Raw genomic sequence first — 115,343 nt, 5'->3', positions numbered from 1 at the left:
TGCCTTCGCGTCCGATGTATTGGACGCAAAATGCCGTTTTACCCTTGGTCGAGTTGCCGGGTTTGGCAGCTCAGGCCGTGGCAGGTGTGGATAACTTCGTTGCGCCCAAGGGGTTGGCGCAGATGCCTGCGGTTTGGCCTGATCCCGCGTTGCCCATCTGCTTGAGTCAGCAGCAGGACAGCGGCTGGAGCATCGGTTGGCGTTGGCACCCGAGCCAGATATTCGATGCGACGCTGATCGAGCGGTGGCTGTCAGGGCAGGTCTGGCGTCGTGCGAAGCTGGTTATCCACAGTGACGCGGGATGGGTTTCAGCTAATGCAGTGGATAACTCGGCGCTGGATTGGCAGCCCATCGAGTGGCGGCAGGATTCGCGCCTGGAGCTGATTTTCAGTGAGCCGCAGGATGTCGACGTCCTGCAAAGCCAGTTGAAAGGTTGCCGTACGACACCGCGTTAACGGTTCAAGGCCGCCACTTGGTGTGTTCTTGGCGCCACTGGCTCAACTCAATCACTTCGGCACGAGGTTTCACCACATCAACGACAGTTTCTGTCTCTGCATGCGGCATAGGGTAGGGCGCCAATTCGATGTGTGCGCTGTGCGCGCCAAACTGGGTGATGGTGCCGTTATGGCGGGTTTCGCCCGTCACGGTGAATTCGAAGTTATATACACGGCCCAGACGTCGACGACCGTTGGCGTCTTTGATGAAGGCGATTTTTTTCAGTGCAACGTTGCCATCCAGCAACTCGACGCCAAGTTTGCTGCAATGCTGCTTGACCCGTTCCAGCGCCCGCTCGCGCAAGCCGTGGTTGTGCCATAGCCATGCGCCCGCGGTGGCGAACAGCATCAGCACGAAAATATTTCCTAGGGTCAGCATCAACAGATTGCTCCAACAAGAGAGTGTCAGCTTAACTGCGTCGCCGGTCTGTCGTACAGACTGCGTTTAGTCGCATACTGCGCGGCTAGAATTTCAATCGTTTTACGGAAACTCACCGCATGAAACGTACGCCTCATTTGCTCGCTATCCAGTCCCACGTGGTGTTCGGTCACGCCGGCAACAGTGCCGCGGTATTCCCGATGCAGCGGGTCGGGGTGAATGTCTGGCCGCTCAACACCGTACAGTTCTCCAACCACACCCAGTACGGCCAGTGGACCGGGGATGTGTTATCGCCCCATCAGATTCCTGACCTGGTCGAAGGCATTGCGGCGATTGGCGAGCTGGGCAACTGCGATGCCATCCTCTCCGGTTACCTTGGCAGTGCGGCCCAGGGTCGGGCGATTCTGACCGGTGTGGCACGAATCAAGTCGATGAATCCCAAAGCGCTGTATTTGTGCGATCCGGTCATGGGCCATCCCGAGAAGGGCTGCAGCGTGCCGGCTGAAGTCAGTGACTTCCTGTTGGAAGAAGCCGCTGCCGTGGCGGACTTCATGTGCCCGAATCAATTGGAGCTGGACAGCTTCTCAGGGCGCAAGCCGAAATCGCTGTTTGATTGCCTGGCGATGGCCCGCGCGCTGCTGGCGCGTGGCCCGAAGGCGGTGCTGGTCAAACATCTGGATTATCCCGGAAAATCCTCGGATGTCTTTGAAATGTTATTGGTGACGACAGAAGGCAGCTGGCATCTGCAGCGTCCATTGTTGGCGTTTCCGCGTCAGCCGGTGGGTGTCGGCGACCTGACTTCCGGGCTTTTTCTGGCCCGCGTGCTGTTGGGTGACAGCCTGGTGGCGGCGTTCGAATTTGCTGCATCGGCGGTGCATGAGGTGCTGCTGGAAACCCAGGCTTGTGCCAGTTACGAGCTGGAGCTGGTGCGGGCTCAGGACCGGATTGCCCATCCGCGGGTGAGGTTCGAGGCGACTTCGATCAGTTTGTAATCAGATCACGGCAAAAAGATCGCAGCCTGCGGCAGCTCCTACAAGCTGCCGCAGGCTGCGATTTTTTGCTTAAGCGTCGCCCTTGATTTCCTGATAACGCTTTTCCAGTTCCTGACGAATCTGGCGGCGTTGCTGAGCCTGGATGAAGCGCCGTTTGCTCTCGCTGTTGTCCGGTTGCAGTGGCGGTACCTGGGCAGGTTTGCGCTGATCATCGACCGCGACCATGGTGAAGAAGCAGCTGTTGGTGTGACGGACCGAGCGTTCGCGGATGTTCTCGGTCACGACCTTGATGCCCACTTCCATGGAGGTGTTGCCGGTGTAGTTCACCGATGCAAGAAAGGTCACCAATTCGCCGACATGGATCGGCTCGCGAAAAATCACCTGGTCTACCGACAAGGTCACTACATAGCGTCCGGCGTAACGACTGGCGCACGCGTAAGCCACTTCGTCCAGGTATTTGAGCAGGGTGCCACCGTGAACATTGCCAGAGAAGTTGGCCATGTCGGGGGTCATCAATACCGTCATCGACAGTTGGGCATTTCCGGGTTCCATAGCATTCTCACGGGTTAAGGCAACGTTTGAGGGATGCACCTCTGCGGGTGCCTCAGCGGTTTTTTTCAAACCAGCAGTTATCGGGACGCCGTGCGCCTGTGCGCCGTCACGCCTAATCGATCTGTTTCCATATATTGCACCGCCTTTCTGCTGCAAGTCGCGGTGTTACCCTGCAAAAGCCCCAGCCTCGAGGGCAATTCCTACAAGTAACTCAGATTTTTCCTCAGCTCAATCTGACCGTTCTTACGGCTGGATTTTGGGCAATGACATCCAGGGAGCGCCACGCCATGCATGCCATCAGTTTCATTCAAGATCTGGCAGTGATCATGTTGATCGCAGGCGTGGTGACCGTGGTGTTTCATCGCCTCAAGCAACCGGTGGTGCTGGGGTATATCGTTGCCGGTTTCATCATCGGCCCGCACACCCCCCCGTTCGGACTGATTCACGACGAAGAGACCATCAAGACCCTGGCGGAGCTCGGGGTGATTTTCCTGATGTTTTGCCTGGGCCTGGAGTTCAGTCTGCGCAAGCTGTTCAAGGTCGGTGCCACAGCCTTCATCGCAGCGTTCCTGGAAATCGTGCTGATGATCTGGATCGGCTACGAGATCGGCCGCTGGTTCGACTGGAACACGATGGACTCGCTGTTCCTGGGCGCGATCCTGGCGATTTCTTCGACCACCATCATCGTCAAGGCGCTCAATGATCTGAAACTGAAGAATGAGCGGTTTGCTCAGCTGATTTTCGGTGTGCTGATCGTCGAAGACATTCTGGGCATCGGCATCATCGCGTTGCTGTCGAGTATCGCTGTCAGTGGTACGGTCAGCTCCGGCGAGGTGTTTTCCACCGTCGGCAAGCTCTCGCTGTTCATGATCGTTGCGTTGGTCCTCGGCATTCTGATGGTGCCGCGGTTGCTGGCTTACGTGGCCAAGTTCGAAAGCAACGAAATGCTCCTGATCACGGTGCTGGGCCTGTGTTTCGGCTTCTGCCTGCTGGTGGTCAAGCTCGAATACAGCATGGTGCTGGGTGCGTTCCTGATTGGCGCGATCATGGCCGAATCGCGGCAATTGCTGAAGATCGAGCGCCTGATCGAACCGGTTCGCGACTTGTTCAGTGCAATCTTTTTCGTGGCGATCGGGCTGATGCTCGACCCGACGATCCTGCTGCAGTACGCCTGGCCGATTGCGGTGATCACGGTAGCCGTTGTGCTCGGCAAGATGTTGTCCTGCGGCCTGGGTGCCTTTATCGCCGGAAACGATGGACGAACCTCTTTGCGCGTCGGGATGGGTCTTTCACAGATCGGCGAATTTTCTTTCATCATCGCCGCGCTGGGCATGACCTTGCAGGTCACCAGCAACTTTCTATACCCGGTGGCGGTGGCTGTTTCGGTGATCACGACCTTGCTCACGCCTTATCTGATTCGCGCAGCCGATCCATTGTCGATCAAACTTGCGCAGGTCATGCCCGAGCGTCTGGGAAGGGTGTTGGGGATGTACGGCGAGTGGTTGCGCAGTATCCAGCCGCAGGGAGAGGGCGCCTTGCTGGCATCGATGATTCGACGGATATTGCTGCAGGTGGGGGTCAATCTGGCGCTGGTGGTTGCGATTTTCTTCTCGGGTGCGTTTTTTGCCGAGCGGATGGCTGCCTACTTTGAAGAATGGATCAGCGACCCGAGTTGGCAGAAAGCGTTGATCTGGGGCGGAGCGCTGTTGTTATCGCTGCCATTCCTGATCGCGGCGTACCGCAAGTTAAAGGCATTGTCGATGTTGCTGGCGGAAATGGGCGTGAAACCGGAGATGGCCGGGCGGCACACGCAGCGAGTGCGACGGGTGATCGCCGAAGTGATCCCGATCCTGTCGCTGCTGGTGATCTTCCTGCTATTGGCAGCCTTGTCGGCCAGTATTTTGCCGACCAACAAGTTGCTGCTGCTGATCGCCATCGTTGCAGCCGCCGTGGCGGCGCTGCTGTGGCGTTGGTTCATTCGCGTGCACACGCGGATGCAGGTGGCTTTGCTGGAAACTCTCGACAACCACAAGGAGTCGTCCGGGCATTGACCACCGGCATCGGCTGAATCAGCTTTCCAGCCAGACATCCCGTGCCCAGTGCCACACCGACTCCCAGGTTTCTTCGGCGATCAGCTCTTCTTCGGCCTGCCAAAGCACCACGGTGCCGTCTTCTTCGACGCAGTAGTAATCGTCACCGTCCTGGCAGATCGGGATCAGGCTGCGATCAACGCCGGCATCCCAGGCGTTGGCAGCAACGTCCGGCAGGTAAGTGTGGGATTGCGGGTCGGTGACGGTCACCGGCTCCAGGCTGCCGTAGACCACGTCGCTGACGGTCAGCAGAAATTCTCTGAAGACAAACGGAATGTCGATGAACAGTTGTTCCTCGATTTCCACCAGCTGGTCTTCGTCGGGCAGCTCCAAGGGGACCGGTACCGGTTCGTTGGCTTCACGCAGTTGTTCGATGATTTCTTCCACGTCCGGGATCCTCTTGCTTGTATGGCGCGGTTTATATGGGGCGGTTTATACAGTAGCTTGCTATAGATGCAACCGCGAAATAGAAAACCCCAGCCAAAGCTGGGGTTTTCATTACAGCACGTGAAACGCGGAGTCGGGATCAGCCGTTCTGGCGGATACCGGCCACGAGCCAAGGCTGGTTCTCGCCCTGAGCGCGTTCCATGTTCCAGCTTTCGCTGAAGACTTCGCCCTGGTCGAAACGCGAGGTTTTCGACACGCCGTTGAAGGTCAGGGTAGCGATGGTCTTGTCGGCACGATCATCCACACCGTCCAGCTGCACATTGAGGTTATCTATGTAGGTGGACTGGAAACCGTCGCCCAGGTCGGCACGTTCGCGCTTGAGGAACTCCAGCATTTGCGGGGTCACGAACTCGGCAATCTTGTCCATTTCGTTTGCGTCCCAGTGCTGTTGCAGGGACTGGAAGTGATTGCGCGCTGCTTCGATGAAGTTCTGTTCGTTGAACCAGGCTGGAGCGTTGATGACCGGACGAGCGGCGACTGGTGCTGCCGCGCCGCCGAAGATCGAACCGCCAGCAGGTTTCTGTTCAAATGCTTCACGCTGCATCGGCGGGGCGTAGCCTGCCGGAGCCATGTGCGGCTGCTGCTTGCGGCGGCGGGCGGCGATGAAACGGAAGACCAGGAAAGCGATGACCGCCATGATCAGGATGTCGAAGATCTGCATGCCCTGGAAGCCGTCGCCCATGAACATGGACGCCAACAGGCCACCTGCGGCGATGCCGGCCAGAGGGCCGAGCCAGCGCGAAGCGCCACCGGCCTTGGCAGCGGCGCCTGCGGCACCGGCAGCACCAGCGGTCGCCGCAGCGCCGCCCATGCCTGGAGAAGAAGGAGCCATCTGGCTGGTTTGGTGTGTCGGCGCAGCGCCGGCGCTTTTGCCACCACCGAAGCGCTTGGCGGCATTGACGTCGAGACTCATCGTCAGGCCGATGCACAACGCCATGGCGATGCTAAGAAAACGTTTCATAAAGGGAATTCCCATTTGTGGAAGGCACGCGCGCCATGTTGCACAGGTGAAGTGTTACTGGCTAGCGGCAGAGTGTTTCGGGCTTTTGCCTGACAGGTTGGGTTCAGCTCTGTCGGCGCTAGAGGACCCGTATACTTTGGTCTGTAGGATTTGTGATTTAGTTCGGAAGGAATGATTCCTGTAGGAGCGAGCTCGTTCGCGAAAAAACCAAGGGCAGCGCGTTCATCTAGAAAAACGCGCCATCGTTGACGACCTTCGCGAGCAAGCTCGCGCCTACAGAAAGTCTTGTTATATGGCTTCCAGCTTGGCGTAACCCAGCATTAGCCACTTGCTGCCTTCGCTGAAATTCACCTGCACCCGCGCCTGAGCGCCGGCACCCTCAAAATTGAGGATCACGCCGTCACCAAAGATTGAGTGGCGCACTGTCTGACCCAGACTGAATCCGGTTTCCGGAATCTCGCTGCCGCTGAACAGGTTGCTGCCATTCATCGACTGATTACCGCCGAACGGACGACTCACGCTATTGGAGAGTCGCACTTCCTGAATCAGGCCTTTCGGCACCTCGCGTACGAAGCGCGACACTTTGTTGTAGGTTTCGCTGCCGTACAGTCGTCGGGTTTCAGCATAGGTCATCACCAGATTCTGCATGGCGCGAGTAATGCCGACATAAGCCAGGCGCCGTTCTTCTTCAAGACGACCGGGCTCTTCCAGGCTCATCTTGTGCGGGAACAGGCCTTCTTCCATGCCAACGAGGAACACGTACGGGAACTCCAGACCCTTGGCGCTGTGCAGGGTCATCAACTGAATGCTGTCTTCGTGTTCGTCGGCCTGAGTGTCACCGGCTTCCAGCGATGCATGACCGAGGAACGCCGCCAGTGGCGTCAGATCCTCGTCCTCTTCGCTGTTTTCAAAGTTACGCGCGGCGCTGACCAATTCCTCGAGGTTTTCTACCCGTGCCTGGCCTTTCTCACCTTTTTCCGCTTCGTGGTAGGCGATCAAGCCTGATTGCTCGATGACGGTCTGGGTCATCAAGTGCAACGGCATCTCCATGCACTTGGCGGCGAGGTTTTCGATCAGTTCGATGAAGGCCCCCAGAGCACCCGCCGCACGGCCGGTCAGGCCCTTGTTGGCCACCAGCTGGCGCATCGCTTCCCACATCGACACATCGCTGTGGCGCGCATGGTCTCGAATGGCTTCTACGGTTTTTTCGCCGATGCCACGGGCCGGTACATTGATCACTCGCTCAAGCGCCGCATCATTACCGCGGCCTTCGAGCAGGCGCATATAGGCCATGGCGTTCTTGATTTCCGCCCGTTCGAAGAAGCGCTGGCCGCCATAGATGCGGTACGGGATGCGCTCGCGCAACAAGGCTTCTTCCAGAACGCGCGATTGGGCGTTGGAGCGGTACAGAATCGCAATATCGCTGCGGGAAAGGCCTGTTTTCAGCGCGCTTTCGATGGTTTCGACAACGTAGCGCGCTTCGTCGTGTTCGTTGAACGCGGCGTACAGGTTGATCGCTTCGCCGTCGCCGCCATCGGTCCACAGCTCTTTGCCAAGACGCCCGGTGTTGTTGGCGATCAAGGCGTTGGCTGCCTTGAGAATCCCGGCGGTGGAGCGGTAGTTTTGCTCCAGACGAATGGTCTCGGCGTCGGGGAAGTCTTCGGAGTACTGGTAGATGTTCTCGATTTTCGCGCCGCGCCAGCCATAAATCGACTGATCGTCGTCGCCGACGACCATCAGGCTGTCGCCACCCTTGGCCAACAGACGCAACCAGGCGTACTGCACGGCGTTGGTGTCCTGGAATTCGTCCACCAGGATGTGTCGGAAGCGTTTTTGATAGTGCGCCAGCAGGCCTGGATGATCGCGCCACAGGTCGAGGGCGCGCAGCAGCAATTCGGAGAAGTCGATGACGCCCGCGCGCAGGCACGCCGCCTCGTAGGCTTCATAAATGCTGCGCATGGTGGCCAGGAACAGGTCGCCGCTGGCTTGAATGTGTTGCGGGCGCAGGCCTTCGTCTTTCTGCCCGTTGATGAACCATTGGGCCTGCCGGGCCGGCCAGCGTTGCTCGTCCAGACCCAGCTCACGGATCACCCGTTTGACCAGACGTTGCTGGTCATCGCTATCAAGAATCTGGAAGGTCTGGCTCAGGCCGGCTTCCTGCCAGTGCGCCCGCAGCAACCGGTGTGCCAGACCGTGGAAGGTGCCGACCCACATGCCGGCCGGGTTGATACCCATCAACTGCTCGATGCGATGTCGCATCTCGGCAGCGGCCTTATTGGTGAAGGTCACCGACAGTATGGAGTGGGGCGAGGCGTTTTCAACCTGGATCAACCAGGCGATACGGTGCACCAGCACTCGGGTTTTACCGGAACCAGCACCGGCCAGGACCAACTGACGACCCACGGCGGCGGCTACGGCCTGGCGTTGGGCATCGTTGAGAGAATTCAGCAGAAGGGAGAGATCATCGCGCATCGGGGCATTCTAGGGGGCGGCGGCACACCGGGCAAACCCCGGTTTGCTTTTGCCGATGAAAGATCGTTCGGGACGACTGGTCGGTCATCGGTCGCAGACGTTGGCGGGGCGCCCTCATGGCCTTTTCATGACCATTGGGAGGGATCGCAGCTTTGGCGATTTATTGATCAACAGCAGTTTGGTACAGGCTCCCGCTTGTGTATGCTCCGTCGACGTTTCGGGCTACATGCTCGTCATTATAAGAACAAGAATATCGCCTATGACCCTCAGCTCCGACCTGTCGGGCCCCACTGTGGAGCCCCGGGTGATCCGCAAACAGTACGCCATGGAAATGGCGGTCGAACGCACGCGCCTGCTGTATCAGGGTTCGTTGCTGCCCACATTATTCATGCTGATCAATGGTCTGGTGTGCGCCGGTTTACTCTGGATCCCGCAGCGCCATTTTCTACTCAGCGTTTGGTTGATCTGGTTGTTGTCGCTGGTGGCATTGCGTGTCATTCAGGTGGCAGCCTTTGACTCGGCAATCCCTCACCGCCAGGCCAATCCGATCTGGCGTCGCATGTTTTTGCTCGGCTCTGGCCTGACCGGGTTGACTCTGGCAGGCGCCGGTATCGCCCTGGTACCTGCCGATAACTTCATCCAGCAAGCGTGGGTTTTCGGTCTGATCGGTGCGGCAGCACTCTCGGCCAGTGTGGCCTATGCGGTCAGCTTGCCGGCCTTCCTGTCGTTTACCTTGCCCTGCCTGTTGCCGGCCATTGCCTATATGTTTTGGAGCGGTGACGAACAACAGCACGGCTGGGGATGGTTTGGGTTGATCCTGCTCGGCGCGCTGAGCGTCGTTGCCTGGCAAGTCAATCGGGTGATCGATCGTGGATTGGTGCGGCGCTTTCAGAATCAGGCGCTGATCGAGCATTTGCAGCAAGCTCGAAACGACAGCGATCAGCTCAACCAGAAACTTGCTCGGGAGGTCGACCAGCGTCGACGGGCCGAGGACGAACTGCGTCAGGTTCAAACCGGGCTGGAAAGCCGCGTTGCCCTGCGCAGTCTGGAACTGGACGCCGCCAACCAGGCCTTGAGCAAAAGCGAGGCGCGTCTGGCACTGGCGTTGAAAGCCAGCGAACTTGGGTTGTGGGACTGGAATCTGCAAACCGACGAAGTACATCACACGCAGATTCAAGAGTTGTTCGGGCTCGAACCGGATCAGGTGACAGCGATATTGCGCCACCTCAAGCCACGCTTGCACCCTGATGACCTTCCGACACTGCGTCGGGCATTGGTCGAGCATTTGAAGGGCCGCAGCGAGGATTACCAGGTCGAGTACCGTGTGCGTCATGGTGCAGGTCATTGGGTCTGGATCGAGGACCGGGGGCGTGCGGTCGAGCGCAGTGCAAACGGCCGAGTGATCCGCATGGTCGGGACCCGTCGTGACATCAGCGTCAGCAAGGCGCTGGAAGAACAACAACAATTGGCAGCAACGGTGTTTGAGGCGGCCAGCGAAGGCATCGTGATTTTCGACCCCGATTACGCGTTGCTTTCGGTCAACCAGGCCTTTAGCCAAGTGACGGGCTATGGCATTGAAGAGGTTCTTGGACGCAACGTGGTCGAGTTGCCTTGCAGTCGCGATGCACGCCGTCATTACGCAACCATCCATCAGGCGTTGGAGCAGCATGGCCGTTGGCAAGGCGAACTGGTGGAAACCCGCAAGAACGGCGAAATGTATCCCCAATGGCTGCAGCTCAATACGGTTCGCGATCGGCGAGGACGTGTCAGTCACATCGTCGGCTTCTTTGCTGATCTTTCCGCAAGGCGCGAATCCGAAGAACGCATGCGTTACCTGACGCACTATGACGAACTGACGGGGCTGGCAAATCGTTCGCTGTTTCGCGAACGGCTCAATGAAGCGCATCAACGAGTACGCCAGGGTGGTCATCGCAGTCTGGCATTGCTGCACATCAATCTGGACCGCTTCAAGTTGCTCAATGACAGCCTTGGTCATGAAATCGCCGATCAGTTGCTGAAGACAATGACCCGTCGCCTGGTCAGCGCGCTGCCGGAGGCCGATACCATCGCTCGGCTGTCCGGCGACGAGTTCGCCGTGTTGTTCAACGCTTACGGCAACCTGTCCAGCCTGGCGCGTGTGGCAACACGACTGGCAACCAAATTGCGCGTACCGGTTGCGGTTGAAGGGCACGAATTGGTGATCAGTGCCTCCATGGGCATCAGTCTGCTGCCAGACAATGCCCGGGAAATTTCCGCGTTGGTCAGCCAGTCGAACATGGCCATGCAACATGCCAAGCATTTGGGCGGTAACAATTTCCAGTTTTATACCGACAGCTTGCAAGCCAGCACGCTGGAGCGTTTGCATCTGGAAAACCAGTTGCGCAAAGCCGTTGAAGAAAAGCAACTCAAGGTGTTTTACCAACCGAAACTGTGTCTCGCCACGGGGCGGCTGAATGCCGCCGAAGCACTGGTGCGCTGGGATCATCCGACCATGGGGCGCGTGCCGCCCGGGGACTTTATCGGGTTGGCCGAGGAAACCGGGCTGATCGGTCCGATCGGTGAATTCGTGTTGCGCCAAGCCTGCTGGCAAGCCTGCGAGTGGCAGCGTCTGGGGCTTGAACCGATCCGTGTGTCGGTCAATTTATCGGTGCATCAGTTGCGTCAGGGCAAACTGGTCAGCCTTGTGCGACAGGTGCTGGAGGAAACCGGGCTGGCGCCCCACCTGTTGGAGTTGGAGCTGACCGAAAGCCAGTTGCTGGACAGTGTCGAGCACATCATCGCGACGTTTGAGCAGTTGCGCGATCTTGGGGTGAAACTGGCAATCGATGATTTCGGCACCGGTTACTCGTCTCTGAGCTACCTCAAGCGCATCCCGGTGGATTACGTAAAGATCGACCAGGCGTTTATTCGGGGACTGGGGGAGGGCACCGCCGATACGGCGATCACTCGAGCGATCATCGCCATGGCGCACGGCTTGTCGCTGAAGGTGGTCGCCGAAGGCGTGGAGCGGCAGGAGCAGCTGGAGTTTCTGAAAGTCGAGCGCTGCGATGAAGTGCAGGGGTATCTGATCAGTCGGCCGGTCGAAGCGTTGGATCTGGCTGAGCTACTAGGCCGGAGTGAAAAGGCCTTGTAGGGCTACATGGAGTGAACGACGCGTGAAATGGGGACATTGAGTTACGCATTGAGCGGGCAAAAAGCCGATTCATGTAGTATAACTACAAGCGTGCTACATCTCCGGCTCCTGCCAACAATAAAGAGTCCAGCCCTTTGAATCTGCTGCAACACATCGCCCAGTCTCGCCACCTGTTACGCAAGTCGGAGCTCAAGGTCGCCGACCACGTGCTGCTCGATCCTGCGGCCGTGATGCACAGTTCCATGGCCGATCTGGCCCACAGCGTGGGCATTAGCGAGCCGACCATCGTGCGTTTTTGCCGTGCCATCGGTTGTTCCGGGTTTCAGGACCTGAAGCTGAAGCTGGCCCAAAGCCTGGCGGCAGGTGCGAGTTTCGGCCAGTTTGCGATCCATGAGGATGATTCGGTCGCCGACTACAGCCTGAAAATCTTCGACACGACGTTGCATACCCTGATGGAAGTTCGCGAGAAGCTCGATCCGCTGGAGTTGCAGCGGGCCGTGACTTTGATGTCCCAGGCTCAGCGTGTCGAGTTCTACGGCTTCGGCGCTTCCGGTGCGGTCGCGGCGGACGCCCAGCACAAATTTTTCCGTCTGCTGCTGACGGCGGCGGCGTATTCCGACCCGCATATGCAAGCGATGTCCGCGGTAACGCTCAAGCCTACCGACGTGGCGATCTGCATTTCCCAGTCCGGACGTTCCAAGGATTTGTTGATCACCGCAAACCTGGTGCGCGAAAGCGGCGCTTCGTTGATCACCTTGTGCCCAAGCCAGACACCGTTGGCTGAGCTGTCGACCGTCAACCTGGCGATCGATGTGCATGAGGACACGGAAATCTACACGCCGCTGACTTCGCGTATCGCTCACCTGGTGGTGATCGACGTGCTGGCGATGGGCGTGGCCATGGCGCGCGGCCCGAGCCTGGTCAATCACCTCAAGAGCGTGAAGCGCAGCCTGCGCAGCTTGCGGTTGTCGCCCAAGTCGGTCAAAGCGCTGGACGACTAACATCAAAAGATCGCAGCCTGCGGCAGCTCCTACAGGTTTTCACATTCCTGCGTAGGCGCTGCCGAAGGCTGCGATCTTTGCTTATGAATGTTCATCTCCCTGTAACGCCCAAGCCGCCAAACCGTCATCCCCCACGCCTATCTTGAAACTCCCGTACTCGCCTTGGGAGACTCGAAATGGCCCCTTACGAAGAACGCAACAGCGCTGTCAAAACCCGTCGCCAGCAAGAAGATCAGCGTCGCATGGAATTTCGCCGCGCCATCGAAGATCGCTGCGAACGCCGTCAGCTTCTGGCCGAAATCGGCGACTTCCCCGAGCTGGAGCTCAACTTCTGGCAGGCATCCCCCTCGACTTCCCGTCGAAACGCTCAACCAGTGCGCTGATTTGAATACGTTCACTGCGAATAAATGCAAGGAAGGCGTGAGCCACCGGTGACAGGCGTTTCGCCTTGGCCTGCACCAGGCACCAGCTGCGCAATAGCGGCAGTTCTTCGACCGGCAACTCGATCAACCCGCCGGTCGCCAACTCAAGGTTCAGGGCGTGGCGCGTCAACAGCGCAACGCCCAGGCCTGCCAGCACGCATTCACGCTGGGCTTCGGCCGACGAGACTTCCTGAGTCTGGTTGAAGTGCACGCGCTTCTCTTTGAAATACTCCTCGCATGCCAGCCTCGTACCCGAACCGGTTTCGCGCAGTAATAATGTATAGGGCTCAAGATCCTGCAAGCGCAGCGGCCCCATATGACACAGTGGATGATCCGGAGGCGCGACGGCGACGATCGGGTTGTTGAGGAATGGCAAGAATTCCAGGCCCATGTCCTGGGGCACCATGGACATGATCACCAGATCGTCGCGGTTATCCGACAAGCGCCGAATCACTTGTCCGCGATTGACTACAGTCAGCTGCAGATTCACTTCCGGGTGCTGGCGTTTAAATGCGGCGAACAGGTGCGGCACGAAATACTTGGCGCTGGATTCCACTGCCAGTTTCAGCTGACCCTGCAACGAGCCCTGCATGTCCGACAGCTGCATATCGAGGTTTTCCAGGCGCCCGAAAATGTCCCGACTGGCTCGCTGTAACGCTTCAGCGGCTTCGGTCATGTAGAGCTTTTTGCCGACGTAATCGAACAATGGCTGGCCGACGAGCTCCTCAAGTTGACGAATCTGTAGGCTGACGGCAGGTTGTGTGAGTGACATTTCGTCGGCTGCGCGGCTGTAGGATCGTAAATCGCAGACCTCGTTGAAAATCTGCAGTTGACGCAATGTCATACGCATCAATGACTTACGCATTGGTTAACGCTCCAGCCGAGGGGTGATGTTTCAACTATAAGTCTTTACTTATGCATGACCCAATAATTATTCATTTTTGTTAATCCCTTGTGAGCGCTAGTGTGGCCCTGCGACTAAATTGAAACATTTGGTCACGCGTCGACCTGGGTCTAGCAGGTCGTGGGTACCACCGGCTCAAGGGAAACTCCAAGTGATAACAAAGATCCTGATCGCCAACCGTGGTGAGATTGCCGTACGAATCGTACGTGCCTGTGCCGAAATGGGCATTCGCTCGGTCGCGATCTATTCCGACGCCGACCGTCATGCTTTGCACGTCAAGCGTGCAGACGAGGCCCACAGCATTGGTGCCGAGCCACTGGCCGGTTACCTGAACCCGCGCAAGCTGGTGAACCTGGCTGTGGAAACCGGATGCGACGCACTGCACCCAGGTTACGGATTCCTGTCGGAAAATGCCGAACTGGCGGAAATTTGCGCCGAACGCGGGATCAAATTCATCGGTCCATCGGCTGAAGTCATTCGCCGCATGGGTGACAAGACTGAAGCTCGCCGCAGCATGATCAAGGCCGGCGTGCCAGTCACGCCAGGTACTGAAGGCAACGTGTCGGGCATCGAAGAAGCCCTGACCGAAGGCGATCGCATCGGTTACCCGGTGATGCTCAAGGCCACTTCCGGTGGTGGCGGTCGCGGCATTCGTCGCTGCAACAGCCGTGAAGAACTCGAACAAGCATTCCCGCGTGTCATTTCCGAAGCCACCAAGGCCTTCGGTTCGGCGGAAGTGTTCCTGGAAAAGTGCATCGTCAATCCGAAGCACATCGAAGCGCAGATCCTCGGCGACAGCTTTGGCAACGTGGTTCACCTGTTCGAGCGTGACTGTTCGATCCAGCGCCGCAACCAGAAGCTGATCGAAATCGCCCCGAGCCCGCAACTGACCCCGGAACAGCGCGCGTACATCGGTGACCTGTCGGTGCGTGCAGCCAAGGCCGTGGGTTACGAGAACGCCGGCACCGTGGAGTTCCTGCTCGCCGAGGGCGAGGTGTACTTCATGGAGATGAACACTCGGGTGCAGGTGGAACACACCATCACCGAAGAAATCACCGGCATCGACATTGTCCGTGAGCAGATTCGCATTGCCTCCGGCCTGCCGCTTTCGGTGAAACAGGAAGATATCCACCACCGTGGTTTCGCCCTGCAATTCCGGATCAACGCCGAAGATCCGAAGAACAACTTCCTGCCGAGCTTCGGCAAGATCACGCGCTATTACGCCCCCGGCGGTCCTGGCGTGCGCACCGACACGGCGATCTACACCGGCTACACCATTCCGCCGTACTACGACTCCATGTGCTTGAAACTGGTCGTTTGGGCGCTGACCTGGGAAGAGGCGATGGACCGTGGCCTGCGCGCCCTCGACGACATGCGTCTGCAAGGGGTCAAGACCACCGCCGCTTACTACCAGGAAATCCTGCGTAACCCGGAATTCCGTAGCGGCCAGTTCAACACCAGCTTCGTTGAAAGCCACCCTGAACTGACCAACTACTCGATCAAGCGCAAACCCGAAGAGCTGGCCCTGGCCATCGCCGCCGCCATCGCCGCCCACGCAGGCCTGTGAGGAATAGAACAATGAGCAAGCAAATCCACGTTACCGACACGATCCTGCGCGACGCCCACCAATCGCTGCTCGCGACCCGCATGCGCACCGAAGACATGCTGCCGATCTGCGACAAGCTCGACAAAGTCGGCTACTGGTCGCTGGAATGCTGGGGCGGCGCGACCTTCGACGCCTGCGTACGTTTTCTGAAAGAAGACCCGTGGGAGCGTCTGCGCCAGCTGCGCGCGGCGCTGCCTAACACCCGCCTGCAAATGCTGCTGCGCGGCCAGAACCTGCTGGGCTACCGCCACTACAGCGACGACGTGGTCAAGGCTTTCGTCGCCAAGGCCGCAGTCAATGGCATCGACGTGTTCCGTATCTTCGACGCCATGAACGACGTGCGTAACCTGCGTGTTGCCATCGAAGCCGTGAAAGCCTCCGGCAAACACGCCCAGGGCACCATCGCCTACACCACCAGTCCGGTGCACACCATCGAGGCCTTCGTAAACCAGGCCAAGCAAATGGAAGCCATGGGTTGCGACTCGGTGGCGATCAAGGACATGGCCGGCCTGCTGACCCCGTACGCCACCGGCGAGTTGGTCAAGGCTCTTAAAAGCGAGCAATCGCTGCCCGTATTCATCCACTCCCACGACACCGCTGGCCTGGCCGCAATGTGCCAGATGAAAGCGATCGAAAACGGTGCCGATCACATCGATACCGCGATCTCCAGCTTCGCCTGGGGCACCAGCCACCCGGGCACCGAGTCGATGGTCGCCGCACTCAAAGGCAGCGAGTTCGACACCGGCCTGAACCTGGAGCTGCTGCAGGAGATCGGCCTGTACTTCTACGCCGTGCGCAAGAAGTACCACCAGTTCGAAAGCGAATTCACCGCGGTTGATACCCGCGTTCAGGTCAACCAGGTTCCGGGCGGGATGATTTCCAACCTGGCCAACCAGTTGAAAGAGCAGGGCGCTCTGAATCGCATGAGCGAAGTGCTCGCGGAAATCCCTCGCGTTCGGGAAGACCTCGGCTTCCCGCCGCTGGTGACCCCGACTTCGCAGATCGTTGGCACCCAGGCGTTCTTCAACGTATTGGCCGGCGAGCGCTACAAGACCATCACCAACGAAGTGAAGCTCTACCTGCAAGGCGGCTACGGTAAAGCGCCGGGCACCGTGAACGAACAACTGCGTCGCCAAGCCATCGGCAGCGAAGAAGTGATCGACGTTCGTCCGGCAGACCTGCTCAAGCCAGAAATGGCCAAGCTGCGTGCCGACATCGGCGCTCTGGCCAAGTCCGAAGAAGACGTGTTGACCTTCGCCATGTTCCCGGACATCGGTCGCAAGTTCCTCGAAGAGCGCGCTGCTGGAACCTTGACACCTGAAGTGCTGCTGCCGATTCCGGAAGCAGGCAAGGTGGCTTCGGCGGGCGGCGAAGGTGTACCGACCGAGTTCGTCATCGACGTTCACGGCGAAACCTACCGCGTCGACATCACCGGTGTGGGCGTCAAGGCCGAAGGCAAGCGTCACTTCTACCTGTCCATCGACGGCATGCCGGAAGAAGTGGTGTTCGAGCCGCTCAACGAATTCGTCGGTGGTGGTGGCAGCAAGCGCAAGCAAGCAACTACGCCGGGCCACGTCAGCACCACCATGCCGGGCAACATCGTTGATGTGCTGGTCAAGGAAGGCGATACCGTCAAGGCTGGCCAGGCCGTGCTGATCACTGAAGCGATGAAGATGGAAACTGAAGTCCAGGCCGCCATCGCCGGTAAAGTTACCGCCATTCATGTGGCCAAGGGCGACCGGGTGAATCCGGGCGAGATCCTGATCGAGATCGAAGGCTGAGTTAACAGCCTCGATATAACGCTTTAAACCTCGGGGGGGCATGTGCTCCCCTTTTTTTTCGCCCGGGATTTGTGGCCAAGACGTTTAAAAAGTCATCCGCCACTGAGCCGTTGCGCCATGGTTTCGGCTGTCGGAAGCCATCTCGCCGGTTACCCCAACGCCTAGCGTATGTCGCGCCGAAAGTCCCAGCTCCAGACCTGCTTCCACCATCAGACTGTCTCGATCCAGCGGTGCGCCGGAAACGGTAAATTTGCGGCCAGCGGTGATCAGACGTTGGCGGTTTTGCGTGGCGATCTCTCCAAACGTGTGTTTCCAGCTGGCACTGAAACGTGGCGTCAGTTGCATGCCGTTATCCAGGCTGTTGATCTTCGCCAGCCGCAAACCGAACGTGCTGTTGAGATTGTTCTGTTCCTGAGCATCGACCTTCAACGCAGCTGAGCCGCCTTTTTCCGTGTAGGCATCGCGGTGATAGCGTTGGTAACCAAGACCTGCGAAGGGCTCGATGCTGACATTCTCCCGGCCGAGGTTGTAGCCCACTTCTGCAAACGCCTGCTGAGTACTGGAATCGTATTGGCCTTCGAGGCGGTCACTGAAGCCCTTGAAGGCTACCCGGCGTTTTGTGCTGCCGTCGTGGTTGCTGTAGGTCGCGCCGAGGCGCAGAGACATCGGGCCACTTTGGCGCAATGCATAGGCGCCCACATGCCAGCTATCGAGATCACCGTCGAGCTCGCGACTGTCCATGCGTGTTTGGGATTTGCCACCGATCAGGCCAATGCGCCACTCCTCGTCCACCGCCCAATCCGTACCCATGACCAGGCCGCGGGTGGAGTGTTTCAAGTTATCGACGTCGCGATCCAGTTTCCCGCCATGGCCCAATGCCTGGAACCAGACTCGACCACCGGTTTCGCTGCCAGCGGCCAGTCGTGGTGCTTTTTTTCGACTGCCAAAACTGGCGGCACCATCGAGTTGGCGCATGGCCGCGAGCATTGTCGCGCTGACTGGCGCATCGCTGTTCAACGTCAGTTTTGCGAGGTTTGGGATGCTGCCTCCGGCGAGTTGTTCGATGGCGGAAGACGCAGTTTTTTTATCGGCATCGAGCAGGGCCACGACTGCGGCGCTCGTCGCAACGGTAGCCCTGGGGACGGCACGACTTGTCGTGGCGGGTGAGGTCGAAGGTGCCGAGACGGGGTCGACAGTGGTGGGCGTCGAAGCGGCATCCGCAGTTTGCGGCGCAGACGTAGATAGATCCGTGGGCTCTTCAATGCTGCGGCCGAGCTCACGCCCGTTATCTGTGAGTGCGACGCTCTCGATAGAAACATCATTGCGTGCGTAAGTCAGCTCGACCGTTTTTTTCTCGTATTTCACCTCTGGTGTCATGAAGGCAAGACTGTTTTCGATGGTGCCGAATCGACCGACTATCTCGTTGGCTTGAATCACGGTGTACTGCCTGTTTTGCGAGTACTCCCCCGGCACCGCGACGATCTTCAGGGTTGAATCGCCAAGATTGGCAGTGCCTGCGACTTTGATCGTTTCGCCATGGCCGTCGGGAGTTACCTCGTAGGCAAGCACGGCGGTTTCTCCCAGGATCAGTTCGCGTTCAATCCTTGGCGCGCCATGCAAACGATCGACGTTCAGGCGACCAGCGACATACAGCTCGCCAACACTGCCTGCACCCGCAAAGGTGCCGGTCTTCGTGACATGGACATCGCCCTTTATGCTGCCTTTGTTTAAGAGGTTTGCGGTCGTAACGGCGCCACCTTCGATTGCTCCCTCATTGGTCAGATCTCCTCCTTCCACCAGGATGCCTTCTTTGAAATCTCCCTTACCTGTCAGCGTCCAGGCGCCTTCGGTTACATATAAACCGTTGAAGTTACGAGTTTCTCCCAGCACACCTCCCGCAGGGGAACGAAGCTGGATGAGGTTATTGCCACCACCATCAATCAGGCCCTTCACACTACCTCCTTCTATCAGGCCAACGAGCTCGTTGTCAGCGGTACCCGTAAAGCTGTCCTCTGGCTCGTGGATCAAGCGGGCAAAGGTGGTGTCAGCGTTGAGAAAAGCGGCAAGTCGTGCGAAGGGCTCTGCATCCGGCTGGGGCTCGGACAGCACCGGTGCTTCCAGAGTGGGAAAGGCCTCCGTAAGGGAAGGTGGTTGGGCGTTCGAGAACTCTGCATGACCAAGGGCCAGGGCAATCGCCAAGGCAATCTGTTTGGCTTTGTAGGGGTGTTGAGCGGGCATCAAGTTTGGCCTCTTTTGACAGGAGGCCAAACTTTAAAGATGGGCTAAAGCTACGGATGTCAGCTACTTCCGGTGCTTTTGCGGGGCGGGTCAGATAGTCATGTAAAAAAAGGATGACGGCTCAAAGCTGGTAGTCGTTTTCCCTTTGAGTTTGCGCTTTTTCCTACGGCAAACCAGGAGGTCGCTGTCTATGACCAAGTTCGGGAGTGCATTACCCCCGACACTCAACCAACCCTTTCACCTGTCCAGTCGCTGTCTGATTTTCATCGCTCAACCACATTTCGAACCCAGCGCCAATCGCAGGCCATTCCGAATCCAGAATCGAATACCACGCGGTATCGCGGTTCTGTCCCTTGACTACCATGTGCTGACGAAACACCCCTTCAAAACTGAAACCCAAACGTTCGGCTGCGTATTTGGAACGGGCGTTGCCGTTGTTGCATTTCCACTCCAGACGACGATAGCCCAGTGCGAAGGATTCCTTTGCCAGCAGGTAAACCGCTTCAGTGCTTTTCGGCGAGCGCTGCATCGGCGCGCCGAAGGTGACGTGGCCAATTTCGATGCGGCCCTGAGCCGGGACGATCGACATCAGGCTGAGGATCCCTTGTACGTCGCCGCTCGCACGATCAATCACGGCAAAGAAATATGGATCGCTTTGGGCTGCATGGTTGTTCAACCAATCGTTGAACACGCTGCGCTCCGGGAAAGGGCCGTAGGGTAAATAATCCCACAGCTTGGGGTCAGCGCCCGGGCCTTGCAGGGCCTTGAACAAACCCTCGCTGTGGCGCGCCGGGTCGAGTCTTTCGAGGCGGATGAAACGTCCCTCGATCAGTTGAACCGTGGGTGCCGGGACGCCTTTCCAGTCGGCGAGTGAGGTCGACATATTGCTCTCCTTGAACCTTAAATGGCTTTGCGAAACTGAATAAAACCGGGGCGTTCGGCGATGCGCTCGTAGAGTTGGATCGCGGTCGCGTTGCTTTCGTGGGTCAACCAATGGACCTTGTTACAGCCGTCGGCCCTGGCTGTGGTATAGACGAATTCGATCAGCTGGCGGCCGACACCGGTGCCGCGGGTTTCTGGAGCTACCAGCAAGTCTTGCAGGTAACAGGAGTTTTCGATGGCCCAGTTCGAACGATGGTAGATGAAATGCACCATGCCCACCGCTTTGCCATCGGCCCAGGCGAGGGCGGCGTGGGTGGGTTCGTTCGGATCGAGCATGCGCTGCCAGGTGTTTTGGGTGACGGTCTGCGGCAATTCGGTTTTATAGAAGCGCAGGTAGGCTTGCCACAGCGGCAGCCAGGCAGCCTGGTCGTCGGCGCTGACCTGACGGATTTCGATCTGACTCATGTTCATTCCTTGGGCATTAAATGGGCGAGGGTCTGGTCATGCACGTCGCGGCTGGCGCTCAGCCCTTCGCGCACGCCTGCGATGTCGGCGGCATTGCGGTTCTGGCTGAGCTTGCGCTTGCCTTCCAGGCGTTGGACGGGCAGGGCAAAGCCGACGATGGCTCTGAGCATTCCTTCGATGTAGTCGACGGGTGCGTCAGCGACTTTCCAGGGTTGGGCGCGGCCCGCTTCATGGCGGTCTGTCAGAGCGCTGACCAGCTTGAGCAGGCGCTCGGCGTCGGTGAACACTTCAGCACTGCCGTAAGCGTGGACGGCGACATAATTCCAGGTCGGCACGACTTTGCCGTTTTCAGCTTTGCCTGGGTAAAACCCGGGGCTGACGTAGGCGTCGGCGCCGGCAAAAATGACCAATGCTTCAGCGCCGCTTTGCAGCTCCTTCCATTGCGGATTGGCTTTGGCGAAATGACCGTACAGCGTTCCGTTTGGCCCTTGCTCGGCATCAAGCAGTAGCGGTAGATGGCTTGCCTGCAGGCCTTGCTCACCGTGGGTGACCAGCAGCGCGAGGCGGGTGTCGAGTATCTGTTGCTGCATTTCCTGCAGGTCGTCGATGGCGAAGGCTTTTGGCGTGTACATGGAAATTTCCCTTGGCGAATGCTTGCATCCTAGGCAGGCTATTGGTCTGTTGTAAGAGCCATTTATGTGCAATTTCATAGGTCCATTGAAATGACCAACGAGCCACTGTCCTTGTCATTCAACCCTGCGGGTATCGAGCTTGATCGCCGTCAGGGGTTGAGCCGTCAGCTCTATCAAGCGTTGCGGATGCGGGTGCTGGACGGACGTCTGGCCAGTGGCACACGCTTGCCGGCGAGCCGCGATCTGGCGGTGGCGTTGGCGATTTCCCGTAACAGCGTAGTGCGTGCCTACGATCAGCTCTATGCCGAAGGATTTATTGAGGGTCGGGTCGGAGACGGGACTTATGTCGCACAACTGCCTCAGAGTGCGTTGGCGCCAAAAAAACTATCCACAAAAGTATCCACAGGCTTTTCAACAGGGTTACCCACAGCCTTATCCACAAATCGGGGTGATTTGCCTGTTGATCCATCCAGTAAAGTTATCCACAGCAGTGCACTGGGGCGTGTAGAAAAACACCATTTGCCCACGCCGCCGAGTGGTCCGCCTCGGGCGTTTCGGGTCGGTGTTCCGGCGTTTGATCTGTTTCCTTTCGAGGTCTGGGCCAAGCTGAATGCGGCTTTCTGGCGTAAGCCGGATTTGCAGCAGCTGTGTTACGGCGACCCGGCGGGTGATGCGCGATTGCGTGGAATGATCGCCGCGTATTTGCGCAGTTCCCGTGGCATGCAATGCACGGCTGAACAAATTGTGATCACCAGTGGCGCACAGCAGGGAATTAGCCTTTGTGCACAGCTGCTGGTGGAGCCGGGAGATGGGGTCGCCATAGAAAATCCGGGGTATCGAGCGGCCGGTCATGCGTTCGCGGTGGCGGGGGCTCGATTGCACGGCGTAACGGTGGACAGCGAAGGCATCGACTGTACTGAGTTGGCCGCGCTTGGCGATTGTCGTTTGGCCTATGTCACGCCCTCGCACCAGTACCCGACCGGGGTGGTCATGAGCCTGGCGCGTCGCCTGGAGTTGCTGGCCTGGGCCGAGCGCACCCAAGGCTGGATCGTCGAGGACGACTACGACGGCGAATACCGTTACAGCGGCGCACCTTTGGCACCGCTGGCGGCACTCGATCGTAATGGGCGGGTGTTGTACGTCGGCACCTTCGGCAAGGTGGCCTTCCCGGCCTTGCGCCTGGGGTATCTGGTGTTGCCGCCGGGGTTGGTGGATGCCTTCGCGCAACGCCGCGCGGTGGATGTGCGCCATTCTGAAGTCAGTACGCAGGTCGTGATGGCCGAATTCATGGCTACCGGGCACTTCCAGCGGCATATCCGACGTATGCGCCGCGCCGCCTTGAGTCGACGCAACGCGTTGATGAGCGGTTGGCCTGTGGATATTCCCGGTGTGGGCAGCCTGCCCGGTGTGGCGGCGGGTCTGCACATGACCGTGCCGGTAAAGAGTCTGGAGCGCGAACGTGAACTGGTTGAAAAGGCCTCCAGTGTCGGCGTGGAAATCAATCGCCTGAGCAGCTATTGGCTGCCCGACTCACCAACCCCGCAAGATCAGCGTGCAGGCCTGGTCCTGGGGTTTGCCGCTGTGCCTGAAGCAGCGATAGCGACAGCCCTTGAACAGCTCAATAAAGCCTGGCGCGACTAATAGGTGTCGGCCATCCGGCGTCAGGCTTTGGGTTGCAGATTAAAAAACACGGCGGGATCTGTGATTGCGCGCAATACGTAATCAATGGGGGCCAGATCGGTCAGTTCCTTCTGGCGTTCAGCACTTAACGTCGCCAAATGCTGATCGGCGATTTTCAGGTGTGCGGCGGTGAATTTTTCTTGCGCAGCTTCAGGTGTGGCGTAGTGAAAGTGCGCCAGCCACAGCGGCTGATCCTTGTTGGTGAGGTCGAGAATCCGGTACTCCTGGAAGTAATCCTTGCGTTGTTTGGTCCTGATCCGGCCTTGCTCATTCTTGACGATCCGCACCTGTTCGTTACTCAACATCCATTGCAGATACGCCTGTCTGGGTTTGCGCGCCTTGAGCATCATGGCGCGGGTCTTGATGCCCTCCTCACGTAGCCGGTTGGCATTGCCCCTGAGCATGGCAGGAAGGTTTGCGACACCGAGTTTGTTTGCGGGCTTGGCGAGGATGTGTTCGACCTCCCTGGCCATTTGCTCCATCCGGTTGGCTTGTATATCGAAGAGGTCCTGCATGTCCGCAGGAATTCGATGAGGTTTTTGCGCGTCTTTATGGGTTTTTTTGATGAAAGCACCAGCGTTCGCGTCCAGGTCCAATGCTTCGCTGACAATGTCTCTGTCGTCACGCTCCGACAATGGCGTGGGACGAGCCTTGATGGGCATGATCTCCTCAAACGCTTGATCTTCGGCGTTTGGCTCCTTTGGCTTGATGGATGCTCGAGACCGGCTTTTACTGATTTTTCCGGCCTGCCTTGAGGGGCCTGCAACGGCGGGCTTCGGGGTAGCAGGTTCGGGGAGTGTCAGGGTGCTGGGTAGCAGCCTGTCCAATTGAGTCTGGGCTAATGTCTTGAACTCGAGGATCAAGTTGCGCACCTGCTCCAACCCGGACGATTGAAGGTGTTCGGGGAAGTCGCCGGGTAGATCCTGCAAGCGTTGATCAGCATCGGCAAGGGTGTCGATCTGAGCACTCAAGCTATCAACGCGATTGTCGGTGGTTGTATCGACTTGAGTTGATTTCTGCAGCTTTGCCACGGTGCGGCTCGCGGTTGTCGCATCCACAATGACCTTCGCGATGGCATCGCGCGCCGGCTCCAGATCGACCTCAGCCGATTGCTTCAGACAAAGTTCGAACGAAATCGCAATTTCGTTAGCCTTCAAGTCCCACTCGGTAAATCCCGGAAGCAATTTCCTGAGCTTTGATACCTCAGAAAGGCCGAATTCGCCAACATCGAGGAGTCGATCCAGTGACGTGTGTGAGAGCTGAAGTCGAAGGACCATCTTGTTGCTCAACTCAATCGCCTTAGTGGCACTGTCGACGTAGGTTTGCGGCGTTGCGTTGACTTCGGGTTCCTGCGTCAGGACGTGAGTGATATCTGCATAAGTCTTTCGCTTGGCCACAAGCCACATGCAAATGTATTTGTGCAGTTCAGCCGTCAGGCGCACCAAGTCATAGACATAACCGCTGCTGCTCCCTCCTGCGTCGCGCCATTGTTGCAGTTGCTTGAGAACCTGTTCGTAATCGGTGATCTGTTGTTCAAGCAACGTGACGAATGAACCGTCTTTTTCCTCGTCGACTTTTTCAGGAACGCTGGTCAATTCCTCTTGGGCGGCGTCGAATGCGGTGCGTTTGTTCACCTCCAGCTCTTTGAACGCATGTATCGCGGCTTCCAGTTCCTTTTTTTGTTTTTCCTTTTCCTGGCGTCTGGCTTTCAACTTGCTTTTGAGGCTCTCCCCGCCAGCACCGCCGCGCAGCCGCAGGCGCAAGTCCAGATACCAGTTTCCCCCGAAATCATTAATCAACAGGGGGCCAGTGCGTTCCGGGTTGTCCGGGTAGGAAATTTTCACATCCCCGTCGTCATCTTCAACGACCTTGAACCAGCGCTCGCCGACTTGTGCGCACATGTTCTCACCCATTTGATAGAGGGGAGCGTTGCCGCGCTTGAGAACGACCCATTGTTTGCTTTCCAGATCCGGAGGAGTGGTTTTGATGCTGTCCAGGTAAATGCCCAATGCAGTGGGTGAACGACGTGGGACCGATCCGCCAACTTCAAGCGAGGAGTAGTGGTCGATTGGCAGTTCGCCAGCGAGGGGCGTATCGATAAGCTTCACATCAGGCAGGGCGGCTGGCTTAAGCACGGGCACGGTCTCGACCCAATCGCCGTGCTTTGATGCCGGCCTGACCTCTGTTTTACGTCTTGAGATCGCTCGATGAGCCAGCACCATTCCCACCATCAACAGCAGGTCACCCATCGCCGACCATTGGGCGGGCTTGTCGCCCCGCTCGTGTGCGTCCAGCGCTTGCTGAATATCGGCGAACGCCTGCCAGACCCAAACGGCAACACCCGCTGCACCGCTGAAGAAATTCGACGTGACGTTGAACACCGCCCAGCCGCTGTCGCGCAGCAGCGCCCAACGTCGTTGGGCGTTGGATTGTGATTGTCGATCAGCGAGTTCGGCCATTGCCAGGGCATTGCTTTTGAACAGGAAGGAAAACACGTCGCCAGTCAGTTCCCGTGGAGAAAGCCCTACCGGGCCAGCCCACGTGATCGATGTCCAGGGTTCGGCGAGCTCTTGGGTCGCCAACCAGGGTGAAGGCAGGCCGACGGGAAATGCGTACTGGGCGTATTTGAAACTCAAGGCGGTGTCGGATAGCCAGGCCAAAACTGAATCGCGAAGCTCTCCCGGCTGATGCAGGGCATAAATCAGGTTTTGCTCCGAAGGGAATTGCAGCAAAGGTTTTTCGAATAGCGGACGGTAAAGCAGGCACGGTGCGGCGCCAGGATCGCGTGCAGCGATGATGAACATATTGGTAACCGTATCACCGGTGTCACTGCCGCCATGCGTGAGGGTGAGGGGACGAATGACCACCGGCTTCTGATTGTCTGGTGTGGGTTCCAGCCACTCGCGAAGGGTGCGATAGCCTTGTTCATTGACGCCGCCAAGTTGACGAAGTTTGTGCTCAAGCGCCATGAGTGCAAGTGTTGCGCGCAGTTGCTGGATGAAGGCGCTTTCTTGCAGCGACGCTTGTGCTTTGTCCTCAATCAGCTTGCTCTTGATCAGCGTCGGGTATGCCTCACCGATATTGACTTGAGCTGCCTTGGCCGTCAGGTATTCGATAGTTAACCAGTCGGGAACCGGGTGTGCGTCCTGGAAACGCAGCGTGGCGAGGTAGGGCGCCTCATTTTCGAGCGCAAATTCGCCGAGGGTCTCGGTGTGCCTGTCGAGCAGGTTCGGGAGTGTCAAACCGCTTGCTTCGAAGCTGTTGGTGATGGTGATTTCGAGCTTGTCGAGGCGGAGCTCGGTTGACCTGTCCTTTTTGTCGGCCAGGATTGCTTCACACATTTTTTGCAGCGCAAAGTCAGCGATGGGCGGGATCTGGTAGAGCGCGCTGTCGGACAGCCTGAGCAGTTTACCCAGGGCTTTTATGGATTGGCTGTAGACATCCAGATCGGCAGCCGAGGCTTGGGATAACCAGTCAGGTATCGCCTTGTCGAGTTGGCTGTGCCCGGACGCTTCAGGTGTGCTTGCGTGCAGGTTTTTTTTCGATGGATTTCCCCCGGTGCTCGCGCTGAAGGTGTCAATTTGCGTACTGATCAGCGCCCAGGCCATATGGTCGAAAAAATCGCCATCAGGCTCGAACAAGCGCCATTGCATGTCGCGCCCCGCCAGTTCGTCTTCTATCCGTACCGGCAGCGAAGCGCCGAGTTTCTCCAGAGAATCGAACGATTCATAACCGCCTTCCACGGTGTACATCATCACCAGGTCGCGATCTTTGTATCGGCCTGTGATGACGGCCGCGCCGGCAATCATCAGATGCCGGGTGCCCTCGGTGTCTACAGTATCGATGTCGATCAGGCAGGCCCGGATATCTGCTGCGGTCCGATCATTGTGCTTTCTTTCCTGTTTATCGGGATCCAGGGACACGGCGCGGGCCACGTGGCATTGATCGCTGTCCCAGCCCTCGACGTCCTGCACGTTGAGCATCTTGCGCAGCGCGTCGGACAGTTCATGCCAGCGAGGTGCACTGCGCCCTTTGCCGTTCCAGAACGCCAGCTGGCGCTCGCCGAACAGAACGAACAACAGCGGAGCGTAGTCGTTGAGCAATGCGCCGATCTCTTCGATGCTGATGCTCAGGTGCACGACGGGCGAAATCAGTGGCAGGCGGGTCAGGAAGTGCTCGCCTTCGAGATAGTTGGCGGTGGATGAAGTAAAGAACTGCCGCACCAGTGCCTGGGTCAGCGTTTCGTACAGAATCGGCCCGGCACTCAATTCACCTTCCATGTACTGCCACTGCGGGGTGCCTATGAGTGTCTGGTCGGGGTCGAGGTCGCGGGTTGGAAAGCGTTCTTTCAGGGCCTGATGCAGCATTTGCGCCGCCACGTCGTTGACCGTAAGGACTTGGCTGGTTTCGTGGAGCGCCGTGCTTTTCTTCGGCAGTGGCGTGTTGACCGTCTCTTTCATTGTCATTTCCCTATGACGATGTGGGCGATGGGATCATCGCCTCGGGTCATCCACAGTAGGGGGACGCGCACCTGTCAGGGCGGTAACTATTTATCGGTCGTCTCGCCATTCACCCAGTAACTGTGGCGAGGGAGCAAGCGCCCTCGCCACGGGTTCGAGACCGCTTTGCTCATTGAGCGCTTTCAAATCCCTGCAGGACGTTCACGGCGTTGATGCCGATTTCTTCTACCGCGTAACCGCCCTCCATCACGAACAGCGTCGGTTTGCCGAGACCGGCGATGCGCTTGCCCATGGTCAGGTAATCCGGACTGTCGAGCTTGAACTGCGAGATCGGGTCGTCCTTGAAGGTGTCCACACCCAGGGAGACGACAATGATGTCGGCACCGTAGCTGTCGATCTCGTTGCAGGCTTGTTCCAACGCAGCGCTCCAGGTTTCCCAGCCTGAGCCGGCCGGCAATGGATAGTTGAAGTTGAAGCCTTCTCCCGGGCCTTCTCCCGGCTCGTCTTCATAGCCAAGGAAGAAAGGAAACTCGGCTTCCGGGTGGCCGTGGATCGAGGTAAACAGCACGTCGCTGCGCTCGTAGAAAATCGACTGCGTGCCGTTGCCGTGGTGGTAATCGACGTCGAGGATCGCGACTTTCTTGTGGCCCTGATCGAGGAACGCCTGGGCGGCGATGGCGGCGTTGTTGAGGTAGCAATAACCGCCCATCAAATCGCCGGCTGCGTGATGTCCCGGTGGACGGCACAGGGCGAATGCACTGCGTGCGCCGCCCTGGATCTCTGCCTGGGCGGTGAGGGCGACTTGTGCCGCGCTGTACGCCGCTTGCCAGGTTCCGGCCGTAATTGGTGCGCCGCCGTCGAAGCTGTAATAGCCGAGTTGGCCGTGCAGGCTGGTCGGTTTGACCTGTCGCAAACTACGGGCCGGCCAAGTGTACGGCAACAGGTCGCCGTCGGTGTTGAATTTGGTCCAGCGGGCCCAGGCACCCTTGAAGAAATCGAGGTAGTCGCGGCTATGAATGCGTTCGATAGGTCCGAGACCGAAATCCCTGGGCGCTTGCACCGGGCCCAGATGCTGGTTTTGCACCCTGGCCAATACATGGTCTGCGCGCGAAGGCATCTCGAAGCAGGGCTTGAGTTGCCCGTCTATCAATTCGCAACGGCCGTGGTGCAGGTGGTGATCGTCCGAGTAGATCGTCAGCATTTCTTGTTCTCCGCAGGCGGGTTCGATTGAACACAGTTTTGCGGCAAGGACAGTTTAGGAGAACGTCAGGAAAGGCCAAAAGGGGATCGATACGGCCAAAAAAACTGACCGAAATTCGCCCCCCTTACTTCTTGGGGCGCCACGAATTGGCGCCTGTGAATTTAGGCAATAAAAACCGTCTGGGAACAATGAAATCTGCCTCAGAGGTTCGTAGCTTGCTCGAGCCTATATTTTGATAAAGTGCTTAATCAGCATCCTGGTCTGCATCGGAAAGCGTTCATTGCCCTGTCTGAAACGCACCGCGTTACCAATACAGCTATTTACCCGTATTGGCTGCAAGTATCAAAATCGTTTCCGATTAGTATGTCGCAAGCAGTAGAGCATTCCAGCACCGATACAGGAGCCTTCGCGCGGAAAATGAGCCTCAAGTGCGCCTCCTTGGCATAGCCTGTAAGCCTCTCCTCACCATCATGAAAAGTTTGGCACATTCTGAATGCTGCCTGGGAGTCAGCCTCGTTTGCGGCTTGTCTCAACCTTCAGCGATGCGCATCAACTCGACAGCTGACCATTTCACATCGCAGGCGAGCCCCTGAAGGTCGCGGCGCGGTTCTTGGTTTGGCTGAGTCATTGCGATTGCGCTATTTACCTTGCTGGCACTAATGGATCATTTTTCGGTCAGCGGCAACACGCTACTTCAGACCACTTTTTCCAAAGAAGTCGCGCAACTGGCAAGAATCCCTGGCCTTGAAGCGTTGACGAAAGCGCAGCGCCATAAAAATAGCATCGAGTGTCATATTTTAGTCGTCATTAATATGGCGAAAAGCTTGGCGCGCTAATGTGGCTCGGCTTCAGTAAATATATTGTCGCCATAAAGCTGACAACTAATTTCGCCTTACTATTGAATGACTGTGCTGCCGTTGTTTTGGCGCCATTAAGTCAAAATCATTATTTGTGGTTAATTTGTAATTGCTCTATTGCTTTGCTTTGTCTAAGTGCTCACCATGTGCCCCGACTTGGAACTGCCGAAGAAGGGTTGCGTAGCTTCTGGAGTGCTGCACTTACTTCTCTATCGTCTGTCTTGTGCTTGCTAGTACCGTCGTTTGTTATGGCGGTCATTGGCTTTCGTGTGGGTTTCACAGAGATATTGAAGTTACTGAAGTTGATTTAATTTATATAGGGCGGCGTAAATGGCGCAGTCCTACTTGGTTACAGGTCGTGGATTAAAGTTGCCTGTAAATGGATATGGGAATGTTATAGGGACATTCCATGACCTTAAGTTGCAAGGAGCGTTCGTAGCATGCGAATCAGCATATTTGGTCTGGGTTACGTCGGCGCGGTATGTGCCGGATGCTTGTCGGCAAGAGGGCATGAGATCATCGGAGTCGATGTTCAGGCTCTCAAGATCGATATGATCAACAGTGGCAAATCGCCCATTGTCGAGCCGGGGCTGGGCGAGCTGCTGCAGCGAGGGGTCGCCAGCGGCAAGCTGCGCGGCACCCTGGATGTTCGCGAGGCCGTCCTCGAAACCGATATTTCCTTCCTCGCACCGCCGACGCCGAGCAAGCGCAACGGCGACCTCGATCTGTCCTACATCGAAGAAGTGTGCCGGCAGATCGGCCAGGTTCTACCGTTCAAGACCACCCGTCACACGGTGGTGGTACGCAGCACGGTGCTACCGGGCACTCTGCGCAATGTGGTGATTCCGACCCTGGAACAGTATTCCGGGCTCAAGGCCGGTGTGGACTTCGGTGTGGCGGTGAACCCCGAGTTCCTCCGCGAGAGCACCGCGATCAAGGACTACGACTTTCCGGCGATGACGGTGATCGGCGAGCTGGACAGCACCTCTGGCGACCTGCTGGAAGAGATCTACCGCGAGCTGGATGCGCCGGTCATCCGCAAGACGATCGAAGTCGCGGAGATGATCAAGTACACCTGCAACGTCTGGCACGCGGCCAAGGTCACCTTCGCCAACGAGATTGGCAACATCGCCAAGGCGGTCGGCGTCGACGGCCGTGAGGTGATGGAGGTGATCTGCCAGGATCGCAAGCTCAACCTGTCCAGTTACTACATGCGCCCGGGCTTCGCCTTCGGCGGCTCCTGCCTGCCCAAAGATGTGCGCGCTCTGAGCTACCGCGCCGGCCAGTTGGACGTCGAGTCGCCGCTGATCGATTCGCTGATGCGCAGCAACGCCGCGCAGGTGCGCAAAGCTTTCGACATCATCGCCAGTTACGACAAGCGCAAGGTTGCGCTGCTGGGGCTGTCATTCAAGGCCGGTACCGACGACCTGCGTGAAAGCCCGCTGGTGGAGCTGGCCGAGATGCTCATCGGCAAGGGCTTCGACCTCAGCATCTACGACAGCAACGTCGAGTATGCCCGTGTTCACGGCGCCAACCGCGACTATATCGAGTCGAAGATTCCCCATGTTTCGTCGTTGCTGCGCTCCAATTTCGACGAAGTGATCGCCAATGCCGACGTGATCGTCCTGGGTAACGGCGATGAAGCCTTCGCGCCCCTGGTAGAACGGGCTTTCGCCGACAAGCAGGTCTTCGACCTGGTGGGGTTTATGCGGCAGTCCAGCGGTGGCGGGTTAGAGGGTATCTGCTGGTAGAACCGTTGCAGTGATGCTCTTGGGGCGCCCTGGCAACAGGCACGGCGCTCCTGTTGCCATATTGTTGATAAGTCATACAGGTCCGAAACATGGATGTTTTTCAGAGTCGCCTGCGCACCGCCGCAGGGTGGTTACTGCTGGTAACCACGCTCATGGGGATGGCATTGCTGCTGCCGCGAAGCACATTCAACCCGGAGTCCGTCGATTTCATTCTTCTGCTGGGTGTTATTGGCATCTGGCGATATTCCATGGGCGCCGTGCATTTCGTGCGGGGGATGATTTTCCTCTATCTGGTGTTCCCCTGGTATCGGCGCAAAGTGCGGCAGCTTGGTGCGCAAGCGGCCCCATCCCACGTGTTCCTGCTGGTCACCAGCTTCCGCATCGAGGCGCTAACCACCGCTCAGGTCTACCAATCGGTGATCCGCGAGGCCATCGCCTGCGGCTACCCGACCACCGTGGTGTGTTCCATCGTTGAGCGCTCGGACGAGCTGTTGATCGAGAGCCTGTGGCGGCAGATGAACCCACCGGAGCGGGTCAGTCTGGACTTCGTGCGCATCGCCGGAACCGGCAAACGCGATGGCCTGGCCCACGGCTTTCGCGCCATTTCCCGGCACCTGCCCGACGACGATGCGGTGGTGGCGGTGATCGATGGCGATACCGTACTGGAGCAGGGCGTAGTGAAGAAAACCGTGCCTTGGTTCAAGCTTTTCCCCAATGTCGGTGGTCTGACCACCAACGAGTTCTGCGAGGTGCGCGGCAGCTACATCATGAGCGAGTGGCACAAGCTGCGCTTCGCCCAGCGCCACCTCAACATGTGCTCCATGGCGCTCTCCAAGCGTGTGCTGACCATGACCGGGCGCATGTCGGTATTCCGCACCAGCGTGGTGACCAATCCCGGCTTCATCGCTGACGTCGAGACCGACCATCTGGAACACTGGCGCCTCGGACGCTTCCGCTTCCTCACTGGCGACGACAAGTCCAGTTGGTACAGCCTGATGCGCCTGGGCTACGACACTTTCTATGTGCCGGACGCGTCCATCAACACAGTTGAGCACCCGCCGGAAAAGAGCTTCATCAAGGCCAGTCGCAAGCTGATGTTCCGCTGGTACGGCAACAACCTGCGGCAGAACTCCCGCGCCCTGGGCCTTGGCCCGAATCGTTTGGGTTGGTTCACCTGCCTGGTGCTGGCCGACCAGCGCGTATCCATGTGGACCAGCCTGCTGGGGCCCACCGTGGCGATCATTGCCAGCCTCAAGTACGGCTTCGCCTTCCTGATGGTGTACCTGCTGTGGATCGGCCTCACTCGCCTGGCGCTGACTCTGCTGCTGCTGGCCTCCGGGCACAAGGTGGGGCCGGCCTATCCGCTGATCCTCTATTACAACCAGATCATGGGCGCGCTGGTGAAGGTGTACGTCTTCTTCCGCCTCGACCGGCAATCCTGGACCCGCCAGAACACCAAGCTTAATCGCGACCTGGCCAGCTTTTCGCGCTGGTTCAACACCTGGTCTTCGCGCGCTATGACCTTCTCCGCGGGCAGCGTCTTTCTTGCCCTGCTGATGTTCGTGGTGTGATCGGCGAAAGGACCCAAATCCCTTGAAGCCAGGTTCAACTTACTAATTTGAAAGGAAAAAATTATGAGTGCAGTGATCAGCCCGGTGGGCAACGCCAATATGGTGCATGAGTCCGAGGCGCAGCGTCAGCATGCGCGCCTGAAGCTGCCGGCGAAGCTCCGGTTCCAAGGCCAACAGGGCGGCGTCCAGGAAGTCGAACTGGTAGACCTGTCCGCTGGCGGTTTCAGCTTCGAGCAGGGCAGCCAGTCGGTGGTCGAGGGCAAGCTCTATCGCGGCAAGCTGATGTTCAAAGTGGAGGGCATCGGCTTCGCCATGGATGTCGAATTCCAGGTGCGTTCCATTATCGGCGGCAAGCGCGTTGGCTGTGAATTTCACAACCTGCGTCCGCGCGAAATGTCGGCGCTGCGCTACATCATCAGTTCCTTGATCAGCGGCGAGCTGGTGAATGTCGGTGGCCTGATCAGCATTCTCCAGCGCGAGAACTTCACCAAGGCCCGTGGCGGCAAGGGGAATGAAAAGCTCAGCCTGCTCGGCCGCCTGCGCGCCATGGGTTTAACCCTGGTGATCCTGCTCGTTGGCCTGGGTGCCTTCGCCTACGTGCTGTACCAGTTCTATGACATCTACTTCGTCACCCACGCTGACTCGGCCCAGGTCAGCGTGCCCGGCGCGCAGGTCGCGATGCCGCGCGAAGGCACTGTGCAAAGCCTGGTCACCGTGGGTAGCACTGTCAGCAAGGGCGCACCGGTGGCCACCTTCACGGCGAACATGCTGGATGCCCTGAAGGGTGCCCTGCCGGAATCGGAGATGACCCCGGACAACCTTGAGCGCCTGTTCAACAAACGCTTCCAGGGCACCCTGACCAGCCCCTGTGACTGCAAAGTGGTCAGCCAACTGGTGGGTGATGGTCAGGTGGCGCCCAAGGGCACCCCGGTGTTCCTGCTGGCGCCGGTGGACAGCGTCGCCACCGTCGAAGCACGCTTCCCGTACCGCGCTTTCAACAAGCTGCAACCAGGCACCCCTCTGACCTTCCTGGTGGGTGGCGAAACCACCGAACGCGGCGGCCGGATCGACAGCATCGCCCTGCAGGACGGCGGCCTGGCTTCGGACATCCGCGTGCACATCCAGCCAGACGAGCCGCTTGCCAGCGATCTGGCCAAGCGTCCGGTGGACGTGCGCATTCGCCCGTTGAATGGCGTCTTCGCCAATAACAGCCTGAGCAGCCTGGTGTTCGGAAAATGAAGAGCACCGGACTAGCATGCGGGCTGCTGAGCTCGCTCAGCCTCGGTCTGCTGGCCGGTTGCGTGGCGTTGCCCGACCTGCAGCTGGCCAAGGCGTCCAAGGGCGGTGGTGACCTCGCGACCGCGGAACAGAATTACCGCGTCCTCGCCAGCCAGGGTTACGTCGAGGCCCAGATCGGCCTCGCCGACCTGCTGGTACGCAGTCCTTTGATTGAGCAACGGATGCAGGGCGAGACGCTGTACCGCCAGGCCTTCGATCGCTCTCCGTTGGCGCCAGCACGGCTGGGTAAATGGCTGGCGAGCAAGCCGCAGGCGAGTCCTGCCGAGCGCCTGGAGGCCGAGCAACTGCTGCGCCAGAGCCTGGCGGCCGGCGACAACAGCGCACTGCTGCCGCTGGTGCAGCTACAGCTGCAAGATCCGCAAAAGCTTGCCGACGGCAAGCTGGAACGCGAGCTGGAGCAATGGCAGGCGCAAGGCATCGGCGAAGCCCGGCTCGGCAAAGTGCTCCTGTACCGTGTGCGCGGCAACTACGAACAGAAGCTGGACGAGATCGAAGCCATCTGTGAGGGCTGGCTGGACCAGGCCAGTGAATGCTATGTCGAACTGGCCGAGGTCTTCCAGCGGCGTGGCAACAAAGACAGCCAGCAGCAGTTGCTGGCGCGGCTGGACTCGGCCTACCAGGCCGGCCTGGTGTCGCCTGAACGTGTGATGGGCGTTGCCAAGGTCCTGGCCGACAGCAGCCTGGGCGAAGCTGATCCAAAGGCTGCCCAGGTGCTCTACACGCGTATTGCGCCAGCCTACCCGGATGCCTGGTGCGGTTTGGCCGAGCTGGTCCTGCGCTTCCCCGACCAGGGGGATGCTGCCGTACTCACTGGATACCTGAACAAGGGCATCGAAGCTGGTTCCAGCCGCGCCGCGCTGATGCTCGGGCAGTTGTACCTCAAGGGCCAAGTCGTACCGGGCGATCCGCGGGCGGCGGAGCAGTACCTGCTACAGGCCGCGCCCGCCCACCTCAAGGCGCACCTGCTGCTGGGCCGGCTGTACCGGGATGGTGCGCTGGGCGACATCGAGCCGGAAAAGGCGCTGGAGCATCTGCTGATTGCCGCGCGTGCGGGCGACCCGAGCGCCAACATCGCGCTGGCCCAGCTGTTTGGCGAGGGCAAGGGCGTGCGGATCAACGCCGTCTACAGCTACACCTTCGCCACGCTCGCGTCGCGTCAGGGCGTGGCCCAGGGGCAGATCCTGATGGAGCGCCTGGCGCCGAGGCTGCAGGCGCAGGACTACCAGCAGGTGGAGAGACTGCTGGCCCGTGAAATCGAGGCTCGCGGTGGCCAGCAGGTCACCGCCAGGAATCAAGCTGATCAAGCGCAGGAAGTGCTATGACTTCGAAATACCGTCCAGTCACCACGCTGGCCTGCATGGCCGGATTGCTGGCCAGCTCCGTCGTCCTGGGGGCGCAGCCGCAACCCGGCTTGTCTTATGGCGCCAATCTCAAACTCACCGCGCAGTCGATCGATGACCTCGATCTGGGTACCCGCGACGGTGGCGACTTCAATGGCGTCGGTCTCAGCGTGCGGCCCTGGGTCTACAACCGTCAGGGCGACTGGAGCGCCTTCGCGCTCGGCGAGGCGTTCCTCGCCACCGACACCATCGAGTCGGACACCAGCGAATCCGACACCTTCGACCCCAACGACGCCCGCGAGCGAGAGGACCAGTTCCTCGCCATGCACGAGTTCTGGGTCGACTATGGCGGTCTGAGCGCTTATCCGGGAGAGTCCTTGCGACTCGGTCGGCAGAAGATCCGCAGTGCCGACGGCCTGTGGTGGGACAGCAATATCGAAGCCTTGCGCTGGAATTTCGAGACAACCCTGCTCAGTGCCCACGTCGGCATTGCCGAACGTTTCAGTGACTACCGCACGGACCTGGATGAACTGGCGCCCGAGGACGAGGATCGCCTGCACCTGCTCGCCGACCTGTCCTGGCAGTGGCAGCCGGGTCACTGGGCCGGAGTGAAGCTCCATCACAGCGATGATGGCGGCAACCTGCCGGGGGGGGGTGAGTCGGTGGACCAGATGAGCAAGACCACGACCGGCGACCTCACCTGGTTGGGGGCTGAACTCAATGGCGATTTCTACAACGAGCGCAGCAACCTGCCGCTCAATTACTGGGTCGCCGCCACGTGGCTGACCGGTAATGTCGACACCTTGCGCACCAACACCGTCAACGGCCGGCGCCAGGCCAACGGCCAGGTCAGCCAGGATGTCGATGCCTGGGCGGTCGACCTTGGCCTGCGCTGGAACATCGACCAGAACTGGCGCGTCGGTACCACCTACATGCGTGCCAGCGGCGGCTCTGACGGCGACGACTCCGAGCAGTTCCAACAGACCGGGCTGGAGAGCAACCGCTCCAAATTCACCGGCACCGGGAGTGCCATCAACCGCTTCGGCGAAGCCTATCGCGGTGAGATGAACAACCTGCAGGCGGCCAGCGTGTTCAGCGGCTGGCAGTTGGCCGAGGACTACGACGCCAGCCTTGTCTACCACCGCTTCTGGCGGGTGGATGACCAGGCCGACAGCAGCAGCGGCCTGAAGGCCCAGTTGGTGCCTGGCGAGAAGGATATCGGGCAAGAAGTCGACCTGGTGGTGACGCGCTACCTGAACCGCGGGCAGATCCCGGCCGGGATGGAGTGGTTGAAGGCATCCTCCGCGCTGGTCCGCTTCCGGGGCGGGCTGTTCTTTCCGGGCGATGCCTTCGGCAAAGGCACGGATTCGAGTATGCACCGCGCATTCGTTGATTTTGTCTGGCGCTACTGAATGCCGCCTGCCGAGCTGACCATGGAGTTGGACGCTATGTATTTACACACAAGAAACAGGCACCGCTGGGTCGTCGGCGTGGTCCTCGCGGGTAGCCTCGCGTGGGCGGCCGTGGCACCGGCCGGGGAAGGCGCCGCAGCCGCTTACAAGGTGTCGAGCATCCCCGCAGAGTCGCTGCTGATCGAGCCGCCGAAGCTGCCCGATCTGTCGCCCTATACTGCCGAGGCGGCCAATGCCCGGATCGTACGCAAACCCACTGGCAACGTGGTGCTCAAGCGCATGATCGGCCCGAACCAATTGGTGGAGTTCACCGGTGGCGACGAGCGTCTGCGTGAGTGGGTCAAGCGCCAGGGTGAAATGCCCCAGGCGATTTTCATCGAGGGTGGCTATGTCACGTTGAAAGATCTCGCCCGCAGCCTGCCGAAGAAGTATTTCGAGGAGACCGAGCCGGGTATCTACATCGCTCGCCTGCCGATCGTCGTCAGTCAAGGCGCGACCCTGCACGTCGGCGCCGAAACCCGCGACTTGCGCCTATCCAGCGAGCGCGGCGCGTTCCTGATCAACGACGGCAAGCTGTTCATCATGTACACCCGCCTTACTGCCTGGAGCGAGACGGAAAACCAGCAGGACTGGTTCAAGAAGAAGGGCAAGTTCCGCCCCTTCCTCAACGCTTGGGGCGGTACCGAGACCTATATCGTCAACTCGGTGGTATCGAGTCTTGGCTACACCGCGAGCAAGTCCTATGGCGTATCCATCTCCCAGTACAGCCCGGCGATGCATCCGACCATGCAGCGCGACCATCCCAGCGGCTGGCTGATTGACTCGATGTTCGACGACATGTGGTACGGCTTCTACTGCTACGAAGCCTATGACGTGGTACTCAAGGGCAATACCTACCGCAACAACCTCGTCTACGGTATCGACCCGCACGACCGCTCGCGGCGCTTGATCATCGCCGAGAACACCGCCTATGGCACCCGCGAGAAGCACGGCATCATCGTCTCCCGCGAGGTGAATGACAGCTGGATCTTCAACAACCGCTCCTACGAGAACACCCTCTCCGGGATCGTGGTCGACCGCTCAAGCGTCAATAACGTGCTGGCCAACAACGAGGTTTATCGCAACGGCTCCGATGGCATCACCATCTACGAGAGCGGCGACAACCTGTTGTGGGGCAACCGGGCGTTCAACAACGCGCGCCACGGTATTCGTGTGCGCAACAGCGCCAATATCGGGCTCTATGAAAACCTCGCGGTGGCCAACGGCCTGCTCGGCATCTACGGGCACGTCAAGGACCTCGTCGGCACGCCCCGCGACCTGATACTCGACCCCTTCGACATGAACCTCTCCCTGACCGTGGTTGGCGGTCGCCTGATCGGTAACGAATCGGGCGCCATCTCCGTCGTGTCGCCGCAAAGCGTGAAGCTCTACGGTGTGGAAATGCTGATGCCGACCCAGCCCAGCGGCATCGGCATATTCGGTGCACTTGCCAAGGAGCAGAGCCGAATCATCGACCTGATGGTGCGACAGAAGCAGGCCGTGCTGGTCCTGCCGCTCGATAAGTTGGCGCAACTTCAAGTGAGTGACAAACAATGAAACGGAGTTCAATGGGCCGCTTTGTCCAAGGGTGGCTGGCGTGCGCCTCTATTGCGACGCTTTTCACCAGTTCCCTGAGCCTGGCTGCCGATGCGCCCGAATACGAGATCGAGCGCTGCTGCCAGATCTGCCCGCAGGCGCTGCAGGACAGCAGCTACACCGGTGATCTGGGCGATTTCAGCCAACTGGTGCAGGGGCACGAGGATTGGCTTTTCCGCAGCAAGATCGACTTCATGACCAACATCGGCACCACGCCCGAGGGTTTCAAACTGCTCCAGGATCTGCGTGATGCGCTGAAAGCCAAGGGCGTGGAACTGGTGATGGTCTACCTGCCACCGCGTGGCCTGCTCGTCACTGAGATGCTCAACCCGCAGGAGCGCAGCAGCTTCAATGCCGAACTGTCGCGCAGTAATTACCTGGCTACCATCGAGCGCCTGCGCAGCCTGGGTATACGCGTGCCGGACCTCTCCGCACTGCTGGACCTGCCGGCCGAAGTGCGCAGCAAATTCTTCTTCAAGCGCGATAACCACTGGACGCCGCAAGGCGCTGAGCTGACCGCGCAGTTGCTGGCCGCCGAGATTGGTAAGTCGGGGGTCTTCAAGGGGATTGCGCGCAAGGAATTTGCCACGCGCACGGAAGGCAACCTGTACAAGGCCGGCTCACTCAACCAGGCATTCGGCAAGATCTGTGGCAATGGTTACGCCAATGAGTATTTCACGCGCGCAGTGACGGAGCCTAAAGAAGAGAGCAATGAGCTGTTTGGCGATACCGAACGGCCCGATGTGGTGCTGGTCGGCACCAGTTTCAGTTCCGCACAGTACAACTTCGACGGCTTTCTCAAACAGTACGCCAACGTCGACGTGGATAACCGCTCGGTGACAGGCGGTGGCTTCCACAGTGCCATGCTGCAGTACCTCGGCACCCAGGACTTCCAGGACAAACCGCCGAAGGTACTGATCTGGGAGGTCAACAGCTATTACGACCTGGCCATGGCGACTTTCTATCGCCAGGCCATGCCCCTGCTAAATAACGGTTGCCGGGACGTAACGGCGGACATAGACCAGAAGCTGACCCTGCGGCCAGGCAAGAACGAGGTGCTGGTCAACACTGGGGTCAAACCGATCCACAGCGAGGACGCCGTCGTCGAGATTCAGTTCAGCAAGCCCGCGATCAGCGATTTGCGCAGTACCGTCTGGTACATGAGCGGCTCGAGGGAAAACCTGTTGATCAGTCGGTCGCGGGAAGTCGAGTCGAACGGCCGCTTTGTTTTCCGCTTGCGTGAGGACGCCGAGTGGGCTGGGCAGACGCTGCTGTCCCTGGAGATCGATATGCCAGCAGACATGCCCCCGGGACTGCAGGTCGAGGCGAAGATCTGCCGCAGGGCGGACAAACCCGCCAGCGTGATGCAAGCCAAGGCCGATTGACCGGATGGAGCCATGCGCCTGGCGCATGGGCTCCTTAGGGCAACGATGATCATTCAAAAGGAGATTGAGAGCGTGGTTTTTTCTTCCAACGTGTTCCTGTTCCTGTTCCTGCCGATTTTCCTCGGCTTGTACTACCTGGTCGGAACGCGCTATCGAAACCTGCTGTTGCTGGTCGCTAGCTACATCTTCTATGCCTGGTGGCGCATCGACTTTCTGGTGCTGTTCGCTGTCGTGACAGTGTTCAACTACTGGATTGGACTGCGCATCGGCGCGGCCGGAGTGCGCACGAAAACTGCGCAGAAATGGTTGCTCCTCGGTGTGGTGGTGGACCTCGGCGTACTCGGCTATTTCAAGTACGCCAATTTCGGCGTCGACAGCCTCAACGCCATCATCACCTCGTTCGGCATGGAGCCCTTCGTGCTCACGCACATCCTGCTGCCGATCGGGATCTCTTTCTACATCTTCGAGTCCATCAGCTACATCATCGACGTCTACCGCGGCGACACCCCAGCCACCCATAACCTGGTGGACTTCGCCGCTTTTGTGGCGATCTTCCCGCATCTGATTGCCGGCCCGGTACTGCGTTTCCGCGACCTGGTGGACCAGTTCAACCACCGTACCCACACTGTGGACAAGTTCGCCGAGGGCTGTACGCGCTTCATGCAAGGCTTCATCAAGAAGGTCTTCATCGCAGACAGCATCGCGCCCATCGCCGACCATTGCTTCGCACTTTCCGACCCCACCACGGGCGACGCCTGGCTTGGTGCGCTGGCCTATACCGCGCAACTGTATTTCGACTTTTCCGGCTACAGCGACATGGCCATCGGCCTGGGCCTGATGATGGGCTTCCGCTTCATGGAAAACTTCAAGCAGCCGTACATCAGCCAGTCCATTACCGAGTTCTGGCGACGCTGGCACATCAGCCTCTCCACCTGGCTGCGCGACTACCTGTACATCAGCCTGGGCGGCAACCGCGGAACCTCCTTCCAGACCTACCGTAACCTGTTCCTGACCATGCTGTTGGGTGGTCTGTGGCATGGCGCCAACTTCACTTACATTCTCTGGGGCGCCTGGCACGGCGCCTGGTTGGCCATTGAGCGTTCCTTGGGCGTGAACGCCGCGCCACGCGTGCTCAACCCGCTGAGGTGGGTCTTCACCTTCATGCTGGTGGTGATCGGCTGGGTGATTTTTCGCGCCGAGAACCTCGACGTCGCCTGGCGCATGTACGCTGCCATGTTCAGCTTCGCCGACTTCCGGCTCTCGGAGCTCTACCGCGCTCAGCTCACCAGCCTGCAGATCGCCACCCTGGTGCTGGCCTATGTCGTGCTGGCCATCTTCGGCATCCGTCAGTTCTACAGCCAGCCGCTGGCCGCAGGACCCAAGGCCAGCGCCCGTGAAGACGACGGCATCATGATCAACGCCAACGGCCGAGCCGCCGTGGCGCGCCTGCGGATAGGCGCCGTGGCCTTCCACGCTGCCGTGCTCCTGCTGTTCACCGTCTCGGTGCTGAAGCTCTCGGCGCAAAGCTTCTCGCCCTTCCTTTACTTCCAGTTCTGAGGGGAACCGACTATGAACAGAACCCTGAACCTGCTCTACAGCCTGATCTTCTGCAGCTTGTTGCTGGTGCTCTGCCTGTGGTCCCTGCGCGCGGTATTCGGCTTCTCCACAGCCAGTGAAACCAGCGTGCTGGACGGCAAACTGGCGCTGGCCTTCGAGAAGCACTACGACGCCGAGTTCCCGGTCAAGCAACTGGGCACCAATCTCTGGGCGCTGGCGGGCTACAGGCTTTTCGGCGAAGGCCGCCAGGGCGTGATCATCGGCCAGGACGGCTGGCTGTTCTCGGACGAGGAGTTCAAGCCGGCGAGCAAACCTGATCAGTTGCAGGACAACTGGCGGTTGGTGAATGCCGTACGGGCGGAACTCGAGCGTCGAGGAGTGACGCTGGTGCTGGCGCTCCTGCCAGCCAAGGCTCGACTCTATCCGGAGCATCTGGATGACGAGCTACCCGCGCTGGCTCAGCAGCGCCTGTACCCGAAGGTCCTGGACATGATGCGCCAAGCCGGGTTGGACGGGCCGAATCTGTTGCCTGCCCTGCAGCTGGCGAAGGCGCAGGGGCCGGTGTTTCTGCGTACCGACAGCCACTGGACCCCCTTCGGCGCAGAGGTCGCGGCCAGGAGTCTGGCCGAGCATCTGGCGCGGCAGGGTATTTGGCAGCATGGCGACCAGACCTTCGTCACCGAGGCTGTCGCCAGCAGGGAGCACAAAGGCGACCTGCTGAGCTTCCTGCCCCTTGAACCGTACTTCGCCGACCTGCAACCACCGGCCGAGCGCCTGCGCCCGCGCCTGACCCGGGCCGCCGAGGGACAGGAGGCGAGCGCCGAGGATGAGCTGTTCGTCGACGCCCTGCCATCGATCGCGCTGGTCGGGACCAGCTACAGCGCCAACCCGGACTGGAACTTCGCCGGTGCCCTGAAACAGGCCCTGGGCAGCGACCTGGTCAATTACGCCGAGGAGGGCAAGGGCCCACTGGTGCCCATGCTGAACCTGCTGCAGCAGGGGGATAAAGAGCTCGCCGGGCTGCGCCTGGTGATCTGGGAGTTCCCCGAGCGCTATCTGATGCTACCAAGCGACCTGTCCGGATTCGACGCGGCCTGGCTCGCCCGGCTGCACAACGGCGAGGAACCGGTCAGCCGCGCGCTGCGCACCGCCACCTCCACCTCCACTGAGCCCATCCTGCAATTCTAGGAGCACCTGTATGTCCCTTTTTTCCTCGATGTCCTACACCCTGCGCTTGGGCAGCCTGCTGCTTGGCCTGTCCGCCCCGTGGGTGATGGCTGACGAAGCGGCGCTCTACGGTCCGGCGGCACCGTACGGCTCGGCCTTTGTGCGCGGCTTCAACGCTGCAAACAGCAGTTTTGACGCCAACCTCGGCCCTGTCCGCATCAATGACCTGGGCGCCAAAAGCAGCAGCGATTTCGCCTTCCTGCCGGCCGGTAGTTACACCGTCGGTGCAGATGGCAAGAGCCTGGCGGTGAAGCTCGACGCCGAGCGCTACTACACACTGGTGCAGATGCCGGATGGGGCGCTGGAGCTGGTGGATGAGCCGCCGTTCAAGAATCGCCAGAAGTCCCTGCTGCGCCTGCAGAATCTATCCGACACCGCCCTGTCGATTAAAACCGCCGACGGCCGTACCGAGGTCATCCACCCGGTCTCGGCTAATGCCCGTGGCGAGCGCGAGATCAACCCGGTCAAGGTGCGCCTGACGCTGTTCGCTGGCGACCGCAAGATTCGTGACCTCGACCCGCTGGTGCTGGAGCGTGGCGAAGTGGTCAGCCTGTTCGTCACCGGTTCCGCCGACAAGCTGTCTCCGGCCTGGGTCAAGCGTCCGGTTGCGACCAACTGAGGAATGGCTATGAAACCCTGGCAGATTTGTTCGCGGATGGCGCTCACCGGCCTGGCCCTGTTGCTGGCCGGCGGCTGCAGCAAGCCCCTGGAACGCAACGCCGGCGCCAGCCTGGTGCCGCCCAGCGGCTTCTACCTGGCCGCTCCGTCCCCCAAGGACAAGGTGGCGGATTGTCCCGAGGCACCCGCGCCCTATTCGGGCGACCTGCTGTTCCCGAGCAAATACGAAGGTTCGGACTCGGCCAGGGACAAGCTCAACCCGCAGGCCGCAGCGCGCTACAAGCGGCTGACCGGTGATGTGCGTACGCTGGAAAGCGGCGTGAGCAAACTGGTCGGCAAGTATCTCGAGGATGGTCGTCAGGAATACGCCGACTGCGCCTTGACCTGGTTGAACACATGGGCCGAAGCCGACGCGCTGCTCAGCCGAACCTACAACCACACCGGCAAGTCGGTGCGCAAATGGGCGCTGGGCAGCCTGTCTTCCGCCTATTTGCGGCTGCAGTTCTCCGGCTCCGAACCCTTGCGTGGGCATGAGGCCGAAACTCGCGCCATCGAGCAGTGGTTCGCCCGGCTCGCCGACCAGGTGGTGCACGACTGGAACGAGCAACCGCGCGAGCGGCGCAACAACCACCAGTACTGGGCTGCCTGGGCGGTGATGGCAAGCGCCGTGGTGCTCGACCGCCAGGACCTGTTCGACTGGGCGGTCGAGCAGTACCGTCATGGCATGGAGCAGGTCGACGCCGAGGGCTACCTGCCGCTGGAGCTGTCCCGGCACACCCGGGCGCTTGCCTACCACAACTACAGCCTGGGGCCGCTGGTGATGATCGCGGCATTCGCCGAGGCCAACGGGCTGGATCTGCGTGGCGACAACGGTGGTGCCCTGCAGCGGCTCGCCCAGCGGGTCGAAAAGGGCGTGCACAACCCGCGCCTTTTCGAGGCCCGGTCCGGCTACCCGCAGGAGCTGGAGGACTTGCAGGAGGACGGCAAGTTCGCCTGGCTGGAACCCTACTGTGCACTTTATCGCTGCTCGGCCGAGACCGACGCCTGGCGACGCTCCCTGGAGCCCCTGGAGACCTATCGGTTAGGAGGGGATGTCACCCAGTTGTTCAATCCTTGATCGCATCGATGCATTCACTCTCCCGGTAGTCCGAGGCAGGGCCTCGGCGGGGACAAGTATTTTTTTGAAATGGAACTTTAATGAGGCTTCTCCCATGATTCCGGTAATTCTTTCTGGTGGTAGTGGTTCGCGCTTGTGGCCCCTTTCGCGCAAGCAGTATCCAAAGCAGTTCCTCGCCCTGACCAGCGAGCTTTCGCTATTCCAGCAGACCCTGCAGCGCCTGGACTTCGAAGGCATGCAGAGCCCGCTGATCGTGTGCAACCATGAGCACCGCTTTATCGTCAACGAGCAACTGGAGCGGATCGGCGTCGAGGGGCACTCGACACTGCTCGAACCCTTCGGTCGCAATACCGCGCCGGCCGTGGCTATGGCCGCCTTGCAACTGCTGGCCGACGGCCGCGACGAACTGATGCTGGTGCTGCCGGCTGACCATGTGATCGAGGACCAACTGGCGCTGCGCGAGGCACTGGAAGTGGCGCGCGCGGTGGCCGAGGAAGGGGAGATGGTGTTGTTCGGCATCCCGGTCAAACGTCCCGAGACCGGCTTCGGCTACATCAAGGCGACCCGCGCAGGTGACGGCGACGGCATGCATCCCGGCGTCTACCGGGTCAGCCAATTCGTCGAGAAGCCCAATGCAGAACTGGCCCGCGAGCTCGTCCGCACGGGCGGCTATTACTGGAACAGCGGCATGTTCCTGTTCCGTGCCAGCCGTTATCTGGACGAGTTGCTCAAGCATGCGCCGGGCATCTACGACGCTTGTGCGCTGGCCCTGGAGCGTAGCCACCGCTGCGGCAATGTCATGACCATCGATACCAACACCTTCGAGTGTTGCCCGGACAACTCCATCGACTACGCGGTGATGGAGAAGACCTCCCGGGCCTGCGTGGTGCCGCTCGCCGCTGGCTGGAGTGACGTGGGCAATTGGTCCTCTCTGTGGGACGTGCATGAGAAGGACCAGGCCGGCAACGTGCTCAAGGGCGATGTGCTGACCCACGACAGCCGCAACAGCTTCGTACACAGCAGCAGCAAGCTGGTGGCCTTGGTCGGTGTGGACGATCTGGTGGTAGTAGAAACCAAGGATGCGGTGATGATCGCCCACAAGAATTCGGTTCAGGACGTCAAAGCACTGGTCAACCGCCTGGATCTGAAGGGCCGCTCGGAAACCCAGAGCCATTGTGCGGTCAATCGACCTTGGGGCTGCTACGACTCGGTGGACAACGGTATTCGCCATCAGGTCAAGCGCATCACCGTGAAGCCCGGCGCGCAGCTGTCGCTGCAGATGCACCACCACCGCGCAGAGCACTGGATCGTTGTATCCGGCATCGCCCAGGTGACGTGTGACGATAAGGTGTTCCTGCTGGCCGAAAACCAGTCCACCTACATCCCGATCGCCTCGGTGCACCGCCTGGCCAACCCTGGAAAAATCCCCCTGGAGATCATCGAGGTGCAGTCCGGCAGCTACCTGGGTGAGGACGACATCGAGCGCCTGGAGGATATCTATGGTCGGACCGGCGAGGCGCTGCTGGCACCCCAACTGGTCGTCGGCGTTTGAGCCAAAGTACCCGCATCAGCCGGTGGGTCCACGCACGCCGCCTCCTTGGCTGATTACCGATGCACGTCAGGTGCTGCTCAATGCAGCGCTTGAACGTTGCATTGCCACTGGCGCAGGTGCTGGGCTGGTTGTGGCAGCACAGTGGGCGCGCTTCAAGTCGTTGCGCTGCCATTCGCAGCCAGCCTTGCAAGATGTCGGCATCGGCCAACTGGAACGGGTCGGGATGCTGGCGCCTCTTGGCACAGTGCTATCACCCTGCGCATACTCAGGACGTGTCCGGGTGTGCTGTCCCCGTTTCAGTTTTATACATCGATGACAAGGAAGTTTACCGTTGTTAAAAAAGAAAATATTGTCCGCTTTGATCTTGGCCGGTGCGTCAGTCTTTACAGTGTTCAACTTTTTCATCCTGTTTTTTTCTGGATGTAAGTCATCCATTCGGCGATCAGGTCGCCTGATCGGCGAGCGCGAACTTATGTGCGACGGTTGTGGCTGAGCAGTCGTTAAGGGCTAATCCTGGAAGACTTGGAACTTGATGATTTAAGGAATTCGATTGCTTGTCAGCGTTAAATATGGAGTTGAAAAGTCAGTATGGATACCGAGCACTTTGTACAAGTTATTGCTATCGCTAGCGGTAAGGGCGGCGTAGGCAAAACTACTGTGGCTGTGAATCTGGCATTGGCGCTAGCGGAGCTTGGGCGCCGAGTCGTTTTGCTGGATTCAAATCTTGAGTTCCCGAATGTCGACGTCCAATTGGGGCTTGTGCCACGGTATACGCTTGTCGATCTAATCGAAGGCCGCTGTGAATTGTCCGATACCCTGATGGAAGGACCGGGAGGCGTGCGCGTAGTCGCATCTGGTTCAGGTGTCCCGAGTATGGTGCGCCTGTCGCCGGCTCAGCATTCAGGCCTGATACAGGCATTCAGCGAGATAGCGGACAGCCTGGACGTGCTGGTGATCGACACCGCCACGGGTATTGGCGAATCGGTAGTCAGCTTCATTCGAGCTGCCCATGAAGTCTTGGTGATTGTATGCGATGAGCCGACTTCCATCTCCGGTGCTTACGCTTTGATCAAAGTACTTAATCATGAGCACGGGATGAAACGCTTCAGGGTTTTGGTCAACATGGAAATTAACCCTCTGGAAGGGCTGAGTTTGTTTGCCAAGCTTATTAAACTCACGGACCACTTCCTGGATGTTTTCCTGGAGTATGCGGGAGCAATTCCTTACGACGAATATGTACGTAATGCCGCGCAGACACGGCGGGCGGTTTACGAGAGACATCCGCGATGCAAATGCAGTAAAGCCTTTCAGGAGGTTGCGCTCAAGGCTGACGCTTGGCCATTGCTGGGCGCTCCAAGAGGGCATGTAGAGTTTTTTGTCGAGCGACTTGTCAGCAACTCAAAAAGGTAATAACTCTCTGGTGCTTCGTGTGATCACTCGGGCGTCATCATCACCGCGAGCGTCATCTTGATAATCCTCATTGCGGTCGATTGTGTCCAGGGCGTGATACGGGAGCTCCGCAGAAAAGTTTTTATTATCTAAATTCAAATGGGAGCGGCAAGCCTGCTTCCAGAGAGTTACCCGTGCGGCCTGAACTGGCTCGGCGCGACACCACTCCAGCGCACAAACGCATGGCGAAAACTCGCGGTCTCGCTAAAGCCCAACGCCTCGGCGATTTGATAAATCGGCAGTTGATCCTCGCACAGCATTTGCTTGGCCTGCTCGAAGCGCAACTCGTCGAGCAGTTCCTGATAGCTGCAACCCAGATCCTTGAGGTGTCGGCGCAACGTGCGCGCTGAACAGTTCATCTGCTCGGCCAGCCCTTCGAGTCCTGGTGCTGCGTTGAGCTGTGCACTGAGCAATTGCCGGATCCGCCCCAGCCAGGCCTGGCGTCCTGTGAATTCTATGTTTTGCTTGCGGCAACGTTCGGCCATGGCTTGATGGGTGATGATATCGGCCAGTGGCAAGGGTTGATCGAGCCAATGCTTATCGAAGGCGAACGCATTGTTTCGGCCCCCGAAGTGCAGCGGGCAGTTGAAGTGTTCGGCGTAGGTGGCTTCGTAGTCTGGGGCGGTATGTTCCAAGCGTGCGGCGAGCAAGGGCAATGGATGCCCGAGCAAATCGTCGCAGATGACTTTCAGGGAGACCAGGCAGAACTCGGCATTGAACACGGCCATGGAGGGACTTTCGCGGTAATCGGCGGCAACGAACCATACTCGTTCGCCTTCCTCCTCCACGCTCAGCTCGAAAACTGTTCCCAACAGCGCCGGATAGCGAATCGCCAGACGCAAAGCGTCACCGAAGGTGGCACTGGTGAGCAGGGCGTAACCGAGCATGCCGTAGCAGGAGACGTGCATCCGTCGGCCCAGTTCCAGGCCGATATCGCGCTTGAGCGCGACGGCGTTGGCGCAGACCTGCATCTCTTGATTGGTGGTGATGTGTGTGTCGGCTCGGCTCAGGTCCGCCGCACTGATGCCGCTGCCGGCCAGCAGCGCCTCGCTGGACAAACCTTCGGCCTTGAAGGTGTTGAGGATCAGCGAAACGGCGTTGAGTGTGGTGAGGTGGGAGTGGAGCATGGGAGTGTTCCAGCCTTGAGATGACAGGACCGCAGCAAGTTGTATGCCGAGACAGGCAGGGCAGGCTTCAATCCTGTAGGAGCGGGCTTGCCCGCGATTGCGGTATGTCATTCACGAGAATGCCGGATGTGCCGCCGTCATCGCGGGCAAGCCCGCTCCTACAGGTTTTGCATTGTGTCAGGTCAAATCAGTTCGCCGCACAGGTCCAGTTCGACAAGTCGCCGTACTTCCTCTGTATCAAGCCCCGCACCCAACAGTGCATGCAACTTGCCGAACGCCGCCTCGCGGGTCATGCCGCCACCCGACAACACGCCCACATCGCGCAAACGGCTGCCGGCCTCATACACATCCAGCTCGACGCCGCCTTCATGGCACTGCGTCACCGCGACCACCACCACACCCTTGTCCCGCGCGCGGCCCAGGCTGGCGAGAAACTCGGGGTTGTCGCCCGGCCCGGTGCCGCTGCCGTAGCACTCCAGCACCAGACCCTGGATGCCGCTGTCGACCAGGCCATTGAGTATCCCGGCGCTGATGCCGGGAAACAGCGGCAATACCGCAACGTTCGCCATCTGTTTGGGTGGCTGGTAGTTCAGCTGTTGCGGCATCGAAGACACTTTCACGCCACCGCCCTGACGCTTCAGGCGCTTGAACGGATGGCGACCAAAACTGCGGACCTTCGCGCAATGGGTCGGGTCGAGCAGTTCGCCGTGAAAGTACAAGTGAACGCCCGGTGCCAGGCCTTGGCCAAGGGCAACCAAAGCGCCGCCGAGATTTTCCCAGGCATCGCTGTCGGTCACGCCGGCCGGTAGCATGGAGCCGGTGAAACACACGCGAGCGTGCAGGCCGAGCAACTGGAAACTCATGGCGGCGGCGCTGTAGGCCAGAGTGTCGGTGCCATGCAGGATCAGCACGCTGTCGCAGCCTTGCACATCCACCGCATCGACCACCGCTTCACGCAATTGCTGCCAATACGCCGGCGTCATGTTGGCGCTGTCGATCAGCAGCGACATCTCGCGAAAGCGCCACTGCGGCACCACCAGTTCAGGCTGACTGTGCAGGTAATCGCGCATCCGCGCTTCGAAACCGGATGCGGGGGCCAAGCCGTGCGCGCTGGCTTGCATGCCGATGGTGCCGCCGGTGTAGAGCACCATGACGTGCTGGGCGGCAGGGTAGGTCGAGGCATTCATGGAGGATCTCCGAAAAAACTGAAACGGCTTGAAGCGGAGCATGACGCTGAGCGTCAGCCGTGTCACGTCGTACGGCGCTGAAAAAAAAGCAAAAAAAAGGGCCTGGAGAATGATCTCCAGGCCCTCAAAAGGTGAGAGGTGTCTAGTCCCTCGACCTGGTGAGCGGTGCTACAAGTGGTGCGTCGGTTCAGGCTTTGAGCGGAACCAGACGCGGAGCAATCATGTTTTCCGGGCGCAGGATGTCGGCGAGCATGGCTTCGTCGAGCAGACCTTCTTCGCGCACCAGTTCCAGCACGCCGCGGCCGCTTTCAAGGGCGAGGCCGGCGATACGGGTGGCGTTTTTGTAGCCGATGTACGGGTTCAGCGCGGTGACCAGGCCAATCGAGTGCTCGACCAGTTCACGGCAGCGGGCTTCGTTGGCGGTGATGCCGACGATGCAGTGCTCACGCAGCATGTCCATGGCGCGTTGCAGCAGGCGGATCGAGTCGAAGATCTTGAACGCGATCAGCGGCTCCATCACGTTCAATTGCAGTTGGCCGCCTTCGGCTGCCATGGTCAGCGCCAGATCGTTACCGATGACCTGGAAGGCCACCTGGTTAACGGCTTCCGGGATAACCGGGTTGACCTTGCCTGGCATGATCGAACTGCCTGGCTGACGCGCCGGCAAGTTGATTTCGTTGATGCCGGTGCGTGGGCCGCTGGACAGCAGACGCAGGTCGTTGCAGATCTTCGACAGCTTGACCGCGGTGCGCTTGAGCATGCCGGAGAACAGTACGAAGGCGCCCATGTCGGACGTGGCTTCGATCAGGTCGGCCGCCGGAACCAGCGGTTGACCGCTGATCAGTGCCAGACGTTGTACCGCCAGGGCCTGATAGCGCGGGTCGGCGTTGATGCCGGTGCCGATCGCGGTGCCGCCCAGGTTCACTTCAGTCAGCAGTTCCGGGGCCAGCGTCTTCAGACGGGCCAGGTCTTCGCCCATGGTGGTGGCGAAGGCGCGGAATTCTTGACCCAAGGTCATCGGCACAGCGTCTTGCAGCTGGGTACGACCCATCTTCAGGACGTGGTTGAATTCCTGGCCCTTGGCCGCGAACGCCTGAATCAGGCTGTCGAGGCTGGCCAGCAGCGCGTCGTGACCCAGCAACAGACCCAGGCGGATCGCCGTCGGGTAAGCGTCGTTGGTCGACTGCGCCATGTTCACGTCGTCGTTCGGGTGCAGGTACTGGTATTCGCCTTTCTGGTGACCCATTGCTTCGAGCGCAATGTTGGCGATCACTTCGTTGGCGTTCATGTTGGTGGACGTACCGGCGCCACCTTGAATCATGTCGACCACGAATTCTTCGTGGTAATCACCACGGATCAATCGTGCACAGGCTTCGCTGATGGCTGCGTGTTTGGCTTCGCTCAGATGACCCAACTCGCGGTTAGCGTCGGCAGCGGCCTGTTTGACCATTGCCAGACCCACAACCAGTTTCGGGTAATGCGAAATCGGAACGCCCGAGAGGCGGAAGTTGTTCACCGCTCGCAGGGTCTGGATGCCGTAATACGCTTGAGCCGGTACTTCGAGGGCGCCAAGCAGGTCGTTTTCTGTGCGGAAAGATGCAGCGGAGGACATGATAGAAATCATCTCGATATGAACCCGGTCAATGCCGGAACGCTGCGAATGCTAGGCTCGTGTAGATTTTTGGGCCAATGCTGTTAAACACTGGGCTATGCATATTCGGCATAATGCCCGTGTGACGCCGGGTTGCCGGCGAACGTGTGACCTAAATTGGTGCGTGTCCGGGAGGGCGTGATGAATCTGGAAAGCAAATGGCTGGAGGACTTTAGTGCTCTGGCCGCCACCCGCAGTTTCTCCCAGGCGGCTGAACGGCGTTTCGTGACACAGCCGGCGTTCAGTCGGCGCATCCGCAGCCTGGAGGCGGCGTTGGGGCTGCAGTTGGTCAATCGCTCGCGCACGCCGATCGAGCTGACGGCGGCGGGGCAATTGTTTCTGGTCACCGCGCGAACCGTGGTTGAACAGCTTGGCGAAGTGCTGCGCCATCTCCATCACCTGGAAGGCGGGCAGGGCGAGGTGATGCAGGTCGCGGCCGCTCACTCGCTGGCACTGGGTTTCTTTCCGCGCTGGATCGCGCAGCTGCGCAACGAAGGTCTGAACATCGCCACGCGCCTGGTGGCAACCAACGTCGGTGACGCTGTGCATGCGCTGCGTGAAGGTGGTTGCGATCTGATGCTCGCCTTCTATGACCCGGACGCGGCGATGCAAATGGACCCGGAAATTTTCCCGTCGCTGCACCTGGGCCATACCGAAATGTTGCCGGTGTGTGCTGCCGATGCCGAAGGCAAGCCGCTGTTCGATCTGGAAGGCGAGGGCAGCGTGCCGTTGTTGGCCTACAGCGCTGGTGCGTTTCTGGGTCGATCAGTGAATATGCTGCTGCGTCAACGGGCACTGCGCTTCACCACCATCTACGAAACCGCCATGGCCGATAGCCTGAAAAGCATGGCCCTTGAAGGTCTGGGCATCGCCTGGGTGCCGCAGCTGAGTGTGCGCGCCGAACTGGCGCGCGGTGAGTTGGTGATCTGCGGCGGCCCGCAATGGCATGTGCCGCTGGAGATCCGTTTGTACCGCTGCGCGCTCGTGCGCAAAGCGAATGTGCGATTGTTGTGGCGCAAGTTGGAAGGTGGAGCGGCAAGTCCTGCAGTCTGATCGGACACGAGGGTGCAAGTCGCAGTGACGGCTTGCTCCCGTGTGCCGACTGGCATTGGGATGTTTCATTCGAATCGATCAAGATAGTTGCGAATGTTTTCCCTGTTCTTGTCACTGTAGCGATGGGCGTTTCCCCGCATACTGGAAAACTCGTCCGTTAGCATGATTGTGTCGTGCCACCAGCCGTCATAGATCACTTCGCTGTCCTCATGTTTTGCGCCAAGCATATGGCCAATTTCATGTGCGGGAACATGAGTGGATGTGATCGCTGCAATTGCACAATGACCTTTGTACCAGCTAATGCCTCTTGTTCCTCCGAGGAGTCCACTGGCTGTCACGTTGATATTGTTTCTGGTCAATAGAAGGACTTTAGTCAGGCTCGGCGTATGTTCACCGGATTTTTTTAGAGTGATGAACCAGTCGTTTATCAGGTCCGTCCAGCCTTGCAGCGCAGCGTTGCTATCTTCGTTTCTGTAGTTGTACCCTGACAGCTCCGCTACTTCATCATGACGATACATTAACAACCTGATATCTCGCCCAGAGAGGGACTCAAGTTCTGACTTGAGCCAGGAAAAATAATCCGCATATAGATCGTTTTTTTGATAATTGTAAAGATCTCTATGAATGACGATCATTATTGAGATAGGTTTTTTCATGTTTTGAACTCCCTGTTCAATTGAATATATGAGTCATCGATAATTGTGTTAGTTCGGGGGTTTTGACAAGTTTCAAATTGTTTTAAGTTGTTTAGCCTTTTTTGAATATTGATTTTTTTTGATGGAAATCACTGATCTCGACAACCAGAGAAGTTCACGATCTCCAGGCATTCAAGTGACTGACTTTATAGTCAAGAAAAGCGTGTTTTCGCCCGCATGACAGATGGTCGCCACAGGGGCTGTTTATCTGCTTCTTTGAGGTATACTGCGCGGCCTTCGGCCGGTTACGACCGGCCATAATTCGTACAATCAAGCCACGCATCCTGCGTGGCTTGTTGTTTTTTGATGCGCCTGCGGGCGCCCAGAGAGAAGAGGCACGACGATGAGTGCATTGGTTGGCGTGATCATGGGCTCAAAGTCCGATTGGTCCACCCTTAGCCACACCGCCGATATGCTGGAAAAGCTCGGCATCCCTTACGAGGTGAAAGTGGTTTCTGCCCACCGCACCCCGGACCTGCTGTTCCAGTACGCTGAAGAAGCCGAGGCGCGTGGCATCGAGGTGATCATTGCCGGGGCCGGTGGTGCGGCCCACCTGCCAGGCATGTGTGCGGCCAAGACCCACCTGCCTGTGCTTGGCGTGCCAGTCCAGTCGGCGATGCTATCGGGCGTCGATTCGCTGCTCTCTATTGTGCAGATGCCTGCGGGTATCCCGGTCGCCACCCTGGCCATCGGCAAGGCGGGTGCGATCAACGCTGCGTTGCTGTCGGCGAGTATCCTGGGCGCCAAGCACCCGCAGTTCCACGCGGTGCTGAAAACCTTCCGTGCTGAACAGACAGACAGCGTCCTGGAAAATCCAGACCCACGCATCGCCTGAGGTTGTTGACGATGAAAATCGGTGTAATCGGTGGCGGCCAGTTGGGTCGCATGTTGGCACTGGCGGGCACTCCGCTGGGCATGAACTTCGCTTTCCTCGACCCGGCACCGGACGCTTGTGCGGCGGCGTTGGGCGAACATCTGCGGGCCGATTACGGCGATCAGGATCACCTGCGTCAATTGGCTGATGAAGTCGATCTGGTGACGTTCGAGTTCGAAAGCGTTCCAGCCGAAACCGTAGCGTTCCTGTCGCAATTCGTGCCGGTATACCCGAGCGCCGAAGCCCTGCGCATCGCCCGTGATCGCTGGTTCGAAAAAAGCATGTTCAAGGACCTGGGGATTCCAACCCCGGCGTTCGCCGACATCCAGTCCCAGACTGACCTCGACGCTGCCGTGGCTTCCATCGGCCTACCGGCGGTTCTCAAAACCCGCACCTTGGGTTACGACGGCAAGGGCCAGAAAGTTCTGCGCACGCCTGAAGACGTCGTCGGGACGTTCGCCGAGTTGGGCAGCGTGGCGTGCCTGCTGGAAGGCTTCGTGCCGTTCACCGGCGAAGTCTCGCTGATCGCCGTGCGCGCTCGCGATGGCGAAACGAAGTTCTATCCGCTGGTGCACAACACCCACGACAGCGGCATTCTCAAGTTGTCCGTGGCCAGCACCGATCACCCGCTGCAAGCCCTGGCCGAAGACTACTCCAGTCGTGTGCTTAAACAGCTGGATTATGTCGGTGTGATGGCGTTCGAGTTCTTTGAAGTCGACGGTGGCCTCAAAGCCAACGAAATCGCCCCGCGTGTGCACAACTCCGGGCACTGGACCACCGAGGGCGCCGAGTGCAGCCAGTTCGAAAACCACTTGCGGGCTGTTGCCGGTCTGCCGCTGGGTTCGACGGCCAAGGTCGGCGAGAGCGCAATGCTCAACTTCATCGGTAAAGTGCCGGACACCGAGAAAGTGATCGCTATCGCCGATTGCCATCTGCATCACTACGGCAAGGCGTTCAAGGTCGGTCGCAAGGTCGGTCACGCCAACCTGCGTTGCGCAGACCGCGAGACGCTGGCCGCACAGATCCTCAAGGTCGAAGCGCTCATCGCCGAATAGTTTCATGTGGCAGCGGTGGAACCATTGAGGTCGCACCGCTCTCTGATGGCAGGATGCCAAAGTCTGACTAGGCTTTGGCTAGGACCCAGCCAATTCAATCAGAGGGAAATGCCATGGGTATTATCGGAACCATCTTTATCGGCTTGATCGTCGGGCTGCTCGCACGGTTCCTCAAACCGGGCGATGACAACATGGGCTGGATCATGACCATCCTGCTCGGTATCGGCGGTTCGCTGGCAGCCACCTACGGCGGCCAGGCCCTGGGTATTTATCAGGCAGGTGAAGGTGCCGGCTTCATTGGTGCACTGGTAGGCGCTGTTGTATTGCTGGTGATCTACGGCCTGGTCAAAAAGAACTGATTCAAGCGACAAACCCCTCTCGGCCGCGCAAGCCGGGAGGGCTAGAATGCTCGGCGATTTCCTTATCCTTACCGAGCACCTTCATGCGCCGTCTTCTGCTGACATTTCTATTACTGGGTGCGGGCCTTGCCCATGCCGGCGAGCTGCCGGAAACCGACTGGCTCGAACTGATGCCCAAGTCGGACCAGAAAGCCCTCGAGGCCATGCCCGAAATCGACCACGACTCGCCCGAAGCCACTGGCACCTTTACCGAGAAGGGTGGGATGAAGCAGGCCAAAGGTTTGCCGGCGGTGATGTATTCGTCCAAAACCGTGGCGTCGATGAACGACAAGAACATCCGTATTGGCGGTTATCCGGTGCCGTTGGAAACCGATGGCAAGGGCCACAGCACGTTGTTCTTCCTCGTGCCGTATCCGGGCGCCTGCATTCATGTGCCGCCTCCACCGCCGAATCAACTGGTGCTGGTGCGATATCCGAAAGGCTTGAAGCTGAACGATATCTACACACCGCTGTGGGTGACCGGCACGTTGAAGGTCGAGAAGGTCAGTAATGATCTGGCGGATGCGGCGTATGCGCTGGATGCGGCGAAAGTGAGAGTCGTGGAAGAGTCGGATTTGTAAAAGTACTGTAGGAGCCGGCTTGCTGGCGATAGCGATCTTGAGGGCGCCATCGCCGGCAAGCCGGCTCCTACAGGTTTACAGTGGTTTGCTGCCGATACTCACGCCAAGGGTATGACTGGAACCCGGCGCCAGGTTCACCACATCACCCATCACATTCGCCGTTTCGATGCACAGCATGCGTTGCCAGCCATCGTCAGCCATGTCGCTGAACGCGGCGGCGCGGTCGATCCATGGATTCCAGATCACTGCCGATCGCGAACCGCTGCTGGTGAGTTCGATGCGACGCTCCCAATGCGGATCAACGATGTTCAATTGCGCTGGTGTGTCGAGGTAGATGCGGTCGGTCTCGCCGGTAAAATGCAGATCACCGTTTTGAGTGACGGTTTTCCAGTCGTCCAGTGTCTCGATGTAGTTCAAGCCATCGAGGCCTTCGACATGCACCTGGCGCACATCGCTGACGGCGAAGTAACTGTGCAGCGCCTGGCTGATGCTCACGGTCTCGTTGCCCTGGTTGAGGCTGGTCAGGCTGATGTGCAGTTGCTCATCCAGACGAATGCTCAGCTTCAAATCCACCTGATGCGGCCAGCCCGGCAAGCCGCCTTCGGGGTAGGGCAGGAGGAATTCGATCTTCAGGCTTTCGCCATCGGCTTCGATGCCGCCCAGCTCCCAGTCCATCGCTCGCACCAAACCGTGAGCCGTCGGCGCTTCATCGCTGACGCGCATCGCCTGGACGCTTTGCGGATTGCGCGCCAGATTGCCAAACCACGGCCAGCAAACCGGCACGCCGGCACGGATGCTCTTGCCGGTCTTGAATACGGCCTCATCATTAAGCCAGATCAGCGGCGGCTCGCCCGCCAGTTGATAACTGAGGATGTGCGCGCCTTGCTGGGCCACCAGTAATTCGGCCTGACCGTGGCGGATGCGCCAGCAGTTCAGTTCATCCAGTTTTACCGCTTCAACGTCGGGCGTGCTCATGGGGACAGCTCTCGATCAGGAACAATGACGACTACAGACCGCAAAACAAACGCCAGGTTTAGAATCGCCTTCAGCGAGCCCTTGCTGGAACCGAGCGAGTGCGGCCGCTACCATCGATGGCGACGAACACAAACACCGCTTCGGTTACTTTACGCCACTCGCTGGACAACGGATCGTCGCTCCAGACTTCAACCATCATCTTGATCGAGCTGCGACCGATTTCCAGCGCCTGGGTATAAAAGGAGAGCTGAGCACCCACCGCTACCGGTACCAGGAACGCCATGCGGTCAATCGCCACGGTGGCGACGCGCCCGCCAGCAACCTTGCTGGCCATCGCGGTGCCCGCCAAATCCATTTGCGCCACCAGCCAACCGCCGAAAATATCGCCGAAGCCGTTGGTTTCGCGAGGAAGCGCGGTGATTTGCAGGGCCAGATCGCCTTGCGGGATTGGATCTTCTTGTTCGAGCTCTATCATGCCGGGGGTGCCTCTGACCCGTGACTCTTCGTTGGTACTGCTGGTGGTAGCCGTCTTCGGGAAAAACGATTCAGCACCGAACATACTACGTTCGTCACGTTTTCCTAAGGCGCCTAAAGGGAAACTCTGCGAAATCGGCTGGTACCGTTGAGTAGGGCCAACGACGTCTTCGCACAGCAACCCCTCAAAAACCGGAGCAATGGTGTAAGTATATCGGTCGGTAGACTCCGAGACGACCGTCGGGTTCTCATTTTGACCGTCAAAAACGCACCTCTATGTGCTTTTTCGAACAATTTGCTATCGTGCCGGTCCTGCCCAAGCCTCCACCAGCGTTGTTGAGGTTGCAGATCCGACTATAAGAGAAGCCCTTGCCATGACCCCAGCGCCCTCGAGCATCGCGCAACCCGAGCAACCCGCACGTCCATTGACCGGTAATGACTACAAGACGCTGTCGTTGTCCGCCCTGGGCGGTGCGCTCGAGTTCTACGACTTCATCATTTTCGTATTTTTCGCAACGGTGGTGGGCAAGCTGTTCTTCCCGCCGGACATGCCTGAATGGCTGCGGCTGATGCAGACCTTCGGCATCTTCGCCGCCGGCTACCTGGCACGGCCGTTGGGCGGCATTGTGATGGCGCATTTTGGCGACCTGCTGGGCCGCAAGAAAATGTTCACCTTGAGCATTTTCATGATGGCCGTGCCGACCCTGATCATGGGCCTGTTGCCGACCTATGCGCAGATTGGCCTGTGGGCACCCATCCTGTTGCTGTTGATGCGGGTGATTCAGGGCGCGGCCATTGGCGGTGAAGTGCCGGGAGCGTGGGTCTTTGTTTCCGAACACGTCCCGCAGCGTCACATTGGCTACGCCTGCGGCACCCTGACCAGCGGCCTGACGGCGGGCATCTTGCTGGGTTCTCTGGTCGCCACTGCGATCAATAGCATTTATACCCCGGTGGAAGTGGCGGATTACGCCTGGCGGATTCCGTTCTTGCTGGGCGGCGTGTTCGGCCTGTTCTCGGTGTATCTGCGTCGCTGGTTGCACGAAACGCCAGTGTTTGCCGAGCTGCAACTGCGCAAGGCGCTGGCCGAAGAGGTTCCGCTGCGCGCGGTGCTGCGTGATCATCGTGGTGCCATTGCCATTTCGATGCTGCTGACCTGGCTGCTCTCTGCCGGGATCGTTGTATTGATTTTGATGACTCCGACTGTTCTGCAAACGGTCTATCACTTCTCGCCGACCACGTCCCTGCAAGCGAACAGCCTGGCGATCGTGTTCCTGAGTTTTGGTTGCGTCATTGCCGGCGCGCTGGCCGATCGCTTCGGTGCGGGACGCGTCTTGGTGTTTGGCTGTGCGGCGTTGCTGGCCAGTTCGTGGACCTTCTATCACAGCCTGGCCGACCATCCCGACTGGCTGTTCCCGATGTACGCCCTGACCGGTTTGCTGGTCGGCACGATTGGTGCGGTGCCGTACGTGATGGTCAAGGCGTTCCCTCCGGTGGTGCGCTTCAGCGGTCTGTCGTTTTCGTACAACGTCGCCTACGCGATTTTCGGTGGCCTGACGCCGATGGTTGTCAGTTTGCTGCTCAAGGAGAGTGCGATGGGGCCCGCTTATTATGTGGCGGTGCTGTGCGGGGTCGGGATTGTGGTGGGTGCGTATCTCTGGAAGAAGGGACGCTGATCTCGACTTTTTTCATTCTCTGTACTAGCCCAATCGCCAGCAGGCTGGCTCCCACATTTGGAATGCATTTCAACTGTGGGGGCCAGCCTGCTGGCGATTGGGGGCACCGTGAATCACCCTGAAAAGAACGGAATGCTGGCCTTTCATCCAATTGTCATATTTCAGCCATAGAGTGTTCACACGGCCTGCTGATACTTGGCCCCGACTTAACACACCCTATCTGCTAGGAGTAAGGCATGAAACTGAAGCGTTTGATGGCGGCAATGACTTTTGTCGCTGCTGGCGTTGCGACTGCCAACGCGGTTGCCGCTGTTGACCCTGCTATCCCGAGCTACACCAAGACCACTGGTGTGTCGGGCAACCTGTCCAGCGTTGGTTCCGACACCCTGGCCAACCTCATGACGCTCTGGGCTGAGAACTACAAAAAAGAATACCCGAACGTAAACATTCAGATTCAGGCCGCTGGCTCCGCCACTGCACCTCCTGCGTTGACTGAAGGCACCTCCAACCTGGGCCCGATGAGCCGCAAAATGAAGGACACCGAACTGGCTGCCTTCGAGCAGAAGTACGGCTACAAGCCAACCGCTATCCCGGTTGCCGTGGATGCCCTGGCGGTATTCGTACACAAGGACAACCCGATCCAGCACCTGACCATGGAACAGGTCGACGCGGTCTTCTCGTCCACTCGTCTGTGCGGCGCTAAAACCGACGTGAAAACCTGGGGTGACCTGGGTGTGACCGGCGACCTGGCCAACAAGCCGGTGCAACTGTTCGGTCGTAATTCGGTATCCGGCACTTACGGCTACTTCAAAGAAGAAGCCCTGTGCAAAGGCGACTACAAGCCAAACGTCAACGAGCAACCAGGCTCGGCTTCGGTCGTGCAGTCGATCAGCTCCTCGCTGAACGGCATCGGTTACTCGGGCATCGGCTACAAGACCGCTAGCGTGAAGACCGTGGCACTGGCCAAGAAAGGCAGCCAGGACTTCGTCGAAGACACCGAAGAAAACGCCCTGAACGGCAAGTACCCGCTGTCGCGCTTCCTGTACGTGTACGTCAACAAAGCTCCGAACAAGCCTCTGGCCCCGCTGGAAGCCGAATTCGTGAAACTGATCCTGTCCAAACAGGGTCAGGAAGTTGTCGTGAAAGACGGGTACATCCCACTGCCAGCCAAGGTTGCTGCCAAAGCGCTGGCTGACCTGGGTTTGAAGGAAGGCGGCGCTGAAGTCGCAAAAAAGTAAAACCCTGAGCCCGGGTTTACCTCGGACTCTGTAGGAGCCGGCTTGCTGGCGATGGTCATCCATCCGCAGAAAATGTATCGGATGTACCATTTTCGCCAGCAAGCCGGCTCCTACACCGCCCAAATTTCCCGATCCGCTGCTGGTTAACCCCAACGGCGGATTTGCTGCGTCACTGCACTGTCATCTTTCTGTCATACAGGATCGCTAGGGTGTGCGAATGAATGATCTGGCCAATTCCAACATGACTACTAATCCCCCCAAGCGAATTGATTTCAATACGCCTGAGCTGCAACGCAAGCGCCGCATTCGCGCGCTCAAAGATCGCCTGACTCGCTGGTACGTCCTCGTGGGCGGCCTCGCTGTTCTCGGCGCGATCACCCTGATTTTCTTCTTCCTTGCCTACGTCGTTGCGCCCCTGTTCCAGGGTGCCAGCCTGACGTCCAGGGACGCCATCACGCCAGCCTGGATGCAAGACGCCGGCAAGCCGCTGATGATCTCCCTTGAAGAGCAGAACCAGGTGGCCATGCGGGTATCCGACAAAGGCCAGGCATTGTTCTTCGATATCGACAGTGGCGCCGAACTCAAGCGCGTCGATCTGCCTGTTCCAGCCGGTACCACCGTGACCTCCATCGGTGAAGACCAGCCAGGTCAACCGCTGGTGGCCGTGGGCCTGTCCAACGGTCAGGCACTGGTGTTCCGCCACACTTACAAAGTCAGCTACCCGGACGGCAAGAAAACCATCTCGCCGGCCATCGAGTATCCGTATGGCGAAGCGCCAATCGCGCTGAACGAAGCCGGCGGTGCCCTTGAGCACGTCAGCCTCAACGCCAACGATTCGACCCTGATGCTGGTCGGCTCCACCGGTTCGCAACTCAATGTTCTGTCGCTGACCAGCGAAGAAAACATGATGACCGGCGAAATCACCAACGAACAGAAGCGCATCGACCTGCCGCAAATGACCGAGCCGGTGAAGAACATCTTCGTCGACCCGCGTCAGCAGTGGCTGTATGTGATTAACGGGCGCGCCCAGGCCGACGTATTCAGTCTGCGCGACAAGAGCCTCAACGGTCGCTACAAACTGCTGGAAAACGGCGACGCTGAAATCACTGCCAGTACTCAACTGGTGGGCGGTATCTCGCTGATCCTGGGTGACTCCAAAGGTGGCCTGGCCCAGTGGTTCATGGCCCGCGACCCGGATGGCGAACAGCGCCTGAAGCAGATCCGTACCTTCCAGATGGGCACCACGCCTATCGTTGAAATTACCGCCGAAGAGCGCCGCAAGGGCTTCATTGCACTCGACGCCTCCGGCAAGCTCGGCGTGTTCCACAGCACCGCCCACCGCACTTTGCTGGTGGAGCCGGTTGTTGAAGGCGAGGGTGTTTTCGGTCTGTCGCCACGGGCCAACCGCGTGATCGTGGAAGCTGGCGGCAAGTTGCAACCGCTGCTGCTCGACAACCCGCACCCGGAAGTGTCGTGGAGCGCGTTGTGGAGCAAGGTCTGGTACGAGAACTACGACGAGCCTAAATACGTCTGGCAATCGACCGCCGCCAACACCGACTTCGAACCCAAGCTGAGCCTGTCGCCCCTGACCTTCGGCACCCTGAAAGCTGCGTTCTACGCCATGCTTCTGGCTGCTCCGCTGGCCGTTGCCGCGGCGATCTACACTGCGTACTTCATGGCGCCGGGCATGCGCCGCAAGGTCAAGCCGGTGATCGAGCTGATGGAAGCGATGCCGACGGTGATCCTCGGTTTCTTCGCTGGTCTGTTCCTCGCACCTTATGTGGAAGGACATTTGCCAGGCATCTTCAGTCTGCTGATGTTGCTGCCGATCGGCATCCTGGTCGCCGGTTTCACCTTCAGTCGCCTGCCTGAGTCGATTCGCCTGAAAGTCCCTGACGGCTGGGAAAGCGCCTTGCTGATTCCAGTGATCCTGTTCGTGGGCTGGCTCTCGCTGTACATGAGCCCGTTCATGGAGAACTGGTTCTTCGGCGGTGACATGCGCATGTGGATCTCTCACGACCTGGGCATCACCTACGACCAGCGCAACGCACTGGTGGTGGGTCTGGCCATGGGCTTCGCGGTGATCCCGAACATCTATTCCATCGCCGAAGACGCCGTGTTCAGCGTGCCGCGTGGCTTGACCCTGGGCTCTCTGGCCCTCGGTGCGACGCCATGGCAGACCATGACGCGCGTGGTGATCCTCACCGCCAGCCCGGGCATCTTCTCGGCGCTGATGATCGGCATGGGTCGTGCGGTCGGTGAAACCATGATCGTGTTGATGGCCACCGGCAACACACCGGTCATGGAAATGAACCTGTTCGAAGGCCTGCGCACTCTGGCTGCCAACGTTGCGGTGGAAATGCCCGAATCGGAAGTCGGCGGCAGCCACTACCGCGTGCTGTTCCTCTCGGCGCTGGTGCTGCTGTTGTTCACCTTCGTCATGAACACCCTCGCAGAACTGATTCGTCAGCGTCTGCGCAAGAAATACTCGTCGCTTTAAGCAAAGGTAGAAGTCTGTGAAACAGAACTCCCTGAAAGGATGGTTCAAGAGCGGCGCCCCTGGCGTCTGGATCAGCGGTGGGGCGGTGTCCATTGCGGTCATCATGACCATTGGCCTGCTGGCAGTGATTGCCGTGCGCGGTCTGGGCCACTTCTGGCCGGCGGACCTGATCCACGCCAGCTACGACGTACCGGGCCAGGCTAATCACCTGGTCATCGGCGAAGTGGTGCAGAAAGAAGAAGTGCCACGTGCACGACTCAAGAGCGCGGGTCTTCCGGTGCCGGATCAAGGCCCTGAGTTCATGACTCGTGAGCTGATCAAGGTCGGTAACCGAGACCTGAACGGCAGCGATTTCACCTGGATCGTCGGCGAGTGGCTGACCAATCAGCAGACGCCACCTGAGCTGATGGCCATCGAGCGTCGCGAGTGGGGCAACTTCTACGGCTACCTGGTCAACGTCAAGCAGGACGGCAAGGTCATTGCTGAAGGCGAAGCCGCATGGCCGGAGTTGCAGGCCCGTGTCGAGCGCGTGAACAAGCTGGCCGCCCAGCTCAAGAGCCTGGAAAAAACCGATATCGGCGCGATCAACGCCGGTCTTGAACGCATCCGTTTGCACGGCCGCAAGCTGGAGCTGGAAGGCAAGCTCGATGCCACCGCACAAGCGGACATGGAATCGGAGCGTGCCGAACTCAATGCTCGCTATCAGGATATCGAAGCACGTCTGGCTGACCTGCATGCGCAGTTCAACCGCGACAGCCTTACCGCTCGCGACGCGAACGGTAAGGAAATCGTTATCGACATCGGCAAAGTGGTTCACGCCTATCAGCCGAACGCCATGGGGACCTTTACCAAGATCGGTTTCTACTTCAGCAAGGTCTGGGAGTTCCTGAGCGACGACCCGCGTGAAGCAAACACCGAAGGCGGGATTTTCCCGGCGATCTTCGGCACCGTGATGATGACCTTGATCATGGCGATGATCGTGACTCCGTTTGGAGTGCTGGCAGCGGTGTACTTGCGTGAATACGCCAAGCAGAACGCGTTGACCCGGGTGATCCGCATCGCAGTGAACAACCTGGCGGGTGTTCCGGCCATCGTGTACGGCGTGTTCGGCCTGGGCTTTTTCGTCTATGTGCTGGGTGGATCGCTGGACCGTCTGTTCTTCCCCGAAGCCTTGCCGGCACCGACCTTCGGTACACCGGGTTTGATGTGGGCTTCGTTGACCCTGGCGCTGCTGGCGGTGCCGGTGGTGATCGTGGCTACTGAAGAAGGTCTGGCGCGGATTCCTCGCACCGTGCGTGAAGGCTCGTTGGCCCTCGGTGCGACCAAGGCTGAAACCTTGTGGAAGATCGTGTTGCCGATGGCCAGCCCGGCGATGATGACCGGCATGATCCTCGCGGTGGCCCGTGCCGCCGGTGAGGTGGCACCGCTGATGCTGGTTGGCGTGGTGAAATTGGCGCCGTCGCTGCCGGTGGACGGTAACTACCCGTACCTGCACCTGGACCAGAAGATCATGCATCTGGGCTTCCACATTTATGACGTCGGCTTCCAGAGCCCGAACGTTGAAGCAGCCAGACCGCTGGTGTATGCCACGGCGCTGCTGTTGGTGCTGGTGATCGCCACGTTGAACCTGTCGGCGGTCTACATCCGGAACCACCTGCGCGAGAAATACAAAGCGCTGGATAGCTGATCAACCCTGTAGGAGCCGGCTTGCTGGCGAAGGCATCACCATGGTGAGCCTGCTGCACCGAGTTGCCAGCATCGCCAGCAAGCCGGCTCCTACAAAGAATTGTGTAACCCGCGGGCACGGCCCGCGGTCTACTGAACCGAATTTGTTAGCACAGGGAGCCTCCCATGCAGCACGAAACACATACCCACGGCATCAACATGTCGGCCCTGGGTCGCGACAAGCAGAGCCTGAATCTCGATCAGGAAACCGTAGCCATCGAAGTGCCGGGCCTGAGCCTGTTCTACGGCGACAAACAAGCGCTGTATGACGTCAGCATGAACATCCCGAAACAGCGCGTGACCGCCTTCATCGGCCCGTCCGGCTGCGGCAAGTCCACGCTGCTGCGGACCTTCAACCGCATGAACGACCTGGTCGATGGTTGCCGCGTAGAAGGCGCCATCAACCTGTACGGCAACAACATCTATCGCAAGGGCGAAGACGTGGCCGAGTTGCGTCGCCGCGTCGGGATGGTGTTCCAGAAGCCGAACCCGTTCCCGAAAACCATTTACGAAAACGTGGTCTACGGCCTGCGTATTCAAGGCATCAACAAGAAGCGCGTGCTCGACGAAGCTGTCGAGTGGGCATTGAAAGGCGCGGCACTGTGGGATGAAGTCAAAGACCGCCTGCATGAATCGGCACTCGGCCTGTCCGGTGGTCAACAGCAACGTCTGGTCATTGCCCGCACCATCGCCGTAGAGCCGGAAGTGCTGCTGCTCGACGAACCGTGCTCGGCACTCGACCCGATCTCCACGCTGAAAGTCGAAGAGTTGATCTACGAACTGAAATCGAAGTTCACCATCGTCATCGTGACCCACAACATGCAACAGGCCGCGCGGGTTTCCGACTACACGGCGTTCATGTACATGGGCAAGCTGGTGGAGTTCGGTGACACCGACACCCTGTTCACCAATCCGGCGAAAAAGCAGACCGAAGACTACATCACCGGTCGCTATGGCTAGCAGCAGCTTCAAGCCGCACGCTTCAAGCGGCAAGTAGAGCGGTTCGGGTACGACACACAGCAGCTTGCAGCTAGTAGCTTGCAGCTCACAGCTTTTGCGGAGCAAACAACATGATTTCTAAGGAAGGCCTGACACACCACATCTCCCAGCAGTTCAACGCCGAGCTTGAGGAGGTGCGCAGCCATCTCCTGGCAATGGGCGGGCTGGTCGAGAAGCAGGTCAACGACGCGGTGACCGCGCTGATCGAGGCCGATTCCGGTCTGGCCCAGCAGGTGCGCGAGATCGACGACCAGATCAACCAGATGGAACGCAACATCGACGAAGAATGCCTGCGCATTCTGGCCCGTCGTCAGCCGGCCGCGTCCGACTTGCGTCTGATCATCAGCATCTCCAAGTCGGTGATCGACCTGGAGCGCATCGGTGACGAAGCGACCAAGATTGCCCGTCGCGCCATTCAGTTGTGCGAAGAAGGCGAAGCACCACGCGGTTACGTCGAGGTTCGCCACATTGGCGACCAAGTGCGAAACATGGTCCGTGATGCACTGGACGCTTTTGCCCGTTTCGATGCCGACCTGGCTTTGTCGGTGGCGCAGTACGACAAGATCATCGACCGCGAATACAAGACCGCCCTGCGCGAGTTGGCAACCTACATGATGGAAGACCCGCGTTCTATTTCGCGGGTCTTGAGCATTATCTGGGTTCTGCGCTCACTGGAACGCATCGGCGACCACGCGCGCAACATTTCGGAGCTGGTGATTTACCTGGTGCGCGGTACCGACGTGCGACACCTGGGCCTCAAGCGCATGAAGGAAGAAGTTGAAGGGACCAGCGGCGAAACCGCTAATGTTCCGGGCAAATCTGACGATAAGTAAGGTTGCCCAAGTAAAGCGCCCAGCCTTTTGGCTGGGCGTTTTTGTTTGCGGCTCACGAATCCGAAAAGCAGCACCCCGCGAACGAAACGTCCGGCGTGACTGAGGGTTTTGGCAAAGTGCCATTAGCAAAGCGTTGTGCTGGCCGGGATTTTTTAAAGGGGTTTTTGGATGAGTAAGGTCAGTGTGTTGGTCGTGGACGATGCGTCGTTCATTCGTGACCTGGTGAAGAAGTGTCTGCGCAACTACTTCCCCGGCATGCGAATCGAAGACGCAGTCAACGGCAGAAAGGCGCAAGCCATGCTGGCCAAGGAAGCGTTCGACCTGGTCCTGTGCGATTGGGAGATGCCGGAAATGTCCGGCCTGGAGCTGCTGACCTGGTGCCGCGAGCAAGACAACCTGAAAACCATGCCCTTTGTGATGGTGACCAGCCGTGGCGACAAAGATAACGTCGTCCAGGCGATTCAGGCCGGGGTATCCGGTTATGTCAGTAAGCCATTCACTAACGAGCAGCTGCTGACCAAGGTCAAACAGGCGCTGCACAAGGTTGGCAAACTCGATGCTTTGATCAATATCGCTGCCACCAAGACGAGCCCCGCCTTCGCCAACGATTCCCTGAGCGCTTTGACTGGCGGCAAGCCTGCCGGGGTTGCACCCACGGCACCTGCCGCCGCGCCTGCCCGTGGCCTGCTCAACAGCCAGCCGGTCAAGGCGACAGTGGTCGCAGACGCCGGCGGAGGGCGTGGCCAGGGTCAACTGCGCTTGCCCAGTGGCATCACCCAATGCGTGATCAAGGCCTTGAGCCTCAAGGAAGCGCTGTTGGTGGTCAAACGCACCGAGTCCCTGCCGCAGGTTCTCGACAGCGCCGTACTGGATCTGGAGCAGGGCGAGAGTGCTGAAATCGCTCGCCTGAACGGCTACCTGCATGCTGTCGCAGCCCATGAGCCAAAGCCTGACAGCGACTGGTTGCAACTGACCTTCCGCTTTGTCGATCAGGATGCGCAGAAACTCGACTACATCTCCCGCCTGATTGCCCGAGGCACGGCGCAGAAGCACTTCATTCCAGGCGCTTGAGGTGTGTCGCCTGTAGGCCGCCATTGTCGGATCGCCGCGTGGAGCGAGCTCGCGACGGGGCCATCACGGCTACCGCACTTCTGCTGAACACGCGTTCTGAAACATCTGCCGACTAGCCGGGTCCATTGCAGCTGCTAGGCTGAGTTCCAGGCCTAACTCGACAGAGCCTTTGCCCATGTTCACGCGCCTGCTGTTTTTATGTGGCCTATTCATGGTCGCCACCTCGGCCGTGGCGATGACCATCTACAAATCCAAAGACGTCTATGGCGTGGTCACCTACAGTGACCGCCCCAGCAAAGGCGCCCACGTGTTCGTTTTTCGCGATCGCATGGAGGAGCACCTTGAGCGCCAGGTACGCCTGATCGTCATGAAGAAAAACGGCGTGCACAGTGTGTACGTGCGCAATGACCTGTATGCGCCGGTAGAGGTTGAATTGAGTTTCGCCGGGGTGAAGAACGCCAGCGGGGTGTCGAAGCGGACAATTCGGCGGGTGATACCGCAACGTTCCAGCGTTCGTCTGGCGCAGCTCACGGCGACCAATGCTGGAAAGCCCCTCGCGTATGTCCCGACGTTCAAATACTCCCTGGGCGACCCCTCAGGTTCCATGGTGGGCTATCGGTATCCATTGCCCTGGCGTGGCGGGCCATTCCGGATAAGCCAGGGCGCCAATGGCCCCTACAGCCACTTCGGCCCCAAGAGCCGTTATGCGATAGACATTGCGATGCCTGAGGGCACGCCGATCATTGCCGCCCGAGGCGGGGTGGTGGTGAAAACCGAGAACAGACAGCGCGCGCGCGGCAGCGATGCATCCGGCAATTTCGTGCGGGTGTTGCACGAAGACGGGACCATGGGGGTTTACCTGCACTTGAAGAAAGGCTCGGTAAAGGTTCGAGAAGGGCAACAGGTGGCGGTGGGCAGTGCCTTGGCGCTGTCGGGAAACACCGGCAACAGCACCGGGCCGCATTTGCACTTCGTGGTGCAGCGCAATACCGGGCTGGGGCTGGTATCGATTCCGTACCAGTTCAACCAGCCGGTGAGCGCGCTGCCCAACTTTGCGTTGGGCAGTAGGAGCCGGCTTGCTGGCGATGAACGATAACGCGGTATCACATGACACCGCGGCGCACCCATCGCCAGCAAGCCGGCTCCTACAGGTTCGCGATAGACGTCAATCCAGCATCAACACCTTGGCCAGCACAATCTTCGGCCCTTTCATTTTCTTGATGATGATGCGCAGACCTTCGACTTCCAGCACTTCTTCCTCTTCCGGCACCCGCTTGAGGCTCTCATAGACCAGCCCGGCAAGCGTTTCTGCTTCCACGTGGTCGAGGTCGATGCCCAACAGGCGCTCAACCTTGAACAGCGGCGTATCGCCCCGGACCAGCAGCTTGCCTGGTTGATACGCAAGAATGCCGCGTTCGGCCTTGCGGTGCTCGTCCTGGATGTCGCCGACCAGCACTTCAAGCACATCTTCCATGGTCAGGTAGCCGATGATGTTGCCGTCGGCCTCTTCGACCACGGCGAAGTGCGAACCGCCCTTGCGGAATTGCTCTAGCAACTGTGACAGCGGCATGTGCCGCGACACGCGCTCCAGCGGGCGGGTCAGTTCGGCGAGGTTGAACGACTCCGGGATGTGGTCCAGGGCCGCTAACTCAAGCAGCAGGTCCTTGATGTGCAGCAGGCCGACAAACTCCTGGCGCTCGCTGTCGTACACCGGATAACGGCTGAACTTGTGGCGACGGAACATCGCCAGGATTTCCTTGAGCGGTGCGTTGAATTCCAGGGTCACCAGGTCTTCGCGGGAGTTGGCCCAGTCGACCACTTCCAGTTCGCCCATTTCCACTGCCGAAGCCAGCACACGCATGCCTTGGTCGCTGGGGTCCTGGCCACGGCTGGAGTGCAGGATCAGTTTCAGTTCTTCACGGCTGTAGTGATGCTCGTGATGCGGGCCGGGTTCACCCTGGCCGGCGATGCGCAAAATGGTGTTGGCGCTGGCATTGAGCAGGTAAATCGCCGGGTACATGGCCCAGTAAAACAGGTACAGCGGCACGGCGGTCCACAGCGACAGCAATTCGGGTTTGCGGATGGCCCAGGATTTCGGAGCCAGTTCGCCGACAACGATGTGCAGGTACGAAATGATGAAGAACGCGGTGAAGAACGACACGCCCTTGACGATCTCGGCCGACTCGACGCCGACGGCGCTCAGCAACGGCTCAAGAATGTGCGCGAAGGCCGGCTCACCGACCCAGCCAAGACCCAGGGACGCCAGGGTAATACCCAGCTGACAGGCCGACAGGTAGGCATCGAGCTGGTTGTGCACGGTGCGCAGGATGTGCCCGCGCCAGCCGTTCTGTTCAGCGATGGCTTCGACCCGGGTCGAGCGCAGTTTGACCATGGCAAATTCCGCCGCAACGAAGAATCCGTTGAGCAAAACCAGGATCAAAGCAAAAAGAATCATGCCGAAGTCGGCGAAAATTGTAGCGAGGGTAAAGCCAGGGGAAGGGTCCATGATGGAGTTTTGCGGGTTCCGTGTAATTCGAAAGGAAAGGAAAAGTCGTGCCTGAAAGGCAGGCACAAGTCAGCCAATGTAGCGGCTGACTTGGCAATTGCCTAGTGGCGCGTGCTGGCCGGTATCAATCCGTGGCGCTGATGGCCCGTGTTTGAGTGACCTGGGCCGGTGCAAAATGGCAGGTAAAGGTGCTGCCGTGGCCGGGTACGCTGCTGATTTCCATCCGCGCCCGGTGTCGTAACAAAACGTGTTTCACGATCGCCAACCCCAGGCCGGTGCCGCCGGTATTGGAGTTACGGCTGGAGTCGACGCGATAGAAGCGTTCGGTCAGGCGCGGCAGGTGTTTGCTGTCGATACCGATCCCGGAATCCTGCACGCTCAGGTGTGCACCCTGGTCATCGCCCCACCAGCGAATGCGGATACTGCCTTCGGCCGGGGTGTACTTCACCGCGTTGAACACCAGGTTGGAAAACGCGCTGCGCAATTCGGCTTCGCTGCCCTTGAGCAGTATTGTCGGATCGGCTTCCAGGGTGATGCGCTGGTTTTTGTGCCCCGAGAGCTGCTGGGCATCGCCCTTGATCGATTGCAGCAAACTGTCGATGGGCACCGGTTGGTTGTCCGACGGGTAATCGGTGGCTTCCAGTTTGGCCAGCAGCAACAAGTCGTTGAGCAGCGTTTGCATGCGCCCGCCCTGTTGCTGCATTTGCTGCAAGGCACGGCTCCAGCGCGGGTTCACGTCCTCGACGTTGTCGAGCAGGGTTTCCAGATAGCCGCAGATCACCGTCAACGGTGTGCGCAGTTCATGGGAAACGTTGGCAATGAAGTCTTTGCGCATCTGTTCCAGCTGATGGATGCGCGTGACGTCGCGCACCAGCATCAGGTGCTCGTTGTTGCCGTAGCGGGTGATGTACAGCTGAATGCGCACGCGATCGTTGGTCGGTGAAGGAATCTCCAGCGGTTCGGCGTAATTGTCCTGCTCGAAATACTCCTTGAAGCGCGGGTGGCGCACCAGGTTGGTCACTGGCTGACCGCTGTCTTGCGGGGTCTTGAGGCCCAGCAACGTTTCAGCGGCGCGGTTCCACCATTCCAGATTGCCGTCGGTATCGAGCATGATCACCGCATCTTTCAGCGCGGCGGTGGACTCCTGAACGCGATCGATCACCGCTTGCAGACGCCCCCGTACGCGTTGGTCGCGGCGCTGCAGGTGATAGATGCTGTCGAACACTTCGCCCCACAAACCGTAGCCGTCAGGTGGCGCTTCATCGGGTTTATGCAGGCGCAGCCATTCGTGCAGGCGCAGCAATTGTTTGAGGGTCCAGGCCAGGTAAAGACCCAGGCCTGCGGCGAGGCTCCAGCCGTAATAGCCGGTGATCAGGCCGATCACCAGGCAGGCGGTGACCAGCAGCAGCATGTGGCGAATCAGGGTGCCATGCCAGTTTTGGTTCACGGAAAATTTGCGTCCTTGTCAGCGAGTCTGGCGGTTGGATCAGGCCTTGGTCGAGAACCGATAGCCAGTGCCGCGCACGGTTTGTACCAGATTTTCGTAAGCATCGCCGAGGGCTTTGCGAAGACGGCGGATGTGCACGTCGACGGTTCGCTCTTCAACGTAGACGTTGCCGCCCCAGACCTGATCAAGCAACTGGCCACGGGTGTAAGCGCGCTCCTGATGGGTCATGAAGAATTGCAGCAGGCGGTATTCGGTCGGGCCCATTTCCGCAGGACGGCCATCGATGGTCACGCGGTGGCTGATCGGGTCCAGCAGCAGGCCGCCGACTTCGATCGGGGCTTCGCCATCGGTCGGACCGGCGCGGCGCAGCACGGCCTTGAGGCGCGCCACCAGTTCTCGCGGAGAAAACGGCTTGGTGATGTAGTCGTCGGCGCCGACTTCCAGGCCCTGGATCTTGTTGTCCTCTTCGCCCTTGGCGGTGAGCATGATGATCGGAATATCCCCGGTCAGCTCATCGCGCTTGAGACGACGGGCCAGCTCGATGCCGGAGGTGCCGGGCAGCATCCAGTCGAGCAGGATCAGGTCCGGTTTACGGTCGACGATAATGGCGTGGGCTTGCTGAGAGTTTTCAGCCTCCAGGCAGTCATAGCCGGCCATTTCCAACGCAACGGCGATCATTTCGCGAATGGGCGCTTCGTCGTCGACGATCAGAATGCTCCTGCCAACCATGCCTTAATCCTCTTGTCATTTAACTGTCTTGTGCCGCATTAGATAACGGAATTATTGCAGTCGTGTGACAGTATTTTAGACACCCGGCGATTGGCTGGATCCTGGACTAAGCTCTAAGTCCGAATCCTGACAACCACAAAAGGAAGGTTTCCATGACACAACACTCGCATTCCTTCAAAGCGTTGCTACTGGCGGCCGCGCTGCTCTTGCCTTCGATGGCCTTTGCTGCCGAACCGGCGATGATGAAAGACGGCATGATGACCGACCATAAAGGCATGACCTTGTACACCTTCGACAAGGACACGGGTGGCAAGTCGGTGTGCACCGGGCAATGCGCAGAAAACTGGCCACCGCTGAAAGCCGAAGCGGGCGCCAAGCCTGAAGGTAAATGGACAGTCATCACCCGTGACGACGGGACGATGCAGTGGGCTTACGGTGGCAAACCGCTGTACTACTTCGTCAAGGACAAAGCGCCCGGGGACATGACGGGCGACAAGATGAAAGACGTCTGGCACGTCGTCCGCGAGCATATGTAAATCCAACAATGATCGCAGCTTTCGTAGGAGCTGCCGCAGGCTGCGATCTTTTCAACGGTCACCGCAAGGCATAATCCAGCACAATCCCGACAAAAATCGCCAACCCCGCCCAATGGTTGTGCAAAAACGCCTTGAAGCAACGCATCCGGTCCTTGTCGCGGGTGTACCAGAACTCCCACGCAAAGCAGCCCGCCGCCGTCAGCAAGCCGAGGTGGAACCAGCCGCCAAGGTCGAACTTCGACCCCGCCAGCAACAGGCAGCCCAGCGCCAAACCTTGCAAGGTCAGGATGATCGCCCGGTCCGCGTCGCCAAACAGAATCGCGGTGGATTTCACCCCGATCTTCAGGTCGTCATCGCGGTCGGTCATCGCGTAGTACGTGTCGTAACCCACCGTCCACATCAGGTTGGCGATCCACAGCAACCAAGCGACAGCCGGCAATTCACCGGTTTCTGCGGTGAACGCCATCGGCATGCCCCAGGAAAACGCCGCGCCCAGCACCACTTGCGGGTAATAGGTGTAGCGCTTCATGAACGGGTAACTGAACGCCAGCGCCAGCCCGCCCAGCGACAGCCAGATCGTGGCAGCGTTGGTGCACAGCACCAGCAGGAAACTCACGCCCATCAGCAGCGCAAAGAACACCAGCGCTTCTTTGGAGCTGATCTTGCCGCTCACCAGCGGGCGCTGCTCGGTGCGTTTCACGTGGCCATCGACCTTGCGGTCGGCCCAGTCGTTGATCACGCAACCGCCTGCGCGGGTCAGCACCACGCCGAGGACGAAAATCACGATGTTCGCCAATGAAGGCGAGCCCTTGCCCGCAATCCACAACGCCCACAGCGTCGGCCACAGCAGCAGGTAAATGCCGATCGGCTTGTCCATGCGTGTCAACTGAATGAAATCCCAGGCCCGTGGATTCAAGCGGTTCAGGGACTTGAGCAGGCTCTGGTACATCAACGGTTCTCCGGTTGGACGCCGGCGGCGTTCCACAGGGTCGGCAGGAATATTTCAGCCACCAGGATGCTCAACGCACCCCGATCGAAACGCGAACGGCGGCCCCATAATTCAGGTGCCCGCACGTCGCTCGGCAACCACGCTTGCGGGTAATGGCAAACCTCAATGGCCTGGCGCTGGAACGCCCGGTCGCAAAACAGCAACTCACCCAGCGAACGGCTGCCCAGTTCGTCCATGTGCAAGCCGTCGCCTTGCAAGGCACTGCGTGATGCCACGCTGCGGGCGAACACCCACGTTTCGCCATGACCACGCAAATACACCTCGCGCACCCAGCCTTCACTGCCTTCGGCCAGGTCCAGCGCAGCGCATTCATCGGTGCGCAGCGGCTGCCAGCCTTCGAACAACGGCGTGACGCTGAAGGCATCATTCGACAGGTGAATAAGGCGTCGGGTCAGCGAGCCTTCGTCAAAAAGCCAGTCCAGAATGGGGGCGTCGGGCAGGGGCGCCAATCGGCTGCGGGAGAGCCAGAGCGGGGCCGGGGAGGGGGAGTCTGTGTGATGCACAATGAGTCATTGTTGGCAGCAAATGAGGCGGCGAGCTTACCATGTCAGCCACCGATATTGATTCAACGGCCCGCCGTTGCGCCGAACAGGCTTGCATCTACCGGGCTCGATCAGTACAAAACGCGCTGAGCCGGACGGCAGCGCTTCAACCATCGACCGTCCGCGCCGGCAAAACGCCTGAAACCTGAGGAAGTACCTGAATGAAAAAGTGGCAATGTATCGTCTGCGGCCTGATCTACAACGAAGCCGACGGCTGGCCGGATGACGGCATTGCGCCTGGCACTTTGTGGCAGGACGTGCCCGAAGACTGGCTGTGCCCGGACTGCGGCGTGGGCAAAATGGATTTCGAAATGATCGAAATCAACTAATCAAACATTGGGAGTTGGGAATGAACGCACCTGTCGTAATCGTTGGCACCGGGCTCGCTGGCTACAACGTGGCCCGCGAGTTTCGCAAACTCGATAGCGAAACCCCGCTGCTGCTGATTACCGCCGATGACGGCCGCTCTTACTCCAAGCCGATGCTCTCCACCGGTTTTGGCAAAAACAAAGACGCCGATGGCCTGAGCATGGCCGAACCCGGCGCCATGGCCGAGCAACTGAAGGCCGAAGTGCGCACCCACACGCGCATCAGCGGCATCGACCCGGGCCACAAGCGCCTGTGGATCGGCGAAGAAGCGGTGATCTACCGCGACCTGATCCTGGCTTGGGGCGCCGAAACCGTGCGCGTTCCGATTGAAGGCGACGCTGCCGATTGCGTGTTCCCGATCAACGACCTCGAGGACTACGCCCGTTTTCGCGCCGCAGCGGCCGGCAAACGCCGTGTCTTGCTGCTCGGTGCCGGCCTGATCGGCTGCGAATTCGCCAACGACCTGACCTTGGGTGGCTACGAAGTGCAACTGGTCGCCCCGTGCGAACAAGTCATGCCGACCCTGCTGCACCCGGCCGCCGCCGCCGCCGTGCAGGCTGGCCTCGAAAGCCTTGGCGCACGTTTCCACCTCGGCCCGGTGCTCAATCGCCTGCAAAAAGTGGCGGACGGCCTGGAAGCGCACCTGTCCGACGGCCAGGTGATCCCCTGCGACGTGGTGGTCTCGGCCATTGGCCTGCGCCCACGCATCGACCTGGCTGCAGCGGCGGGCTTGCAGGTCAATCGCGGGGTGGTGGTCGACCGCCACCTGCAATCCTCCCACGCCAACATTTACGCATTGGGGGACTGCGCCGAAGTCGACGGCCTGAACCTGCTGTACGTCATGCCCCTGATGAGCTGTGCCCGGGCGCTGGCCCAGACCCTCGCCGGCAACCCGACCGCTGTGACCTATGGCCCGATGCCAATCACCGTGAAAACCCCGGTGTGCCCGTTGGTGGTTTCCCCGCCACCACGGGGCGCAGAAGGTATTTGGACCGTCGAAGGGCAGGGCACCGACATCAAGGTTTTATGCCGCGATGCCTCGGGCAAACTGCTCGGTTATGCCCTGACGGGCGCGGCCGTGATGGAAAAACTGGCCCTGAACAAAGAGCTTCCGGCTCTGTTGGCGTAAATACTGGTCGTTCTGTCGGAATCACCCCCCTTTTGCCCCAACAATGGCCGCGCCGATACTGGCGCGGGGCCTCACTGCGTGCCATCCTCACTCCCGTCTGCCGCAGAGTAGAGCACCTGCGGCGCTTTGGGCGCTGCTCCGCAGAGAGCAGCACGGACATAACAACAACAAACCGTCAAAGGGGCTTCACTCACATGCGTAAACCAGATCTCGCCGCCGCCATTGCTGAAAAAGCAGACCTCACCAAAGAACAAGCCAACCGCGTTCTCAACGCCGTGCTGGAAGAAATCACCGGCGCCCTGCACCGCAAAGACAGCGTAACGCTGGTGGGCTTCGGCACCTTCCTGCAACGCCACCGCGGTGCCCGCACCGGCAAAAACCCGCAAACCGGTGAACCCGTCAAAATCAAGGCCAGCAACACCGTAGCGTTCAAGCCAGGCAAATCGTTGAAGGACAGCGTCAATCCGTAAATGATATCTACCTCTCGCGTCTTGCGAGACGGCATTAAAAATGGGCACGCCAACCAGGTTGGGTGCCCATTTTTGTTTCTGGCTTTAAACAACGGCCTGTTGATTTTTGTGTGTTCGGTGTGGGAAGTGCGTATTCACGTGATGAAAACATCAGAAAATTTGAGGAAGCATCTGACAACTTTTTAGGGTTGGCCGTCGGAAGCGCGGAGGTTAGCGTGATAACTCCAACTTCTCACGGAGATACACCATGCCCTATGTCACCCACTCAGGCGCTGGATCAGAGTCCGAAAGCGGCATTGCATACGCATCCACTTCTTCAAAGAAACCGCAGGACGCGGTCGACCGTGCGTTGGACTACTACTTGAAGCCGACAACTGTCATGGCCGCCGTGCATGCGCCGAGCTCAATTTTTGTTGTTGCACCTGACGTCGACAATGAAACGCTACTAGCCCATGCCTGCGAGTCATTAGCGTCAGCAAGTGTGATGGCGAGTGAATTTGCCGGGGTATTGGAGGGCGTGCATCGAAATACCATGTTAGCCCTTCAGCAGGTACTCATGCTGGGTGAGCTCGCGGTAAATCGAGTGTTGGACAATGTTCATAAACCGTAAGGTTCATAGGGGGGGCGTCCCATCAATGTTCTTCAGACTTCGCTTGAAAAGTGAAATGAAAAAATCATGACTTGGTAGTCATCATGGGGTAATTGTCGGACATCTTCCGCTAACGCAACGCGATACTGGAGTTATTGTCCGAAGTCGATACACTGCCCGGGCCGTTCATTTTACTTTTGAGGCTGTACAGATGAAATTTCGTTTTCTGCTGTGGATGCTGGGTTTGTTGATGGGGAGGGCAAGCCGGTCCAATCCGGCGTTTCAGCAGCAGTTGGGGGACAAAGACCTGGTGTTTCAACTGCAGACCCTGGACGGCAAGGTGGCGCGGCACTTTCGTGTGAAGGGTCAACGCATCACCAGTCAGTCCGGTGTACATGCCGAGCCTGCGTTCGCGATTGCCTTCAAAGACGCCGCGTACGGCTTTGCCACGATGCAGGCGAAAAACAAGCAGCTGGCGTTCATGACGGGGATTCAGGACAAGTCGATTCAGATCAAGGGCAATCCGGCGCTGGTGATCTGGTTCCAGGGCTTGACCAAGTATTTGAAACCGAAGAAGGCGTAGGCCCGAGCTTGCTTTGGGCGGCGTTCCGACGAAGAGATCAAGCGCGCCACGTTTATCCAGGATATGCGCGTCATCGTTGACGATTTCGCGGGCAAGCCTGCTCCTAAAAGGATTACCTGAATCCTGTATGAGCGGGCTTGCCCGCGATGCTTTTCAGCCCTGGCTGAATTGCGAAGCGAGTTCACGCAGCAGCACTTCGGCTTCCAGCACTTTGCTGACGATGTCTTCGGCTTTGCTGCGGGTCAGGCCCAGGCGTTCGAGCAGGGCGTCGGGTATGTCTTCGTCCGGGCCGGAGCCGATGCCTCGGCTTCGCAGCAGTCGCAACGACAGGCACACCAGATTCGGGTACTCGGCATAGTCACCGTCGTAGTTGGCATCGTGCTGGAAGCGCAGGGCGGTGGCCAATTCCTCGGGCATGTCCCAATGGCGCATCAGCCACGAGCCGATCTGCTCACGGCTGATGCCCAGCAGGTGTTGCTCGATAAAGCTGTGGCACAGGTGCGGGTTGACCTCCAGGTGGCGGCAGATCAGCGAGAAGTGCGGCGGGAACACGTGGGCCAGCAGCAAGTAGCCGAAGTTGTGCAGCAGGCCTGCCAGGTAGGTCAGGCCGGCTTCCGGGCGCTGGGCGCGTGGCATGGCGCGGGTCAGGCCTTCGATGACGGCGGCGGTGTAGATCGATTGCTGCCAGTACGGTGTGGAGTGTTGCGGCTGGTCCTTGGGCAGGCTCAGGGTTTTGCCCAGGGCCAGGCCCAGCGCGAGGTTAATCACCAGATCGAAACCGAGCACACGCACAATGGCATCTTCTACCGAACGAATCTTGCCCGGCGAGGCGTAGTACGGCGACGCCGCCCAGCTCACTACTTGTGCCGCCAAAGCCGGGTCGGTTTCGACCACGCCGGTGATGTCGTCGATGGTGGCGTTGGGGTCAACACGCAGTTTGATGATTTTTTGCGCGGTTTCGGCCAGCGGAGGGATTTCGATGGTCGCTTCCAGACGCTGCTGGATGCGTCGTGCGGTGAACGCTTGAACAGCCTGGGTGATTTCCTGGCGATCGTCACCCGGACGGTCGAGGTTCGGTCGAATGCAGGTCAGGTTTTCGCCGAAGTTGGCGGCGCTGGCCTTGGTCAGCATGGTCTTGAAGTCTTCGCTGGCGATTTCCAGCAACACGCCCGGCTCACCCGAGTTGACCAGTAACTTCGGTTCGCGCAGCAGGCTTTCGTCGTACAGGCATGGCGCACTGGTCAGTGCCGGCAGGCCCGGCAGCAGGCTGAGGTTGTGCTTGCCCAGCATCTTCACCAGGCGCTCGTTGGAAACGGCAGTGAGGCGGCGCCCGGTGAGTTCGGTCAGACGATTGAGGTCCAGCAGCTGGTTTTGCGCAAACAACACCATCAGCGTGCCAACGCTGTCATCGAGCAGCACGGACTGGATCTTGCGCGCGGCGTTGAGGCCGTGGTGATCCAGCACTTCTTCGTAAGCGATGCCTAGCTTGTCCAGCATCAGCCGAATGACCGACGGAGCGTGCGGGGAAGCGGGTGCGAGGGCAACTTCGGTCATGGTCTGTATCCGGACTAAAACAATGGCGGGAGTATAACCAGCTTGATTAGCGCGATGCTTCAGAAACTGAGACGGTGCTCACACTTGGCCGTATTGCTGCCCATGCCGTAACCAGCGGTCGAGTAGCGGGCTGACGTGGTCCGGCCAGCGCTCCAGCAAGGCTTGTGCGGCGTCGCGCACGGCGGGCAGCAAGTCGGCGTCGCGCATCAGGTCGGCGACTTTGAATTGCAGCAAACCGGTTTGCCGAGTGCCGAGCATTTCGCCGGGGCCGCGCAGTTCGAGGTCTTTTTCGGCGATGACAAATCCGTCGTTGGTTTCGCGCATGATGCCCAGCCGCTGACGGCCGATCTGCGACAGCGGAGGATGGTAGAGCAGCACGCAATGGCTGGCCGCGCTGCCCCGGCCGACGCGGCCGCGCAACTGGTGCAGCTGCGCCAGGCCCAGACGTTCCGGATTTTCAATGATCATCAGGCTGGCGTTGGGCACATCCACGCCGACTTCGATCACGGTGGTAGCGACCAGCAGTTGCAGGTTACCGGCCTTGAATTCGGCCATCACCGCAGCTTTTTCGACGGGCTTCATGCGGCCATGGATCAACCCGACCTTCAGCTCGCCGAGTGCGGCAGTGAGGTCTTCGTAAGTGGTTTCTGCTGCTTGGCAGGTCAGCTCTTCGGACTCTTCAATCAGTGTGCACACCCAGTACGCCTGACGTCCTTCGGCACACGCACCGCGGACCCGTTCGATAACTTCGACGCGTCGGGTGTCGGTGATCAGTACGGTATTGACCGGGGTTCGGCCGGGCGGTAATTCGTCGAGGATCGAAGTGTCGAGATCGGCGTAGGCGCTCATCGCCAACGTGCGCGGGATCGGGGTGGCGGTCATGATCAACTGGTGCGGACACATGCGTCCTCCAACGCCTTTTTGCCGCAACGCCAACCGCTGTTGCACACCGAAACGGTGTTGCTCATCGATGATCGCCAATGCCAGATTCTTGAACTGCACTTCGTCCTGGAACAGTGCGTGGGTGCCGACCACCATCGGCGTGCCGCTGGCAATTTGCTCCAGCGCGGCAATGCGGTTCTTGCCCTTGAGCTTGCCGGCCAGCCATGCGACTTCGATGCCCAGCGGTTCGAGCCAGCGTTTGAAGGTGATGTAGTGCTGCTCGGCGAGGATCTCGGTGGGCGCCATCAGCGCGACTTGATAACCGGCCTCCAGAGCCTGGAGCGCGGCAAGGGCGGCGACCACGGTTTTACCCGCGCCGACGTCGCCTTGAATCAGCCGCAGCATTGGCTCGTGCTGGCTCAGGTCGTAGGCAATTTCGTTGCCCACCCTTTGCTGGGCACCGGTTGGTTCAAAGCCGAGATTCGCCAGGTATTTGGCTGGCAGTCGGGTGGCTTTGGGCATGGCGGGTGCCCGCAGGGAGCGCATGCTTTCGCGCAGGCGCTGCTGTGACAGTTGATGGGTCAGCAGTTCCTCGAAAGCCAGGCGGTGTTGCGCCCAATGATGACCGAGCGCCAGTTCATCCACGTCGGCATCGGCGGGTGGGTTGTGCAGGTAGCGGATCGCGTCGGCCAGCGGCGCCAATTGATAGTCCCGGGCCAGCTCTTTGGGCAGCCAGTCGGGCAGGCTGCTGGGGCCGAGCAGGGTGAGGGTCTGCATGCACAACTGGCGCAGGCGTTGTTGGGTCAGGCCTTCGGTCAGTGGGTAGACCGGGGTCAGGGTTTCATCCACGGGCGGTGGCTCGTCGCCGGTGATGGCGCGGTATTCCGGGTGGTAGATTTCAAGCCCCGAAGCGCCGGGCCGGGCCTCGCCGTAGCAGCGAACCCGCGTACCGCGTTTGAGGCCTTCTTTCTGCGCGTTGCTGAAATGGTAGAAGCGCAGGCTGAGCCCGCCGGTGCCGTCCTGCAAGCGCACGACAAGACTGCGGCGCCGACCCATGACCACATCGGCACCGCTGACGGTGCCTTCGACGACGGCGTCTTGCCCCGGTCGCAAGTGGCCGATCGGCACCACGCGGGTGCGATCCTGATAGCGCAGCGGCAGGTGAAACAGTACGTCCTGAAGATTCTCCAGGCCGACTTTGGCCAACTTCTCGGCCATGGCCTCGCCGACACCCTTGAGTGCCGTCACCGACACTTGCGACAACTCCGTCATAACAACGGCTTAACCGGCAGCGACCGGTGCCGCTGGCTTGGCCACCGAACACAGGCGAATGGAGTCAGCGAGGATTTCAATCGCCTTCGGGCGCGGGAAGCTTGCGCGCCAGGCAATCGCTACGGTTCGGAACGGCACCGGTGCCGAGAGCGGGCGCACTTCGATCACGCCGGGGGCGTAGTGATGGCTGTCGACCGCCGACAACGGCAGGATCGAGATGCCAAGACCGGAGGCCACCATGTGACGGATGGTCTCCAGGGAGCTGGATTCCACGGTAGTGTGTTTGGCGCCGTCGCTGCCTTTGGCAAGGGTCGGGCAGGCTTCGAGCACCTGATCGCGGAAGCAGTGGCCTTCGCCGAGCAGCAGCAGGCTCTTGTCGTTGAGCAGACTGGCGTCGATGGATTCTTTTTGTGTCCACGGGTGTTGGGCCGGCATGAGGACGTAGAACGGCTCGTCGTAGAGCTGCAAGGTCAACACGTCAGCTTCGTTGAACGGCAGGGCGATGATAATTGCATCGAGCTCGCCGTTGCGCAGTTTGTCGCGCAGCACGTGGGTGAAGTTTTCTTCGATGTACAACGGCATCTGCGGGGCGACCCGGTGCAGTTGTGGAATCAGGTGTGGGAACAGATAGGGGCCAACCGTGTAGATCGCGCCGACTTTCAGCGGAGCGGTCAGCTGGTTCTTGCCGGCTTGGGCCAGTTCGCGGATGCCTTGGGCCTGCTCCAGCACTTTTTGCGCCTGGGCCACGATGCCTTCGCCGACCGGGGTCAGGCGCACAGCGCTTTTGCTGCGCTCGAAAATCAGCACACCGAGTTCGTCTTCAAGCTTTTTCACGCCCACCGACAGAGTCGGCTGGCTGACGTGGCAACGCTCGGCCGCATGGCCGAAATGCTGCTCTTGGGCGAGGGTAACGATGTAGCGTAATTCTGTGAGGGTCATAGCAAGCGTCCATGAAGTTGCACGCCAAGCATAACGGCTGCAATCGATAGACGCACGTTATCAGACTGAATGCGTCAAGTGACACCGGGCAATGCCGGTTTGCCGCTGGCAGATAGGCAAAAAGGCACCTTTCGGTGCCTTTTCTTGTGCAAATGAATCCCCTGTAGGAACTGGCAAGTCAGCTCCTTCAGGATTCGATGTTTACCGCCGGCGTTTTTCCAGCGAGTACACAAACGGTGCAACGATTTCGATCGAGCCGTTGGTCAACATGTCGGCCGGCGGCTTGGGCAGCGGTTGGGCACGACGGATCATTTCCAGGGTCGCTCGGTCCAGATCCGCAGTACCTGAGGCGCCGACCAATTCAAACGACAACACATTCCCTTCCCCGTCGACCACGAAACGCAGACGGTTCATGCCTTCCTTGCCCCGCGCCTGTGCACTGGCAGGGTACTTTTTGTACTTCTGCAAGTGTGCCAGCAGCGTGCCTTGCCAGCTGGCTTTGGCCGCCAGTTGAGCGGGCGAAGGGCCTGGAGCAGGCTGAGCGGACTTCTCCGTCGGAGCTTGAGTCTGCTGGGTTTCGGCAGGTTTTTCTTCAGCCGGCTTTTCCTTCGGCGGCTCGGGTTTTTTTTCTACCGGCTTGGGTGGCTGCGGCTTGGGCTTGGGCTTGACCGGCTTGGGCACGGCAATTTCGGCTTTCGGCGCTTCGGCAAGCTTGGGTATCGGCAGTTCTTCAACCGGAGCCGGTGGCTGCGGAGGCGTGACGACTTTGGGCGGTGCCGGCGGTGGCGGGGCGGGAACGGGTGCCAGTTCGACCATCATTGCCTGGGGGGGCAGCTCGATGGGCGGGCGGGCAGACCAATTCAGCGCCAGCGCGATGGCCAGTGCGTGAACGCCCAGCACCACGGCCAGGCTACCGCTGTAACGCGTCAGCTTATGGCGCGTCGTGATCATTTCTTGGCTGCCGTCTCGAGTCCAACCAGACCCACTTTCAGGTAACCGGCCGAGCGCAGGTTATCCATCACGCTCATCAGGTCGCCGTAATCCACACCTTTATCGGCCTGGAAGAAGATCGTTGTGTCTTTCTTGCCTTGGGTCCTGGCGTCGAGGGTGGCGCCGAGTGCTTCGGCCTTCACTTCCTCTTCACCGAGGAACAGGCGCTGGTCAGCCTTGACGCTGAGGAACACCGGTTTTTCTGGCCGCGGCGCCGGTTTGGCGGTGGACGCGGGCAGGTCGACCTTGATGTCCACGGTGGCCAGCGGGGCCGCCACCATGAAGATGATCAACAGCACCAGCATCACGTCGATGAACGGCGTGACGTTGATTTCGTGGTTTTCGGACAGATCGTCGTCTGCCCCTTCTTTCAAATGCAGGCCCATGGCCGATTACCCCACTTTCACCATGTGCGGTTGCGAGCTGCTGCGCTCAGGCTGGTGGTCGAGGTCACGGCTGACCAGCAGCAGGACCTGCGCCGATGCGTCGGACACCTGGGCTTTGTAACCGGCGATGGAGCGGGCGAAAACGTTGTAGATCACAACGGCGGGAATCGCTGCAACCAGGCCCAACGCTGTGGCCAGCAGGGCTTCGGCGATGCCGGGGGCCACGACGGCGAGGTTGGTGGTCTGGGTTTTGGCGATGCCGATGAAGCTGTTCATGATGCCCCATACCGTACCGAACAGGCCGACAAACGGCGCGGTGGAGCCGATGGTGGCGAGTACGCCGGTACCGCTGCTCATGTTGCGACCACAAGCCGCGACCAGGCGCTCAAGACGGAAGCTGACGCGTTCCTTGATGCCTTCTTTTTCGCGGCTGCTGGCCGAGAGGCGCATTTCTTCAAGGGCGTCGTGGACCAACAGGTTGGCAAGCGTGCCTTCCTTGGCCGCGGTAGCGCTGGCCTCTTTCAAGGTGGCGGCTTTTTTCAGGTGGGCGATTTCACCGCGCAGACGACGTTTGGCGCCAATCAGCTCGAAGCCCTTGGCGATCCAGATGGTCCAGGTGATGATCGAGGCGATGGCCAGACCGATCATCACGATTTTTACGATGATGTCGGCGTTCTGGTACATGCCCCAAGGCGACAGGTCATGGGCCATGCCCAGTGTGTTGTCTGCTTCGAGGACTTCCGGCACGTCTTCACCCAGGGCGTCTGCCGGTACGGCTTGTGCTGGATCGGTCGCAACGGGAGCAGCGTGATCGGCTGCAGCAGGTGCGGTAGCGGCTGGCGCAGTGGCAGGTGCCTGGGCATCAGCGAAAGCGGCGACCGGCGCCAGCATCAGACTGAGGAACAGGGCGGCCACCGCGCTCCAGGCGCGAGGTCGATTGGTTGGCGAAGCGGAGAAATGATTGCGTGTCATGCTGGGCCGGACCTGAGTGAAAAAAACGGATGATGTTCTTCCAGGCCTCGAAAGGCCGAGAACAAAAGTGGGGCGTATTATTGCAAGTAATTCTTGTTAACAAAAGTAATAGAGTATCTTTTTTTCCTGCATTGCTAGCCGCTCGTCTATTGCCAGCGCTAGTCTGTCCGTTTCCTAGGGGAGTTTTTTGATGTCCGCGCCTTCTGTTTTGATCGCCGGTTGCGGTGATGTCGGCAGCCGTCTGGCCACCCAATTGCTGAACGCCGGGTGGGAAGTTCATGGCCTGCGGCGCGACGTTTCACGCTTGCCTGAGGGGGTCATCGGCGTTGCCGGTGACTTGTTCAACAAGGATTGCCCGGCCACTTGGCCGATTGGCGCGGTGGACTATCTGGTGTATTGCGCGGCGGCCACCGATCACGATGAGGCTGGTTACCGCGCGGCTTATGTCCAGGGTCTGGAGCATGTGCTGGAGTGGCTTAACGACTACGGGCAAATGCCCAATCGCCTGTTGTTCGTATCCAGCAGCAGTGTTTATGGTCAGCAGGAAGGTGAGTGGGTCGACGAGACTTCACCGGCTGTGGCCAGCAGTTATTCAGGGCGTGTGATGCTCGAAGCCGAGCAGGTCGCCCTTAAAAGCGGTATCCCGGCCAGCGTCGTGCGTTTGACCGGTATTTATGGTCCGGGCCGCGAATGGCTGCTGACACAGGTGCGTCGGGGGTATCGCGTGGTAACCGATCCGCCGTTGTATGCCAACCGTATCCACGCCGACGACGCCGCAGGATTGATGGCGTGCTTGCTGGAGGCGGATCGTCGTGGCGTGGCGCTGGACGATTTCTATATAGGTGTCGACGACGCGCCAGTCGCACTGGCGGATGTGGTGGGCTGGTTGCGGGAGTATCTGGGTGTGACGGAATGGGCCGATGACGCCAGCGTGCGTCGAACTGGAAGCAAGCGGTGCACCAATGCGCGGTCAAAAGCGTTGGGCTGGACGCCGACGTATCCGAGTTTTCGCGAGGGGTATGCGGCGATTCTTGAGGGGCGTTGCTGATTTCCTGACAACCCGCACATTGTAGGAGCCGGCTTGCTGGCGAAAGCGGCGCACAACCAACATTGATGTTGAATGTAACGACCCTTTCGCCAGCAAGCCGGCTCCTACAGTGGGCTCAATTCAAGCTCGGATCACTGCTTTTCCAGTAACCATTTGCGATCACCCGGCGTGTACGAAGGCATTTCGTCTGCCTGCGCGGTGTTCACGGTCTGGAAAATCTCCAGCTCCTTACCCTTGCGCGCAAAGATCCAGGCGTTACCTTGGCCGTTGAGTTGCAGCCACATGTTGTCGTTGCCGCCGCTCATGGACGCACAATCGCCGGCCAGGCACAGGGCGTAGCGATCACTGCCCGGCAGGCCGGTTACCTGGCCGTCAGCCTGGAATTTCACCGTGCCGCCTTCACCGGGGCCGCTGACAATAGCCCAGCTGCCACCCATGTAAGCGGAATACAGCGCTCGTTCAAAGCTGGCACCCATCGGTGCGCCTTCGGGTACCTGGATCTGTACGCGGTCGAAAATTTGCTCAGGCTCATTGTCGCTGGCGGCCTGGCTCAGTTGTTTGCCGTCCCGCTTCAGCTCACTGGCCGAGCTGCCATAAAAATCGACTTTCCAGGCGCCGGACTGTTCGCCCAGCAGCTTGCCTTCGACATTCTCAAAACCATTGGTGTAGCGGGCCTGGCCGGCCTTGGTGTTGACGTCCCATTCCAGGTTAGGGCCATAGGCCTGGAGCGCTTCGCGCAAGGGAACACCTTTGGCTGCTGCGTCGATCGCGACCTGGTTGATCCAGGTACCGCTGATATCGCGGTCGGCAGGGTCGCTGGCACATCCGCCCAGAAACAGGGCGAGCAGCGAGAGAGCAAGCGCATTGCGCATTGTGGAATCCTTTCAGACTTTCTTTACAGCCGAGCAGTCGGCGCAGCCCTGGGCTGCGCCGTACGCATTACTCGATGACCAGGATGGCATCCATCTCAACCTGCGAACCCTTTGGCAGGGCTGCAACGCCGATGGCGGCGCGGGCTGGGTATGGCTGGTCGAAGTATTTGCCCATGATCTCGTTGACCTTGGCGAAGTGGCTCAGGTCGGTGAGGAAGATGTTCAGCTTGACGATGTCCTTGAACGAACCGCCGGCAGCTTCAGCCACGGCCTTGAGGTTCTCGAACACCTGGACGGTCTGGGCTTCGAAGCCTTCAACCAGTTCCATGGTTTTTGGATCCAGCGGGATCTGACCGGACATGTAAACGGTGTTGCCAGCCTTGATCGCCTGGGAGTAAGTACCGATGGCGGCCGGGGCCTTGTCGCTGGTGATAACAGTCTTGGTCATGTAGGACTCCTTGTAATGAGGGGGGCTTAGGCGCGCATGCGGGTGATTCGAATCACCCCGGTCAAGGCGCGCAGTTTCTTGATCACGCGGGCCAGGTGCACGCGGTCGTGCACGCTGACCACCAGTTGGACCACGCTGATGCGACCATCGCGTTCATCCATGCTGATTTTCTCGATATTGCCGTCGGCCGCGTTGACGCTGCTGGCCAGCAAGGCGATCAGCCCGCGCTGGTGTTCCAGTTCGACGCGCAGCTCGACGTTGAATTCGCCGGTGACATCCTTGGCCCATGAGAGCTGGATGCATTTTTCCGGATTGTGGCGGATTTCGGTGATGTTGCGGCAGTTGTCCAGGTGCACAACCATGCCTTTACCCGCAGACAGGTGCCCTACAATCGGGTCGCCTGGAATCGGCGTGCAACACTTGGCGTAGCTGAGCACCAGGCCTTCGGTGCCGCGAATCGCCAGCGGACCTTCCGGGCTTGGCAACTGTTCGCCTTCGCCCAGCAGCCTGCGGGCCACCACATAGGCCATGCGGTTGCCCAGACCGATGTCTTCGAGCAGGTCTTCGATCAATTCCAGGCGGTACTCGGCGAGCATCGCCTTGACGCGCTCGGCCGGGATTTTTTCCAGCGAGCTGTCGAAACCGTTGAGGACCTTGTTCAGCAGGCGTTCGCCGAGGCTGACCGACTCGGAGCGACGTTGCAGTTTAAGCGCATGACGGATGTGCGTGCGCGCCTTGCCGGTAACCACAAAGTTGAGCCAGGCCGGGTTCGGCCGCGCGCCTGGGGCGCTGACGATCTCGACCGTGGAACCACTTTGCAGCGGTTCGGACAGCGGCGCGAGACGACGGTTGATCCGGCAGGCGATGCAGCTGTTACCCACGTCGGTGTGCACAGCGTAGGCGAAGTCGACCGCAGTGGAGCCTTTGGGTAGCTCCATGATCCGGCCTTTGGGCGTGAACACGTAGACCTCGTCCGGGAACAGGTCAATCTTCACGCTTTCGATGAATTCCAGCGAGTTACCGGCGCGTTGCTGCATCTCCAGCACGCCTTTGACCCACTGGCGGGCGCGGGCGTGAGTGCCTTTCGGCTGCTCGTCGCCACTGGATTTGTACAGCCAATGGGCCGCGATGCCATTGTTGGCCATCTCTTCCATTTCGCGCGTGCGGATCTGGATCTCGATCGGAACACCGTGCATGCCGAACAGCGTGGTGTGCAGCGACTGATAGCCGTTGGCTTTGGGGATCGCGATGTAATCCTTGAAACGCCCCGGCAACGGTTTGTACAAATTATGAACAGCGCCTAATACGCGGTAGCAGGTGTCGACCTTGTCGACGATGATCCGGAACGCGTACACGTCCATGATCTCGTTGAAGGCCCGACGCTTGCCGCGCATTTTCTTGTAGATGCCGTAGAGGTGTTTCTGACGACCGCTGACCTCACCCTGGATGCCATCGATGGCCAGGCAGTGGCTGAGGGACTCTTCGATCTTGTTGACGATTTCCTTGCGGTTGCCCCGGGCGCGTTTCACGGCCTGGTAGATCCGCGCGGAACGCATCGGGTGCATGGCCTTGAAGCCGAGGTCTTCGAATTCTATGCGAATGGCGTGCATGCCCAGCCGGTTGGCGATGGGCGCATAGATTTCCAGGGTTTCCTTGGCGATGCGCCGGCGTTTTTCGCCGGACAGCACTTCCAGCGTGCGCATGTTGTGCAGGCGGTCGGCCAGCTTGACCAGGATCACGCGAATATCGCGGGCCATGGCCATGGCCATTTTCTGGAAGTTTTCGGCTTGTGCCTCGGCCTTGGTCTCGAAGTTCATCTGGGTCAGTTTGCTGACCCCGTCGACCAGTTCGGCCACGGTTTCGCCGAACTGCGCTTGCAGCGCTTCCTTGGCAATGCCGGTGTCTTCGATCACGTCATGCAGCATCGCAGCCATCAGGCTTTGATGGTCCATGTGCATGTCGGCAAGAATATTCGCCACCGCGAGTGGGTGCGTCACGTACGCTTCACCGCTACGGCGGCGTTGACCGTCGTGGGCTTGTTCGGCGTAAAAATACGCTCGGCGGACCAGGTTGACCTGGTCGTTGCCGAGGTAGGTCGATAAGCGATCGGCGAGGGCGTCTATGCTCGGCATGATGTCTCCTGCCGCAAGCTGTAATCCCGCGCCGTGCTACGTCGACCAGGCATAGGCTTAGACGGCCTCGTTGGACTCGTCCTCGAACGCTGCGAACAGCGGTTCGTCTTCGACGATTTCGGCGTTGGCGATGAACTCGTAGCTCATCAGGCCTTCCGCGATTTCACGCAGGGCTACAACGGTAGGCTTGTCGTTTTCCCACTGGACCAGTGGCTCTTTGCCGCCGGTGGCCAGTTGACGGGCACGCTTGGTAGAGAGCATGACCAGCTCAAAGCGGTTTTCCACGTGTTCTAGGCAGTCTTCAACGGTTACGCGGGCCATGGTATTCCTCGGAGCGAATGCAATATGCGCGCTGCCCGGTTGGGCGAGCGGACTCGACAGTTTAAAAAATCACCAGCGTTTAGGGAAGCGCTGATTTTTTGACCAAGCCCTCCAACGCGCTACAAGTGCCAATGTAAAGCCCCTGCAGCGGTTTTGGGAAGAGCTGTTTAGCCGAGTAATTCAGCCAGCAATTTGCCGAAACGTTGCTGCTGGCGTTTCTGAATCAGCTGATTGGCGCGGAAAATCGCCTTCAGATCGTGCAGCGCATGGGCGAAATCGTCGTTGATGATCAGGTAGTCATAGTCGACATAGTGGCTCATTTCGCTGACGGCTTCGCGCATCCGGCCGTCGATGATCTCGTCACTGTCTTGGCCGCGGTTCGTCAGGCGCTGGTGCAGCGCCTCGAGTGATGGCGGCAGAATGAAGATCGAGCGGGCCTGAGGCATCAACTTGCGCACCTGCTCGGCACCTTGCCAGTCGATTTCCAGAATCAGGTCGTGACCTTCATCCAGCGTCTGCTGCAGGTGACTTTGCGACGTGCCGTAGAGGTTGCCGAACACTTCAGCGCGCTCCAGGAAATCCCCGTGCTCGATCATTTTCACGAACTGTTCGCGCGAAACGAAGTTGTAGTTCACGCCGTCCACTTCGCCCGGACGCATGGCGCGGGTGGTGTGGGAGACCGAAACGCGGATCTCCGGATTGGCGTCGGTCAAAGCCTTGACCAGGCTGCTCTTGCCCGCGCCAGAAGGGGCGGAGATGATGTACAGGGTGCCGGTGCTGTGGGTCATGTCGGGGGTTGCCTTACTCAATATTCTGCACTTGTTCGCGCATTTGCTCGATCAACACCTTGAGGTTGACCGCAGCCAGGGTGCTGCGCGGGTCGAAGGCTTTGGAGCCCAGTGTGTTGGCTTCGCGGTTGAGTTCCTGCATCAGGAAGTCCAGGCGTCGGCCGGCCGCGCCGCCGGACTTGAGCACCCGTCTAACTTCGATGATGTGAGTGCTCAGGCGATCCAGTTCTTCGGCGACGTCGCTTTTTTGCGCGAGCATGACCATTTCCTGCTCCAGGCGCTGCGGATCCATCTCGGCCTTCATGTCGGCGAAACGGTCGAGCACTTTCTGGCGCTGGGTGGCGAGCATTTGTGGAACCAGCTCACGCAGGGTTACCACGTCTTCTTCAATGGACGTCAGGCGCTCGTTGATCAATCGGGCCAGCTCCGCACCTTCGCGCTCGCGGCCGGCCTTGAGTTCTTTCAGGCCGAGGTTGAACAGCGCCAGTGCTTCGGCATTCAGGGCTTGCGGGTCGGTCGCATCACCCACCAGCACCCCAGGCCAGGCCAGGACTTCGAGCGGGTTCAGCGCTGCGGGATTTTTGATCAGACCGGCAATGGTTTCGGCGGCTGCGACCAGTTGAGCGGCGCGTGCCTGATCTACTTGCAACGCTTTGGCGGTGTTTTCTTCGGTGAAGCGCAGGGTGCATTCAAGCTTGCCCCGGGACACGCCTTGGCGCAGGGCTTCACGCACCGCGCCTTCGAGGTCGCGAAAGGACTCCGGCAGGCGCAAGTGCGGTTCCAGGTAGCGGCTGTTGACCGAGCGCAGCTCCCAGCTCAGGGTGCCCTGAACGCCGGCTTTCTCGACGCGGGCGAAGGCGGTCATGCTGTGCACCATGGAGGTACCTCGCAATGCGGATCGGCGCAAAACTGACGTTCCGGCAATCCGCTATCAATGAATTAAAGCCGACTGGCAGCAAAGGCGCAGGATTGTAGCGCAGTGGCGCCAATGCGCCCAAACACACGATGTGACAAACGGCTGCAGGTCGTCGGGTACGGGATGTTCAGAGCCCTCGCTCGTCAGAGGATTTTTTTAGACGTGCCCAGGCGTGGCTGGCGGCTCTATAATGCTCCGCAGTTTTCCGTCCCCGTACAGGTATCCCTTATGAAACGTCCAAGTGGTCGCGCTGCCGATCAGCTCCGCTCGATCCGCATCACCCGCAACTACACCAAACACGCCGAGGGTTCTGTACTGGTCGAGTTCGGTGACACCAAAGTCATCTGCACCGTAAGCGTCGAAAACGGCGTACCACGTTTTCTCAAAGGTCAGGGCCAAGGCTGGTTGACTGCTGAGTACGGCATGCTGCCGCGCGCCACCGGCGAGCGTAACCAGCGTGAAGCGAGCCGCGGCAAGCAAGGCGGCCGCACCCTGGAAATCCAGCGCCTGATCGGCCGTTCCCTGCGCGCCGCGCTGGACATGTCAAAGCTGGGCGACGTGACCCTGTATGTCGACTGCGACGTGATCCAGGCGGACGGTGGTACCCGCACTGCGTCCATCACCGGCGCCATGGTTGCACTGGTCGACGCCTTGAAAGTGATCAAGAAGCGCGGCGGCCTGAAAGGCGGCGACCCGCTCAAGCAAATGATCGGTGCCGTATCGGTCGGTATGTATCAGGGTGAGCCAGTGCTCGACCTCGACTACCTGGAAGATTCGGCTGCCGAAACCGACCTGAACGTCGTGATGACCAGCACCGGCGGTTTCATCGAAGTCCAGGGTACCGCCGAAGGTGCACCGTTCCAGCCTGAAGAGCTGAACGCCATGCTGGAGCTGGCGAAGAAAGGCATGAACGAAATTTTCGATCTGCAAAAGGCTGCACTGGCTGACTGACTGGATGGTTCCACGCAAGGAGGATGTTATGAGTGATGAACAATTGCCGCTTCCCACGCCGAGCCGTGAGGTTCGCCAATGGGCCATGTTTTGTCACTTGTCCGCCTTGCTGGGGATCTGGATTCCGTTCGGTACTTTGATCGGCCCGCTGATTCTCTGGCAGATGAAACGCGAGATGGATCCGTTCGTCGATGCGCAAGGCAAGGAGGCGCTGAACTTCCAGATTACCGTCGCGATTGCTTCGGCCATCTGCTTCTTGCTGATGGTGGTGATTGTCGGGTTTTTCCTGTTCGGTCTGGTGGCGATTGGTGCGTTGGTGCTGACGATCATTGCCGGGGTTAAGGCCAATGAAGGGTTTCCTTACCGGTATCCTTTTACCTGGCGATTGATCAAATAACGATCAGTGAAGGTCCCCTTGCAGAAAGCGGATCATTGCCCACAAAAAAGCCGACATCGCTGTCGGCTTTTTTGTGTCTGCGAAACGGCGCTTAGATCGTAAGCGTCCAGTCGTAGTCCACGATCAGCGGTGCATGTTGCGAGAACCGCGGCTGTCGTGGCAGGCGCGCACTGCGTACAAAGCGGCGCAGGCCCGGGGTCAGCAACTGATAGTCGAAGCGCCAACCGAGGTTGAGCATTTCCGCCTGTTCGTTGTCCGGCCACCAGCTGTACTGGTCGCCTTCACGACTGACTTCCCGCAAGGCATCGACATAGCCCATGTTGCCCACAATCTCGTCCATCCAGGCGCGCTCAGGCGCCAGGAAACCCGGTGATTGCTGGCTGTCGCGCCAGTTCTTGATGTCCAGCTTCTGTTGCGCCACATACAGCGAGCCACAATAAATGTACTCGCGGCGTTTGCGCCGTTGCTTGTCCAGGTACTTGGCGAAGTCGTCCATGAGCTTGAATTTCTGGTTCAAGTCTTCATCGCCGTTCATGCCGGACGGAAGCAACAAGGTTGCAATACTGACTTTGTCGAAATCGGCTTGCAGGTAGCGCCCGTAGCGGTCGGCCGTCTCGAAACCGAGACCGCTGATGACAGCCTTCGGTTGCAACCGCGAGTACAAAGCCACGCCACCTTGGGCGGGAACTTCGGCATCGCAGGCATAAAGGAAGTATCCATCCAGTTGGAAGGCTGGATCGTCCAGTTCAAAGGCGGAGGCACGGGTGTCCTGCAGGCAGATGACGTCGGCATTCTGTGCCTGCAGCCAACTGAGCAAACCTCGCTCGACTGCAGCCTGAATACCATTGACGTTCACACTGATGATCCGCATAAATGGCCCCAAAAATCGCGTGCGTGTATGATACACGGCGTCAAGCTAATTAGCTAAATCCGTGGTATTTGGGGTTTTTTACATGCAAGCGTATCAGCGCGATTTCATTCGTTTTGCCATCGATCGCGGCGTTTTGCGCTTCGGTGAGTTCACCCTGAAGTCCGGGCGCACCAGTCCTTACTTCTTCAACGCGGGCCTGTTCAACTCGGGTTCGGCGCTGGCACAGCTGGGGCGTTTCTACGCCGCAGCCATTGCTGAAAGCGGTATCCCCTTCGACGTTCTGTTCGGTCCGGCCTACAAAGGCATCCCGTTGGCAGCTACCACTGCCGTGGCGTTGGCCGAGCATCACAACCGTGACCTGCCTTGGTGCTTCAACCGCAAGGAAGCCAAGGCCCACGGCGAAGGCGGCAGCCTGGTTGGCGCGCCGCTGACCGGTGATGTGCTGATCATCGACGACGTGATCACCGCCGGCACTGCTATTCGCGAGGTGATGCAGATCATTGCCTCCCAGGACGGCGCCAAGGCCGCTGGTGTGCTGATCGCCCTGAACCGTCAGGAGCGTGGCAACGGTGAATTGTCGGCGATCCAGGAAGTGGAGCGTGACTTCGGCATTCCGGTGATCAGCATCGTTTCGCTGAACCAGGTGCTGGAATTCCTGGCTGACGACCCGCAGCTCAAACAGCACTTGCCTGCCGTTGAAGCGTACCGCGCGCAGTTTGGCGTTTAGCTGTAAGCGGCGTAAAAAAAGACCCCGTTCAGCTCGGCTGAAGGGGGTCTTTTTTATTGCCTCGGTTTTTTTTACCCATTCGGATACGGATCTTTTACCGCGTCACCCTGGCCCGTCAGAATTTTCCAGCCATGGCGCAAATGTGGGGTTTTACGCATTTGCGGGCATGGCGGCATCGAGGTTTTTGCCTGATTCGAGTACTGATGGCCGCAGTCCACGCACGTATAAGTGCCCGCCGAAACATCGCTGCCGTAAGGAACGTAGTCTTTTTGCATGGATAGATCTCCTGTGTGTAGAGAGAAGATCCTAGGCGGAGTATTTCTTTTCCGATGTCAGACGTTTCGCTGTAACAGGTCGGACATTTCCTGAGCGCATAAAAAGAGATCGCAGACTTCGTCAGCTCCTACAGATTTTTCGTACATCCGAAAATTCTTTGTCGTAGAAACCGCCGAAGGCTGCGATTTTTTCTGGATATGAATCAGTGACGCTTGCGATTGCTGATCAGCGTGCCCACACCGGTGTCGGTGAAGATTTCCAGCAGGATCGCGTTCGGTACGCGACCGTCGATGATCAACGAACTGCCCACGCCGCCCTGGACCGCTTCCAGCGCACAACGGATCTTTGGCAGCATGCCGCCGTAGATGGTGCCGTCGGCGATCAGATCGTCGACCTGTTGGGTGGTCAGGCCGGTCAGGACCGTCCCCGACTTGTCCATCAGGCCCGCGATGTTGGTCAGCAGCATCAGTTTCTCGGCCTTCAGCGCTTCGGCTACTTTTCCGGCTACCAGGTCCGCGTTGATGTTGTACGACTCACCGTTGGCGCCGACGCCGATGGGGGCGATCACCGGGATGAAATCACCTTTGACCAGCAGGTTCAGCAGGTCGGTGTTGATCCCGACCACTTCGCCGACGTGGCCGATGTCGATGATTTCCGGGGTCGTCATTTCTGGCGTCTGGCGGGTGACAGTGAGCTTCTTCGCGCGAATCAGTTCGGCGTCTTTACCGGTCAGGCCAATGGCGCTGCCGCCATGACGGTTGATCAGGTTGACGATGTCCTTGTTGACCTGGCCGCCCAGGACCATTTCCACAACGTCCATCGTCGCGGCGTCAGTGACGCGCATGCCGTCGACGAAATGGCTCTCGATCGACAGACGCTTGAGCAGGTCGCCGATTTGCGGGCCACCACCGTGAACCACTACCGGGTTGATGCCTACGGCCTTCATCAGCACGATGTCGCGGGCGAAGCCGGTTTTCAGCTCCTCGCTTTCCATCGCGTTGCCGCCGTATTTGATCACCAGTGTCTTGCCGACATAACGGCGGATATAAGGCAGCGCTTCGGACAGGACCTTGGCGGTGTTGGCGGCGGCTTCGCGTTCGAGGGTCATTCAGGGCTCCGGGTGAATCAGAACGGTAGTTGGAGATCAGGTGCAACACGCTTCAGCTGGACTTTGAAAACGTCCTTGATGCGCTGCAATTCAGCCTCGTCATCGGCCTCGAAGCGCAGCACCAGCACCGGTGTGGTGTTGGAGGCGCGCACCAGGCCCCAGCCTTTGGCATAGTCGACTCGCACGCCGTCAATGGTGGTCAGGTCGGCGCCTGCGCCCCACTGCGCGTCGTGCAATGCATCAATGATGCTGAATTTGCTCTCTTCGGTCACATGGATATTGATTTCCGGCGTAGAAATATCGTTCGGGAAGGTTGCGAACAACTCTTCGGCCGAGGATTTTTCCTTGCTGAGGATCTCCAGCAACCGCGCGGCGCTGTAAATGCCGTCGTCGAAACCGAACCAGCGCTCCTTGAAAAAGATGTGCCCGCTCATTTCGCCGGCCAACAGGGCGCCGGATTGTTTCATTTTCTTTTTGATCAACGAGTGACCAGTCTTCCACATTAGCGAGCGGCCACCATATTCCTTGATCAGAGGAATCAGGCGACGGGTGCATTTGACGTCGAAGATGATTTCCGCGCCTGGGTTGCGCGCAACCACGTCGCGGGCGAACAGCATCAGCAGGCGGTCCGGGTAGACGATGCTGCCGGTGTTGGTGACCACGCCGACGCGATCACCATCGCCGTCGAAGGCCAGGCCGATATCGGCGTTGGTTTCCTTGACCTTGTTGATCAGGTCCACCAGGTTTTCAGGCTTGCCCGGGTCCGGGTGGTGGTTCGGGAAGTTGCCATCGACTTCGCAAAACAATGGGATGACTTCGCAGTTCAACGCTTCGATCAGTTGCGGAGCGATCACACCTGCCGCGCCGTTGCCGCAGTCGACGACCACTTTCAGGCGACGGGCCAGCTTGATGTCCTGGACGATTTCAGTGGTGTAGCGGTCGAGGATCTCGACCTGGGTGATGCTGCCCTGACCGCTGCTCAGGTTGTGGGTCTTGAGGCGGTCGTGGAGGGCCTGGATCTGTTCGTTGGCCAGGGTGTCGCCGGCAATGACGATTTTGAAACCGTTGTAGTTCGACGGGTTGTGGCTGCCGGTCAGCATCACACCGGATTTTCCGGCCAGCACGTTCGCGGCGTAGTACAGCGCCGGGGTCGGCACGAGGCCGACATCACTGACGTGGCAGCCACTGTCGGCGATGCCTTTGATCAGTTGCGCGACCAATTCCGGCCCGGACAAGCGCCCGTCGCGACCGACGGACACGTTCGGTTCGCCTTGGGCCAGGCTTTGGGAGCCGACAGCACGGCCGATCCAGTAAGCAGTTTCAGCGTTCAGGAATTCCGGGACGGTACCGCGAATATCGTAAGCGCGGAAAATGCTGTCAGGGAACTTGGGTGCGACGTTTGCCGGGGTGTTCATCTGTGGAAATGCTCCATCTCGAAAGTGGTTGGACAGGTTGTCGAAATATTTGGCGACACGTTCAAACTGAAGAGTATGACGGCGCTTTCCACAGAGAGTTCGTCGTGCGAAAGGGCCATGACAGCGGAATTGACGGATATCAGGCCATGCAATGCCTTGATTTTCAGTAGCTAACCTTGCAGAGACAGTATGAAATTCCTGGAGCGCAAGCTCGCTCTTTTGTAGGAGCTGCCGAAGGCTGCTCCTACAAAAGAGCGTGCCGGATCAATGGCTGCCGGTATGGCCGAAGCCGCCCGTGCCGCGGTCAGTCTCGACGAACTCTTGAACCATCTCGAAGTGCGCTTGAACAACAGGCACCAGCACCAGTTGCGCCAAACGCTCGCCAACCGGCATGGTGAATTCGGTCTGGCCACGGTTCCAGCAGGAAACCTGCAGTTGGCCCTGATAATCGGAGTCGATCAGACCAACGAGGTTGCCCAGCACGATGCCGTGCTTATGGCCCATTCCCGAGCGCGGCAGAATGAGCGCCGCGAGGTTCGGATCGCCTATGTAAATCGACAGGCCGGTAGGAATCAGCACCGTTTCCCCCGGTTTGATCACGATGTCCTTTTCCAGCATGGCCCGCAGGTCGAGGCCGGCGGAGCCAGACGTAGCGTATTGCGGCAGCGGGAATTCGGTACCGAGGCGGGGGTCGAGGATTTTGGCTTGCAAAGCGTGCATGTAAATTAAACCTGGTTCAGACGTTCGGCGATAAAAGTGATCAGCTGGCGAGCAATCTTGCTCTTGCTGGTCTGAGCGAAAAGTGTGGCATGAAGCTCACGGTCGATCACGCTGCAGGCGTTTTCTTCGCTGTTGAAGCCAATGGTCGGGTTGGCGACATCGTTGGCGACGATCAAGTCGAGGTTCTTGTCTTTCAACTTGCGCGCAGCGTAATCGAGCAGGTGTTCGGTTTCGGCGGCGAAACCGACACTGAACGGGCGATCGGGGCGTGTGGCGATGCTGGCCAGGATGTCCGGGTTGCGCACCATTTGTAGTAGCAAGCCGTCGCCGCTCGTAGGATCTTTCTTGAGTTTTTGCGGGGCGACGACTTCCGGGCGGTAATCCGCGACGGCAGCCGAGGCAATGAAAATGTCGCAGGGGATCGCGGATTCGCACGCGGCCAGCATGTCGCGGGCACTGACCACGTCGATACGCGTAACGCGATCCGGGGTCGGCAGGTGTACGGGGCCAGTGATCAGGGTCACGCGGGCGCCGGCTTCCACCGCGGCTTCGGCCAGGGCAAAGCCCATTTTTCCGGAGCTGTGGTTGGTGATGTAGCGCACCGGGTCAATGTTTTCCTGGGTCGGACCCGCTGTGATCAGCACGTGTTTGCCGGTCAGCGCCTGACGCTGGAAACAGTCGGCAGCGAGTTGGGCGAGGTCGGTGGCTTCGAGCATGCGCCCAAGGCCTACATCGCCGCAGGCCTGGCTGCCTGACGCTGGACCGAAGACCTTGATGTCGCGGCTTTCGAGGGTTTGCAGATTGGCTTGAGTCGCCGGGTCGCGCCACATGGCCTGGTTCATGGCCGGGGCAACAGCCACGACCGCGTCCGTGGCCAGCACCAGCGTGGTGAGCAGATCGTCGGCAATGCCTTGGGCCAATCGGGCGATCAGGTCCGCGGTAGCGGGAGCGATCAGCACCAGATCAGCCCACTTGGCCAGCTCGATGTGGCCCATCGCAGCTTCTGCCGCCGGGTCCAACAGGTCCAGATGGACCGGATGCCCAGACAGGGCCTGCATGGTCAGCGGGGTGATGAATTCGGCCCCACCACGGGTCATGACCACGCGCACTTCAGCGCCCTGGTCGATCAGGCGGCGAACCAGGTCGGCGCTCTTGTAGGCAGCAATACCGCCGCCGACACCCAGAACAATGCGTTTCCGATACAGCCGCTGCATAGGCCTGCCTTTCATTTCGTTGATGACTGCATGGCGATACCCCCTCCCCAGGAGTGAAATCGCCCGCAAAAAGATGGGCTACGATATCACAGCGACCGCTACGGAACAGCGGCGCCCACAGACAGGGAGATGCTATGAGTATTCGCGATTGGCCGGTGGCGGAGCGGCCGCGGGAGAGGTTGCTGGAACGGGGCGCGGGAAGTCTTTCGGACGCTGAGTTACTGGCTATTTTTCTACGAACGGGCGTGGTGGGTAAAAGCGCAGTCGATCTGGCGCGACACCTGCTGAATCAGTTCGGCAGCCTGCGCACGCTGCTCGAAGCGGATCAGGAAACGTTCAGCAAACAACTTGGGCTGGGGCCGGCCAAGTTTGCTCAATTGCAGGCTGCTCAAGAAATGAGCAGGCGCCATCTGGCCGAGCGGGCGCGGCAAAAATCGGCCCTCGAGAATCCGCAGGCCGTTCGCGATTATCTGAAATCGATGCTGCGCCACGAGCCCCATGAGGTGTTTGGCTGCCTGTTTCTGGACTCCAGGCATCAGGTGTTGACCTTTGAAGTGTTGTTTCGCGGTTCCATCGACAACACCAGCGTCCATCCGCGAGAGGTGGTCAAGCGCGCCTTGGCCAACAATGCTGCGGCGTTGATCCTCTGCCACAATCATCCGTCGGGCAACAGCGATCCGAGTCAGGCCGACCGGGTTCTGACCAGGCGCCTGCAAAAAGCGCTGGAGTTGATCGACGTGCGGATACTCGACCATTTCATCATCGGCGACGGTGATCCGCTGTCGATGGCGGAGTATGGGTGGATGTAACGGAATACACGCAGACATTTGTAGGAGCCGGCTTGCTGGCGATGAGGCCAGCAGATCCGGCGTAGGTGCTGAGCGTGACGACGATATCGCCAGCAAGCCGGCTCCTGCAAGCTGTGGGTGTAGCGGTTACTTCAGGTCAACCTTCGAATAATCCTGGCGGCCGAACGGGCTCACCGAATACCCCTCGACATCCTTGCGCGTCAACGCGAAGGCAGTCGGATGCGCCAGCGGCAGCCACAACGCCTGCTGCTGAATCTGGGTCTGCGCCTGTTCGTAAAGTTTGGTACGAACACCTTGCTCTCCGGTGGTCTTGCCAGCGCTGATCAGCTTGTCCAGGTCCTGGTTGCAGTAACGGGCAAAGTTGGTACCGGACTTGACCGCAGCGCAGGAAAACTGCGGTGTGAGGAAGTTGTCCGGGTCGCCGTTATCGCCGGCCCAGCCCATGAACAGGATGTCGTGCTCGCCCGCCTTGGCGCGACGAATCAGCTCGCCCCATTCGATCACGCGAATTTCGGCCTGAATGCCGATTTCCGCGAGATCGGATTGCAGCATTTGGGCGCCGAGGCTTGGATTGGGATTGAGCAGGCTGCCCGACGGACGGGTCCATATCGTGGTCTGGAAGCCCTCCTTGAGTCCGGCCTTGGCCATCAATGCCTTGGCTTTTGCCACGTCATGGGGATAGCCGGGCAAGCTCTTGGCGTAGCTCCAGGTGTTGGGCGGGTACGGCCCGCTGGCAGGCTCGGCGGTGTCTTCGAACACGGCTTTGACGTAGTTGGCTTTGTCGAAGGCGAGGTTGATCGCCTGACGCACTTCAGGTTTATCCAGCGGTGGGTGCTGGCTGTTGAGGGCGACGAACGCGGTCATGAAGGCGTCAGTCTTTTCCACTTTCAACGTCGGTTCTTTCAGCGCGGCTTGTACGTCCAGCGGTTTGGGTGACAGAGCGATCTGGCACTCGTTACGGCGCAATTTCTGCAACCGCACGTTGGCGTCCGGCGTGATCGCGAAGATCAGCGGATCGACCGCAGGTTTGCCACGGAAATAGTCGGCGTTGGCCTTGTAGCGAATCGAGGCGTCTTTCTGGAATCGGGTGAAGACAAACGGACCTGTGCCGATCGGCTGACTGTTGAGTTTCTCCGGCGTTCCGGCCTTGAGCAGTTTGTCGGCATATTCGGCCGAATAGATCGAGGCGAAACCCATGCTCAGGGTTGGCAGGAATGTCGAGTCCGGATGATCGAGCGTGAAGCGCACAGTCAACGGGTCAAGGGCATCGATCTTCTTGATCAGCGCAGGCAATTGCATCGATTGCGCATGCGGGAAGCCGCTTTGGGCAATTTTGTGCCATGGATTGGCGGGGTCGAGCATGCGGTCGAAGCTGAAAATAACGTCTTCGGCGGTTACATCGTGGGTAGGCGAGAAGTATTCGGTGCGGTGGAACTTCACTTGCGGGTGCAATTTGAAGATGTAGACCAGACCATCGGGACTGACCTCCCAGCTGTCGGCGAGGCCGGCGACTACCTTGCCGCTGGCGGTGTCAAAGTCCACCAGGCGGTTCATCAGCACGTCGGCCGAGGCGTTGGTTGTCGTCAACGAGTTATATTGCACCACGTCGAACCCTTCCGGGCTGGCCTCGGTGCAGACGCTCAGGGCGGCGGCCTGGGCCAGCGGGCTCAGCATCAAAGGGGCAAGCAACAGCGATAGGGCAGCGAGGCGCATGGTCGGATTCCTTTACAGATCGAAGGCCCATCTGCAAGTGCAGTCTGGAAAAGGCTTACCCTAGTGGGCTCCATTGCAAATGACTATCCCCTTTTTCATTTTCGGGGGAGTATGGCGCCTGATTTTGCTGTGCGGCGGTTTTGAAATGCCCCCGGTTGGCAAGCTGGCCAATTCTCTGCGACGAGTGGTCGGCATCGGCGATAGCCTTTGTCCAAAGCCCTTGGCGCCCGAAAAATGGGGTTTTTGCGAATTCAATGCACACTGAATGTTGTTGCTCTCTAGTCTTTCTGGTATAAAGCAGCGCTCTTTTCTAGGGGCCCGGTTCCTTCGTTTGTAGGTGTAGCCGGTAAGACCCTTAAAGAAACGCGGCGCCTGGCGCCAAATGACTGAGAGATTAAGCGGCCAACCCATGCCGGGTTGGGCATGTGGTTTAGAGGGCTGAGGCATGTCTAGAGTCTGTCAAGTTACCGGTAAGGGTCCGGTGACTGGGAATAACATTTCCCACGCAAACAACAAAACCCGTCGTCGTTTCCTGCCGAACCTGCAGCATCACCGCTTCTGGGTTGAAGAAGAGAAACGTTTCGTGCGTCTGCGCGTATCTGCCAAAGGCATGCGTATCATCGACAAGCGTGGCATTACTGTCGTGCTGGCCGAAATCCGCAAAGCTGGCAAGATCTAAGGGAGCTAATCATGCGTGAATTGATTCGTTTGATTTCGAGCGCCGGTACTGGTCACTTCTACACTACCGACAAGAACAAGCGCACTACTCCGGACAAAATCGAGATCAAGAAATTTGATCCGGTTGTTCGCAAGCACGTGATCTACAAAGAAGGCAAAATCAAGTAATTGATTTTTCCTTCTTACGAAAAAGGCCCGTATCGCGAGATACGGGCCTTTTTTGTTGCCTGGATTTTGTGGTGCCTGTCAGGGCCTCAAGCCTTCTGTTCAAACGCCACATAAATCTTGCGGCACGGTTCCAGCACTTCCCACGTTCCTTTGAATCCGGCCGGGATCACAAAGCGATCACCCACGCGCAGGGTCTTGGCGTTGCCCTCGTTGTCGCGTAGCACTGAAACACCTTGAACGATTTCGCAGTATTCGTGTTCGGTGAAGTTGACGGCCCATTGGCCGACCTCCGCTTCCCACACGCCAGCGTTCAATTGCCCGCACGGGCTGTTGTAGTGGTTGTAGAGCGTTTGTTCAGGGTCGCCCTTGAGCACTTTTGCCGGGTCAGGGTGGTAGCGCTCGGGTTCCGTAGTGGCCTGGCTGAAGTCGACGACGTTATTGATGCTCATTGTTGTATGCCCCCGTGATTGCGACGCGAGTGGTTGATTTGGCCAAAGTCTATGTTTATTAAAATGAACATCGCAAGGCCGTTTGCCAGCGTTATGTCAAATATATTGAAACTTCATGTGCGGCTGGTTTAGGGTGGCGGTTGCCTTGGGCCGAAAAAGCAGGCTGGCCGGGCAGAATTCCTGACAGCACCCGCGAAGAACGCGGGTGTCGTATTCAATAAGAGGAGGACACTCGTATGACCACCCTGACCCGTGCCGACTGGGAGCAACGCGCCCGCGACCTGAAAATCGAAGGCCGCGCCTACATCAATGGCGAATACACCGACGCTGTGTCCGCCGAGACGTTCGAGTGCATCAGCCCGGTCGATGGCCGTCTGCTGGGCAAGATCGCCAGCTGTGACGCCGCCGATGCCCAGCGCGCCGTGGAAAACGCCCGCGCCACCTTCAACTCCGGTGCCTGGTCGCGTCTGGCACCAGCCAAGCGCAAATCCACCATGATCCGTTTCGCCGGTCTGCTCAAGCAGCATGCCGAAGAGCTGGCCCTGCTTGAAACCCTCGACATGGGCAAGCCGATCAGCGACTCCCTGTACATCGACGTTCCCGGCGCGGCGCAAGCGCTGAGCTGGAGCGGTGAAGCCATCGACAAGATCTACGACGAAGTCGCTGCCACCCCGCACGATCAGCTGGGTCTGGTGACCCGCGAGCCGGTTGGAGTGGTTGGCGCCATCGTGCCGTGGAACTTCCCGCTGATGATGGCTTGCTGGAAACTCGGCCCGGCGCTGTCCACCGGTAACTCGGTGATCCTCAAACCGTCGGAAAAATCCCCGCTGACCGCCATCCGCATCGCGGCGCTGGCCGTTGAAGCCGGTATTCCGAAAGGTGTGCTGAACGTGCTGCCAGGCTATGGTCACACCGTCGGCAAGGCCTTGGCCTTGCATAACGACGTCGACACCCTGGTGTTCACCGGTTCGACCAAAATCGCCAAGCAACTGCTGATCTACTCCGGCGAGTCGAACATGAAGCGCGTCTGGCTCGAAGCCGGCGGCAAGAGCCCGAATATTGTATTCGCCGATGCCCCGAACCTGCAGGACGCTGCCGAAGCCGCTGCCGGTGCCATCGCCTTCAACCAGGGCGAAGTTTGCACCGCTGGTTCGCGCCTGCTGGTGGAGCGTTCGATCAAGGACAAATTCCTGCCGCTGGTGATCGAGGCCCTGAAAACCTGGAAGCCGGGTAACCCGCTGGACCCGGCGACCAACGTCGGCGCACTGGTGGACACTCAGCAGATGAACACCGTGCTGTCCTACATCGAATCGGGCCACACCGACGGCGCCAAACTGGTGGCTGGCGGCAAGCGCATTCTGGAAGAAACCGGCGGCACTTACGTCGAGCCGACGATTTTCGACGGCGTGAGCAACGCGATGAAAATCGCCCAGGAAGAAATCTTCGGCCCGGTTCTGTCGGTCATCACCTTCGACAGTGCTGAAGAAGCCATCGCGATTGCCAACGACACGCCTTACGGCCTGGCCGCTGCGGTCTGGACTGCCGACATCTCCAAGGCTCATCTCACCGCCCGCGCCCTGCGTGCCGGTAGCGTGTGGGTCAACCAATACGATGGCGGCGACATGACCGCGCCGTTCGGTGGCTTCAAGCAGTCCGGCAACGGTCGCGACAAGTCATTGCACGCGTTCGACAAGTACACCGAGCTGAAGGCGACCTGGATCAAGTTGTAAGGCGTTAAGGGGCGGCCTGTTCCGGTAGCAGGCCCCCCGAACGACGCAGATCCCTTGTGGGAGTGAGCCTGCTCGCGATAGAGGTGTGACAGTCGACGAAAGTGTTGAATGTTGCTCCGTCTTCGTGAGCAGGCTCGCTCCCACAGTGTTTTGTGCCGTCCGTAAAAACAATAATTTTCCACAGGAGCGTGGAACATGCGTTGGGCGACGTATTTTGCCGTGTTGGCGTCTGTCTTGAGTGTTGGCCTGGCCCTTGGGGTCAGCATGCCACTGGTGTCGTTTCGCCTGGAAGGCTGGGGATACGGATCGTTTGCCATCGGTGTAATGGCGGCGATGCCGGCCATTGGCGTGTTGCTGGGGGCGAAAATCTCCAGCCATCTGGCGGCACGTTTCGGCACGGCGAATCTGATGCGCCTGTGCCTGTGGGCCGGGGCGGTTTCCATCGGATTGCTGGCACTGCTTCCGAGCTATCCGATATGGCTGGTGCTGCGGTTGATGATCGGGGTGATCCTGACCCTCGTCTTCATCATCGGTGAAAGCTGGATCAATCAACTGGTAATCGAGCAATGGCGCGGACGCTTGGTGGCGCTGTATGGCAGCTGCTATGCGCTGAGCCAGTTGGCCGGGCCGGTGTTGCTGGGGTTCATGGGTACCGATCACGATTATGGTTTTTGGGTGGGCGTCGGATTGTTGATGGGCGCGCCATTTCTGTTGCTCGGCCGTAGCGGTGCGCCGAGTAGCGAGGCCAGCAGCGTGACCCTTTCTGATTTGTTGGCTTTCTGTCGTGGTTTGCCAGCGATTGCCTGGGCGGTTTCGTTGTTTGCGGCGTTCGAAGCGATGATCCTGACGTTGTTGCCGGTCTACTGCCTGCGCCAGGGCTTTACCACGGAGATCGCTTTAGCAATGGTCAGCACCGTGGTCGTCGGCGATGCGATTCTGCAATTGCCGATTGGTGCCCTGGCTGATCGCTTGTCACGGCGTGCATTGTTCACCGGTTGTGCGGTGGTCCTGTTGGTGGCGAGTCTGGCGATCCCCATGCTGATCGATACGCTGCTGATCTGGCCGTTGTGGGTACTGTTCGGCGCCAGTGCTGGCGGGCTGTTCACTTTGTCGCTGATCCTGATCGGCGAGCGTTATCGCGATGATGCGCTGGTGCGGGCCAATGCGCATATCGCCCAGCTGTGGGGGATTGGTTGTCTGATCGGGCCACTGTTGGCGGGTGCTGGCAGTCAATGGGTCAGCGGGCATGCGTTGCCGTTGTTGATGGCGGTTGGGGCCCTGGGCGTGTTGATAGTGGTGTCGCGGCAAGGGGCGTTTGGTACGGTGCAAGCGGCTTAGAATCAAAGATCAAAAGATCGCAGCCTTCAGCAGCTCCTGCGTCGGTTGCGATCTTTTACAACATCCTCTCCAGCCCGACCGTATTGCTCAGCCACGCATTGAACCGCCGCCACCAACTCCCCGGTTCTTTGGTCAGGGTGTGCATCTTGCCGTCGTCTTCAGTGGTCCAGACGATCTGGTCGTTTTCCAGCTTCACCTGATAACTCAGGGCGGGTGCCATGCCTTGCAATGCCAGTTCGCGGACCCGAGCGGCCAGTTCGGGGCTGTCGACCAGAACGCCGACTTCGGTGTTCCACAAGACCGAGCGCGGGTCGAAATTGAACGAGCCGATGAAGGATTTCCGCTGGTCGAAGATGATCGCCTTGCTGTGCAGGCTCGAATCGGATTCGCCATAGGACCGGCTGGAAAACAGGCGAGGCCCACTACCGCTTTCATCGCCGGGCTGGCGGCGCAGCTCAAACAGCTGCACACCGTGCTCCAGCAGGGCTCTGCGATAAGGCGCGTAGCCGCCATGCACCGCCGGTACGTCCGTAGCCTCCAGCGCGTTGGTCAGCAGGCGCACCGATACGCCGGCGTCGGCGCGTCCGGTCAGGTAAACCAGCCCTTGCGGGCCCGGCACGAAGTAGGCCGAGACCATGATCAGTTCTTTGCTGACGCCATCGAGTTCCGGTGCCAACTGAGTGGTCAGCAGCAAGTGCGGATCGGGCTCGCCATCGGCCAGTACCTTGCTCGGCGCATCCCACAACACCTGGTTGTTCGCCCAGATCAGCTCTTTACGCCAGTTATCAAGGCGCGGTTCGGTGCGGTAGACCATCAGGCGTTGATAGAGGGCGTGATTTTGTCTGCGTGATTGCTCCAGGGACTCTTCCAGTCGGGTGCGCGTGTTTTGCAAATCCTCTGCCGTTGGCTTGGTCGACATGAACTCGTCGATCGGCTTGCTCAGCGCGCTGTTCCAGTACTGGTCGAAACTCTGCCCCAACTGCTCGGCGACCGGGCCGACACCGAGCAAGTCGATGTCGGTGAAGTTCATGTTGGGCTCGGCATCGAAATACTCGTCACCCAGGTTACGCCCGCCAACAATGGCCATGCTGTTGTCCGCCAGCCACAGCTTGTTGTGCATGCGCCGGTGTTGCAGTGACAGGTTGAAAAACCGCCCCAAAGTGCGCGTAACGCCGGTGCTGCGACCGAGATGCAGGGGGTTGAACACGCGGATCTGAATCTTGGGATGGGCTGCCAGGGTCGCAATGGTGCGATCCTGGCCGTCGCTGGTTGTGTCGTCGAGCAAAATGCGAACGCGTACGCCACGGTCGGCAGCCTTGAGCATTTCCTCCACCAGCATGCGTGTGCTGATGCCGTCATGCACGATGTAGTACTGCAGATCGAGGCTGCTTTGGGCTTTGCGAATCAGCTCGGCCCGGGCGGTGAAGGCATCAGTGCCGTCAGACAGCAAGCGAAAACCCGATTGTCCCTGATAAGGCGCAGCCTGCGCCTTGACCGAGCGGCCGAACGCGGACTCTGTCGCCGGCAGTGCCTGGCTGGGGTCAACTTGAATGTCGAAGTTGGCGCAACCGCCCAGAAACGAGGCAAGTAGCACAAGAGCAAGCAGGGGCTGTCGGAGTCGCACGTCAATCGTCTCGAATCGAGGCATAGCGCGAAGTATGGCATGTCCGTTGGCTGCGTGAATGGGCGACGGATTTTTACCTTGGTCATTACCTCTGAGTGATCACCAACAGGCGAACTACAGAAACAGTGGTGATTTCTATCGGGCTTCGACGTTTACTCCTACAGATCAATCCTACGTAACCCGAGACTATAAATTCGCTTGATTGGACTGCAGGTCGTTAAGCTGATTAATGATTTGCATAGTTGTTACTACATTTATCAACAGGATGTTGTGATGAAAAAGGCAAACATTGTTGTAACTTTTGTTTTTAGCGCCTTTCCTCTGATGGCCATGGCTGAAAGCGCTGATTTAAATGTGATTGGAACTATCATTCCGACCTCATGCGTGCCGGCATTCCAGGGCGGGGATACCGTGGATTTGCGCAAGATTTCCGCAGCGACGCTTAACAAGACAACGCAAACCATACTGCCCGAGCGCGATATCTCTCTGTATATAAACTGCGATGCGCCGGCGTCAGTCGAGGTCTCAGTCAGGGATAACCGTGAGGCAACAAAGTTGCCGGGAATACATGACGGTGCCGGGCAAAGTAATCCGGCACTTTTCTACGGTATTGGCGAGATTAATGGCACGCGAATCGGTGGATTTGGTTTGCGCTATCGGATCCCTGATGCCGATGGAAGAGCTCAAGTACTGCTGACCCGGACAGTGGCCAATCCGTTGTGGCAATCGCCTACGACCGGCTTGGTGGGTAACGCACCGGCGTTTTATTCCTGGGGCGCAAACGTTGCCAGCGGCCCGATCGCGGCAAGGCATCACAATTTCCCGATGAGCCTGGTACCCATCATCGGGCCCAGCGATGCGTTGCCGATCGCTAACGAAATTCCGCTCGATGGCTCCGTGACGTTCGACATGTTCTATATCTGACGGCACCAGCCCCGGGTGTCGTTCGGCACCCGGTTTTTGCCTGCCGCCCTTGTCTTGATGAATTCTGGAAATCCATATGTCTAGGTTGTTTAACGACCCGGTCCTGCATGGTTTGTTTCTGTTTCTGTTGTTGTCCACTCCCGTTGCTCAGGGAGCAGGGATGGTGCCGCAGACACCCGTGCTGGTCATCGAAGAGCGCATTGGTGAGTCCACCATGAATGTCAGAAATACCGATGCACGACCTGCGCTTCTGTTCACCAGCGTAGAAAACGTAGCTGAAGATGATGAGCTATTGCTGGTATTCACCCCGCCGGTGGCGCGCGTCGAGCCAGGAGCTGTACAGCAAGTGCGATTTATCCTGCAGGCCGTTCAGCCGTTGCAGGTCGAGCGGCTCAAACGAGTGATTTTCGAAGGCGTCAGCCCTGTTGCAGGCGCGGATGGCTCGCGTGTCAGTCTGGGTGTTCGACAGAACTTGCCGGTTATTATTCGTCCCTCTGGTCTTCCGATAGAACGGGAGCCGTGGAAGTTGCTGCGATGGTCACAGGCAGGCAATCAATTACGTGTGAGCAACCCCAGCCCTTATGTCGTCAGGTTGGCCAAGGCTGTTGTGCCATTGCCTGGCGGTATATCGGTGGACCTGCCGCGGCCATACCTTTTACCCGGTGAGCGTCTGAACGTTGCAATGCAACCGGGGGGTGCGTTAAACACAACGACTGTACGGATTTTTCCGGCAACAACTTATGGATTTTCTGTTCAGCATCATGATTCGCCGGTTGGTCGTTGATGTCCTCGGCGGTAACGCGATGGCTTGGCGGTCTGATGTTGGTTTTGTACGGGTTGCCGACAATGGCTGCCGAGTCTGTAGTGTTTGATCCCCTGGTGCTCAAGGCTCGTGGGATTGATCCGGCACTGGCTGAGCTTTTTCGGGATGCACCGCGATTTCTGCAGGGCCCGCGCTCTGTTGGGTTGGCGGTCAATGGCCAGCCTAAAGGGCGCATCAAGGCCACGTTCGACGAGCAAGGTCGCCTCTGTTTCGATCCGCAGTTGCTGAAAGCAGCTGGGGTGCGTGCTCCTGCTCATGCTCCTGCATCGGCGCTTGATTCGACGCAATGCCCGACATTTGCCGATAGCTTCCCCGCCGCAGTGGTCAGCCTTTATCCCGGTGTGGAGCAGGTCGATATTTTAGTGCCGACCAATACCTTGCTGCCGATCGAAAGGGCGTCGCGCAAGTTTGCCCGTGGTGGCATGGCGGGCTTGGTCAACTATGACGTATTGGTGCAAAGCAGCGAGTCCGCTGGGCAGCGAAGGGATTATCGAAGTGTCGCCTCGGAAATAGGAATGAATGCCGGGGATTGGGTGTTGCGCAGTCGACATTCCTATACCGAATCTTCCGATCACGCAGGTTTTGAGCACCTTTATGCCTACGGTGCGAGAACGCTGGAATCATTCGACGCTACCCTGCAGATTGGCCAATTGAACATGACCTCCCCCTTGTTTGCCGGTGAGTCGTTCACCGGCATGCAACTGCAGCCAGATCGCGCTTTCGCCCGTTTGAACGACAGGGGTCGGGGAGCTCGTAGCCGGGTCGAAGGTGTGGCGTATTCGGCGGCGCGTATTGAGGTTCGCCAAAACGGTGTGATGATCTTCACGACAATGGTGCCCAGTGGGCCGTTCGTATTCACAGAGTTGCCATTGTTGAGCAGTCAGTTGGATCTGGAGGTGACGGTGCACGAGGAGGATGGGCGTCAACGGCAATTTCGGGTGCCGGCCGAGGGACTGTATGACGCGGATTTCGGTACCCCGTCGGGTTTCAATTTCGCACTGGGTCAGGTGCGACGTTCGCAGCAGGATGGGCGTCAGACGCCAGCATTCGCGGCGTTCAGCACAGACCTCGACTGGAGCAGGGGCACGCGTATGTCGGGTGGCGTAATGGGCGCAACCGGCTACTTGTCATCGGGCTGGGGTCTGCAGCAACAATGGTCAGTTGGTGTGACCTCGGGTATTCGGCAGGTATTGTCCAATGAGCTGTCGCAGGGGCAGCGTGGCCATCAGTTACAAATGACAACCAGTGTGGCGCTATCGGCAAATCTGTCGGCGAGTATTTTTGCCGCACGCGCGAGCGAAGGATTTCGCACGCTTTCAGATACTGGCTGGAACCGTCACCAGCAAAGACCCGAGTACCGCGGGCGGGATCAATGGGTCTTCTCTCTCAATGGCTCGACCGAGCGTTGGGGGGCACTGGGCGCGAATCTGTCGCGGTACACCAGCGCCTATGAGCCAGCGCAAACAAGGTTAGGACTCTCCTGGTCAAGAATGTTGCCGCAGAGGACGACCTTGTCGCTGACGCTGGAACGAGATGTCGGAGCAACGGAAGAGCGTCGCGGAGGCAGTTCGGCTTATCTGACACTTGCCGCTCCCTTGGGCGGGCAGCGCCGGATACGCAGCTACTTGCGTGACGATGAGCGATCAGGGGTACGTAGTGGGGTGGTCATCAGTGATTCCGTGAGCGAAACACTGGCCTACAGCGTCAGCGGTGAGCGTCGCGAAGATGGCCAGTCGAGCATGGGGGCGCGGCTTGGCGTACTGGCACATTACTCAAGCCTCGATTTCGGCTACAGCCGGCGGCCTGGCTCGACCAGCTTCGATACAGGGGCACGGGGCGCAGCAGTGTTCCATCCTGATGGCGTGACACTTTCGCCATATGCTGTGAGTGACACTTTTGCCGTGCTCAAGGCAGGCGATTCGGCCGGACTGAAGTTGCACACGCCACAAGGTCCGGTCTGGACCGACGGCAAGGGGCGGGCGGTAGCGGCAACCTTGCCGGCATACAACACTGGGAGGGTGGAGATCGATTCCCTCAGCCTGCCGCGTAACGTCGATGTACTCAACGGTTTTCAGGAAGTCGAAGCCAGTCGAGGCTCGGTGCAGTATCTGGATTTTTCTATGGTGAATGTAAGGCGTTTGCTCTTGCAGGCCAGGACAGCGGATCGACAGTGGTTAGCGCAGGGAGGGGCGGTCCATGATGCGCAGGGCCGGTTCCTCACGACGGTACTGGACGCCGGCACCATCTTTCTGAGCGATTCAAAGCCTGGCCAGGTTTTGCATGTGCGCCGAGGGGGCGTAACTCACTGCGTTCTAACGTTACCGCTGACCGAACCAGCGGCTACCGGGGACGAGCTGTATGAGCGTGCCGACGCCCTATGTCATGAACCGACCCTGTCCTGATCGAGTGCTGCCTTGAAACCCATTGTTATCTTGCTCTTGGTTCAATTGTTTTTTGCCCCGTCATCGGTATCGGCTCGTGAGGCGTGCGACCTGCGCCTGACTCCGAATCAACTGGATTACGGATCAGTAACCCGAGGCGCGCTGTTGAAGATGCCTGCTGCAGATGACGCTGACTTGAGTTTCGGCAGCCGCCGGATTCATATGTTGATTCAATGCCCTGAGCCTCAACCGATGGTATGGCGATTCATCGCGCCACGGGCCGACCCGCAGCGTTTTCGCTGGGGAGCAGGGACCATGCAATTACGTATTGTGGCGGTGCAGCTGGATGGACTTGCCGTGCATTGGAGGCGTGAATCTGGCGAGCCCTTGGAGGCAGACCTGCTGCGTCCGGGAGATCGGGTCATACCGTGGCGCGCCGGCATGGCCGGTGAGGGATTGCGTCTGGATGTCGAGCTGGAAGTCGATGCCCGGTTGAGCGACCCCACCAGTCGGGTCAACGACCTGACACGGTTTGAAGGCGGCGGCAGGTTCCAGCTGAACTAGAAGTCCTGTGCCAACAGCATGCTCGCCATCGAACCGACCTTACGCACCGCTTCTTCAATCTGCGGAGTTGGTTTGGCCGCGTAGTTCATGCGCAGGCAATTGCGGTACTTGCCCGAAGCGGAAAAAATGCTGCCGACCGCAATCTGTACGCCTTGATCGTGCAAGGCTCGATTCAGTTTCAACGTATCGAAGCCTTCCGGCAGTTCGACCCACAACATAAAGCTGCCTTGGGGGCGACTGGCTCGGGTCCCGGCGGGAAAATAGCGGGTCACCCAATCGATCATCATGTCGCGATTACGCTGGTATTGCGTGCGCATCCGCCGTAAATGGGGTTCGAAGTGCCCGCTCTTGAGAAATTCGGCGATTGCAATCTGCGGTTGCGGCGCTGTGGAGCCGGTGCTGATGTATTTCATGTGCAGCACCCGTTCCAGATAGCGGCCGGGCGCAACCCAACCGATGCGCAGTCCTGGCGCCAGCGTCTTGGAAAACGAACTGCAGAGCAACACTCGACCGTCCTCGTCGAAAGACTTGATCGTGCGCGGACGCGGGTAGGTGTAGGCCAGTTCGCCATACACATCGTCTTCGATGATCGCGACATCAAACCGCTGGGCGAGCGTCAACAACGTGCGCTTGCGTGACTCGGGCATGATGTAGCCCAACGGGTTGTTGCAGTTGGGGGTCAACTGTATGACCTTGATCGGCCATTGCTCCAGCGCCAGTTCCAGTGCTTCGAGGCTGATCCCGGTCAGCGGGTCGGTGGGGATTTCCAAGGCTTTCATGCCCAGGCCCTTGAGGGTCTGCATGGCGCCGTGAAAGCTTGGCGAGTCCACCGCCACGATGTCACCCGGTTCGCAGATCGCCCGAACGCTGGTGGACAGCGCTTCGTGGCAACCGGTGGTGACCACCAGATCGCCGGCGCCCAGCTGGCAGCCGGAATCAAGCATGAGGCGGGCGATCTGTTCGCGCAGTTCGAGGTTGCCGTGAATGTTGTCGTAATACAGGCCGGGCATGTCCTGGCGCCGACTGATGCGTGCCAGGTCGCGCAACAGCGGTTTCATGGTCGGCGAGGCGATGTCCGGCATTCCGCGACCCAGTTGCACCACGTCCTTGCGCGGCACCGCGCGGATCAGCTCCAGCACTTGATCCCATTGGGAAATATCCACCGGACGCTGGGCTGGACGACCTACTGCGGGCAGGTCGGGCAGCTCACGGCTGGCCGGAACGAAATACCCGGACTTGGGCTTGGGCATAGCCAATCCGCTGTCTTCCAGTACTCGATAGGCCTGCTGCACCGTGCTCAGGCTGACCCCATGCTCGACGCTCAATGCCCGCACCGACGGCAGCCGGTCACCGGGGCGATAGAAGCCCTGTTCGATACGTGTGCCGAGCAATTCGGCGAGGTTGACGTAAAGGGTCATGGCGCAGCCTCGGTATAGGTGATTCGGTAGACCGGTACAGATGACGCAGAAATACGCCATTCAGCCGGAAAAACGGCAAATCTGTATTGAGTTAATACAGGTTGTTTGAATCTGTAATGCTTTTTCTCGCCCACGCATCATGGAACCTCTGGCTACCCAAGTAAACAGGAGCAAACAACATGAACGGCTTGAGCGATGTGCGGCTGACGTTACACAGTCAGGAACTGGAGACAGGGCAGAAGGACAACGCACGCCATGCGCTGATGCGCAATGCGCCGTCCGGCCTGAGTCGCTGGGATCTGTTCTGGCGGCGCCTGCACACGCGCAAGGCATTGCTGGCGCTGACGCAGGATCAGCTTAAGGATATCGGCCTGACACGGGAGCAGGCGCGGGAGGAGGGGTTGAAGCCATTCTGGCGCCTGTGAGATGAACCGCGTTCCCTACAGGTGAAGGGCGTTCAGCGAAGCTCTTTCAGCCGATGCCACAACATCCCCAGCGCCAAAAGCGGCGAGCGCAGATGCTTGCCGCCGGGGAAGGTGATATGCGGCACCTTGGCGAACAAATCAAAACCACCGCCGTGCTGGCCGCTGATGGCTTCGGCCAGCAACTTGCCCGCCAGGTGCGTGGCATTCACGCCATGACCGGAATAGGCCTGGGCGTAATACACATTCGGCTGATCCTTTAACCGGCCAATCTGCGGCAGGCGATTGGCGCCGATGCCGATCATGCCGCCCCATCGATACTCGATCTTCACGTCAGCCAACTGCGGGAAAACCTCGAGCATTTTCGGGCGCATGTACGCGGCGATGTCTTTCGGGTCGCGGCCTGAGTAATGACAAGCGCCACCGAACAGCAGGCGCCGGTCCGCCGAGAGACGGTAATAATCCAGTGCCACCCGTTGATCGCACACAGCCATATTTTGCGGCAGCAAAGCGTGGGCGACTTCTTCGCTCAATGGCTCGGTCGCAATGATGTAGCTACCGGCTGGCAGGACTTTGCCGCTGAGTTCGGGGTTGAGCCCACTCAGGTAAGCGTTGCAGCCCAGCACCAGTGTCTTGGCGCGGACCGTGCCCTGGGCGGTGTGGACCTTGACCTCGGGTCCGTAGTCGATGCGCGTGACGGTCGATTGCTCAAATAGTTTTACGCCCAATTGCTGCGCAGCGGCAGCTTCGCCCAAGGCCAGGTTCAGCGGATGCAGATGCCCGGAACCCATGTCAACCAAGCCGCCGACATAGCGCCTGGAGCCAACCACGGTGTGCATTTCATTGGCTTGCAGCAAACGGGTCTCGTAGCGGTAGCCGAGGCCGCGCAGTTCTTCGGCATCTTCGGCGAAGCCCTCAAGGTCCCGGGGCTTGTTGGCCAGATCGCAGTAGCCCCACGTCAGGTCGCAGGGAATCTGAAAACGCTCGACGCGCTGGCGGACGATTTCTACGGCTTCCAGCCCCATGAGTTTCATCTGCCGAACACCTTCGTCCCCGACGATGTTGGCGAACTGATCGAGACCGTGGCCGACGCCGCGTATCAGCTGCCCGCCGTTGCGCCCGCTGGCACCCCAGCCGATTTTATGGGCTTCGAGCAGCACCACACTCAGACCGCGTTCGGCCAGTTCGAGTGCCGTGTTCAACCCGGAAAATCCTCCGCCGACCACACAGACATCGGCCAGGACTTCGCCATTGAGCGCCGGATATTCCGGCTGCGGCAGACTGCTGGCAGCGTAGTAAGAAGCGGTGTGCTGATGGCTTGGGACAGGCTGTTGCGCACGGGCGGTCATGTGCATGTTCCTGGTTTTTGCGTTTAGAAAATTTGCCGGAGCATAAGCCGGACTTTCCCAGGCGGGCAACATTGGTCGGGTGGCGCTGTCTGGAACGCGGGTTTTACGTCAGAATCCCGGTCTATTCCACATTCGGTCACCGCTTCAATGAGCTGCAACAGTCAGACAATTCGC

Annotated in this window: 101 protein-coding genes and 2 pseudogenes (1 of these 103 running past the window's edge); 56 read left to right on the top strand and 47 right to left on the bottom strand. The window is 59.2% G+C overall.

Translation table 11 applies throughout. The annotated features are described in order from the left end of the window. Positions 1-455, top strand: partial view of a GTP-binding protein gene (locus AD668_RS26885; RefSeq protein WP_053164002.1) — the final stretch only. It extends 517 nt beyond the left edge of the window; only the last 455 of its 972 coding nucleotides appear in the window; its start codon lies off the left edge, out of view; its stop codon occupies positions 453-455. Positions 456-459: 4 nt separating this feature from the next. Here the strand turns inward: AD668_RS26885 and AD668_RS26880 are convergent, their stop codons facing one another. Continuing rightward, the gene (locus tag AD668_RS26880; protein WP_053164000.1) at positions 460-873 is read right to left on the bottom strand and encodes a DUF3301 domain-containing protein; all 414 of its coding nucleotides are present in this window, start codon (positions 871-873) and stop codon (positions 460-462) included. Positions 874-992: 119 nt separating this feature from the next. Here AD668_RS26880 and pdxY point away from each other — a divergent pair, with 119 nt between their 5' ends. Continuing rightward, complete coding sequence (pdxY, locus tag AD668_RS26875; RefSeq protein WP_053163997.1) at positions 993-1,865, top strand: pyridoxal kinase PdxY; 873 nt, start codon at positions 993-995, stop codon at positions 1,863-1,865. Between the two features lie 69 nt (positions 1,866-1,934). On the opposite strand, the gene AD668_RS26870 is transcribed toward pdxY, so the two are convergent. Then, positions 1,935-2,417, bottom strand: coding sequence for an acyl-CoA thioesterase (locus AD668_RS26870; RefSeq protein WP_007971685.1), 483 nt, complete (start codon positions 2,415-2,417; stop codon positions 1,935-1,937). 287 nt (positions 2,418-2,704) lie between these two features. On the opposite strand from AD668_RS26870, the gene AD668_RS26865 reads away from it, so the two are divergent. Then, positions 2,705-4,468, top strand: a complete 1,764-nt coding sequence (locus AD668_RS26865) for a cation:proton antiporter (protein WP_053163995.1) — start codon at positions 2,705-2,707, stop codon at positions 4,466-4,468. Between the two features lie 18 nt (positions 4,469-4,486). On the opposite strand, the gene AD668_RS26860 is transcribed toward AD668_RS26865, so the two are convergent. The 3 genes from AD668_RS26860 to uvrD all read right to left on the bottom strand — a co-directional run bounded on the left by AD668_RS26860 (position 4,487) and on the right by uvrD (position 8,387). Beyond that, positions 4,487-4,894 carry an SMI1/KNR4 family protein gene (locus AD668_RS26860; RefSeq protein WP_053163993.1) on the bottom strand — a complete coding sequence of 136 codons (408 nt, stop codon included), beginning with the start codon at positions 4,892-4,894 and terminating at the stop codon, positions 4,487-4,489. A 139-nt stretch (positions 4,895-5,033) separates the two neighbouring features. After that, positions 5,034-5,915: a Tim44 domain-containing protein gene (locus tag AD668_RS26855; protein WP_053163991.1), complete on the bottom strand. Its 882-nt coding sequence runs from the start codon at positions 5,913-5,915 to the stop codon at positions 5,034-5,036. A 288-nt stretch (positions 5,916-6,203) separates the two neighbouring features. After that, complete coding sequence (gene uvrD / locus AD668_RS26850; protein ID WP_053163989.1) at positions 6,204-8,387, bottom strand: DNA helicase II; 2,184 nt, start codon at positions 8,385-8,387, stop codon at positions 6,204-6,206. Between the two features lie 259 nt (positions 8,388-8,646). Here uvrD and AD668_RS26845 point away from each other — a divergent pair, with 259 nt between their 5' ends. The 3 genes from AD668_RS26845 to AD668_RS29265 all read left to right on the top strand — a co-directional run bounded on the left by AD668_RS26845 (position 8,647) and on the right by AD668_RS29265 (position 12,904). Further along, on the top strand, positions 8,647-11,520 hold the full coding sequence (locus tag AD668_RS26845) for an EAL domain-containing protein (protein WP_053163987.1): 2,874 nt from the start codon (positions 8,647-8,649) through the stop codon (positions 11,518-11,520). Positions 11,521-11,654: 134 nt separating this feature from the next. After that, positions 11,655-12,521: a transcriptional regulator HexR gene (gene hexR, locus AD668_RS26840; protein WP_007954250.1), complete on the top strand. Its 867-nt coding sequence runs from the start codon at positions 11,655-11,657 to the stop codon at positions 12,519-12,521. Between the two features lie 176 nt (positions 12,522-12,697). Next, positions 12,698-12,904: a PA3496 family putative envelope integrity protein gene (locus AD668_RS29265; RefSeq protein WP_082344574.1), complete on the top strand. Its 207-nt coding sequence runs from the start codon at positions 12,698-12,700 to the stop codon at positions 12,902-12,904. Here the strand turns inward: AD668_RS29265 and AD668_RS26835 are convergent. After that, positions 12,846-13,808 carry a LysR family transcriptional regulator gene (locus AD668_RS26835; protein WP_053163985.1) on the bottom strand — a complete coding sequence of 321 codons (963 nt, stop codon included), beginning with the start codon at positions 13,806-13,808 and terminating at the stop codon, positions 12,846-12,848. The genes AD668_RS29265 and AD668_RS26835 overlap by 59 nt on opposite strands. A 190-nt stretch (positions 13,809-13,998) precedes the next feature. Between AD668_RS26835 and AD668_RS26830 the strand changes: the two genes are divergently transcribed. Then, on the top strand, positions 13,999-15,414 hold the full coding sequence (locus AD668_RS26830) for an acetyl-CoA carboxylase biotin carboxylase subunit (RefSeq protein WP_008045577.1): 1,416 nt from the start codon (positions 13,999-14,001) through the stop codon (positions 15,412-15,414). A gap of 11 nt (positions 15,415-15,425) precedes the next feature. After that, positions 15,426-17,234, top strand: a complete 1,809-nt coding sequence (gene oadA, locus AD668_RS26825; RefSeq protein ID WP_053163983.1) for a sodium-extruding oxaloacetate decarboxylase subunit alpha — start codon at positions 15,426-15,428, stop codon at positions 17,232-17,234. Positions 17,235-17,318: 84 nt separating this feature from the next. Here oadA and AD668_RS26820 read toward each other — a convergent pair whose 3' ends face one another. The 4 genes from AD668_RS26820 to AD668_RS26805 all read right to left on the bottom strand — a co-directional run bounded on the left by AD668_RS26820 (position 17,319) and on the right by AD668_RS26805 (position 21,451). Beyond that, positions 17,319-19,472: an autotransporter domain-containing protein gene (locus AD668_RS26820; RefSeq protein ID WP_053163981.1), complete on the bottom strand. Its 2,154-nt coding sequence runs from the start codon at positions 19,470-19,472 to the stop codon at positions 17,319-17,321. 211 nt (positions 19,473-19,683) lie between these two features. After that, a complete protein-coding gene (locus AD668_RS26815) occupies positions 19,684-20,355 on the bottom strand; it encodes a GNAT family N-acetyltransferase (protein ID WP_053163979.1) in 672 nt (223 codons plus the stop codon). 17 nt (positions 20,356-20,372) lie between these two features. Beyond that, positions 20,373-20,819, bottom strand: a complete 447-nt coding sequence (locus AD668_RS26810; protein WP_053163977.1) for a GNAT family N-acetyltransferase — start codon at positions 20,817-20,819, stop codon at positions 20,373-20,375. A gap of 2 nt (positions 20,820-20,821) precedes the next feature. Beyond that, the gene (locus tag AD668_RS26805) at positions 20,822-21,451 is read right to left on the bottom strand and encodes an FMN-binding negative transcriptional regulator (RefSeq protein ID WP_053163975.1); all 630 of its coding nucleotides are present in this window, start codon (positions 21,449-21,451) and stop codon (positions 20,822-20,824) included. Positions 21,452-21,541: 90 nt separating this feature from the next. Between AD668_RS26805 and AD668_RS26800 the strand changes: the two genes are divergently transcribed. Beyond that, a complete protein-coding gene (locus AD668_RS26800) occupies positions 21,542-23,092 on the top strand; it encodes a PLP-dependent aminotransferase family protein (protein ID WP_053163973.1) in 1,551 nt (516 codons plus the stop codon). Positions 23,093-23,112: 20 nt separating this feature from the next. On the opposite strand, the gene AD668_RS26795 is transcribed toward AD668_RS26800, so the two are convergent. From AD668_RS26795 to AD668_RS30125, 3 genes and pseudogenes are all read right to left on the bottom strand, one after another. Then, positions 23,113-27,591 (bottom strand): dermonecrotic toxin domain-containing protein, encoded by a 4,479-nt coding sequence (locus tag AD668_RS26795; protein WP_053163971.1) that lies wholly within the window; start codon positions 27,589-27,591, stop codon positions 23,113-23,115. Between the two features lie 169 nt (positions 27,592-27,760). Further along, the gene (locus AD668_RS26790; RefSeq protein ID WP_053163969.1) at positions 27,761-28,792 is read right to left on the bottom strand and encodes a histone deacetylase family protein; all 1,032 of its coding nucleotides are present in this window, start codon (positions 28,790-28,792) and stop codon (positions 27,761-27,763) included. A gap of 401 nt (positions 28,793-29,193) precedes the next feature. After that, positions 29,194-29,426, bottom strand: a pseudogene (locus tag AD668_RS30125) (hypothetical protein); the annotation flags it as partial. Positions 29,427-29,451: 25 nt separating this feature from the next. On the opposite strand from AD668_RS30125, the gene AD668_RS29620 reads away from it, so the two are divergent. From AD668_RS29620 to AD668_RS26725, 14 genes are all read left to right on the top strand, one after another. Continuing rightward, positions 29,452-29,628, top strand: coding sequence for a hypothetical protein (locus AD668_RS29620; protein ID WP_156322400.1), 177 nt, complete (start codon positions 29,452-29,454; stop codon positions 29,626-29,628). Between the two features lie 461 nt (positions 29,629-30,089). Then, the gene (locus AD668_RS26785; RefSeq protein ID WP_053163967.1) at positions 30,090-31,400 is read left to right on the top strand and encodes a nucleotide sugar dehydrogenase; all 1,311 of its coding nucleotides are present in this window, start codon (positions 30,090-30,092) and stop codon (positions 31,398-31,400) included. A gap of 89 nt (positions 31,401-31,489) precedes the next feature. Then, complete coding sequence (locus AD668_RS26780; RefSeq protein WP_053163964.1) at positions 31,490-32,971, top strand: glycosyltransferase family 2 protein; 1,482 nt, start codon at positions 31,490-31,492, stop codon at positions 32,969-32,971. A 63-nt stretch (positions 32,972-33,034) separates the two neighbouring features. Then, positions 33,035-34,210 (top strand): PilZ domain-containing protein, encoded by a 1,176-nt coding sequence (locus AD668_RS26775; RefSeq protein ID WP_305729003.1) that lies wholly within the window; start codon positions 33,035-33,037, stop codon positions 34,208-34,210. Further along, positions 34,207-35,592 carry an SEL1-like repeat protein gene (locus AD668_RS26770; RefSeq protein ID WP_053163962.1) on the top strand — a complete coding sequence of 462 codons (1,386 nt, stop codon included), beginning with the start codon at positions 34,207-34,209 and terminating at the stop codon, positions 35,590-35,592. The genes AD668_RS26775 and AD668_RS26770 overlap by 4 nt, the downstream gene beginning before the upstream one ends. Continuing rightward, positions 35,589-37,022, top strand: a complete 1,434-nt coding sequence (locus tag AD668_RS26765; RefSeq protein ID WP_053163960.1) for an alginate export family protein — start codon at positions 35,589-35,591, stop codon at positions 37,020-37,022. Before AD668_RS26770 ends, AD668_RS26765 begins: the two co-directional genes overlap by 4 nt. 36 nt (positions 37,023-37,058) lie before the next feature. Continuing rightward, positions 37,059-38,618 (top strand): mannuronan 5-epimerase AlgG, encoded by a 1,560-nt coding sequence (gene algG / locus AD668_RS26760; RefSeq protein WP_156322399.1) that lies wholly within the window; start codon positions 37,059-37,061, stop codon positions 38,616-38,618. A gap of 11 nt (positions 38,619-38,629) precedes the next feature. Beyond that, positions 38,630-40,042 (top strand): alginate O-acetyltransferase, encoded by a 1,413-nt coding sequence (locus AD668_RS26755; RefSeq protein ID WP_053163959.1) that lies wholly within the window; start codon positions 38,630-38,632, stop codon positions 40,040-40,042. Positions 40,043-40,114: 72 nt separating this feature from the next. Beyond that, positions 40,115-41,599: an MBOAT family protein gene (locus tag AD668_RS26750; RefSeq protein WP_053164121.1), complete on the top strand. Its 1,485-nt coding sequence runs from the start codon at positions 40,115-40,117 to the stop codon at positions 41,597-41,599. 12 nt (positions 41,600-41,611) lie between these two features. After that, positions 41,612-42,787 carry an alginate O-acetyltransferase gene (locus AD668_RS26745; RefSeq protein ID WP_053163957.1) on the top strand — a complete coding sequence of 392 codons (1,176 nt, stop codon included), beginning with the start codon at positions 41,612-41,614 and terminating at the stop codon, positions 42,785-42,787. 10 nt (positions 42,788-42,797) lie between these two features. Beyond that, positions 42,798-43,445, top strand: a complete 648-nt coding sequence (locus tag AD668_RS26740; protein ID WP_053163955.1) for an alginate O-acetyltransferase AlgF — start codon at positions 42,798-42,800, stop codon at positions 43,443-43,445. A gap of 9 nt (positions 43,446-43,454) precedes the next feature. After that, positions 43,455-44,561, top strand: coding sequence for a mannuronate-specific alginate lyase (locus tag AD668_RS26735; RefSeq protein WP_053163952.1), 1,107 nt, complete (start codon positions 43,455-43,457; stop codon positions 44,559-44,561). Between the two features lie 94 nt (positions 44,562-44,655). Continuing rightward, positions 44,656-46,113, top strand: a complete 1,458-nt coding sequence (locus AD668_RS26730; RefSeq protein WP_053163951.1) for a mannose-1-phosphate guanylyltransferase/mannose-6-phosphate isomerase — start codon at positions 44,656-44,658, stop codon at positions 46,111-46,113. Between the two features lie 588 nt (positions 46,114-46,701). Next, entirely contained in the window at positions 46,702-47,523 is an 822-nt protein-coding gene (locus AD668_RS26725) for a MinD/ParA family protein (RefSeq protein WP_053163949.1), read from the top strand. Positions 47,524-47,690: 167 nt separating this feature from the next. Here the strand turns inward: AD668_RS26725 and AD668_RS26720 are convergent, their stop codons facing one another. The 3 genes from AD668_RS26720 to aspA all read right to left on the bottom strand — a co-directional run bounded on the left by AD668_RS26720 (position 47,691) and on the right by aspA (position 51,488). Beyond that, a complete protein-coding gene (locus AD668_RS26720; protein WP_053163948.1) occupies positions 47,691-48,689 on the bottom strand; it encodes an AraC family transcriptional regulator in 999 nt (332 codons plus the stop codon). Between the two features lie 182 nt (positions 48,690-48,871). Next, positions 48,872-49,876: an asparaginase gene (locus AD668_RS26715; RefSeq protein WP_053163945.1), complete on the bottom strand. Its 1,005-nt coding sequence runs from the start codon at positions 49,874-49,876 to the stop codon at positions 48,872-48,874. Positions 49,877-50,063: 187 nt separating this feature from the next. Continuing rightward, positions 50,064-51,488, bottom strand: coding sequence for an aspartate ammonia-lyase (gene aspA / locus AD668_RS26710; protein WP_053163943.1), 1,425 nt, complete (start codon positions 51,486-51,488; stop codon positions 50,064-50,066). 180 nt (positions 51,489-51,668) lie between these two features. Between aspA and AD668_RS26705 the strand changes: the two genes are divergently transcribed. Further along, positions 51,669-52,580: a LysR substrate-binding domain-containing protein gene (locus tag AD668_RS26705; protein ID WP_053163941.1), complete on the top strand. Its 912-nt coding sequence runs from the start codon at positions 51,669-51,671 to the stop codon at positions 52,578-52,580. 65 nt (positions 52,581-52,645) lie between these two features. On the opposite strand, the gene AD668_RS26700 is transcribed toward AD668_RS26705, so the two are convergent. Continuing rightward, positions 52,646-53,236, bottom strand: coding sequence for a reprolysin-like metallopeptidase (locus AD668_RS26700; protein ID WP_053163940.1), 591 nt, complete (start codon positions 53,234-53,236; stop codon positions 52,646-52,648). A gap of 382 nt (positions 53,237-53,618) precedes the next feature. Here AD668_RS26700 and purE point away from each other — a divergent pair, with 382 nt between their 5' ends. From purE to AD668_RS26680, 4 genes are all read left to right on the top strand, one after another. Further along, entirely contained in the window at positions 53,619-54,110 is a 492-nt protein-coding gene (purE, locus tag AD668_RS26695; protein ID WP_007971731.1) for a 5-(carboxyamino)imidazole ribonucleotide mutase, read from the top strand. Between the two features lie 11 nt (positions 54,111-54,121). Then, positions 54,122-55,204 (top strand): 5-(carboxyamino)imidazole ribonucleotide synthase, encoded by a 1,083-nt coding sequence (locus AD668_RS26690; protein WP_053163938.1) that lies wholly within the window; start codon positions 54,122-54,124, stop codon positions 55,202-55,204. A gap of 113 nt (positions 55,205-55,317) precedes the next feature. Next, entirely contained in the window at positions 55,318-55,563 is a 246-nt protein-coding gene (locus AD668_RS26685) for a GlsB/YeaQ/YmgE family stress response membrane protein (RefSeq protein WP_053163936.1), read from the top strand. Positions 55,564-55,646: 83 nt separating this feature from the next. Continuing rightward, entirely contained in the window at positions 55,647-56,183 is a 537-nt protein-coding gene (locus tag AD668_RS26680; RefSeq protein WP_053163935.1) for a DUF3299 domain-containing protein, read from the top strand. Between the two features lie 75 nt (positions 56,184-56,258). Here AD668_RS26680 and AD668_RS26675 read toward each other — a convergent pair whose 3' ends face one another. Further along, a complete protein-coding gene (locus AD668_RS26675; protein ID WP_053163933.1) occupies positions 56,259-57,158 on the bottom strand; it encodes a D-hexose-6-phosphate mutarotase in 900 nt (299 codons plus the stop codon). Between the two features lie 70 nt (positions 57,159-57,228). Beyond that, a complete protein-coding gene (locus AD668_RS26670; RefSeq protein WP_053164119.1) occupies positions 57,229-57,633 on the bottom strand; it encodes an acyl-CoA thioesterase in 405 nt (134 codons plus the stop codon). A gap of 373 nt (positions 57,634-58,006) precedes the next feature. On the opposite strand from AD668_RS26670, the gene AD668_RS26665 reads away from it, so the two are divergent. From AD668_RS26665 to AD668_RS26630, 8 genes are all read left to right on the top strand, one after another. Next, positions 58,007-59,305 (top strand): MFS transporter, encoded by a 1,299-nt coding sequence (locus AD668_RS26665; RefSeq protein ID WP_053163931.1) that lies wholly within the window; start codon positions 58,007-58,009, stop codon positions 59,303-59,305. 236 nt (positions 59,306-59,541) lie between these two features. Continuing rightward, the gene (locus AD668_RS26660) at positions 59,542-60,543 is read left to right on the top strand and encodes a phosphate ABC transporter substrate-binding protein PstS family protein (RefSeq protein ID WP_053163929.1); all 1,002 of its coding nucleotides are present in this window, start codon (positions 59,542-59,544) and stop codon (positions 60,541-60,543) included. A gap of 466 nt (positions 60,544-61,009) precedes the next feature. Further along, positions 61,010-63,043 carry an ABC transporter permease subunit gene (locus AD668_RS26655; RefSeq protein WP_172681869.1) on the top strand — a complete coding sequence of 678 codons (2,034 nt, stop codon included), beginning with the start codon at positions 61,010-61,012 and terminating at the stop codon, positions 63,041-63,043. Between the two features lie 16 nt (positions 63,044-63,059). Then, entirely contained in the window at positions 63,060-64,730 is a 1,671-nt protein-coding gene (gene pstA, locus AD668_RS26650; protein WP_053163925.1) for a phosphate ABC transporter permease PstA, read from the top strand. A gap of 164 nt (positions 64,731-64,894) precedes the next feature. Then, entirely contained in the window at positions 64,895-65,728 is an 834-nt protein-coding gene (gene pstB, locus AD668_RS26645) for a phosphate ABC transporter ATP-binding protein PstB (RefSeq protein ID WP_053163923.1), read from the top strand. 110 nt (positions 65,729-65,838) lie between these two features. Next, a complete protein-coding gene (gene phoU, locus AD668_RS26640; protein ID WP_053163921.1) occupies positions 65,839-66,600 on the top strand; it encodes a phosphate signaling complex protein PhoU in 762 nt (253 codons plus the stop codon). Between the two features lie 168 nt (positions 66,601-66,768). Further along, complete coding sequence (locus AD668_RS26635; protein WP_053163919.1) at positions 66,769-67,671, top strand: response regulator; 903 nt, start codon at positions 66,769-66,771, stop codon at positions 67,669-67,671. Positions 67,672-67,846: 175 nt separating this feature from the next. Then, positions 67,847-68,767, top strand: coding sequence for a peptidoglycan DD-metalloendopeptidase family protein (locus AD668_RS26630; RefSeq protein ID WP_053163917.1), 921 nt, complete (start codon positions 67,847-67,849; stop codon positions 68,765-68,767). A 69-nt stretch (positions 68,768-68,836) separates the two neighbouring features. On the opposite strand, the gene AD668_RS26625 is transcribed toward AD668_RS26630, so the two are convergent. From AD668_RS26625 to phoB, 3 genes are all read right to left on the bottom strand, one after another. Then, complete coding sequence (locus AD668_RS26625; RefSeq protein ID WP_053163915.1) at positions 68,837-70,177, bottom strand: hemolysin family protein; 1,341 nt, start codon at positions 70,175-70,177, stop codon at positions 68,837-68,839. Positions 70,178-70,301: 124 nt separating this feature from the next. Then, positions 70,302-71,588, bottom strand: coding sequence for a phosphate regulon sensor histidine kinase PhoR (phoR, locus tag AD668_RS26620; protein ID WP_305729004.1), 1,287 nt, complete (start codon positions 71,586-71,588; stop codon positions 70,302-70,304). 75 nt (positions 71,589-71,663) lie between these two features. Further along, positions 71,664-72,353: a phosphate regulon transcriptional regulator PhoB gene (phoB, locus tag AD668_RS26615; protein WP_003229608.1), complete on the bottom strand. Its 690-nt coding sequence runs from the start codon at positions 72,351-72,353 to the stop codon at positions 71,664-71,666. Between the two features lie 152 nt (positions 72,354-72,505). Here phoB and AD668_RS26610 point away from each other — a divergent pair, with 152 nt between their 5' ends. After that, a complete protein-coding gene (locus AD668_RS26610) occupies positions 72,506-72,889 on the top strand; it encodes a hypothetical protein (protein ID WP_053163911.1) in 384 nt (127 codons plus the stop codon). Between the two features lie 58 nt (positions 72,890-72,947). On the opposite strand, the gene ubiA is transcribed toward AD668_RS26610, so the two are convergent. Both ubiA and AD668_RS26600 read right to left on the bottom strand, forming a co-directional pair. Continuing rightward, entirely contained in the window at positions 72,948-73,838 is an 891-nt protein-coding gene (gene ubiA, locus AD668_RS26605) for a 4-hydroxybenzoate octaprenyltransferase (RefSeq protein ID WP_053163908.1), read from the bottom strand. Next, positions 73,838-74,401 (bottom strand): chorismate lyase, encoded by a 564-nt coding sequence (locus tag AD668_RS26600; protein ID WP_053163907.1) that lies wholly within the window; start codon positions 74,399-74,401, stop codon positions 73,838-73,840. Before AD668_RS26600 ends, ubiA begins: the two co-directional genes overlap by 1 nt. 200 nt (positions 74,402-74,601) lie before the next feature. Here AD668_RS26600 and AD668_RS26595 point away from each other — a divergent pair, with 200 nt between their 5' ends. The 5 genes from AD668_RS26595 (at position 74,602) to AD668_RS26575 (ending at position 77,580) form a co-directional block, all read left to right on the top strand. After that, positions 74,602-74,769, top strand: a complete 168-nt coding sequence (locus AD668_RS26595) for a rubredoxin (RefSeq protein ID WP_003437744.1) — start codon at positions 74,602-74,604, stop codon at positions 74,767-74,769. A gap of 20 nt (positions 74,770-74,789) precedes the next feature. Next, a complete protein-coding gene (locus AD668_RS26590; protein WP_053163906.1) occupies positions 74,790-75,938 on the top strand; it encodes an NAD(P)/FAD-dependent oxidoreductase in 1,149 nt (382 codons plus the stop codon). Between the two features lie 194 nt (positions 75,939-76,132). Beyond that, complete coding sequence (locus AD668_RS26585; protein ID WP_003195589.1) at positions 76,133-76,408, top strand: HU family DNA-binding protein; 276 nt, start codon at positions 76,133-76,135, stop codon at positions 76,406-76,408. A 247-nt stretch (positions 76,409-76,655) separates the two neighbouring features. Further along, positions 76,656-77,018: a DUF6124 family protein gene (locus tag AD668_RS26580; RefSeq protein WP_053163905.1), complete on the top strand. Its 363-nt coding sequence runs from the start codon at positions 76,656-76,658 to the stop codon at positions 77,016-77,018. A gap of 190 nt (positions 77,019-77,208) precedes the next feature. Then, entirely contained in the window at positions 77,209-77,580 is a 372-nt protein-coding gene (locus tag AD668_RS26575; protein ID WP_053163904.1) for a hypothetical protein, read from the top strand. Positions 77,581-77,733: 153 nt separating this feature from the next. Here AD668_RS26575 and AD668_RS26570 read toward each other — a convergent pair whose 3' ends face one another. The 6 genes from AD668_RS26570 to exbB form a co-directional block, all read right to left on the bottom strand. Next, positions 77,734-79,134 carry an aminoacyl-tRNA deacylase and HDOD domain-containing protein gene (locus AD668_RS26570; protein WP_053163903.1) on the bottom strand — a complete coding sequence of 467 codons (1,401 nt, stop codon included), beginning with the start codon at positions 79,132-79,134 and terminating at the stop codon, positions 77,734-77,736. 78 nt (positions 79,135-79,212) lie between these two features. Further along, entirely contained in the window at positions 79,213-81,288 is a 2,076-nt protein-coding gene (recG, locus tag AD668_RS26565) for an ATP-dependent DNA helicase RecG (protein WP_053163902.1), read from the bottom strand. Positions 81,289-81,297: 9 nt separating this feature from the next. Further along, complete coding sequence (locus AD668_RS26560) at positions 81,298-82,227, bottom strand: hydrogen peroxide-inducible genes activator (RefSeq protein ID WP_053163901.1); 930 nt, start codon at positions 82,225-82,227, stop codon at positions 81,298-81,300. Positions 82,228-82,428: 201 nt separating this feature from the next. Beyond that, positions 82,429-83,178, bottom strand: coding sequence for an energy transducer TonB (locus AD668_RS26555; protein WP_053163899.1), 750 nt, complete (start codon positions 83,176-83,178; stop codon positions 82,429-82,431). After that, the gene (gene exbD / locus AD668_RS26550) at positions 83,175-83,603 is read right to left on the bottom strand and encodes a TonB system transport protein ExbD (protein ID WP_053163897.1); all 429 of its coding nucleotides are present in this window, start codon (positions 83,601-83,603) and stop codon (positions 83,175-83,177) included. Before exbD ends, AD668_RS26555 begins: the two co-directional genes overlap by 4 nt. Before the next feature lie 6 nt (positions 83,604-83,609). After that, positions 83,610-84,575, bottom strand: a complete 966-nt coding sequence (exbB, locus tag AD668_RS26545) for a tonB-system energizer ExbB (protein WP_053163895.1) — start codon at positions 84,573-84,575, stop codon at positions 83,610-83,612. A 190-nt stretch (positions 84,576-84,765) separates the two neighbouring features. Here exbB and AD668_RS26540 point away from each other — a divergent pair, with 190 nt between their 5' ends. Next, positions 84,766-85,623 carry an SDR family oxidoreductase gene (locus AD668_RS26540; RefSeq protein WP_053163893.1) on the top strand — a complete coding sequence of 286 codons (858 nt, stop codon included), beginning with the start codon at positions 84,766-84,768 and terminating at the stop codon, positions 85,621-85,623. A 131-nt stretch (positions 85,624-85,754) separates the two neighbouring features. Here the strand turns inward: AD668_RS26540 and AD668_RS26535 are convergent, their stop codons facing one another. From AD668_RS26535 to AD668_RS26510, 6 genes are all read right to left on the bottom strand, one after another. After that, a complete protein-coding gene (locus tag AD668_RS26535) occupies positions 85,755-86,495 on the bottom strand; it encodes a hypothetical protein (protein ID WP_053163892.1) in 741 nt (246 codons plus the stop codon). Positions 86,496-86,562: 67 nt separating this feature from the next. Continuing rightward, a complete protein-coding gene (locus AD668_RS26530; RefSeq protein ID WP_003229509.1) occupies positions 86,563-86,943 on the bottom strand; it encodes a RidA family protein in 381 nt (126 codons plus the stop codon). Positions 86,944-86,969: 26 nt separating this feature from the next. Continuing rightward, a complete protein-coding gene (spoT, locus tag AD668_RS26525; protein WP_053163889.1) occupies positions 86,970-89,075 on the bottom strand; it encodes a bifunctional GTP diphosphokinase/guanosine-3',5'-bis pyrophosphate 3'-pyrophosphohydrolase in 2,106 nt (701 codons plus the stop codon). Between the two features lie 57 nt (positions 89,076-89,132). After that, positions 89,133-89,396 carry a DNA-directed RNA polymerase subunit omega gene (gene rpoZ / locus AD668_RS26520; protein WP_003177259.1) on the bottom strand — a complete coding sequence of 88 codons (264 nt, stop codon included), beginning with the start codon at positions 89,394-89,396 and terminating at the stop codon, positions 89,133-89,135. 167 nt (positions 89,397-89,563) lie between these two features. Next, the gene (gene gmk, locus AD668_RS26515; RefSeq protein WP_053163887.1) at positions 89,564-90,184 is read right to left on the bottom strand and encodes a guanylate kinase; all 621 of its coding nucleotides are present in this window, start codon (positions 90,182-90,184) and stop codon (positions 89,564-89,566) included. A gap of 13 nt (positions 90,185-90,197) precedes the next feature. Next, positions 90,198-91,061 (bottom strand): YicC/YloC family endoribonuclease, encoded by an 864-nt coding sequence (locus AD668_RS26510; RefSeq protein WP_053163885.1) that lies wholly within the window; start codon positions 91,059-91,061, stop codon positions 90,198-90,200. Between the two features lie 267 nt (positions 91,062-91,328). On the opposite strand from AD668_RS26510, the gene rph reads away from it, so the two are divergent. Together rph and AD668_RS26500 are read left to right on the top strand one after the other, a co-directional pair. Further along, complete coding sequence (gene rph, locus AD668_RS26505) at positions 91,329-92,051, top strand: ribonuclease PH (protein WP_047535109.1); 723 nt, start codon at positions 91,329-91,331, stop codon at positions 92,049-92,051. 28 nt (positions 92,052-92,079) lie between these two features. Further along, positions 92,080-92,448 (top strand): DUF4870 domain-containing protein, encoded by a 369-nt coding sequence (locus AD668_RS26500; protein ID WP_053163883.1) that lies wholly within the window; start codon positions 92,080-92,082, stop codon positions 92,446-92,448. 91 nt (positions 92,449-92,539) lie between these two features. On the opposite strand, the gene AD668_RS26495 is transcribed toward AD668_RS26500, so the two are convergent. Continuing rightward, a complete protein-coding gene (locus tag AD668_RS26495; protein WP_053163881.1) occupies positions 92,540-93,319 on the bottom strand; it encodes an exodeoxyribonuclease III in 780 nt (259 codons plus the stop codon). An 82-nt stretch (positions 93,320-93,401) separates the two neighbouring features. Between AD668_RS26495 and pyrE the strand changes: the two genes are divergently transcribed. Continuing rightward, a complete protein-coding gene (gene pyrE, locus AD668_RS26490; protein WP_011336558.1) occupies positions 93,402-94,046 on the top strand; it encodes an orotate phosphoribosyltransferase in 645 nt (214 codons plus the stop codon). Between the two features lie 71 nt (positions 94,047-94,117). On the opposite strand, the gene AD668_RS26485 is transcribed toward pyrE, so the two are convergent. From AD668_RS26485 to coaBC, 5 genes and pseudogenes are all read right to left on the bottom strand, one after another. Beyond that, positions 94,118-94,321: a hypothetical protein gene (locus AD668_RS26485; RefSeq protein ID WP_053163879.1), complete on the bottom strand. Its 204-nt coding sequence runs from the start codon at positions 94,319-94,321 to the stop codon at positions 94,118-94,120. A 203-nt stretch (positions 94,322-94,524) separates the two neighbouring features. Then, positions 94,525-95,430 (bottom strand): acetylglutamate kinase, encoded by a 906-nt coding sequence (argB, locus tag AD668_RS26480; protein ID WP_053163877.1) that lies wholly within the window; start codon positions 95,428-95,430, stop codon positions 94,525-94,527. 17 nt (positions 95,431-95,447) lie between these two features. Beyond that, positions 95,448-96,824: pseudogene (locus AD668_RS26475) on the bottom strand (phosphomannomutase/phosphoglucomutase); the annotation flags it as partial. 285 nt (positions 96,825-97,109) lie between these two features. Next, complete coding sequence (gene dut, locus AD668_RS26470) at positions 97,110-97,565, bottom strand: dUTP diphosphatase (protein ID WP_053163874.1); 456 nt, start codon at positions 97,563-97,565, stop codon at positions 97,110-97,112. A gap of 5 nt (positions 97,566-97,570) precedes the next feature. Further along, entirely contained in the window at positions 97,571-98,779 is a 1,209-nt protein-coding gene (gene coaBC, locus AD668_RS26465) for a bifunctional phosphopantothenoylcysteine decarboxylase/phosphopantothenate--cysteine ligase CoaBC (protein ID WP_053163872.1), read from the bottom strand. Positions 98,780-98,913: 134 nt separating this feature from the next. Here coaBC and radC point away from each other — a divergent pair, with 134 nt between their 5' ends. Further along, positions 98,914-99,588 carry a DNA repair protein RadC gene (gene radC, locus AD668_RS26460; RefSeq protein WP_053163870.1) on the top strand — a complete coding sequence of 225 codons (675 nt, stop codon included), beginning with the start codon at positions 98,914-98,916 and terminating at the stop codon, positions 99,586-99,588. A gap of 126 nt (positions 99,589-99,714) precedes the next feature. Here the strand turns inward: radC and AD668_RS26455 are convergent, their stop codons facing one another. Further along, positions 99,715-101,301: an ABC transporter substrate-binding protein gene (locus AD668_RS26455; RefSeq protein WP_053163868.1), complete on the bottom strand. Its 1,587-nt coding sequence runs from the start codon at positions 101,299-101,301 to the stop codon at positions 99,715-99,717. A 445-nt stretch (positions 101,302-101,746) separates the two neighbouring features. On the opposite strand from AD668_RS26455, the gene rpmB reads away from it, so the two are divergent. Both rpmB and rpmG read left to right on the top strand, forming a co-directional pair. Next, positions 101,747-101,980, top strand: coding sequence for a 50S ribosomal protein L28 (gene rpmB / locus AD668_RS26445; RefSeq protein WP_007894701.1), 234 nt, complete (start codon positions 101,747-101,749; stop codon positions 101,978-101,980). An 11-nt stretch (positions 101,981-101,991) separates the two neighbouring features. Next, on the top strand, positions 101,992-102,147 hold the full coding sequence (gene rpmG / locus AD668_RS26440) for a 50S ribosomal protein L33 (RefSeq protein ID WP_007894709.1): 156 nt from the start codon (positions 101,992-101,994) through the stop codon (positions 102,145-102,147). A gap of 86 nt (positions 102,148-102,233) precedes the next feature. On the opposite strand, the gene AD668_RS26435 is transcribed toward rpmG, so the two are convergent. Beyond that, entirely contained in the window at positions 102,234-102,596 is a 363-nt protein-coding gene (locus AD668_RS26435; RefSeq protein ID WP_053163864.1) for a cupin domain-containing protein, read from the bottom strand. 236 nt (positions 102,597-102,832) lie between these two features. Here AD668_RS26435 and AD668_RS26430 point away from each other — a divergent pair, with 236 nt between their 5' ends. Continuing rightward, entirely contained in the window at positions 102,833-104,326 is a 1,494-nt protein-coding gene (locus tag AD668_RS26430) for an aldehyde dehydrogenase (RefSeq protein ID WP_053163862.1), read from the top strand. 195 nt (positions 104,327-104,521) lie between these two features. After that, on the top strand, positions 104,522-105,664 hold the full coding sequence (locus AD668_RS26425) for an MFS transporter (protein WP_053163860.1): 1,143 nt from the start codon (positions 104,522-104,524) through the stop codon (positions 105,662-105,664). A 55-nt stretch (positions 105,665-105,719) separates the two neighbouring features. On the opposite strand, the gene AD668_RS26420 is transcribed toward AD668_RS26425, so the two are convergent. After that, positions 105,720-107,288, bottom strand: coding sequence for a phospholipase D family protein (locus AD668_RS26420; protein ID WP_156322398.1), 1,569 nt, complete (start codon positions 107,286-107,288; stop codon positions 105,720-105,722). Positions 107,289-107,561: 273 nt separating this feature from the next. On the opposite strand from AD668_RS26420, the gene AD668_RS26415 reads away from it, so the two are divergent. The 4 genes from AD668_RS26415 (at position 107,562) to AD668_RS29615 (ending at position 111,980) form a co-directional block, all read left to right on the top strand. Beyond that, positions 107,562-108,212: a DUF1120 domain-containing protein gene (locus AD668_RS26415; protein WP_053163857.1), complete on the top strand. Its 651-nt coding sequence runs from the start codon at positions 107,562-107,564 to the stop codon at positions 108,210-108,212. 76 nt (positions 108,213-108,288) lie between these two features. Further along, on the top strand, positions 108,289-108,996 hold the full coding sequence (locus AD668_RS26410) for a fimbria/pilus chaperone family protein (RefSeq protein WP_053163854.1): 708 nt from the start codon (positions 108,289-108,291) through the stop codon (positions 108,994-108,996). Positions 108,997-109,058: 62 nt separating this feature from the next. Then, positions 109,059-111,437 (top strand): fimbria/pilus outer membrane usher protein, encoded by a 2,379-nt coding sequence (locus AD668_RS26405; protein ID WP_172681867.1) that lies wholly within the window; start codon positions 109,059-109,061, stop codon positions 111,435-111,437. A 294-nt stretch (positions 111,438-111,731) separates the two neighbouring features. Next, positions 111,732-111,980 (top strand): hypothetical protein, encoded by a 249-nt coding sequence (locus tag AD668_RS29615; RefSeq protein ID WP_156322397.1) that lies wholly within the window; start codon positions 111,732-111,734, stop codon positions 111,978-111,980. Here AD668_RS29615 and AD668_RS26395 read toward each other — a convergent pair. Next, entirely contained in the window at positions 111,977-113,398 is a 1,422-nt protein-coding gene (locus AD668_RS26395; protein WP_053163848.1) for a PLP-dependent aminotransferase family protein, read from the bottom strand. The two genes, AD668_RS29615 and AD668_RS26395, sit on opposite strands and share 4 nt — an antisense overlap. A 179-nt stretch (positions 113,399-113,577) precedes the next feature. Between AD668_RS26395 and AD668_RS26390 the strand changes: the two genes are divergently transcribed. Further along, a complete protein-coding gene (locus tag AD668_RS26390; RefSeq protein ID WP_053163846.1) occupies positions 113,578-113,823 on the top strand; it encodes a DUF1127 domain-containing protein in 246 nt (81 codons plus the stop codon). A gap of 32 nt (positions 113,824-113,855) precedes the next feature. Here the strand turns inward: AD668_RS26390 and AD668_RS26385 are convergent, their stop codons facing one another. After that, entirely contained in the window at positions 113,856-115,169 is a 1,314-nt protein-coding gene (locus tag AD668_RS26385) for an FAD-binding oxidoreductase (RefSeq protein ID WP_053163843.1), read from the bottom strand. Between the last annotated feature and the right edge of the window lie 174 nt (positions 115,170-115,343).

This window comes from Pseudomonas sp. P1.8 (assembly GCF_001269805.1).
In the GTDB taxonomy this organism is placed as follows: Bacteria; Pseudomonadota; Gammaproteobacteria; order Pseudomonadales; family Pseudomonadaceae; genus Aquipseudomonas.
The sequence above is the reverse complement of the archived record's forward strand: the minus strand, read 5'-3'. Positions and strand labels throughout refer to the sequence as shown.

Excerpts from the sequence above, each read along its gene's own strand:
- AD668_RS26815 (WP_053163979.1), bottom strand. The coding sequence starts at position 20,355 with ATGTCGACCTCACTCGCCGACTGGAAAGGCGTCCCGGCACCCACGGTT.
- AD668_RS26660 (WP_053163929.1), top strand. The coding sequence starts at position 59,542 with ATGAAACTGAAGCGTTTGATGGCGGCAATGACTTTTGTCGCTGCTGGC.
- AD668_RS26485 (WP_053163879.1), bottom strand. The coding sequence starts at position 94,321 with ATGCAAAAAGACTACGTTCCTTACGGCAGCGATGTTTCGGCGGGCACT.
- AD668_RS26755 (WP_053163959.1), top strand. The coding sequence starts at position 38,630 with ATGGGCCGCTTTGTCCAAGGGTGGCTGGCGTGCGCCTCTATTGCGACG.
- AD668_RS26880 (WP_053164000.1), bottom strand. The coding sequence starts at position 873 with ATGCTGACCCTAGGAAATATTTTCGTGCTGATGCTGTTCGCCACCGCG.
- AD668_RS26670 (WP_053164119.1), bottom strand. The coding sequence starts at position 57,633 with ATGATAGAGCTCGAACAAGAAGATCCAATCCCGCAAGGCGATCTGGCC.
- AD668_RS26390 (WP_053163846.1), top strand. The coding sequence starts at position 113,578 with ATGAACGGCTTGAGCGATGTGCGGCTGACGTTACACAGTCAGGAACTG.
- uvrD (WP_053163989.1), bottom strand. The coding sequence starts at position 8,387 with ATGCGCGATGATCTCTCCCTTCTGCTGAATTCTCTCAACGATGCCCAA.
- ubiA (WP_053163908.1), bottom strand. The coding sequence starts at position 73,838 with ATGTACCAGAGCCTGCTCAAGTCCCTGAACCGCTTGAATCCACGGGCC.
- aspA (WP_053163943.1), bottom strand. The coding sequence starts at position 51,488 with ATGTCCTCCGCTGCATCTTTCCGCACAGAAAACGACCTGCTTGGCGCC.
- oadA (WP_053163983.1), top strand. The coding sequence starts at position 15,426 with ATGAGCAAGCAAATCCACGTTACCGACACGATCCTGCGCGACGCCCAC.
- AD668_RS26735 (WP_053163952.1), top strand. The coding sequence starts at position 43,455 with ATGAAACCCTGGCAGATTTGTTCGCGGATGGCGCTCACCGGCCTGGCC.
- AD668_RS26855 (WP_053163991.1), bottom strand. The coding sequence starts at position 5,915 with ATGAAACGTTTTCTTAGCATCGCCATGGCGTTGTGCATCGGCCTGACG.
- AD668_RS26800 (WP_053163973.1), top strand. The coding sequence starts at position 21,542 with ATGACCAACGAGCCACTGTCCTTGTCATTCAACCCTGCGGGTATCGAG.
- algG (WP_156322399.1), top strand. The coding sequence starts at position 37,059 with ATGTATTTACACACAAGAAACAGGCACCGCTGGGTCGTCGGCGTGGTC.
- AD668_RS26705 (WP_053163941.1), top strand. The coding sequence starts at position 51,669 with ATGAATCTGGAAAGCAAATGGCTGGAGGACTTTAGTGCTCTGGCCGCC.
- AD668_RS26385 (WP_053163843.1), bottom strand. The coding sequence starts at position 115,169 with ATGACCGCCCGTGCGCAACAGCCTGTCCCAAGCCATCAGCACACCGCT.
- AD668_RS26865 (WP_053163995.1), top strand. The coding sequence starts at position 2,705 with ATGCATGCCATCAGTTTCATTCAAGATCTGGCAGTGATCATGTTGATC.
- dut (WP_053163874.1), bottom strand. The coding sequence starts at position 97,565 with ATGCACGCTTTGCAAGCCAAAATCCTCGACCCCCGCCTCGGTACCGAA.
- AD668_RS26625 (WP_053163915.1), bottom strand. The coding sequence starts at position 70,177 with ATGGACCCTTCCCCTGGCTTTACCCTCGCTACAATTTTCGCCGACTTC.
- AD668_RS26770 (WP_053163962.1), top strand. The coding sequence starts at position 34,207 with ATGAAGAGCACCGGACTAGCATGCGGGCTGCTGAGCTCGCTCAGCCTC.
- AD668_RS26745 (WP_053163957.1), top strand. The coding sequence starts at position 41,612 with ATGAACAGAACCCTGAACCTGCTCTACAGCCTGATCTTCTGCAGCTTG.
- phoR (WP_305729004.1), bottom strand. The coding sequence starts at position 71,588 with ATGCTGCTGCTGGTCACCGCCTGCCTGGTGATCGGCCTGATCACCGGC.
- rph (WP_047535109.1), top strand. The coding sequence starts at position 91,329 with ATGAAACGTCCAAGTGGTCGCGCTGCCGATCAGCTCCGCTCGATCCGC.
- recG (WP_053163902.1), bottom strand. The coding sequence starts at position 81,288 with ATGACGGAGTTGTCGCAAGTGTCGGTGACGGCACTCAAGGGTGTCGGC.
- argB (WP_053163877.1), bottom strand. The coding sequence starts at position 95,430 with ATGACCCTCGAACGCGAAGCCGCCGCCAACACCGCCAAGGTCCTGTCC.
- AD668_RS26555 (WP_053163899.1), bottom strand. The coding sequence starts at position 83,178 with ATGATCACGACGCGCCATAAGCTGACGCGTTACAGCGGTAGCCTGGCC.
- AD668_RS26455 (WP_053163868.1), bottom strand. The coding sequence starts at position 101,301 with ATGCGCCTCGCTGCCCTATCGCTGTTGCTTGCCCCTTTGATGCTGAGC.
- AD668_RS29620 (WP_156322400.1), top strand. The coding sequence starts at position 29,452 with ATGGATCATTTTTCGGTCAGCGGCAACACGCTACTTCAGACCACTTTT.
- AD668_RS26560 (WP_053163901.1), bottom strand. The coding sequence starts at position 82,227 with ATGACCCTCACAGAATTACGCTACATCGTTACCCTCGCCCAAGAGCAG.
- AD668_RS26405 (WP_172681867.1), top strand. The coding sequence starts at position 109,059 with ATGGCTGCCGAGTCTGTAGTGTTTGATCCCCTGGTGCTCAAGGCTCGT.
- AD668_RS26410 (WP_053163854.1), top strand. The coding sequence starts at position 108,289 with ATGTCTAGGTTGTTTAACGACCCGGTCCTGCATGGTTTGTTTCTGTTT.
- AD668_RS26530 (WP_003229509.1), bottom strand. The coding sequence starts at position 86,943 with ATGACCAAGACTGTTATCACCAGCGACAAGGCCCCGGCCGCCATCGGT.
- AD668_RS26535 (WP_053163892.1), bottom strand. The coding sequence starts at position 86,495 with ATGCGCAATGCGCTTGCTCTCTCGCTGCTCGCCCTGTTTCTGGGCGGA.
- AD668_RS26740 (WP_053163955.1), top strand. The coding sequence starts at position 42,798 with ATGTCCCTTTTTTCCTCGATGTCCTACACCCTGCGCTTGGGCAGCCTG.
- AD668_RS26610 (WP_053163911.1), top strand. The coding sequence starts at position 72,506 with ATGACACAACACTCGCATTCCTTCAAAGCGTTGCTACTGGCGGCCGCG.
- AD668_RS26870 (WP_007971685.1), bottom strand. The coding sequence starts at position 2,417 with ATGGAACCCGGAAATGCCCAACTGTCGATGACGGTATTGATGACCCCC.
- AD668_RS26590 (WP_053163906.1), top strand. The coding sequence starts at position 74,790 with ATGAACGCACCTGTCGTAATCGTTGGCACCGGGCTCGCTGGCTACAAC.
- AD668_RS26630 (WP_053163917.1), top strand. The coding sequence starts at position 67,847 with ATGTTCACGCGCCTGCTGTTTTTATGTGGCCTATTCATGGTCGCCACC.
- AD668_RS26665 (WP_053163931.1), top strand. The coding sequence starts at position 58,007 with ATGACCCCAGCGCCCTCGAGCATCGCGCAACCCGAGCAACCCGCACGT.
- AD668_RS26595 (WP_003437744.1), top strand. The coding sequence starts at position 74,602 with ATGAAAAAGTGGCAATGTATCGTCTGCGGCCTGATCTACAACGAAGCC.
- AD668_RS26500 (WP_053163883.1), top strand. The coding sequence starts at position 92,080 with ATGAGTGATGAACAATTGCCGCTTCCCACGCCGAGCCGTGAGGTTCGC.
- phoB (WP_003229608.1), bottom strand. The coding sequence starts at position 72,353 with ATGGTTGGCAGGAGCATTCTGATCGTCGACGACGAAGCGCCCATTCGC.
- AD668_RS26435 (WP_053163864.1), bottom strand. The coding sequence starts at position 102,596 with ATGAGCATCAATAACGTCGTCGACTTCAGCCAGGCCACTACGGAACCC.
- pstB (WP_053163923.1), top strand. The coding sequence starts at position 64,895 with ATGCAGCACGAAACACATACCCACGGCATCAACATGTCGGCCCTGGGT.
- pdxY (WP_053163997.1), top strand. The coding sequence starts at position 993 with ATGAAACGTACGCCTCATTTGCTCGCTATCCAGTCCCACGTGGTGTTC.
- gmk (WP_053163887.1), bottom strand. The coding sequence starts at position 90,184 with ATGACCCACAGCACCGGCACCCTGTACATCATCTCCGCCCCTTCTGGC.
- pyrE (WP_011336558.1), top strand. The coding sequence starts at position 93,402 with ATGCAAGCGTATCAGCGCGATTTCATTCGTTTTGCCATCGATCGCGGC.
- AD668_RS26635 (WP_053163919.1), top strand. The coding sequence starts at position 66,769 with ATGAGTAAGGTCAGTGTGTTGGTCGTGGACGATGCGTCGTTCATTCGT.
- AD668_RS26510 (WP_053163885.1), bottom strand. The coding sequence starts at position 91,061 with ATGGTGCACAGCATGACCGCCTTCGCCCGCGTCGAGAAAGCCGGCGTT.
- AD668_RS26655 (WP_172681869.1), top strand. The coding sequence starts at position 61,010 with ATGCAAGACGCCGGCAAGCCGCTGATGATCTCCCTTGAAGAGCAGAAC.
- AD668_RS26810 (WP_053163977.1), bottom strand. The coding sequence starts at position 20,819 with ATGAGTCAGATCGAAATCCGTCAGGTCAGCGCCGACGACCAGGCTGCC.
- AD668_RS26785 (WP_053163967.1), top strand. The coding sequence starts at position 30,090 with ATGCGAATCAGCATATTTGGTCTGGGTTACGTCGGCGCGGTATGTGCC.
- AD668_RS26430 (WP_053163862.1), top strand. The coding sequence starts at position 102,833 with ATGACCACCCTGACCCGTGCCGACTGGGAGCAACGCGCCCGCGACCTG.
- AD668_RS29615 (WP_156322397.1), top strand. The coding sequence starts at position 111,732 with ATGCAATTACGTATTGTGGCGGTGCAGCTGGATGGACTTGCCGTGCAT.
- AD668_RS26585 (WP_003195589.1), top strand. The coding sequence starts at position 76,133 with ATGCGTAAACCAGATCTCGCCGCCGCCATTGCTGAAAAAGCAGACCTC.
- AD668_RS26540 (WP_053163893.1), top strand. The coding sequence starts at position 84,766 with ATGTCCGCGCCTTCTGTTTTGATCGCCGGTTGCGGTGATGTCGGCAGC.
- AD668_RS26395 (WP_053163848.1), bottom strand. The coding sequence starts at position 113,398 with ATGACCCTTTACGTCAACCTCGCCGAATTGCTCGGCACACGTATCGAA.
- AD668_RS26675 (WP_053163933.1), bottom strand. The coding sequence starts at position 57,158 with ATGAGCACGCCCGACGTTGAAGCGGTAAAACTGGATGAACTGAACTGC.
- AD668_RS26570 (WP_053163903.1), bottom strand. The coding sequence starts at position 79,134 with ATGACCGAAGTTGCCCTCGCACCCGCTTCCCCGCACGCTCCGTCGGTC.
- rpoZ (WP_003177259.1), bottom strand. The coding sequence starts at position 89,396 with ATGGCCCGCGTAACCGTTGAAGACTGCCTAGAACACGTGGAAAACCGC.
- phoU (WP_053163921.1), top strand. The coding sequence starts at position 65,839 with ATGATTTCTAAGGAAGGCCTGACACACCACATCTCCCAGCAGTTCAAC.
- AD668_RS26425 (WP_053163860.1), top strand. The coding sequence starts at position 104,522 with ATGCGTTGGGCGACGTATTTTGCCGTGTTGGCGTCTGTCTTGAGTGTT.
- AD668_RS26835 (WP_053163985.1), bottom strand. The coding sequence starts at position 13,808 with ATGCGTAAGTCATTGATGCGTATGACATTGCGTCAACTGCAGATTTTC.
- AD668_RS26805 (WP_053163975.1), bottom strand. The coding sequence starts at position 21,451 with ATGTACACGCCAAAAGCCTTCGCCATCGACGACCTGCAGGAAATGCAG.
- AD668_RS26780 (WP_053163964.1), top strand. The coding sequence starts at position 31,490 with ATGGATGTTTTTCAGAGTCGCCTGCGCACCGCCGCAGGGTGGTTACTG.
- AD668_RS26580 (WP_053163905.1), top strand. The coding sequence starts at position 76,656 with ATGCCCTATGTCACCCACTCAGGCGCTGGATCAGAGTCCGAAAGCGGC.
- radC (WP_053163870.1), top strand. The coding sequence starts at position 98,914 with ATGAGTATTCGCGATTGGCCGGTGGCGGAGCGGCCGCGGGAGAGGTTG.
- AD668_RS26700 (WP_053163940.1), bottom strand. The coding sequence starts at position 53,236 with ATGAAAAAACCTATCTCAATAATGATCGTCATTCATAGAGATCTTTAC.
- AD668_RS26685 (WP_053163936.1), top strand. The coding sequence starts at position 55,318 with ATGGGTATTATCGGAACCATCTTTATCGGCTTGATCGTCGGGCTGCTC.
- coaBC (WP_053163872.1), bottom strand. The coding sequence starts at position 98,779 with ATGCAGCGGCTGTATCGGAAACGCATTGTTCTGGGTGTCGGCGGCGGT.
- AD668_RS26415 (WP_053163857.1), top strand. The coding sequence starts at position 107,562 with ATGAAAAAGGCAAACATTGTTGTAACTTTTGTTTTTAGCGCCTTTCCT.
- AD668_RS26575 (WP_053163904.1), top strand. The coding sequence starts at position 77,209 with ATGAAATTTCGTTTTCTGCTGTGGATGCTGGGTTTGTTGATGGGGAGG.
- rpmG (WP_007894709.1), top strand. The coding sequence starts at position 101,992 with ATGCGTGAATTGATTCGTTTGATTTCGAGCGCCGGTACTGGTCACTTC.
- AD668_RS26790 (WP_053163969.1), bottom strand. The coding sequence starts at position 28,792 with ATGCTGACGATCTACTCGGACGATCACCACCTGCACCACGGCCGTTGC.
- AD668_RS26690 (WP_053163938.1), top strand. The coding sequence starts at position 54,122 with ATGAAAATCGGTGTAATCGGTGGCGGCCAGTTGGGTCGCATGTTGGCA.
- AD668_RS26730 (WP_053163951.1), top strand. The coding sequence starts at position 44,656 with ATGATTCCGGTAATTCTTTCTGGTGGTAGTGGTTCGCGCTTGTGGCCC.
- rpmB (WP_007894701.1), top strand. The coding sequence starts at position 101,747 with ATGTCTAGAGTCTGTCAAGTTACCGGTAAGGGTCCGGTGACTGGGAAT.
- AD668_RS26495 (WP_053163881.1), bottom strand. The coding sequence starts at position 93,319 with ATGCGGATCATCAGTGTGAACGTCAATGGTATTCAGGCTGCAGTCGAG.
- AD668_RS26795 (WP_053163971.1), bottom strand. The coding sequence starts at position 27,591 with ATGAAAGAGACGGTCAACACGCCACTGCCGAAGAAAAGCACGGCGCTC.
- AD668_RS26720 (WP_053163948.1), bottom strand. The coding sequence starts at position 48,689 with ATGCTCCACTCCCACCTCACCACACTCAACGCCGTTTCGCTGATCCTC.
- AD668_RS26715 (WP_053163945.1), bottom strand. The coding sequence starts at position 49,876 with ATGAATGCCTCGACCTACCCTGCCGCCCAGCACGTCATGGTGCTCTAC.
- spoT (WP_053163889.1), bottom strand. The coding sequence starts at position 89,075 with ATGCCGAGCATAGACGCCCTCGCCGATCGCTTATCGACCTACCTCGGC.
- exbD (WP_053163897.1), bottom strand. The coding sequence starts at position 83,603 with ATGGGCCTGCATTTGAAAGAAGGGGCAGACGACGATCTGTCCGAAAAC.
- AD668_RS26775 (WP_305729003.1), top strand. The coding sequence starts at position 33,035 with ATGAGTGCAGTGATCAGCCCGGTGGGCAACGCCAATATGGTGCATGAG.
- AD668_RS26820 (WP_053163981.1), bottom strand. The coding sequence starts at position 19,472 with ATGCCCGCTCAACACCCCTACAAAGCCAAACAGATTGCCTTGGCGATT.
- AD668_RS26845 (WP_053163987.1), top strand. The coding sequence starts at position 8,647 with ATGACCCTCAGCTCCGACCTGTCGGGCCCCACTGTGGAGCCCCGGGTG.
- exbB (WP_053163895.1), bottom strand. The coding sequence starts at position 84,575 with ATGACACGCAATCATTTCTCCGCTTCGCCAACCAATCGACCTCGCGCC.
- AD668_RS29265 (WP_082344574.1), top strand. The coding sequence starts at position 12,698 with ATGGCCCCTTACGAAGAACGCAACAGCGCTGTCAAAACCCGTCGCCAG.
- purE (WP_007971731.1), top strand. The coding sequence starts at position 53,619 with ATGAGTGCATTGGTTGGCGTGATCATGGGCTCAAAGTCCGATTGGTCC.
- AD668_RS26680 (WP_053163935.1), top strand. The coding sequence starts at position 55,647 with ATGCGCCGTCTTCTGCTGACATTTCTATTACTGGGTGCGGGCCTTGCC.
- AD668_RS26725 (WP_053163949.1), top strand. The coding sequence starts at position 46,702 with ATGGATACCGAGCACTTTGTACAAGTTATTGCTATCGCTAGCGGTAAG.
- AD668_RS26765 (WP_053163960.1), top strand. The coding sequence starts at position 35,589 with ATGACTTCGAAATACCGTCCAGTCACCACGCTGGCCTGCATGGCCGGA.